Raw genomic sequence first — 112853 nt, forward strand, 5'->3', positions numbered from 1 at the left:
ATGGCAGCCCGGGCCTGTCGTTCGTGGCCCTGGCACAGAACCGTGAAGGTTATGGCAATCTTTGCGAACTCATCACCATCGCCCGCAATCGCGTGGCCAAGGGCAGCTATCTGCTGACGCCGGCCGATCTGGCCGCGCCGCCGCCCGCGTTTGCGCACTTGAAGGGGCTGCCGGATTGCCTGCTGATCCTGCTGCCGCATTATCCGGCACACCTGCCCAAGGATGTCGATCAACTGCACGCGCAGGCGGCGTGGATGGAGGCGACCTTTCCCGGCCGCGTCTGGATGGGATTGAATCTGCTGTTGCGGTCGTTTGATGAAGCGCACCGGCTCAGCATAGCCGAGGTGGCGTCGCAGCATCGGATGGCGGTGGTGGCGGTCGGCCACGTGTGCATGCACGTGCGCTCGCGCAAGCCGCTGCAGGATACGCTGACGGCGATCCGCGTCGGCAAGGCGGTCGGCGCATGCGGCTACGAATTGGCGCAGAACGCCGAGCAGCATCTGCGGCCGCGCATGCAGCTGGCCAATCTGTACCCCTTGGCGGCGCTGGCGGAATCGGTGAAGATTGCCCGGGCGTGCAGCTTCAACCTTGAGGAGCTGCGCTACGAATATCCGCATGAATTGATCCCGCCCGGCCACACGCCGGCCAGCTACTTGCGGCAGGAAGTGTATGCCGGCAGCTTGCGGCGCTGGCCCAATGGTCCGTCCGACAGGGTGCGTGCGCAAATCGAGAAGGAGCTGGAACTGATCGCCGATCTGGCGTATGAGCCGTACTTTCTGACGGTGTATGACATCGTGCGCTTCGCCCGATCAAAGGACATTTTGTGCCAGGGCCGGGGGTCGGCGGCCAACTCGGTGGTCTGCTACTGCTTGCATGTGACGGAAGTTGATCCCGAGCGCAGCAAGATGCTCACCGGCCGTTTCATCTCGAAGGAACGCAATGAGCCGCCGGACATCGATGTGGACTTCGAACACCAGCGTCGTGAGGAGGTGATTCAATACATCTACAACAAGTACGGTAACGACCGCGCGGCGCTGGCCGCCGTTGTCATCAGCTACCGGCCGAAAAGCGCGCTGCGCGACAGCGGCAAGGCGCTCGGCGTGGATCTGGCCGTCGTGGAAAAGGTATGCAAGTCGCAGCGCTGGTTTGACAGCCGCCACGATCTGGTGGGGCGGCTGGCCGAGTGCGGCCTTGATCCGGAGTCCCAACTGGCGCAGCAATGGGCGGCGCTGGCGTTTGCGCTGCTGGGTTTTCCACGTCATCTGTCGCAGCATCCGGGCGGTTTCGTCATCTCGCACGACAAGCTGACGCGGCTGGTGCCGATTGAAGCGGCCACCATGGAAGGGCGCCGCGTGATCCAGTGGGACAAGGACGATCTGGAAGAGCTCAAGCTGATGAAGGTGGACGTGCTGGCGCTGGGCATGCTGTCCGCGCTGCGCCGTGCGCTCGATTTGCTGGGCGCGCGGCGCGGCCAGCCCTTCGTCATGCAGGATATTCCGACCGAGGACCGCGCTACCTACGACATGATCTGCGAAGCCGACACCATCGGCGTGTTCCAGATCGAATCGCGCGCGCAGATGAGCATGCTGCCGCGCCTGCGGCCGAAGACGTTTTATGACCTGGTGATCGAGGTGGCCATCGTGCGGCCGGGGCCGATAGAGGGCGGTATGGTGCATCCTTACCTCAGGCGGCGTATGGGGACCGAAGAGGTGGTCTACCCGCCGCGCCTGGAGGAGGCGCTGGGCCGCACGCTCGGCGTGCCCATCTTCCAGGAACAGGTAATGCAGATCGCCCAGATCGCGGCTGGATTCAGTGAGGGCAAGGCGGACCAGTTGCGGCGCGCTATGGCTGCCTGGAAGCGAAAAGGCGGTGTGGACAAGTATGAGGCGGATATCAAAGCCGGCATGAAAGAGCGCGGCTATGATGACGATTTTGCCAAGGCGATCTGCAAGCAGATCCAGGGCTTCGGCGAATACGGTTTCCCGGAATCGCACTCGGCCAGCTTCGCGCTGCTGAGCTATGCCAGCTCCTGGATCAAATGCCACGAACCGGCGGCCTTCCTGTGCGCGCTGCTGAACAGCCAGCCGATGGGCTTCTACAGCCCGTCGCAGCTGGTGCAGGACGCCAAGCGGCACGGCGTGGTGGTGCGCGAGATCGATGTGGTGGTCAGCGGCTGGGAGTCGTCGCTGGAAGAGCCGGCCGGCAAGCGCGGGCAGCCGGCGGTGCGGCTGGGCCTGCACATGCTGAGCGGCATGCGCGAGCCGGCGGCGCAGCGCATCGAACAAGCCCGCGCCGATGGCCCGTTCGCCAGCGTCGCCGACCTGGCGCGGCGCGCCGATCTCGACCGTCACGATTTGCAGGTGCTGGCCGGCGGCAACGCGCTGCGCCATCTGGCCGGCCACCGGCGGCAGGCCTTGTGGCAGGCGGTCGGCGCCGTGCCCGACAAGGACCTGCTGCGCCCGACCATGCCGGACGAAGCCACACCGGCCCTGCGCGCACCCTCCGAAGGCGAGGACATCCTCGGCGACTACCGCTCGCACGGCCTGACCCTGGGCCGCCATCCGCTGGCGCTGCTGCGCGCGACCCTGTTCCAGCACCGCTTCATGCCGGCCGCCACGCTCAACACCTACACCACCGGCATGGTGGCGCGCGCCTGCGGCATGGTCACGGTGCGGCAGCGTCCGGGCACCGCCAAGGGCGTGATCTTCATGACGCTGGAGGATGAAACCGGCAACGTCAACGTCATCATCTGGCCGGCGCTGCTGGAACAGCAACGGCGCGAAGTGTTGAGCGCGCCGTTGCTGGGGGTGTATGGCGTGTGGCAACAGGAAGGCATGGTGCGCCACCTGGTTGCCAAGCGCCTGGTCGACATGTCCCATCTGCTGGGCCGGCTGCCCACGGTCAGCCGCGATTTCTGCTGACGACCACGAAATTTCGTTGTAAGAAAGGCACAAGCCCACCTCAAGCGGGTGAATATAGATTAATATCAACATTATAACTTTCCGGCAGTAAATTTCCCATCTTTGCGCACGCATCACGACAGGGGCCGAGCAATGCATATCCCGTTACGACTATGGATCACGCTGGCACTGACGACGCTGGGCGGCTGCGGCCAGCAGTCCGGCCCGGACGAGCAGGCGCAGGGGCTGCAGGCCTCCAGCGGGCAGGTGGCGGTCAAGCAGGGCGCCAGCGTCTCGCGCTACGCGGCCACCCGCTTCGCCGAGCAGGCCACCTTCGGCCCGACGCCGGAACTGATCGCCGAGGTCGAGAAAAAAGGCTTCTCGCAATGGATCGACGACCAGTTCGCCTTGCCCGCCTCCAAGTTCAACACGGCGCCGATCCGCGTCTATAACAGCGAAATTCCGGCCGAGGGCCAGGTCGCCTGGGATTACATGATCAGCCAGATCTATCCGACCCTGATCGGCAGCGCGGACCAGCTGCGGCGCCGGGTCAGCTGGTCGATTTCGCAATTCGTGCCGACCTCGTCGAACAAGCTGACGCCGTATCCCGCCATGGTCTACGCCAACTTCCTGCAGGACCAGGCATTCGGCAACTACGGCGACTTCATCCGGGCGCTGACCACCAATCCGCCGATGGGCCTGTATCTCGACAATATCCAGAACCGGCCGCTGTCGCCGCAATGCATCGGCTGTGCGCCGAACGAGAACTACGCGCGCGAGCTGATGCAGCTGTTTACGCTGGGCGTGGTCAAGCTCAATCCGGACGGCACCACGGTGCGCGACAGCAAGGGCGCGCCGGTCGAGACCTACAGCCAGGAAGATGTGTCGCAGCTGGCGCGCGCGCTGACCGGCTGGAGCATGGCGGCGCCGCCATCGCGCTGGGACTGGTCGAACCGCGACGGCGTGCTGACGCCCGACACCTGGGACCAGGCGCACGACGTGGGCGAGAAGGTGGTGCTGGGCACCACTTTCCCGTCCGGCAAGGACGCCGCCACCGAGCTGGAAACCATCGTCACCATGCTGATGGGGCATCAGAACATCGCGCCCTTCGTCAGCCTGCGCATGATCCAGCACCTGGTCACCAGCAATCCCTCGCCGGCCTATATCGGCCGCATCGCGGCCGTGTTCCGCAACAACGGCCGCGGCGTGGCCGGCGACATGAAGGCCGTGGTCAAGGCCATCCTGCTCGATCCCGAGGCGCGCAAGGGCGACCAGATCGGCGCCGACTCGGCCTCCTTCGGCAAACTGCGCGAGCCGGTGCTGTGGTTCACCAGCGTGCTGCGCGGCCTGGGCTGCACCCAGGCGCCGAAATGGGACAACAGCAAGGACTACGCCCAGCCGTACCAGCAGACGCCGTACAACCCCAGCAGCGTGTTCAGCTTCTACGCGCCGACCGACCGCGCGCCCGGCAGCAACCTGCTGGCGCCGGAACAAAAGCTGATCAACGCCGACACGCTGGCGTCGCGCATGGGGGGATTCAATCTGGGCAGCGCCGCCGCCGCCGCGGCCGCCGGCTGCAAGATCGATCCCTTCGGCGAAGCCCTGGCCGCCTCGCCGCTGCTGTATGTCAACCTGGTCAACGAACGCTTCTTCCGCGGCGCCATGGCGCCCACGCTGCGGCAGAACCTGATGGACCTGGCGCCCACCATCTGGGGCGAGAACAACAATATGAAGGCGATCAACCTGCTGTCCTACGCGCTGTCCAGTCCTTACTACGGAGTCATGCGATGAACCCGCGACGTCATTTCCTGCGCCTGTCGGGCGCGGCGCCGGTGCTCGGCCTGCTGGGCGGCGCCACCCTGCTGGGCCAGATGCGCAACGGCCAGGCGGCCAACGCCGACTACCGCGCGGTGATCTGCCTGTTCCTCAACGGCGGCAACGACGGCAACAACACGCTGGTGCCGCTCGACGGCGCCTTCGGCGACTATGCGTCGGCGCGGCCGGAACTGGCGCTGGCCAAGGACAGCCTGGCCAAGTTGAACGGCAGCAGCGCCGGCCACACCTTCGGCCTGCATCCGGCGCTGGCGCCGCTGGCCACGCTGTACAACCAGGGCCGGCTGGCCTGGATCGCCAACGCCGGGCCGCTGGTCAAGCCGGCCACCGCGCAGCAGGTGCTGCAGCAAGCGGTGCAGGTGCCGTCGTTCCTGCTGTCGCACAGCGACCAGACCATGTGGCAGCAGGGCTGGATGGGCGACGCCGACGGCAGCGGCTGGGCCGGCCGTTCGCTGGAATATTTTCCGACCTCGCTGCGCAACAGCATCAACGCCGTCACCATGAGCAACGACCGGACGCTGGTGCTGGGCCGCAATTCGCCGGTCTCCTTCCTGAGCGGCGGCGATGCGCGCTACTGGGGCGCGGGCGACCTGGCCCAGCCGCAGGCGCCGGCCACCCAGGCCATGAACCGCATGGCCAAGTGGCAGTTCAGCAACCAGTACGAGGCGGAATACGCGGCCACCTTCGGCCGCAGCGTGTCGGACTCCACGCTGTTCACCCAGGCGGCCTTGCTGGCCAAGGCGCCGGCGGCGGACTTCGCCGACAATCCGCTGGCCAACAACCTCAAGAAGCTGGCGTCGCTGCTGCCGGTGTTTAAAAGCCTGGGCTACAAGCGCCAGGTGTTCATGGTGCAGTGGGGCGAGTTCGACACCCACACCGCGCAGCGCGGCGGCGGCGCCACCAGCCAGGACACCCAGCTCGACGTCATGGCCCGCGCGCTGGCCGCCTTCGACAAGGCCAATCTGGCGGCCGGCATGGACCAGAACGTGGTGACGCTGATGATGAGCGACTTCGGCCGCACGCTGCGCCAGGCCTCCGGCGGCGGCACCGACCACGCCTGGGGCAACCACTGGTTCGCCATGGGCGGGCCGGTGGCCGGCGGCCAGGTGCTGGGCACCTTCCCGGCGCTGGTGCCGGGCGGCGTCGACGACATGGACAAGGACAAGGCGGGGCGCTGGGTGCCGACCACCTCGACCGACCAGATCGGCGCCAGCGTGATGCAATGGATGGGACTGGCGCCGGGCGACATCACCAGCGCCTTCCCGCACCTGGCCAACTTCACCCAGAAAACCCTGGGTTTCCTGCGCAGCTAAAGGGCCGTCCATGGATATCCGCCTCACCAAAAACAACGACACCTACGTCCAGCTGGCGCAGAACAAGGATGAGTGGAACGACATCTACGGCGACGCCGGCGACGACATCATCAAGGTCTACAACGGCCAGGTGATCGGCGGGCCCGGCAACGACCGCATCGAGAAGGTGGCCGGCGCCGAAGCCTGGCGCGGCCTGACGGCGGCCTACTGGGACAGCCCGGGCGCGGTCACGGTCGACCTGGAGGCCGGCTATGCCGACGACGGCTGGGGCGGGCGCGACACCCTGGTCGGCGTGACCAACGTCAGCGGCGCGTGGACCGACAGCAATTTCAAGGGCAGCGCGGCCGACAACGAGTTCTATGTCGGCGGCGCCCACAACCTCATCGACGGCCGCGCCGGCTACGATACGGTGTGGCTGCCGGAACTGGTCCAGGGCGCCACCAAGTGGTCCGACTTCAACATCAAGGTCAGCATCGACGGCGCCAGCGCGGTGATCACCTCGCCGCTGGAGGCCGGCTTCTCGCTCGCCATCAGCAATATCGAAGCGCTCGGCCTGGCCGGCCGCTGGGACGAAAAATTCGTGCTGGCCGGCTTCATCAAGCCGGAGGATGTCGCCATCCAGGGCTTGCTGGCCGGCGACGGCGCGCGCTGGAACGCCTCGGCCGCGCTGGGCACGCCGGTGACGCTGTCGTACAGCTTTGTGACCACCGCCCCGGCCAGCGGCGCCGGCGCGGCCGGCTTTCGCGCCTTCACGGCGGCGGAGCAGGCCGCCGTGCGCGGCATCCTCGATACGCTGACCCGGCTGACCGGACTCAGCTTCAATGAAGTGAGCGAGGCCGGCGGCGCGGTGGGCGACCTGCGCTTCGGCGCCAGCCAGCAGAGCGCCACCAAGGGCGTCACCGGCTTACCGGGCAGCGGCGCCGGCGCCGGCGATGTCTGGATGGACCTGGAGTCGATGCTGGCGCTGACGCCGGGGTCGGAGGGCTATGCCGCGCTGTTGCACGAGATCGGCCACGCGCTGGGCCTGCGCCACCCGGTCAATGTCGATCCCGGCGACCATTACGCGCAGCAGTTCAGCGCCGCCTTCGACATGACCAGCCTGACGGTGATGTCGGGCAAGGCCTCGCCCGACGGCCTGTTCCCCTCCACCTGGGGCGCGCTTGACATCACCGCCCTGCGCGCGCTGTACGGCAAGGTGGCCGCCAGCGCCGGCGACACCGTCTACCAGCTCAGCGGGCTGCAGTTCAGCACCGAGACCAGCATCATCGACGACGGCGGCAACGACACCATCGACGCCTCGCTGGCCGTCACCGGCGCCTCGATCAACCTGACGCCGGGGCAGGTGAGCAGCGTCGGCGTGACGGCCGGCGGCATCGGCGCCGTCAACAACCTGTCGCTGGGCACGGACACGCTGATCGAGAACGCGGTCGGCTCGGCCTACGACGACGTGCTGCTGGGCAACGACGCCGACAATTCGCTCAAGGGCGGCAAGGGCAACGACTGGATCGACGGCGGCAAGGGCCGCGACACGGCGGTGTTCGAGGGCGCCCGCAGCGACTATCTGCTCAGTTCGGGCTATGGCAAGATCTTTGTCGCCGCGCGCGACGGCAGCAGCGGCTTCGACACGCTGCTGAACACGGAAGTGCTCAAGTTCTCCGACCTCAGCATCACGCTGGGCAGCTCGGCCTTCGGCGCCGACGGCGTGATCGCCGTCGAGCAGACGGGCCAGGCGGCCGGCACGCTGCCGGATCCCAGCGACGAGGCGCGCGCGCTGGTCAGCTACAAGCTCGACGCCAAGCCGCTGCACGGCGTGGTGACCCTCGGCGCCGACGGCGCCTACGTCTACACGCCCAACCGCAGCTACAGCGGCGACGACAGCTTCAGCTACATCCTCAGCGACCAGGCCGGCGGCAGCAATGTGTATACCGCCTTTGTCCGCGTGCTGCCCAGCGGCGCGGTGGCGCCGGTGGTCGCCACCGAGGGCAGCGACGTGTTGACGGGCACGGCGCTGGACGACCAGGTCGATGGCGGCGGCGGCCTGGACACCTTCGTGCTGGCCGGCCAGCGCGCCGACTACACGGTGACCCGCACCGCCAAGGGCTACACCGTGACCGACACCAGCGGCGCGCAGGGCGTCGACACGCTGGTCAATGTCGAGCGCCTCAAGTTCGGCGACGCCAGCATGGCGCTGGACATCGACGGCGTCGGCGGCATGGCTTACCGCATCTACCAGGCCGCCTTCAACCGGGCGCCGGACAGCACCGGCCTGGGTTACTGGATCGGCCTCATGGACCAGGGCGTCACGCTGAAGCAGGTGGCGCAGAGCTTTGTCGACTCGGCCGAGTTCAAGACCCTGTACGGCAGCAATCCGACCAGCCTGCAGGTGGTCGACAAGTTTTACCAGAACGTGCTGCACCGGGCCGGCGAGGCGGCCGGCGTGGCCTACTGGAGCGGCATCCTGGACCAGAAGCTCGACAGCGTCGCCGGCCTGCTGATCAACTTCAGCGAAGCGGCGGAAAACCAGGCCGCGCTGGCGGGCGTGATCGGCAATGGCTTTGCCTATGTGCCGTATGGCTAGCGCGCTGCGGGTGATGCTGGCGGCGCTGGCCGTGCCGCCGTGGCTGGCGCCGGCGCAGGCGCTGGAGACCGGGCAGCTGGCGCCGGAATTCGCGCTGGTCCAGGCGGCGGACGCCGTGCGGCTGGCCGACCTGCGCGGCAAGGTGGTGTACCTGGATTTCTGGGCTTCCTGGTGCGGCCCCTGCAAGCAATCCTTTCCCTGGATGGCGGCCATGCAGGCACGCTACGCGGCGCAGGGCCTGCAGGTGATCGCGGTCAACCTGGACGCCGACAGCGCCGACGGCAGGCGCTTCCTGGCCGCCTCGCCGGCGCCGTTTCCCGTGATCTTCGACCCGCAGGGGCGGCTGCCGCGCCAGTACGCGATCAAGGGCATGCCGAGCAGCTTCCTGATCGGCCGCGACGGCCGCGTGCGCCGGCAGCACGCCGGTTTCAACCAGGCCATCCGGCAGCAGCTGGAAGCCGATATCCACACCGCGCTGGAGGCGTCCCCATGAACCGATACACGCGCATGCTGCTGTGCTGCGCCGGCCTGCTGTGCGGCTGCGCCACGGCCGTGCAGCCGTGGGAGCGCGGCACGCTGGCGCGCCCCGAGATGACCTTCAATAGCGACGCCCTGGAGCGCAAATTCGCCGAGCACATCTACAGCAGCAAGGAGGCGGCCGCCGGCGGCGCCGGCGTGGGCGGCGGCGGCTGCGGATGCAATTGATGGGCAGCCTGCCGACGCTGGCGCCGTCCCTGCTGACGGCGGCGCTGGCGCTGCCGCTGGCGGCGCAGGCCGAGACCGTCCCCGACCGCGCGACGATCAGCCTCAAGCACCTGGACTACCTGGACAGCCAGCCCGACGCCGACCGCATCCGCGTCAAGGCCAGCGCGCTCAACCTGGTTACGCCGTTGGCCGGCGCCTGGTCGCTCGACGCCACCGTGGTGCACGACGCCATCTCCGGCGCCTCGCCGGCCTACCATACGGCGGCGTTGACGACCATGCGCGACACCCGGCGCGCGGCCGAAGCCGAGGTCAGCCGGTATTTCGAGCGCGCCAGCGTCACCGTGGGCGCCAGCGTGTCCAGCGAGGCGGACTACCTGTCGCGCGGCGGCACGCTGCAGGGCAGCCTGTCGAGCGCGGACCAGAACACGACCTGGAGCGCAGGGCTGTCGTTCAGCAATGACGACATCAATCCCACCAACCACGTGGTCAGGCGCGAACGCCGGCACACCGGCGCCGCCCTGCTGGGACTGACCCGGATCGTCGGCGTCAACGACCTGGTGCAGCTGAACCTGGGCCGCAGCCTCGGTCACGGCTATTTTTCCGATCCGTACAAGGTGTTCGACCAGCGGCCGCGCGAGCGCGCCATCACCACGCTGATGGGGCGCTGGAACCACCACATCGCCAGCCTGAAGGGCACCATGCGGCTGAGCTATCGCTACTACCGCGACTCGTGGCAGATCCGCGCCCACACGCTGGGCCTCGAATACGTGCAGCCGCTGCCCGGCGGCTGGAGCGTGACGCCGGCGCTGCGGCTGTACACCCAGGGCGCGGCGCGCTTCTATGTCGATGCCGAGCCGGAGTCGCCGTTCGTCCCCAATCCGCCGGCCGGCTGGACTTATTACGCCGAGGACCAGCGCCTGTCGGCGTTTGGCGCGGTCACGCTCGGCTTCAAGGTCAGCAAGCAGCTCGGCGCCGACTGGCAGGTCGACCTCAAGCTGGAACGCTACGAGCAGCGTTCGTCGTGGCGGCGGTTTGGCGCCGGCAGCCCGGGCCTGCCGTCCTTCGCGGCGCGCAGCTGGTTTGTCGGCCTGTCGCGGCAGTTCTGATGCGCCATGCCTTCACCGCCATGGCCTGCGCCTGCGAGATCGTGGTGGACGATCCGGCGCCGCCGGCGGCCATCGCGGCGGCCGAGGCCGAGGTGCGGCGCATCGAGGCCAAGTTCTCGCGCTACCGGCCCGACAGCGTCATCTCGCGCATCAACGCCGCCGCCGGCGGCGCGGCGCAGGCCTGCGACGCCGAGGTCATGCAACTGCTGGACCACGCGGACGCGCTGTTCCGCGCCAGCGACGGCCTGTTCGACATCACCGCCGGCGTGCTGCGCCGGGCCTGGGACTTCAAACAGCCGCGCTTGCCCGCCGAGGCGGAGCTGGCGCGCGCCTGCGCCCTGATCGGCTGGGAGCGGGTGCAGCGCGACGGCGGCGCCGTGCGCCTGCCGGACGCCGGCATGGAACTCGACTTCGGCGGCTTCGGCAAGGAGTACGCGGCCGACCGCGCCGCCGCCGTGCTGGCCGCCGCCGGCGTGCGCCACGGCTACGTCAGCCTGGGCGGCGATATGCGCGTGCTCGGCCCCAAGGCGGACGGCGCGCCGTGGATGATCGGCATCCAGCACCCGCGCCGTGCAGGCGCCGTCATCGCCAGCATTCCCGTCGAGCGCGGCGGCCTGGCCACCAGCGGCGACTATGAACGGTTTTTCGATCTGGAGGGGCGGCGCTACTGCCACCTGCTGAACCCGCGCAGCGGCCGGCCGGTGACGTTTTGGCGTACCATTAGCGTGGTGGCGCCGCTGGCCGTGCTGGCCGGCAACTGCAGCACCATCGCCATGTTGAAGGAGGCGGACGCGCTGGATTTCCTGGCGGCGGCCGGCGTCGGCTACCTGGCGATGGACCAGGACGGCGCCCTGCATGTCGGCCAAGCTGTTTGAGCAAGCGACTGGAGTCTGAACCATGGCAACCATATTCGGCACGGCGGGCAACGACACCTGGCGCGTGGTGGCCGCCAATGCCTTTACGCTGGACGGCCTGGGCGGCATCGACACGCTGGACCTCGGCACCTCGCTGCGCAGCAATTACACCATCACCAAAGCCGCGGACGGCGCGATCCACCTCGACACCGTGTCCGGCGCCAGCGCCGCGCTGCACGCCACCCTGTACAACGTCGAAAAGCTGGTCTTCAACGACCGCGCCGACACGCTGGACCTGACGGCCTATTTCGGCGTGACGCTGGAGGGCGGCGCCGGCAACGATGCGCTGGGCGGCGGCGCGGGCAACGACACCTTGCGTGGCGGCGCCGGCAACGACCGCCTCGACGGCGGCGCCGGTGATGACCTGCTGGACGGCGGCGCCGGCATCGACACGGCGGTGTTCCACGGCAGTCGCGCCGACTTCAGCGTGCTGAGGACGGCCGGCGGCTACACCGTGACAGCGCTGGCCGGCGGCGGCAGCGCCACGCTGGTGGCGGTCGAGCGGCTGGCCTTCAACGACGTCAGTGTGGGGCTGGATTTTAGCGGTCTTGGCGGCCAGGCCTACCGCATTTACCAGGCGGCCTTCAACCGCACGCCGGACCTGGGTGGCCTCGGGTTCTGGCTGTACCAGATGGAGCAGGGCGCCAGCTTGCACGACGTGGCGGTCGGCTTTTCCGCGTCGGCGGAATTCCAGGCCATTTACGGCGCGGCGCCGGGCAACGGCGAGCTGGTGGAGCGTTTTTACCAGAACGTGCTGCACCGTCCCGGCGAGGCGGCCGGCGTGAACTACTGGAAGGGGATACTGGACGCGCACGGCGATACCGTCGCCAATGTGCTGTTGCAGTTTTCAGAGAGCGCGGAAAATGTCGCGGCCCTGGCCGGCGTGGCCGATGCCGGCTTTGCCTATACGCCGTTTGGCGCCTAGCCACCGAACGCGCTTGCCTTCGGTGGCCGGATGCTGCTGAACGCTGCTTAACGCGAACGACGCCGCAAATGCACCGCCACCATGGATTCCTGCCCGTCGTCCCAACTGCTGAGCATGACGGGCATGCCGTTCTGCAGCCGCCGTGGGCGGCGCAGATAGTTGCGGTACAGCCAGTGGCCGGCCACGCCGGCCACGCCGGCGAACACCAGGATGGCGGCAAACATCAGCGTGCCCCGGTGGTAAAGTCGCGGCTGGCGCCAGTGCCGTAGTAATCATGCACCTGGCTGGCCCAGGTCTGGTTGGCCATGTCGGGCCAGGCGTCCTTGTCGAAGCCGGGCGCCGCTTCGATGCGGTCCTTGTCCAGATTCAGCGTGAAGCGCTTGTTGACGGTGTCCAGCGTCAGCGCTTCCCACGGCACGGCGAACAGCTTCTCGCCGAGGGTCAGCACGCCGCCCGAGGACATCACCGCGTAGGCGATTTTGCCGGTGCGCATGTCGAGCATGATCTCCTTGATCTCGCCCAGGTGCTCGTTTTGCAGGTTGTGGACGTGGTCGCCGATCAGGGTGTCCGCGCCCATCAGTTCCGGGCCTGGGCCTTTGTGGCCATTGTCGACATACATGCCATATTGATCACGATCTTCGTAGCTCATGATGGATCTCCATTTCATAATTGAGTTGTCATTTTGGCCTTCGACCCAGCTTGGGTCTGTACGGTGATGCACGGTCGCTGGCGGAATTTTGGCGGGCGGAAGGTGAAGAATCGGGGGTTTTGGTGTATAATTTCAATTTCCCGCATGTGCCGTTCGGCACCATCCGCAATGACCAAATTTGTCTTCGTCACCGGTGGCGTTGTGTCCTCCCTTGGTAAAGGGATTGCCGCCGCCTCCCTCGCCGCGATCCTCGAATCGCGCGGCCTCAAAGTCACCATGCTCAAGCTTGATCCGTACATCAACGTCGATCCTGGCACCATGTCGCCTATGCAACACGGCGAAGTGTTTGTCACCGACGATGGCGCCGAGACCGACCTGGATCTGGGCCACTACGAGCGCTTCATTTCCACCCGCATGAAAAAGGTGAACAACTTCACCACCGGCCAGATCTACGAATCGGTGATCCGCAAGGAACGCCGCGGCGAGTACCTGGGCAAGACCGTGCAGGTGATCCCGCACATCACCAATGAAATCCAGGACTACATCCGTCGCGGCGCCGAAGGCTACGACGTGGCCCTGTGCGAAATCGGCGGCACCGTCGGCGATATCGAATCGCTGCCGTTCCTGGAGGCCGCGCGTCAGCTGAGCCTGCGCGCCGGCCGCAAGAACACCGCCTTCGTGCACCTGACGCTGGTGCCGTTCATCGCCTCGGCTGGCGAACTGAAAACCAAGCCGACCCAGCACTCGGTACAGAAACTGCGCGAAATCGGCATCTCGCCGAATGCGCTGCTGTGCCGCGCCGACCGCCGCATTCCGGAAGACGAACGCGCCAAGATCTCGCTGTTCTCGAACATCGAAGAGCAGGCCGTGATCTCCGTGTGGGACGTCGACACCATCTACAAAGTGCCGCAGATGCTGCACGACCAGGGCCTGGACGCGATCATCTGCGAAGCGCTGGACCTGAACCCGGCGCCGGCCGACCTGTCGGTCTGGAGCAAGCTGATCTACACGCTGGAACATCCGAAGACCGAAGTGTCGATCGGCATGGTCGGCAAGTACGTGGAACTGACCGAGTCGTACAAGTCGCTGACCGAAGCGCTGCGCCACGCCGGCATCCACAACGAATCGAAGGTCAACATCGAGTACATCGATTCGGAAGAGATCGAAACCACCGGTTGCGCCAACCTGGCCAAGTACGACGCCATCCTGGTGCCGGGCGGCTTCGGCAAGCGCGGCGTGGAAGGCAAGATCATGGCGGCCCAGTTCGCCCGTGAAAACAAGATTCCTTACCTGGGCATCTGCCTCGGCATGCAGGTGGCGCTGATCGAATACGCGCGCCACAAGGCCGGCCTGACCGAAGCGAACTCGACCGAGTTCGATCTGGACACCGCCCAGCCGGTCGTCGCCCTGATCGACGAATGGCAAGGCCAGGACGGCAAGGTCGAGAAACGCGACGAGAACTCCGACCTGGGCGGCACCATGCGCCTGGGCGCGCAGACCTGCGCCATCAAGCCGGGTACGCTGGCCTCGGAAATCTACGGCGCGGTGGTGACCGAGCGTCACCGTCATCGCTACGAAGCCAACAACCACTACCTGCCGCGCGTCGAAGCGGCCGGCCTGGTGGTGGCGGCCCGCACGCCCACCGAAGACCTGTGCGAAATCATGGAACTGCCACGCAGCGGCGACAATTCGCACCCATGGTATATGGGCGTGCAGTACCACCCTGAATTCAAATCGACCCCGCGTGACGGCCATCCGCTGTTCACGTCGTACATCAAGGCGGCGCTGGCCCACAAGGCCGCTGGCGCGCTGCAAGGAGAGGCAGCATGAAACTGTGCGGATTCGACGTCGGCCTGGACAAGCCGTTCTTCCTGATCTCCGGTAACTGTGTCGTCGAATCGCGCCAGATGGCGTTCGACACCGCCGGCGCGCTGAAGGAAATGACCACCGAGCTGGGCATTCCCTTCATCTTCAAGGCGTCGTTCGACAAGGCCAACCGTTCGTCGGGCAAATCCTACCGCGGCCCTGGCCGCGAGCAGGGCCTGGAGATTCTGGCCGCCGTCAAGCGCGAGCTGGGCGTGCCGGTGCTGACCGACGTGCACTCGATCGAGGACATCGAAGTGGCCTCGAAAGTGGTGGACGTGCTGCAGACCCCGGCCTTCCTGTGCCGCCAGACCGACTTCATCGTCGCCTGCGCGCAGTCCGGCCTGCCGGTCAACATCAAGAAGGGCCAGTTCCTGGCCCCGCACGACATGAAGAACGTCATCGACAAAGCCCGCGCCGCCGCCAAGGAAGCCGGTCTGAACGAAGACAATTTCATGGCCTGCGAACGCGGTGCCTCGTTCGGCTACAACAACCTGGTGTCCGACATGCGCTCGCTGTCCATCATGCGCGAAACCGGCGCACCGGTCGTGTTCGACGCCACCCACTCGGTGCAGCTGCCAGGCGGGAATGGCACGTCATCGGGCGGCATGCGCGAAATGGTGCCGGTGCTGTCGCGTGCGGCGGTGGCCGTGGGCGTCGATGGTCTGTTCATGGAAACCCATCCCAATCCTGCGGAAGCCCTGTCGGACGGCCCGAACGCCGTGCCGCTGGGCCGCATGAAGGACTTGCTGTCCGTTCTGATCGAACTGGACCGCGTCACCAAAAAAGCTGGCTTCCTGGAGAACAGCTTCAACTAAGCAGCCTGCCCGGTGTGGAAACTTTAACAATGTTCCCGCACCGGGTACAATTCCCGTTATCCTTGACCTCGCAACGCGCGTAAAGACGCGGCGCGACTTCGTATCGCCTAACTTTGGAGAATGACATGAGTGCTATTGTTGACATTATCGGCCGTGAAGTAATCGACTCGCGCGGCAATCCAACCGTCGAATGCGACGTGCTGCTGGAATCGGGCGTGATGGGCCGCGCAGCGGTGCCGTCGGGCGCCTCGACCGGCTCGCGCGAAGCGATCGAACTGCGTGACGGCGATCCGAAGCGTTACTTCGGCAAGGGCGTGCTGAAAGCCTGCGAAAACATCAACACCGAAATCTCGGAAGCCATCATGGGCCTGGACGCCAATGAACAAGCCTTCCTGGACCGCACTCTGATCGACTTGGACGGCACCGAAAACAAGGCACGCCTGGGCGCCAACGCCATGCTGGCGGTGTCGATGGCCGTGGCCAAGGCCGCCGCCGAAGAAGCCGGCCTGCCGCTGTACCGCTACTTCGGCGGTTCGGGCGCGATGCAGCTGCCGGTGCCGATGATGAACGTGATCAACGGCGGCGCGCACGCCGACAACAACCTGGACATCCAGGAATTCATGATCATTCCAGTGGGCGCGCCGTCGTTCAAGGAAGCCGTGCGTTACGGCGCGGAAGTGTTCCATACGCTGAAAAAGATCCTGCACAAGAAGGGCCTGAACACCAACGTCGGCGACGAAGGCGGCTTTGCGCCTTCGCTGGCCAACCACGAAGACGCGATCAAGCTGATCATTGAAGCGATCGAGCAGGCCGGCTACGAGCCTGGCACCCAGATCGCCATCGGCCTGGACTGCGCCGCGTCCGAGTTCTACAAGGACGGCAAATACGAGCTGGCCGGCGAAGGCCTGTCGCTGACCGCCACCGAGTTCACGAATTTGCTGGCGACCTGGTGCGACAAGTACCCGATCATCTCGATCGAAGACGCGATGCACGAAGGCGACTGGGACGGCTGGGCGATCCTGACCAAGGAACTGGGCAAGAAGGTCCAGCTGGTGGGCGACGACCTGTACGTCACCAACACCAAGATCCTGAAGGAAGGCATCCAGAAGGGCATCGCCAACTCGATCCTGATCAAGATCAACCAGATCGGCACCCTGACCGAAACCTTCGCCGCCATCGAAATGGCCAAGCGCGCCGGCTACACCGCCGTGATCTCGCACCGCTCGGGCGAAACCGAGGATTCGACCATCGCCGATATCGCCGTTGGCATGAACGCCCTGCAGATCAAGACCGGCTCGATGTCGCGTTCGGACCGCATGGCCAAGTACAACCAGCTGCTGCGTATCGAGGAAGATCTGGGCGATATCGCTTCCTACCCAGGCCGCGACGCGTTCTATAATCTGAAGTAATTAAGCAAGCGCGGCCGGAGCAAATCCGGCCGCTTCCCCCTCATGCGCCTGATTACGCTCGGACTGGCTTTCCTGCTGCTGTTGATCCAGTACCCGTTGTGGCTGGGGAAGGGCGGCTGGCTGCGCGTGAAGGACTTCGAGGCACAGGTGGACGTGGCGCACAAGAAGAACGCGGAACTGCTGGCCCGCAACGCCAAGCTCGACTCCGAAGTGCGCGACCTCAAGGACGGCACCGGCGCGGTCGAGGAACGGGCCCGCTATGAACTCAGCATGATCAAGCAGAACGAGATCTTCGTTCAGATCGTCGGCAAGGGCCAGGCGGCCGCGCTGGCGCCGCTGGCTCCCAAGCCGGCCGAACAACCCCCCCATCCCTGAGATTCCCGATGAAGCTGCGCGCTGGCATATTGTTCATCCTGGCCGTCGCCGCTGCTTCCCATGCCGTGTCCGCTCCTGCTGCCGGCTGCATCCCCGTGCGCGTCGGCTATACCGACCAGAACCGTCCGCCGTACTGGCTGGGCGAGGGCGACAAGGTGCCCGATCCGCCGGGCGCGGCGGTGGACCTGATCCGCGACGCCGTGCTCGGCGCCGGCTTCGGCTGCACGCCGACCTGGGTGCGGCTGCCGCCGGCGCGCATCCGGCTGGCGCTGGCGAACGGCGACGTCGACCTGGCGCCGCTGGGCGAGATGAGTTTCTATCCGGCCGAGATCGCCATCCCGCGCGACAAGGCCGGCAATATCGATCTGAACCGCGCCCTGCACAACCAGGTGCTGGTGCTGGTGCGCACCAAGGATAAAGTGCCGGCCAACACCAATCCCATGCTGTACTTCCGCGACAAGGTGCTCGGCATCCCGATGGGCAACACTTACGTCGCCAGGCTGCGCGAATCCGGTCTGACGCTGGACGAAGGCGCGCGCGACCTCGACCGCAACATCGAAAAACTCAAGCTGGGCCGGGTCGACGGCGTGGTGGTGGCGGCCGTGGCGCCGGCCCACCTGAAGGAAGTGCTGGCCCAGCACAAGGGCGAGATCGAACAGCTGCCGCAGCCGCTGCTGAACGTCCGCCTGTGGCTGGCTTTCAACGAGAATTTCTATCGCGCCCATCCCAAGCAGTCGGAGGCGCTGTGGACCTGGCTCGACACCCATCGCGGCCAGCTCGGCTACGTCATGCAACGCTATCGCAAGGACTAGAGCATGGAACTCAAGCACATCAGCGCCATCAGCCTGTTCGTTGAAGACCTGGCGGCGGCCAAGGCGTTTTATGTGGATGTGTTTGGCGTGCCGGTGGTGTACGAAGACCCCAATTCGGCGGTGGTGCAATTTGACGGCTTGCTGATTAATCTGCTGCAGATCGCCCATGCGCCGGAGATTGTCGCGCCCGGCGTGGTGGCGCCGCGCGATGCCGGCTCCCGTTTCCAGTTCAGCATCTGGATCGACGATGTAGACGCGGTGTGCGCGCATTTGCGGCAGCGCGGCGTCGCCATCCTGAACGGACCGGTCGACCGCCCGTGGGGCATGCGCACGATTAATTTTGTCGATCCGGCCGGACACAGCTGGGAAGTCGCGCAGAAAATCGCCGGTGTGTGAAGGGCGTGGCCGAAGAGGCGCGAACAAGGATAGAATGCGGCTCCGTTGTCGATAGTCCGAGTCTGGTTTGAAAGCTTTATTCCTTGTCCTGATGCTGGCCGCATTCACTGCTTCCGCTGCCGAGCCGGCGTTGTCCGCCGCCGATACGTTGAACGCTGCCCAGCGCGCCAGGTCCGTCACGCCGAAAACCAGCGGCCCCAATGTGTTGCGCGCGCAGGTGCTGCTGGACCGCGCGCATTTTTCGCCCGGCGAAATGGACGCGTCATATGGCGGCAATATGCATCACGCCATCCGCGGCTTCCAGAAACTGCACCAGCTGCCGGTGAGCGGCAATATCGACGCCGCCACCTGGAAGGAGCTGGAGCGCGACGAGGCGCCGGTGCTGGAGGTCTACACCGTCACCGCCAAGGATGTCGCCGGGCCGTATGCGCCGGTGCCGTCCGACATGGCGGGCAAGGCAAAACTGGCCACGCTCGGCTACGCCAACATCGCCGAAGCGCTGGGCGAGCGTTTCCATTGCAGTCCCGAGCTGCTGCATCGCCTCAATCCCGGCAAGAAGCTGAACAAGGTGGGCGAGCAGCTGCTGGTGCCGAACGTGGCCGCCATCAAGCCGCTGCCGAAAGCGGCGTCGATCCTGGTCGACGCCAAAGAGGGCACGCTGACCTTGCTGGACGCCGGCGGCATGCCGTTCGCGCAGTTCCCGGCCAGCACCGGCAGCAAGCACGACCCGCTGCCGGAAGGCCGCTGGCTGGTGCGCGGCGTCGCCACCAATCCCGAATACCGCTACAACCCGAAACTGTTCTGGGACGCCAAGGCGGGCGACACCAAGGCCCGCATCGCCGGCGGCCCCAACAACCCGGTGGGCCTGGCGTGGATCGATCTCAGCATCGAACATTACGGCATCCACGGCACGCCCGAGCCGGGCAAGATCGGCAAGACCCAGTCGCACGGCTGCATCCGTCTGACCAACTGGGATGTGATGCAGGTGGTCCACGCCGTCGCCCGTGGCGCCAACGTGCTGTTGCAAGGGTAGAATGGGCACGGGAGGTGCACATGAAAGTCATCGGACTGATAGGCGGGATGAGCTGGGAATCGACGGTGCCGTACTACCGTCAGGTCAACGAAACCATCAAGCAGCAGCTGGGCGGCCTGCATTCGGCCAAGGTGGTGCTGTACAGCGTGGATTTCCACGAGGTTGAGCGCTTGCAGCACGCGGGCGACTGGCAGGCCGCCGGCGCCATGATGGCCGACGCCGCGCGCGCCTTGCAGGCGGCCGGCGCCGACTTCATCGTGCTGTGCACGAACACCATGCACAAGGTGGCGGCGGATATCGAGGCGGCGGTGCGGATTCCGCTGTTTCACATCGCCGATCCCACGGCGCGGGAAATCAAACGCGCCGGGCTGCACAAGGTCGGCCTGCTGGGCACGCGCTTCACGATGGAGCAGACGTTCTACACGGACCGCCTGCGCGAGCATGGCCTGGACGTGGTGGTGCCGGCGCCGGCCGACCGCGACAGCGTGCACCGGATTATTTATGAAGAGCTGTGCCTGGGCCGTATCAACGACGCCTCGCGCGACGAGTACCGCCGCATCATGGCGGACCTGGCCGCGCAAGGCGCGCAGGCCATCATCCTGGGCTGCACCGAAATCTCGCTGCTGGTGACGCAGGCCGATGCCACCGTGCCGCTGTTCGACACCACCGCCATCCACGCCCACAGCGCGGCGTTGTTCTCACTTGAATAAGGAGTTGTAATGAAACTGATCGGCATGCTCGATTCCCCGTATGTCCGCCGCGTGGCGGTGTCCTTGCAATTGCTGGGCGTGAAGTTCGAGCACCAGTCGCTGTCGGTGTTCAGCACCTTCGAGCAGTTCCGCCAGATCAATCCGGTGGTCAAGGCGCCGACGCTGGTGGACGAGGAAGGCGCCGCGCTGATGGACTCCACGCTGATCCTGCAATACGCCGAATTCATCGCCCGTCCGTCCGCGCGCCGCACGCCCACCATGCCGACCGAACTGTTCCGCTCGCAGCGTCTGCTGAGCCTGGCGCTGGCGGCCTGCGACAAGGCCGTGCAACTGGTCTACGAACGCCAGCTGCGTCCGGCGGAAAAGCTGCACCAGCCGTGGGCCGACCGCGTCGTGCGGCAACTGCGCGCCGCGCTCGACGTGCTGGAAACCGAGCAGCGCGAGCAGCCGCTGGACGCGACCAGCGCAGCCATGCCGCCGCCCGGCGTGATGCAGGCCGTCACCTGGCACTTCATCCGCGAAATGCTGCCGGACGTGGTGGCCGAATCCGACTATCCGGCGCTGGCCGAGTATTCGCGTCTGGCCGAAGCGCTGCCCGAATTCCGCGCCGCGCCGCATGGCGATAGCACTTACCAGGGCTGACTTGCCAAGCCTATAATGGCGCTTTCGTCATTGAATCTTGCGATTGTTTATGTTTCGTCCTGTCCTGTTAGTCCTTGCCCTGTTCAGCGTCGCCAGCACGCATGCCGCGTGTCCCACGGTACGCATCGGCTATATGGACCAGGACCGTCCGCCGTATTGGCTGGGGGCCGGTGCCGAGGTGGCGGAGCCGCCCGGCGTGGCGGTCGACTACCTGCGCGCGGCAGCGGCCGCCAGCATTCCCTGTCCGGTCCAGTTCGTGCGCATGCCGGGCGGCCGCCTGCGCCTGGCGCTGCAGAGCGGGGCGATCGATTATCTGCCGATCGAGGAACGGGCCGAACTGCCGGCCGAGATCGTTTTGCCGCGTGACCGCAATGGCACGCTGGACCGCAACCGCGCCATCCACACCAGCATCATCGTGCTGGTGCGTGCGGGCGACCAGTTGCCGGCCGACGTCGTCACGCCGCGCTATTTCCAGGGCCGCATGATGGGCGTGCCGTTCGGTGCTCCCTACGTTGCCGCGCTGCGCGACGCCGGCATCAAGGTGGATGAGGGCGGGCGCGACCTGGACAGCAACATCGGCAAGCTGCGCCTCAAGCGCGTCGACGGCGTCGCCATCACGGTCGGCGCGGTGGGCGACATGGACAGCGCGATTGCCGAGCGCTACGGCAACGACATCGTGCGCCTGCGCATGCCGCTATTCAGCAGTAATATCTGGCTGGCCACCAATCCGAATTATTACGCCGCGCACCGCGAGCAGGTCGAGTCCGTGTGGACCTGGATGGTCACGCACCAGAACGAGCTGGGCGGCATGCTGGCCAAATACTCCCGCAAATAAGGATACCGAATGTCCGTCTCTTCCTACCTGAACACCACGCCGCAGCTGGGCGAAGGCCTGTACCTGCACCCGTCGGCGCAAGTGATCGGCGACGTCACCGTCGGCGCCGATTGCTCGATCTGGTGCAACACCGTGCTGCGCGGCGACGTCAACCGCATCGTCATCGGCAACTGCACCAATGTGCAGGACTTCGCCATGGGCCACGTCTCGCACAAGAACGACAAGAAGCCGGACGGTTCGCCGCTGATCATCGGCGACTACGTCACCATCGGCCACCAGGCCATGCTGCACGGCTGCACCATCGGCAACGAATGCCTGATCGGCATGGCCGCCATCATCATGGACGACGTGGTGGTGCAGGACCAGGTGATGGTCGGCGCCGGCAGCCTGGTGCCGCCGGGGAAGGTGCTGGAAAGCGGCCACCTGTACGTCGGCCGTCCGGCGGTGAAGGTGAGGGCGCTGACGCCGGAGGAAATCGCCTACCTCAAGTACTCCGCCGAGCACTACGTGCGCGTGAAGAACAACTACCTCAAAGACCACTTGTAAATAAGAATCATTATTGTTAAGATGATTCTTTGCCAGCAATCGCCGTATCTCCGAGAGCCAGCGTTTAACTCCTCTCTCTTGGAATACTATGGTTGCTACCCTCTCGGGCGCACGGCACCAGGCCGCGCCTTTGTCTCTTCACGTCCGATCCGCCCTGCTGGTCATGCTGGGCGCGGTTGCCATGCCGTCCTTCGCGCAGGACGCGCCGGCCACGCCCTCGACTGAATTGTCGGAAATCCTGGTCAAGGCCAGGCGCGATCTCGATACTTCCACCAAAAACGGCAGCACCACCGTGCTGAGCACGCGCCAGCTGGAGCAGAACAACGCCATCGACATGGCCAACATCGCGCGCTACTCGCCGCTGGTGGCCGTGCCGGCCGCGGCCAGCGGCGGCGGCAATATCTGGGACGGCGCCGGCAACACCGGCATCAACATCCGCGGCGTCGAAGGCAACCGCATCAGCCTGCAACTGGACGGCATCGCGCTGCCGGATGCGGCCTCGCGTCCGGACGGCACCTCGAACAACTCCTTCGGCATCGGCCGCGACTACTTCGATCCGGAAATCTTCCGTGAAGTGATCATCGGTTCCGGCGCCAGCCCGACCGGCGGCGGCTCGCCGGGCCTGGGCGGTTCGGTGTCCTTCATCACCAAGGCGCCGGAAGACTACCTGGACGGCACGCGCAAGGTCTACGCCGACTACAAGTTCGGCTACACCTCGGACCATGGCATGCGCCTGCACGCGGTCACCGCCGCCACCGAAATCAGCCCGAGCCTGAAAGCGCTGATCGTCGCCGCGCACCGCACCGGCGACGCCTCGAAAATCAACAGCAGCGCGCCGGTGAATCCAGACGAGTGGGATTCGAACGCCATCCTGGCCAAGCTGAACTGGACCATCGCCAGGGACCAGAAGCTGAACTTCACCATCGACAGCTACAAGGCCGAGCACAACCGCGAATTCGACAACAAGGTCGGCAGCTCGTATCCGGATGGCGCGACGCAGAACTCCAACACCAAGCGCACCCGCTTCAGCGTCGAACACCAGTGGACGCCCACCGGCGTGGCGCTGTTCGACACGCTGGACAGCAAGGCCTACACGCAGAAATCCGAAGTGGTCGATCTGACCCACGCCGACTACATCACCGGCGCGCAGCCCTACATCCGCGACATCAACACCGGCTTCTACAACGACAACAAGGGCCTGTCGCTGGATGCCACCAAGCAGCTGTCCGGCAATCTGTTGAGCTACGGCGTCAGCTACGAGCAGCAGGAAAGCCGCCGCCCGTGGAGCGAAGACCGCGTGGTGGTGAAAACCGGCGCGCATCAGGTCACGCTGAAAAACCGCATGGCCGACATGGACACCGACAAATTCGTCGCCTATGTGCGCGACGAGATCGGCTTCTCGCTGGGCGGCCTGCCATCCACGCTGACGCCAGGCCTGCGCGGCGAGCAGCGCAAACTGTCGCCGAAGAACCTGCAAAACTACGTGGTCGCCGTGCCGAGCGCCGCCAAGGAAATCAAGGATGAAACCGATTCCTTCTTCACGCCATCGCTGAACCTGTCGGTGGAATTGACGCCTAAACTGAACGCCTTCGCGCAGTACTCGCGCGGCACACGCCTGCCGACGGCGGCCGAGCGCACCGGCACCTATGATTCGTTCAGCTACACCGGCGCGGGCAACGGCTACGCGGTGCTGGGCAATCCGGATCTGAAAAAAGAAACCAGCAACGCCTTTGAAGTGGGCTTGAAAGGCGCGCCGACGCCGGGCGTGGAATTCAGCGCCTCGCTGTTCGATACCCGCTACAGCAACTTCATCGAATACGCGACGCAGCCTGCCGATCCGGTCAACTACCCGACCATCACCTTCGGCCTGTACCGTCCGGAAAACGTCGGCAAGGCCAACATCTACGGCGTCGAATTCAGCTCGCGCTTCGAGCTGGGCCAGTGGATGAACACCATGAAAGGCTACAGCCTCAACCTGGCGGCCGGCGCTTCCAAGGGCACGTCGGAAAACACCAGCACCGGCAAGAAAGCCGACCTGCCGTCGGTGCAGCCGTACAAGGCCAACGCCACCTTCGCCTACGACGATCCGGGCCTGCGCGGCGGTGCGGCGCTGACCGCCAGCGCGGCGCGCGGCAAGCAGGCCGCCGGCGACGTGCTGACCGGCACCACGACCACCATGTTCAATGTGCCTGGTTATGGCGTGCTGGACCTGACGGCCTACTGGAACATCAACAAGCACGTCACCCTCAGCGGCGGCGTCTACAACCTGAACGATAAAAAGTACTGGGACTACGCCTCGTCGCGCAGCCTGCCTGCCGGCACCACGGCCGCCACCCTGGCCGACATCGAACGCCAGACGCGTCCGGGACGCAATTACGCCTTCAACCTCAAAGTGATTTACTAAGGAGCTCGCCATGAAACCCCACCATCGATTCGCCCTGGCGCTGACCGGCGCCTTGCTGATCTCCGCATCGGCCGGTGCCGCCAGCCTGACGGAACGCTACGACGCCCTGCGCGCCGAGCAGCCGAAACTGCCGCTGCGCGACGCCGCCGCCAAACTGAATGTGTCGGAAGCGGAACTGCTGGCCACCACCGGCCTCGGCAAGACCGTGACACGCTTGCAGGAAGGCGACAACGTGCCGCGCGAAATCATGCGCCGCGCGCTGGACCTCGGCAAAGTCATGGCGCTCACGCGCAATGAAAACGGCGTGCTGGAGCGTACCGGCGTCGCCACCCGCCTGAAGCCGCAGGAAGAAGTGGCCGGCCTCGACGCCGACAAGGAAAAGGAACGCGAAGCGCGCCTGCGCAACATCGCCGGCGGCTACCTGGGCGGCGAGATCGACCTGCGCTTCACGTTTAAAAACTGGAAGTATGCGTTTGCCGTGGTGCAGCCGGGCAAGGATGGCGGGGTCACGCGCAGCCTGCAATTCTTCGACCAGAGCGGCAACGCCGCGCACAAGCTGTACGTCAAGAGCGATGAAGGCGTGGCCGTGTTCGACAAGATCGTCGCCGATTTCCGCAACCCGGTGCAGAGCGCCGATCTGAAAGTGGCGGCAGCGCCGTTGAAGCCCGCCGAGAAGCCGGACAGCGCGATCGACGTCAAGGAATACCAGATGGCGTGGAACGAGCTGAATGATGTGCACCAGTTCAACCGGCTGGTGACCGAGTTCGGCATGTCGCGCGAACAGGCGCTGCGGCTGGGGCCGGTGGACAAGGTGCAGCGGGTGACGCCGCAGGCGGTGCGCCAGTTGCTGGAGGAGTCAGCCAAGCAGAAGATCGACATCATGGCCTTCCTGGGCAATGATGCGGCGATTCAGATCTACAGCGGCAAGATCAGCAAGGTACAGGAAGCGGGCGGGTACTTCAACGTGCTCGATCCGGAGTTCAATTTGCACCTGCGTGACAGCGCGTTCCAGAGTGGCTACGTGATCAAGCGTGCCGGGGTGACGTCGGTGGAGTTCTTCGACAAGAATGGGGAGCTGGTGGTGAGTTTCTTTGGCGTCCGCGAGCGCAACAAGCCGCAGCCGCAAAGCTGGGTTGAAATGACCGCAGCCCTGCCGCATGCCAACGCCAGCCGTTAGTACCCCAAAACGAAAGGGTCTGACCCCGTACGGGGTCAGACCCTGGCCGCAGCGGTGTGCGGGTTTCAAGGGTGCCGCGCGCTTTAAGGCGAACGGCAGCGTCAACCCCGTCAGCCGAGGGCGGCGCGACCCAGGGCTGGGTCGTCGGTGAAGAAGCCGTCAATGCCGGTAGCCACGTAGCGCTTGATTTCGGCGATGGAGCCAGCCTCATTGCGCGCAGCATCCCCAGCACTGTTGCGGAAATCCGCCGCCAGGAAATGATTCTCCGGACGGAAGGTCCAAGGCTCCACGCGCAGGCCAACCTTATGCGCATCTTCCACCAGCGACGACGGCGCATCCAGCGAACCATCCTTCTTCAGCGGAATGATCGAGCGCGTCGGCGGCGCCACCACATCCGCGTACTGGGCGATATCGCGCAAGCCAGCCGGCGTGCACATCTGCGCAAACGTCAGCGTGCCACCCGCCGCCGCCACATCCATCGGACGCACATTCTCGCCGATCACCAACTGCATCAAACGCAGATTGGCGCGATGGCCCAGCTTGCCGCGCAGGTATTTCAGATTCGCCACCTCAAACGACTGAATCTCCACCGGATTGCGACGGGTGTAGTCATGCGCGCCGAGGATCGCCAGGAAACGGTCCTCCAGCGGCAGGCCGACGCTGGCGAAATAGGTCGAATGCTTCAGCTCCGGCACGATGCCGACGATACGCCCGCGCGCCGCCGACTCGGCCGCCACGAAATCGATGATCTCTTCAAACGTCAGCACCTGGAACATGCCGTTGTACTGCGCGCTGCCCGGACGGAATTGCGGAATCCGTTCCACCGCGCGCAGCGTTTTCAGTTCCAGCAGCGTGAAGTCGTCGACAAACCAGCCTTCGTGCGTTTCGCCATCGATGGTCTTGCGCGTCTTGCGGCTGGCAAATTCCGGATGGCTGGCAACGTCGGTGGTCTCGCTCAAAAACGCTTCATGACGCGCGACCAGCACGCCGTCCTTGGTGCTGACCAGATCCGGCTCGACATAATCGGCGCCATCGGCGATCGCCTTGGCATACGAACCCAGCGTGTGCTCGGGACGCAGCGCGCTGGAACCGCGGTGGCCGAAGATCAGCGGACGCGGCTGCGCCACGCCCACCGGACCGATGCCCGGCATGCCGGACAGGTCCGGCGTGGCGAACGCGCCCGGCGTCAGCATGCTGGCCGCCTGCGCCATGCCCGGCAGCAGCAGGGCCGCGCCGGTGGCGGCCGCCGCCGTCTGGATAAAGCCGCGACGCGAGAGTCGCTTAGGCAAATAAAGTGTGGTCATCAGAAGTCCGCCATCAAAGTCAGGAAGCCCTGACGAGGTGCAATTGGGAAGGTATTGTACGTGCCGCTGGCCGCGCCGACCACCACGTTCAGATCACCCTCGCGATTGGCCAGGTTGGTCACGTTCAGACGATAGCGCGCATTCTTGACCCAGCCGCCGTTCAGGAACGGCAGCTTGCCCGATACGGCCAGGCTCATCAGGAAGTAATTGCTGACCGACAGATCGTTGGTGTAGGTCGCGTAGCGCTTGCCGACGTAGTCGCCGATCAGCTGGAACTCGGTGTCGGCCACGTTCAGCGTGGCGACGGTCTTGTTCATCCACTCCGGGCTGCCTGGCACTTTTTTGCCGGCGGTCAGCACGGTGTCCTTGCCGTTCAGGTAGTTGTCATCGTACTTCGACTGGTTGTACGACAGCGCGTTGTACAGCGAGAAGGTGCGGCCGAAGTGCGCCGTGGCCGACAGGTCGACGCCGTTGGTCTTGACGCTGCCGACGTTGGTCAGCACCGCCAGGTTGCCGCCGATGATGGACGAGATCACCGAGGTCGGGCTGATTTGCAGCAGGCGGTCCTTGAAGTCGACGTGGTAGACGTTGATCTGGCCATCGATCGCGCTCAACGCGCCCCAGTTCAGCTGGTGGCTGCTGCGCAGGCCGGCTTCGTAGGTGATCGAGGTTTCAGGCTTGGCGGTGGTCTTGAACAGGTCGAACGCGGCCTGGCTCGACAGGCTCCATGGCGAAGCGCCGCCGCCGCCGTAGGTGACGAACTGGCGCATGTTCTTCTGCACGTTGAAGAAGGCCTGGTCTTGTGGCGTGATGTCCCAGCGGCCGCCGATCTGCGGCAGGAACCATTTCTTGGTGTCGATATTACCGACCGGCAGTGCGGTCGAGCCGGCGATGGCGCCGTTCTTCGGCTGTACCGGGAACTGGCCGTCGGCAAATTGCAGGCTCGACTTGAAGCCGGCTTGCAGCGACAGGTCAGGGCGCACACGCCATTCATCCTGCAGGCTCAGCTGGGCGACCTTGTTGTCGATCTCGCTGCCGTACTGGGTGATCAGCGGATTGCTTGGACGGTCGTATGGCGAGCTTGGATTGTTGACGTCCAGCGCGTACCAGCGGCGGTAAGCCGACGAGCGGTTATGTTCCAGCCACAGGCCGGCTTGCAGGTTGTGGTTGCCGATTTCGGTCTTGAAGTTCGACAGCCAGCCGTTGCGGTTGATCGTGTATTCGGTGGTGCGGGTGGCGTAGCCGGAGTTGCCGAACACCTGCTTCAGATTCTGACCAGGGAAGTAGACGGCGAACAGCGCCGGCAGGCCTGCCACGCCGATCGGACCGGCCACCACGCCGACGCCGTCGTCGTTGTGGTAGTAGATCTGGTTCGACCAGGTGGTGGTGTCGTTGATGTTCCAGTCGTACTTGGCGTAGGTCAGGTAGTCGGTACGCTGCGCATCGCTGTAGTAGTTGCGGTAATTGTTGCCGTCGGCCGCAGGCGTGCCGCCGGTGGCCGACAGGTAGCCCACCGCCTGCTGGAAGTTCGGGTACATGAACGGACGGGTGTACGGCTGGTATTTCTCGGTGGCCGAGCGCACGGTGCTGTCTTCGTTCGGTTCGATCTTGTCCGAGTACGCGAAGTACAGGGTCAGCTTGCCATTGTTGCCGTTGTTGATGAACTTGGCGTTGACCTGGTCGCCGCCCTGGCGGCCGTTGAAGTCCCAGGCTTTCTGCTCGTGGTGCACGGCCGAGATGTAGGCGCTGTTGCCATCGCCGAAGTTGCCGGTATCGTAGCGCACGAAGGTGCGCGAAGTCTTGTAGCTGCCCACGGTCTGCTGCACGGCGACGTTCTGGTTGGCCAGCGGGTTGCTGGAGAAGGTCTCGATGGTGCCGCCCAGGTTGCTGGTCGAGGCGGTCGACAGGTCGCCGGCGCCCGACGACAGGATCACGCTGCCGACGTTTTCGCTGGTGATGGCGCGTTGTGGCGACAGGCCGTTGTAGTTGCCGTACTGCTGGTCGCCCAGCGGCACGCCGTCCAGCGTGTAGCCCAGCTGCGAGCCGCTGAAGCCGTGGATGAACAGCGACAGATTCTGTTCGTTGTTGCCCCATGGGTCGGCGGTCTGGAAGCTGACGCCTGGCAGGGTTTGCAGCGCTTTTAACGGGTTGATACCCGGCAGCATTTTTTGCATATCGTTCTTGCCCAGTTCCACCGACGAGCGCGATTTGCGGGTCGCTACTTCCACCGTGGCGATCGGTCCGGCTGCGGCAGCCTCGGCTTCCGTAGCGGTTTCGACGGCGGCTGGCGTGTCGGTCATGTCGGCGACAGCGGCGGCAACGTTGGCGGCCATGGCCAGCATCGGGAAGCTCAGCGCGGCGAAGCACACTGCGGATAATTTCTTGTTCATGTTTACCTTGGATACAAGTTGGAAGGAATTGCAACGCTGCGGAATGATAGGGACTGAGTGTTACCGGATGATGACGATGCTGGGGTACACTGCTGTCTGGAAATAACATGGGAGTTGCGATGCGCAGAATTTTGTTGCTGGCGATAGCATTGACCGGCTGTTCGATCGACCAATCGCGGTTGGGGAACTTCGTCAACCAGACCGTGCAGCCCGGTATGCCGATGGAGCAGGCGCTGGTGCGCATGCAGGCCGAAGGCTTTTATTGCAACGCCGGCAGCGGCGCCGATGCGGTCATTGCCTGCACGCGCACGTACACGCGGCTGGTGCAGAAGAATTGCGTCGAACGTGTCGACCTGGTGCGCAGCGCCACCGCGGCCAAGACCCTTGGCGCCATCGATGTGCTGGAAGTGAAGTGTCCCAAATAATGAAGCGTCCCCGTTTTTTGCCTGATAACTTCACGCTGGCGATGATCGTCACGGTGATCGCCGCCAGCTTCTTTCCATGCCACGGCGAAGGCGCCGTCATCTTCAACAACGTGACCCACGTCGCGGTGTCGCTGCTGTTCTTCCTGCACGGCGCCAAGCTGTCGCGCGAGGCGGTGGTGGCCGGCATCACGCACTGGCGCTTGCACTTGCTGGTGCTGTTGTGCACCTTCGCCTTGTTCCCGCTGCTGGGCCTGATCCTGAAGCCGGTGCTGACGCCGCTGGTGACGCCGGACCTGTACCTGGGTATTCTGTTCCTGTGCATGCTGCCGTCCACCGTGCAGTCGTCGATCGCCTTCACGGCGGCGGCGCGCGGCAATGTGCCGGCGGCGATTTGCAGCGCCTCGGCTTCGAATTTGCTGGGGATATTTTTAACGCCGGTGCTGGTCGGTTTGCTGACCTCGGCGCAGATGCAGGGCGGCTCGCCGCTGGAGTCGGCCTTGCAGATCGCGCTGCAACTGCTGCTGCCGTTCATCGCCGGCCAGGTGGCGCGGCGCTGGATCGGTGGCTGGGTCGAGCGCAACAAGGCGCTGACGCGGCTGGTCGATCAGGGGTCGATTCTGCTGGTGGTGTACACCGCGTTTAGTGAAGCGGTGGGGCAGGGGCTGTGGCACGAGGTGTCGTGGGCGACCTTGGCCGGCCTGATGGTGATCAATGCGCTGCTGCTGGGACTGGTGATGGGGATCAGCGCGTTTGCCGCGCGCCGTCTCGGCTTCAATCGCGAGGACCGGATTGCGATTGTGTTCTGCGGTTCGAAGAAGAGCCTGGCCAGCGGCGTGCCGATGGCCAAGGTGCTGTTCGCGGGCGGCGCGCTGGGCGCCGTGGTGCTGCCGCTGATGCTGTTCCACCAGCTGCAGCTGATGGTCTGCGCCGTGCTGGCGCAGCGCTACGCGAAAGAAGCGGATTAAATGAGGTTCCCGCGCAGGCGGGAATCCATGCTTAGTGTTTGACTTCGCCGGCCGGGATCAACGTCTCAACCGGCGCGTCGCTGGTGAACAGCTGCGCCACGTCGACCTTGTCGTACTCATAGTGCTGGCCGCAGAAATCGCAGTTCACCGCCACCGTGCCCAACTCGGCAACCACGCTCTCCACTTCCTCGCGGCCCAGCATCTTCAGCATATTGCCGACCTTCTCGCGTGTGCAGCTGCAATGGAATTGCGGATGCTGCGGATCGAACACGCGGATCGTCTCTTCCCAGAACAAGCGCTGCATCAGCACATCGATGCCGGTCTCCAGCAGCTCCTGCTCCTTCAGCGTCGACCCCAGGATCACCGCGCGGTTCCAGGTTTCCAGCGCCTCTTCTTCCGTCAGCGGCGTCGCCTCGGTCTTGCCGCCGTGGTAAGGCAGCTTTTGCAGCAGCAGGCCGCGCGAAACATTGTCGTCCGCCGCCAGCCACAGCTTGGTGTCCAGCTGTTCCGAACGCAGCATGTAGTTTTCGATGACGGTGGCGACATCATCGCCGTCCAGCGGCACGATACCCTGGTACGGCTGCTGGCCCGGCATCTTGTCGGCCGGATCGAGCGTGATGACGAAGCGGCCCTTGCCGGTCGCGTTCAGCAGCGTGGTCAGCGTGGCGTCGTCGGCCACGGCGGCGCCGGCCACCAGCTTGGCGGTGGCGCGCAGGCGCAGTTCGGCGTCGCACTCGACCACCAGCAGGCTCACCGGACCGTCGCCATGGATTTGCATGATGATGGAACCGTTGAACTTCAGGTTGGCCGACAGCAGCGCGGCGGCGGCCGTCATCTGGCCCAGCAGCTTCTTGACCGGCGTCGGGTATTCATGACGCAGCAGCACCTCGCGCCAGGTGGTGGAGATGTCGATCAGCTCGCCGCGCACGGCAGCGTTATCGAAGATGAATTTCTGCAGGGTGTCCTGGGCAGTGATGGGGGTGGTGCTCATTTTTTTATCCGATCTTTTTGAGTTGCGTCTTGAACAGTTGAGCGCGTTTGACATAGCTGTCGGCGCTGCCTTGCAGGGCGGCCACTTCCTCCGGCGTCAGCGGGCGCGCCACCTTGGCCGGCGCGCCGATGATCAGCGAGTGGTCGGGGAAGCTCTTGCCTTCCGTGACCAGCGCGCCGGCGCCGACCAGGCAGCCATTGCCGATCTTGGCGCCATTGAGGATCACCGCCTGGATGCCGACCAGCGAGCCGTCGCCAATGGTGCAGCCGTGCAGCATGGCCTGGTGGCCGATGGTGACGTTGCGACCCACCGTCAGCGGGTAGCCGATGTCGGTGTGCATCACCGTGCCTTCCTGCACGTTGCTGTTTTCACCGATGGTGATACGCTCGTTGTCGCCGCGTAGCGTCGCGCCGAACCACACCGAAGTGTTGTCGTGCAGGCTGACCTTGCCAATCACAGTGGCGGAATCGGCAACAAATGACGATGCAGCTATCTCGGGCGTGTGATCGCCCAGTTGATATATAGACATTGGAAACCTGGTTGAGTGCGGTGGGATGGCGCTATTTTACGCTTGCGCAGCTGGCGAACGGTCGTGCTATTATTTTGCTTTGCCGTTGGCGAGCTTCCGATATGGCGCCAGCCCTCCTATTTTCAAGGCATATGAAATGAGCAACCACCGTCCCTCCCGTTCCGAGTTCCTGACCATTCGCGGCCTGCGCTGCCACGTGCGCCACTGGGGCAGGGAGGGCGCGCCCAAGCTGTTCATGATGCACGGCTGGATGGACGTCGGCGCCTCGTTCCAGTTCGTGGTCGATGAACTGCAGGGTGACTGGCACGTCATCGCCCCGGACTGGCGCGGTTTCGGCCTGTCGCAGCGCAACGGCCTGGACACCTACTGGTTCCCGGACTACCTGGCCGACCTGGACGCCATCCTGCGCCATTACTCGCCGGACCAGGCGGTTTATCTGCTGGGCCACAGCATGGGCGGCAACATCGTCGGCCTGTACGCCGGCGCGCGGCCGGAGCGCATCCGCAAGCTGATCAACCTGGAAGGCGCCGGTCTGAAGGGCGCCAAACCGGAGCAGGCGCCGGGCCGCTACGCCAAGTGGCTGGACGGCCTGCTGGAAAAACCGGACATGCGCACCTATCCGACCCAGGCCGCCGTCGCCGCGCGCCTGCAAAAGACCAATCCGCGCCTGTCGAACGAGCGCGCCGCTTTCCTGGCGCAGCACTGGTCGGCGCAGAACGATGCGGGCGAGTGGGAAATCCTCGGCGATCCGGTGCACAAGCAGGCCGGTCCGCTGCCGTATCACGTCGATGACGTCATGGCCTGCTGGCAGGCGATCACGGCGCCGGTGCTGTGGGTGGAAGCCGACCAGACCAATATGTGGGACTGGATGGGCGCGAAGCCGGCCGGGCGCGTGGAACTGGAGCGCCGCCTGGGTCATCTGCGCGACGTTACCAGCAAGATGGTCTACGATGCGGGCCATATGCTGCACCATGATCAGCCTCAAGCGCTAGCGGAAATGATAGAGGAATTCCTCGCCGGCTAACGATGTACAATGCCTGTTATGAAAGTTGACCTGCATTGTCATTCCAACGTCTCCGATGGCGTACTGGCGCCGGCTGCCGTGGCGGAAACCGCGCGCAAGGCCGGCGTCGACGTCTGGGCGCTGACCGACCACGATGAAGTGAGCGGCATTCCCGCCGCGCGCGCCGCCGCAGCCGCGCAGGGCATGCGCTTCGTCACGGGCGTCGAGATTTCCATCACCTGGGCCAATGAAACGGTGCACATCGTCGGCCTGCAAATCGACGAGAACAATCCTGCGCTGGTGGAAGGCCTGGCCTGCACCCGTTCCGGCCGCGACAACCGTGGCCGCGAGATCGCGCTTCAGCTGGAAAAGGTCGGCATCCACGGCGCCTACGAGGGCGCGCTGAAATACGTCGGCAATCCGGATCTGATGTCGCGCACGCACTTCGCGCGCTACCTGGTCGAAATCGGCGCCTGCGCCAACACCGGCGAGGTGTTCAAGAAATTCCTGTCCGAGGGCAAGCCGGGCTACGTGCCGCATTGCTGGGCCTCGCTGGAACAGTCGGTCAACTGGATACGCAGCGCCGGCGGCATCGCCGTCATTGCCCATCCGGGCCGCTACCGCTTCAGCCAGCTGGCGCAGGGCCAGCTGTTCGAGGAATTCAAGCAACTGGGCGGCGCCGCCATCGAGGTGGTGACCGGCAGCCATACGCCGGACCAGTATCCGGAATACGCGCAGTTGGCAAACTATTACGGTTTCCTGGCTTCGCGCGGCACCGACTTCCATGCGCCGGGCGAGTCCCGCGTCGACTTCGCGGCGCTGCCGCCGCTGCCCGCCAACGTCACACCGGTCTGGCACGACTGGTTCTAAGCTGCGGTGAAATCGCTGCAAGATTACCGGCGGCATCAGGCCGCCCGGCTCTTGATTTTGCGCCTGCCCGGTCTTACCTTATTATTTCGGCAAACTGTCCGTCCCGGAGATTCTTGATATGAAACGCATCGTCCTGTTTATCGCTACCAACCTCGCTGTGATGGTGGTGTTGTCCATCGTCCTGTCGCTGCTGGGTATCGGCCGTCCGGGCTCGGGCAGCACGCTGCAACTGGGCAGCCTGCTGGCGTTTTCGCTGGTGGTCGGCTTTACCGGCGCGATTTTCTCGCTGCTGATCTCCAAGCCGATGGCCAAGTGGTCGACCGGCGCGCGCGTGATCGCCAATCCGTCCAATTCCACCGAGCTGTGGCTGGTGAACACGGTCCGGGCGCTGGCCGAGCGCGCCGGCATCGGCATGCCGGAAGTGGCGGTCTACGAAGGCGAGGCGAATGCCTTCGCCACCGGCGCGTTCAAGAACTCGGCGCTGGTGGCCGTGTCGACCGGTTTGCTGGAAAGCATGAACCGCGATGAAGTGGAAGCCGTGCTGGGCCACGAGGTGGCGCACATCGCCAACGGCGACATGGTGACCATGACCCTGATCCAGGGCGTCACCAACACCTTCGTGGTGTTCTTGGCGCGTATCGTCGGTTTCTTTGTCGACAGCATGTTGAACAAGAATGAAGAGCGGCGCGGCCCCGGCATCGGCTACATGATTACCGTGTTTGTCTGCGAAATCGTGTTCGGCCTGCTGGCCTCGCTGATCGTGGCCTGGTTCTCGCGCCGGCGCGAATTCCGCGCCGACGCCGGTTCCGCCAGGCTGCTGGGCAGCACCGTGCCGATGCAGCACGCGCTGGCGCGCCTGAACGGCATGGAGCCGGGCGCGTTGCCGCAGTCGTTCGCGGCCTCCGGCATCACCAACGGCGGCGGCTGGGGCGCGCTGTTCTCGACCCACCCGCCGTTCGAACAGCGCATCGCCGCGCTGCGTGCCGTACAATAACGCATGAGCCAATTTTTCCAGGTCCACCCGGTCAATCCGCAAGCCCGCCTGATCAAGCAGGCGGCGCAGATTATTCACGGCGGCGGCATTGTCGCCGTGCCGACCGATTCCTGCTACGCGCTGGTCTGCCATCTGGACGACAAGAGCGCGGTCGAGCGCCTGCGCCGCATCCGTGGCATTGACGAGAAGCATCACCTGACCCTGCTGTGCCGCGACTTGAGCGAGCTGGGCGTCTACGCCCGCGTCGACAACCGCCAGTTCCGCCTGCTGAAGGCGGCCACGCCGGGACCGTTCACCTTCATTCTTGAGGCGACCAAGGTGGTGCCGCGCCGTCTCAGCCATCCTTCGCGCAAGACCATCGGCCTGCGGGTGCCGGAAGACGCCATCGTCAATGCGTTGCTGGCCGAGCTGGATCAGCCGCTGCTGGGCAGCACGCTGATCATGCCGAACGAAACCGAGCCGCTGAACGACGCCGACACCATCTGCGAGCGTCTCGGCAAGCAGCTGGAACTGATCATCGACGGCGGCGCCTGCAGCATGGAGCCGACCACCGTCATCGACCTGACCGGTCCCGAAGCCGAACTGGTGCGCCAGGGCCGGGGCGACGCCAGCGCATTCGGACTCTGATTCCACATTAGGCGAGGGCGCCGGCCTTTGACGGCGCCGCAAGTAGGCAAACAAGCCTCTGGTAAAATGCCGTCCATGGATATTGATAGCTTTGTACAGACCGCCACGGTCTACGCCATTCCTGTTCTTTTTGCAATTTCCCTGCACGAAGCCGCACATGGATTTGTCGCCCGCTACTTCGGCGACCCCACCGCTGCCGAAGCCGGCCGCCTGACCATCAACCCGCTCAAGCACATCGACCCGTTCGGCACCATCCTGCTGCCGCTGGTGCTGGCGCTGGTGCACCTGCCGCCGCTGGGCTTCGCCAAGCCGGTGCCGGTCGATTACGGCCGCCTGCGCAATCCGAAAAAGCAGATGGCGTTTGTGGCCGCCGCCGGTCCGGCCGCCAACTTTGTCATGGGCCTGGCGTGGATGGTGCTGTGGATCGTGCTGATCCAGGTGTTCCACTTCACCCAGGATGACTTTTTCATCAAGATGGCCGAGGCCGGCTGGATGGTGAACGCCGCCATGTTCGTCTTCAACCTGATTCCGCTGCCGCCGCTCGACGGCGGCCGCATCGTCACCGGCATTTTGCCGATGTCGCTGGCGCGCCCGTATGCGCGCATCGAACGCTACAGCATGTGGGTGTTCATCGGCCTGATCCTGGCGATGCAGTTTGGCCTGCTGAACGGTTTCCTGATCCGCGGCATGTACATGGTGCATGTGATCTGGCAGACGCTGGTTTATCCGCTGCAACTACTCTTTACCTGATCCGCCTATGTATCCCGATCGCGTCGTCTCCGGCATGCGTCCCACCGGCTCCATGCACCTGGGCCACTACCATGGCGCCCTGAAAAACTGGATCAGGATGCAGACTGAACTGCCGTGCCTGTACTTCGTGGCCGACTGGCACGCGCTGACCACGCACTACGACGACCCCACCGTCATCGAGCGCAGCACCTGGGACATGCTGGTCGACTGGCTGGCCGCCGGCGTCGATCCGTCGCAGTCCACGCTGTTCATCCAGTCGCGCGTGCCCGAGCACGCCGAACTGCACCTGCTGCTGTCGATGGCCACACCGCTGGGCTGGCTGGAGCGGGTGCCGACCTACAAGGACCAGATCGAGAATCTGGCCAGCAAAGACCTGGCAACCTACGGCTTCCTCGGCTATCCGCTGCTGCAGGCGGCCGATGTGCTGATCTACCGCGCCAGCCAGGTGCCGGTGGGCGAGGACCAGGTGCCGCACATTGAAATGATGCGCGAAATCGCGCGCCGTTTTAATCACTTGTACGGCAAGGAAAAAGGTTTCGAGGAAAAGGCGCAGGACGCTGTGAAAAAGCTCGGCAGCAAGCGCGCCAAGCTGTACAACGAACTGCGCACCGAATACCAGCAGGACGGCAAGGAGGAGGCGCTGGCCCAGGCCAAGGCCATGCTGGACGACGCCCAGAGCCTGTCGATGGGCGACCGCGAACGCCTGTTCGGCTACCTCGAAGGCAGCCGCAAGCTGATCCTGGTCGAGCCGCAGTCGCGCCTGACCGAGGCCGCGCGCCTGCCGGGCCTGGACGGCCGCAAGATGTCCAAGAGTTACGGCAACGCCATCGCGCTGCGCGAGGACAAGGACGCGGTCAGCAAGAAGATCAAGACCATGCCCACCGACCCGGCGCGCGTGCGCCGCACCGACGCCGGCGATCCGGAACGCTGCCCGGTGTGGCAGTTCCACCAGGTGTATTCGGATGCGCCGACCCAGGAATGGGTGGTCAAGGGCTGCAAATCGGCCGGCATCGGCTGCATCGAGTGCAAGCAGCCGGTGATCGACGCCATCATCAAGGAACAGGAGCCGATGCACGAGCGCGCCCAGCCGTACCTGGACGATCCGTCGCTGGTGCGCGCCATCGTCGCCGACGGCAACGACGTGGCCCGCAAGCTGGCGCAGGAAACCATGCGCGACGTGCGCGAGGCCATGGGCCTGGCCTACACCTAAGTAAAAGCGGGTAAATACACATGAGCGATCTGATTTCGCCCTGGGTGCAGCGTTATGCGCCCCTGGTCCCCGGCGGCGCCGTGCTGGACCTGGCTTGCGGCACCGGCCGCCATTCGCGCCACATGGCGTCCCTCGGGCATGAAGTGGTGGCGGTCGACCGCGATCCGGCGGCCTTGGCGGCCACCTGCGGCCAGGGCATCACCACCAGCGCCATCGACCTGGAAGAGGAGGGCGCCGCCTGGCCCTTCGGTCCGCAGCGATTTGCCGGCATCGTGGTCACAAATTACCTGCATCGGCCGCTAATTGCCGACATGCTGGCCAGCCTGGCGCCCAATGGCGTGCTGATTTACGAAACCTTCGCCGACGGCAATGCGCAGTTCGGCAAACCGTCGAATCCGGCCTTCCTGCTGCAAGCGGGCGAGCTGCTGGAACTGGCGCGCGAGCACGGTTTGCGGGTGGTGGCGTTCGAAGATGGCGTCATTGACCGCCCAAAAGCTGCCATGGTGCAACGACTCTGCGCCGTAAAGCCTGATTTTCCCCGAGAAGCGGCGCTATTACCGCCATTTTGAGCGTCGATTTGTCCCGCCGAATGCACCACGGGCGCAACCTATCGACTACAATCGTTGTTTTAATTCTTTTAGCAGTGGTTTCCTATGATTAAGGGCAGCATCGTAGCAATCGTCACCCCGATGCACGCAGACGGCAGTCTGGACTTTGAGGGTTTGAACAAGCTGATCGACTGGCATATCGCCGAAGGTACGGACAGCATCGTCATCGCCGGCACCACCGGCGAATCGGCCACCGTCAGCGTGGAAGAGCACTGCGCGCTGATCAAGGCGACGGTCGCCCACGCCAAGGGCCGCATCCCCATCATCGCCGGCGCCGGCGCCAACTCGACCGCCGAGGCGATCAAGCTGACCCGTTACGCCAAGGAAGCCGGTGCCGACGCCACGCTGCAGGTGGTGCCGTACTACAACCGTCCTACGCAGGAAGGCATGTACCAGCACTTCAAGGCCATCGCCGAAGCGGTGGACCTGCCGATCGTGCTGTACAACGTGCCGGGCCGTACCGTGGCCGACATGAGCAACGAGACCATCCTGCGCCTGGCCGACGTGCCGAACATCATCGGCGTGAAAGACGCGACCGGCAACATCGGCCGCGGCTACGACCTGCTGCGCCTGGCGCCGAAGTCGTTCGCCGTGTACTCGGGCGACGATCCGACCGCGATGGCGCTGATGCTGGCCGGCGGCGCCGGCAATATCTCGGTGACCGCCAACGTGGCGCCGCGCGCCATGGCCGACATGTGCCGCGCGGCGATCGCCGGCGACATCGCCAAGGCCGTCGAACTGAACAACAAAGTCTTCCCGCTGCACCAGAAACTGTTCATCGAGCCGAATCCGGTGCCGGTCAAGTGGGCCCTGGCGGAAATGGGCAAGATGCCTGCCGGTATCCGCCTGCCGCTGGTGCCGCTGGCCGACAGTTATCATGAAGCAGTACGCTCGGCCCTGCGAGAAGCCGGCGTCCTGTAAAAACCCGTAGCAACGAGCAACTAGCCCCGACCTGGGTCGGATCATATTTTGCTGCACTCAGCTTCTTATAACAGTAACGACATGACTATTCGCAAGACAGCTTTTATTTCCTCGCAGCGCGTGCTGATGGTAGGCGCAGTAGTGACCACCCTGACCAGCCTGAGCGGCTGCGGTATGCTGGGCTCGGTATTGGGCAACGACAAGGTGGACTACAAGTCCGCCAAGAAGGCCAGCACGCTGGACGTGCCGCCGGATCTGACCCAGCTGCAAAAAGACAACCGCTACTCGCTGCCGGATTCGAGCAACGGCGTGGCCACCGCTTCGGGCTACAACGCCTCCAAGGCGGCCCAGTCGGGCGCGGCCAATCCTGGCGCGGTGATCATTCCTGGCCAGCCGGCCGCCGGCACCGTGGCGCAGATGAGCCTGAGCGACATCAAGGTCGAGCGCGACGGCAACCAGCGCTGGCTGGTGATCAAGCAGACGCCGGAGCAGCTGTGGCCGCAACTGAAGCAGTTCTGGGAAGACTCGGGTTTCACCCTGTCGGAAGAACTGCCGGCCTCGGGCATCATGGAAACCGAGTGGAATGAAAACCGCGCCAAGATTCCGCAGGACTTCATCCGCAACACCATCGGCAAGGTCTTTGATTCGGTGTATTCGAGCGGCGAGCGCGACAAGTTCCGCACCCGCATCGAGCGCCGCGCCGACGGTTCCAGCGAAATCTACATCAGCCACCGCGGCGTGCAGGAAATCGCCACCGGCGCCGAAAAGGAAACCACCAAGTGGATGCCGCGTCCTAACGACCCGGGCCTGGAAGCGGAATTCCTGTCGCGCCTGATGAACAAGCTGGGCAATGGCGGCGAACAGCTGGCCACGGCCAAGACCGCCGTCGAAGGCGCCATCGTGCAGCCTCAGCACGCCTCGCTGGTGGGCGCTGGCGCCGACCGTGCGGTACAGGTGGACGAGGGCTTCGACCGCGCCTGGCGCCGTGTAGGCCTGGCGCTGGACCGCGCCGGCTTCACCGTGGAAGACCGCGACCGCACCCAGGGTATTTACTTCGTGCGTTATATCAACGATACGGCGGAAACCAAGGGCTTCTTCAGCAAGCTGTTTAGCTGGGGTTCGTCGGATGAGGCGGATAAGGAAGCGCAACGTTACCGTATTTCGGTCAAGGCCAATGAAGGCAATACCAGCATCGTCAAGGTATTGAGCAATGCCGGCCAACCGGAAACCGGCCCGGTCGGCGAGAAAATCATCACCCTGCTGCATGAGCAGCTGAAGTAATCGGTAATTAGAAACACAAAGCCGGCGCAAGCCGGCTTTTTTTTATTCCATACATTTAGTTTATAAACCTATGGACGAAAAAAAACCGACCCGAAGGTCGGTTTTTCTCTCAAGCTGATATTACTTCGAAGCAGCTGGAGCAGCAGCAGCCGAAGCGGCTGGAGCAGCGGCAGCGTCCGAAGCTGCTGGAGCAGCAGCAGCTGGAGCAGCAGCGTCAGCTGCTGGAGCTGGAGCTGGTGCTGGAGCAGCAGCTTCTGGAGCAGCTACTGGAGCTGGAGCAGCTGGAGCTGGTTCTTCTTTTTTCGAGCAAGCAGCCAGAGCAACAGCCAGCAGGGAGGCGATCAGCAGGGATTTTTTCATGGATTTTCCTTAGTTAATTCAAAAATTAAACACAGTGTTGCGATTAATAATTACCGGTAATTATCGCTCAATTAGGTCGTCTTCGAAGGCTTTCGTACCTAGAAGGTGCCTACTAGACAACGGAAACTTCCTAGCCGAATATTATAGCGATTTTTAGTGCATCGCAATAGTTCAACAAGCCTAACACATAAGTATTTTGCGATATCGCAACATTTCGTTTCGGACTTTACTTGCGTCTAAGTCCAGCTAACTACCGTGCTGCCCAGCATTTTACTCCTAACTGGCTGATAATCCAGTTGCGTTTGCTCACAATCCCGGGCCGGACTCTATCCAAATTGTAAGGAAACGTTCCAGGCTGGTTTGCAGGTCTTGAGGGCCGTTAAAAACCGCTTCTCCGCGGAAATGATCGGCGTGAAAACGCCGGACAATATCGCGCTGATCGGCAATACAAAAAGAATCGGTTAATTGGCGTAATTGCTGGCTGGTGCGGCGCACTTCAATCAAATGGCCATAATCCTTCAGCAGGCGCAGGAAGCGCGGCGCATCGCGTTCGATCTGGCGGCCGTCGTGGCCCACCAGTTGCAGGCGGCCGCCGCCGTGCAGGAAGCGCCGCAACTGGGCGTCGCTGGCGCTGCTGCCCAGTTCCCAGATGCTGAAGTCGGGGTCGAACAGCTGCAGCGTCTGTTCGGCGCGCGCGAGGCAGCTGGCCAAATGCTGTTGAAATTCCGTCCGCGTGGTGAAGGGAATAACCAGTCTGTCCATCTTGCCTCCCGTTTTAAATCAACCCAGTTCGACCCAGCCGTCCTGATACCACGTGTACAGCGCTTCCAGCACGTCGTCCGAGGCGGTGGCGAACTCGGCGCCTTCCAGGCGGCGGTTGTTGGCCAGCAGTTCCAGCGTGGCCTTGTCGGCCTTGCCGACGCCGAACGATTCGCCGTTGATGAAGACGTTCTTGCCGCGATACAGCATCTGCGTCTTGCGCGACAGGACCAGGCCCTTCTTCATCACCGCTTCGCCGAACTTGCCGACGGTGAGCGGCTTGGCCGGGCCGGTGAAGAACACATTGTGCTTCGGCTCGGACAGGTACTCGCCGAAGAAGATGGTGATGTCTTCCTCGGTGAAGCGCACCTTGTTCAGTTCCTCGGTTAGCGCCGCCAGCATGGCGCGCGGGATCTCGGCCGGCTTGGCGGTCGCTTCCAGTTCCGGATCGGCGTAGCGGCCCGGCAGGTCGATCGAGTCGGCCATGAATTGCAGGAAGTTCTCGCCCAGCTCCTGGTACGACGGCGAGCGGAAGCCGATCGAATAGGTCTGGCAGTCGCCGATGGCGATGCCGTCGTGCGCGTAGTGCGGCGGCAGGTACAGCATGTCGCCGGGATTGAGCACGAACTCTTCGTCCGGCGTGAAGTTGGCCAGGATTTTCAGCGGCAGGCCGTCGATGATGGTCAGGTCTTTCTGCGGGCCGATTTGCCAGCGGCGCTGGCCCTGGGCCTGCAGCAAGAACACGTCGTAGGAATCGAAGTGCGGACCGACGCCGCCGCCATCGGTGGCGAAGCTGATCATCAGGTCGTCGAGGCGGGCGTCCGGCAGGAAGCGGAACTGGCGCAGCAGCGCGTCGGCCTTGGCGTCGAACAGGTTGACACCCTGGACCAGCATGGTCCATTCCTTCTGGTCGCGCGACGGCAGCGATTCCAGCGGGCCGTGCTGCAAGGACCATTCGCCGTCGAAGCCGGTGACCAGGCGCGATTCGGCGTGGTTGGTGGAGGCCAGCTTGGCCAGCGCGTCAAACGACAGCAGCGGCTTGAAGCCGGGGATGGCGTTGCGGATCAGGAGTGGCTTTTTATGCCAGTATTCGCGCAGGAACTGCGCCGGCGTGATGTCGCCGAGGAGCGGTAATTTTTTCATACCGCGATTATAACCTCGGCCGCCGTCGTTCCCGCCTAGGTCGGGTCTGGACCGCAGCGGCGGACGTGAACCCGCACAGCGATAGAGGGGTCTGACCCCGCATGGGGTCAGACCCCGCCACTGACCGTCGTGCGGGGTGCTAATCAGCGCGTGTGGAGCCACTTTGCATGAGCGGCGCGGGCCAACCAGTCCAGGCCGTACCCCAATAAACCGATCAGCACAATCGCCGCCATCAGTTCGTTGTAGGCCAGCCGGTCGCGCGCGTCGAGGATGAAGTAGCCCAGTCCCGCCGACACGCCCAGCATCTCCGCCGGCACCAGTACGATCCAGATGATGCCGATCGCCAGCCGCACGCCGGTCAGGATATCGGCCGTAATCCCCGGCAGCACCACCTTGAACACCGTCTCGCCGCGTGTGGCCGACAGACTGCGCGCCAGCAGCAGCCAGTTGGGATCGAGCCGCGCCACGCCGGTGGCGGTGTTGAGCAGAATCGGCCACACCGCCGCAAACGCCAGCAGGAAGTACACCGGCGCGTCGCCGACGCCCAGCGTCATCACCGCCAGCGGCATCCACGACAGCGGCGACACCATGCGCAGCAGCTGGAACAGCGGCATGGTGGCCGCCGCGAAGCGCTTCGAACTGCCCACCAGCACACCGAGCGGAACGCCGATCAGCGCCGCAGCCAGCAGTCCATAACCGACGCGGCGCAGACTGAGGCCGATGTCGCGCCAGATGTCCGGCCCTTGCAGCATCAATAGCAGCGCGCGGCCGGCCTCCAGCGGCGCGAAGGCGGCGGCGATCGGCGTGTCCTTTTCCAGCGCGGACACGCCGACTTGCCACAGCAGCAGCGCCACCGCAAAGCCCAGCAGCGGCAAAGCAAAGCGACGCAGCATCAGATGGCCAGCGTTTCAGTGCGCATCAGATTGGCCGGCAGGCCGAAGGCTTGCGGGCCGCCGACAGCGGTGATGGCCTTGCGCACGAAGCGGTCGTCCACCAGATCCCTGGCGACAAAGGCCGGATCGAGTTTTTGCAGGAAGCCGGTGTCGCCTTCGAGGCGGGTCTTCTGCAAGGCGCGCACCATCTGCTCGGTGTACGAAGCGAACGGGTAAGGCTGGAAGTCGATGCGGCGCTGGTTCCAGTCCTTGTGCACGATGATGCCGGTCTTCTCGTATTCGGCATAGTCGGTCACGGTCAGCACCTTGGACAGCACTTGCAGCGCGTGCGGCGTGTATTTGTGGCTGTCGCCGTTCGACAGCAGGCGCGCCGTGTCGAGCTGGTTGGAGCGCGTCCACAACTGCGCCTTGACGATGGCGTTGGTGACGCGCTGCGCCCATTCCGGACGGGTGCTGATGTCGCGCTCCGACAGGAAGGTGACGCAGCAGGCGTGGTTCTTCCAGACGTCGCCCGAGAAGCGCAGTACCTTGCCAACGCCGTTGGTTTCGGCCAGCGCGTTGAACGGCTCGGCGACGATGAAGCCGGCGATCGATTTGCTGGCCAGCGCCGACACCATCTCGGCTGGCGCCAGCACCACCAGGTTGACTTCCTTCGGACCGATGCTGCCGTCACGTCCCTTGCTCACCACCGACAGGCCGTTCCTGGCCAGGATCTGTTGCAGCAGCACGTTGTGGATCGAGTACCAGAACGGGATCGCCACGCTGCGGCCACCGAGGTCGGCGACGCTGTTGATGTCCTTGGCGACCGTCAGCGCCGAGCCGTTGATGTGGTTCCACGCCACCACCTTGGCCGGGAACTTGGCGCCGTAGCGCACCGACATGGTGGCCGGCGACAGCAGGTGGATCACGTTCACCTGGCCGGAGACGAAGGCCTCGATGATCTGCGCCCAGCTGCGGAACAGGCGCGGCGCCTCGGCTTGCAGGCCTTCGGCTTCGAACAGCTTGCGGCCGTGCGCCACCAGCAGCGGCGTGGCGTCGGTGATCGGCAGGTAGCCGATCTTCACCGGCTGGTCGTCGCCTTTCGGGCCTTGCTGGGCCATGGCGTCGCCGGCGAACAGCAGCGGCGCGGCGACGCTGGCGGTGCCCAGTGCGGACACCCGCAGGAAGTCGCGGCGGGTCATGCCGCAATCGCAATCGGAGGCCAGGCAGATGTGAGGTGCTTTGTTCATATTGTGCTTTCTGTCGTCGTGGATGCGGTGGTGCGTTGGCCTTGCAGGGCGGCCAGGATGTCGAGGCGCAGTTTGCTGACCGCTTCGCCGTCGGCCAGGCGCGGGCGGGGCAGGTCGACCTGCCACTCGCGCACGATGGCGCCGGGACGGCCGCCCATCAGGATGATGCGGTCGGCGACCAGGATGGCTTCGTCGATGTCGTGCGTGACCAGCAGTGCGGCGGTGTGCCAGCGGTGGACCACGTCGACCAGCAGGGTTTGCATTTCGGCGCGGGTGATGGCGTCCAGCGCGGAGAAGGGTTCGTCGGCAAACAGCAGTTCCGGCTGGCGGGCGAGGGCGCGGGCCAGGGCGACGCGTTGCGCCATGCCGCCGGAGAGGGCGGCCGGGTAGCGCTTCTCGCTGCCTGCGAGGCCGACGGCGGCGATGGCGTCCTGCACGCGCTGCGCGTGCTCGGCGCGGGCGATCTTCGGCTGGCGCGCGAAGTCCAGGCCGAAGCCGGCATTGGCGGTCACGTTCAGCCAGGGCAGCAGGCTGGCTTGCTGGAATACGAGCGCGCTGCGCGGACTCGGCTCCGGCAGCGGCGCACCGAGGAACTGGACGCGGCCGGCGGTCGGCGGCTGCAGGCCGGCCAGCACGCGCAGCAGCGTCGATTTGCCGCAGCCGCTGCCGCCCAGCAGCGCCACGATCTCGCGCGGCCGCACGCCGAGCGAGATGTCTTCAAAGGTCGGCGCGCCACCGGCGTAGGCAAACGCCAGGCCGTCGGCGCGCAGCGCCCAGTCAGCGACCGTCATGCCGCCGCCGCGGCGTGCTTGGCCAGCGCCGCCTGCAGTTGCGTGATGCTTGGCGTGATCACCGGGATGAAGGCCGATTCGCGCCAGCGGCGTGCGAAGCCGTCTTCCTCCTGCGTTAGGTAAGCGTGTCCGCCCTTGGCTTGCAGCTCCAGCGTCAGCGCCTGCTGCACCAGCTCCGCCAGCGCGATGCGCAGCTTGAACAGCGCCGGCGCCGCCGTCACGAAGCGGCCATCGGCCACGCCTTCCAGCAATTGCGCCGTCAGCGCCGCCAAAGCCTGCTGCGCGGCGGCGATCTGTTCGCCCAACTGGCCGCGGGCGGCGGCCGCCACCTGCGCCGCCTTGTCCAGCGCCGCAGCCGCCAGGCCGATCGACATCCCGCACTGCATGCCCAGGAAAGCCGGCCGCACCCGCGCCAGCCACTCCGGCGCCTGCGCCGCGATCACATAGTCCGCGCCGGCCGGCACATTTTCCAGCCGCACCGCCGCCGTATTGCTGCCGCGCAGAGCGATCAGCGCCAGGTTGTCGCTGCGCTGCACGCCCACGTCATCGCTGGCGAACATCGCCACCAGCGGCGTCGAACCATCGGCCGGCGCCACAGCCGCCGCCGCGACAAAGCGCTGCGGACGCAGATTGGTAATCCATGCCAGCTTGCCGTTCAACAGCCAGCCATCGCCATTGGCCGTGCCCTGCACCGCCAGCGCCTCCATCCCCGACAAGAACTTCATCGCATTGGACAAGCCGGTGGCGCCGGCCAGCGAGCCATCCAGCAGCGCCGGCAGCAGACGGTCGCGCAGCGCGGTATTGGAGCTTTGCAGCAGATATTCGACAAAGCTGCGCTGGCCCCAGTAGACAAACGCCGCCGTCACCGAATACCGCGCCACTTCGGCGATACCAAGGATGGCGTCGCGCGCATCGCCATAGTCGCCAGCCGCGCCACCCAACGCCAACGGTACGCCGGCGCGGAAGCAGCCATGCGCGGCCAGCGCCGGCATCACCTCGTCGCCGAGCGACTCCGATTGATCGAGCGTTTCGGCATGCTGCGTCAGCCAGTCGTGCAGGGCCCCCATGCTTACACGGCTCCCGGCAGGTAAGGTTGCAGCTGCGGATTGACCGGCGTGCCGGCCAGGCTGTTGGCGAAGTTGCACAGCGTCGCCAGGCTGACACCCAGCACCACCTCCAGCGCCTGCTGCTGGTTGTAGCCGGCGGCCAGGAAGGCTTGCAGGTCGGCGTCGTCGACGGCGCCGCGGCGCGCGATCACGGCGCTGGCGAAGGCCGCCACCGCATCCAGTCTGGCGTCGCCGGTCGGCGCACCTTCGTGCAATGCACGCACCGACTCCGGCGACTGGCCGGCTTTCTTCAGCCAGATGGCCGTGTGGCCGGCCACGCAGAAGTCGCAACCATGGATGCGCGCGGCGGTGATCTGCACCACCTCGCGTTCGGCCAGCGACAGGCTGGCGCGCGCGTTGATGGCGGAGACGGTCAGGTAGGTTTCCAGCGCCACCGGCGCATTGGCCAGCACGCCGATCAGATTGGGCAGATAGCCGTTGTTGGCGATCGCTTTTTCCACGAAAGGACGGCTGTCGGCCGGCGCGGTGTCGAGGGTTTGCAGAGTGATTCGGGACATGGCATTTTCCTGTTGAGGTGATGCCATATTATCCGATCATGCCGTCGTCCACACCATGTTCAAAAGTCGTGGTTTTGTGCTCAAACGTCTTTTTATGCGGCGGCGCGCAGCTGGCGGCGATATGCGCCGGGCTGTTCGCCGACGATGCGCTTGAAGGCACGCGTAAAAGCGGCGTGCGATTGGTAGCCAACATGGCTGGCCGCCTGTTCGACCGAATCGCCGGCATTCAGGCGCTGCGCCGCCAGCCGCATGCGCAGCCGCAGCAGGAACTGTGCCGGCGTTACGCCGCCAGCGCCGGTGAAGTGCTTGCAGAACGCCGCGCGCGACATGTGCGCGGCCGACGCCATGCGCGCGATCGACCAGTCCTCGCCGGGACTGCGCAGCATCTCGTCCAGCAGCGCCATGAATTCGCCGCGCTGGGCCAGGGACAGCAGGCCGGCGCTGAGCGCCTCGCGCTGGCTGGCGTGGCGGATCAGATAGAAGAACAGCAGCTCGACCAGTCGCGCGATCAGCGGCGACGGCCGTTCAGGATCGCCGCCGCCCTCGGCCACGATCATGTCGAACAGCGCCGCCGTATGACCCAGCGCCGGATCGGCGCTGCGGCAGACCAGGTATTCGGGGAAGGAGGCGATCACCAGCGGACTCAAAGCGCCGCTGAAGCGGAAAAAGCCGCAGGCCAGGCCGGCGCTGTCCGGCTCCGGCGCCTCGCCCAGCGGCCGCATGGCAGGGCGCTGCAACGGCGTGGCCGGATCGGCCGAAGGGCTGAGGAAGTGCGGCACGTCGCTCATCAGGAACACGCCGTCGCGCGCCTGCAGATGCAGCGGCGGCTGGCCCTCGATGTGCAGCCAGCAGTCGCCGCTCAACACCAGGTGGAAGCTGGACAGCGCCTTGCCGGCCGTGGACGCCCGCCATGGGCCGCAATAGCGGCCCACGTGCATGGCGGCGGCGTCCAGCGCGATGCTGCTGAGCAGCCATTGGGCGAGTTTGTCGGAGGTGGCGGCTTGCATGCCACGATTGTAGAACGGCTGGCGCGCGGCGGCCAGAACGGAATCGGCATATCCTTATGCGCTCGCTGGCCCGAAGCGGCCGCCTGCCGATCCAAGGTATAATCCGGGGCTAATTACAGAAAGGATGCATAACATGAAGATTGCCAAGAATACAGTCGTGACTGTGAACTATAAACTGTCCGATGCCCAGGACAATCTGATCGAAGACGGCCGTCAGCCTATGGTCTACCTGCACGGTGGCTACGAGAACACCCTGCCGAAAATCGAAGAAGAACTGGATGGCAAAGAAGTCGGCTACGCGTCGATTATCCAGATCGAACCGGAAGATGCATTCGGCGACTACGACGCTTCCCTGGTCAAGGTCGAAGCACGCAACCGCCTGCCGGAGCCGCTGGAAGTGGGCATGCAGTTCGAAGGCATGCCGGACGGCGACAGTGGCGAAGAAGCCATGATCTTCACCGTGACCGATATCGCTGACGACAAAGTGGTCCTGGACGGCAATCACCCGCTGGCCGGCATGGCGCTGCGTTTCTCGCTGAACGTGACCGACGTGCGCGAAGCCACCGATGAAGAAATCGCCCACGGCCACGTACACGGCGCCCACGGCCACCACCACGGCGACGAGGACGACGAAGGTGAAGAGGGCGACCACGTCGCCATCCACCCGATTCACTAATCGGTAGTCGCTGCGGCGCTGCCGCCCTTGATGGAGAACAGGGCGGCGGCGCCCGGCGTGACATGCACCTCGGCCCAGTCCGAGGTCATGGTCACATGTCCCACATTCTCGCGCCACTGGATGGCCGGCTCGCCTTGCGCACCTTGCTGCACGGGCTGGGCGTCAATCAGCAGCACCTTCCCCTTGTATTTTTCCGCCATGCCGCGTATCTGCTTGCGCACTTCGGCAAAGCCATCCTGTTTGGTCTGAAAACTCGCCAGCAGCGAGAAGCCTTCCTCCGCCGTCACGCCGGCGTCGCCGTCCGAGAACAGCACCAGTCCCTGCATCTTCTGCCGTTCCGCCAGCGTGAACAAGCGGTGCAGCCAGGCGCGGTTGGCCACCAGACGGTCTTCGAACTCGCTGTTGCGGCCCGCTTCCGGACGATAGTGGTTGTTATTGGCCGGCAGATTGATCGTGGCGAACAGCACCTTGCCGTATTCCCAGTGCGAGTTCTCGGCGTAGCTGCGGAACTTGGCGGTGGACGACAATCGCGTCACCTGCAACTTGCGCGCACCCAGCGATTCGCTGTCGACGTAGAACACTTCGCGCAGGCGGTTCAGGCGTTCGATGGCGTTGGAGCGGCCGGCCGAGTTGAGGCAGGCGCTCCAGTCGCTGCCGGCCAGCGACACGACCATCGGCGCCGCCGATTCGTTGAGCAGGTCGCGGCGCTGGGCGTACAGCTTGTCGCTGCAAGGTTCGGTGGCGGCCTTGATGCCGGTGGCGACCACGAAGGCCGGCGTGGTTTGCGCCACATCGGCGATGGCGCGCTTGAGTGCCGCCTCGTCGCGGCCGTGCTGCAAAGGATGGCCGATGACGCCGAAGGCGAAGGCGCGCACCGTCGCGGCGACCGCAGTGGCGGCGGGCGAGGCGGCGTGCGTCGCCGCCGCAGCCAGCGCCGCCACCCACATGGTGGCGGCGAGCAGCATGCGGCGGCGCGCGCGCGGGGTCATGCTTGCGCCGATTCCGTCAGGCGCTTCAGCTGGTACAAGCGGTCCAGCGCTTCGCGTGGCGTCAGCGCATCCGGGTCCAGATCGTCCAGCGCGTCGAGCAGCTCGCGCATGGCCGGGCTGGCGGCGGCCGGCGCAGGCGCTTCGATCTCTTCATCGTTGGCGTCGACCGACGGCGCGGCGAACAGGTCGAGCTGCGGCGTGGCGTCCAGCGCCTGTGCTTCCAGCCGCGCCAGGTGCTTGCGCGCGGCCTTGATCACAGGCTGCGGCACGCCGGCCAACTGCGCCACCTGCAAGCCGTAGCTTTGCGAGGCCGGGCCGTCCTGCACCGCATGCAGGAACACGATGCTGTCCTTGTGCTCCACCGCCGACAGATGCACGTTGCTGGCGGTCGGATGGCTGTCCGGCAGCTGCGTCAGTTCGAAGTAGTGGGTGGCGAACAGCGAGAAGCTGCGGCTGGTGTCGATCAGGTGACGCGCGATCGCCCATGCCAGCGCCAGGCCGTCGAAGGTCGAGGTGCCACGGCCGATTTCGTCCATCAGCACCAGCGAGTTGGCGGTGGCGCCGTTCAGGATGGCGGCGGCTTCGGTCATCTCCACCATGAAGGTCGAGCGGCCGCCGGCCAGATCGTCGGTGGCGCCGATGCGGGTGAAGATGCGGTCGATCGGGCCGATCACGGCGCTTTGCGCCGGCACGTAGCTGCCCATGTAGGCCAGTAGGGTAATCAAGGCCACCTGGCGCATGAAGGTCGATTTACCGCCCATGTTGGGACCGGTGATCAGCAGCAGGCGGCGCTCGTCGACGAAGCGGCAATCGTTGGCGATGAAGCGTTCGATCTGGTTCTCCACCACCGGATGGCGGCCTTCCTTGATGTTGATGCATGGCGTGTCCACCAGCTCCGGCGCGCACCAGTTGTGGCGCAGCGCGTGGTCGGTGAGGGCGGTCAGCGTGTCCAGCTGCGCCAGCGCGCGGGCGATGGTTTGCAGCGCGCCGATGAACGGCGCGAGGTCGCCCAGCAGCTGGTCGTACAGCATCTTCTCGCGCGCCAGCGCGCGGTCCTGCGCCGACAGCGCCTTGTCTTCAAACGCCTTCAGTTCCGGCGTGATGTAACGCTCGCAGTTCTTCAGCGTCTGGCGGCGGCGGTAGTCGTCCGGCACTTTGGTGGCCTGGCCGTTGGTGACTTCGATGTAGAAGCCGTGCACCTTGTTGTACTCCACGCGCAGATTGGCGATGCCGGTGCGGGCGCGCTCGCGCGTCTCCAGGTCGACCAGGTACTGGCCGGCGTTTTCCGACAGGCCGCGCAGCTCGTCCAGCTCCGCGTCGAAGCCGCGCGCGATCACGCCGCCGTCACGCACCATCACCGCCGGTTCCGGCATCACCGCGCGTTGCAGCAGGTCGAGGCAGGACTCCGGCGTCGACAGATCGGCGTGGATGGCGGCCAGCAGGCCTTGCGCATCGGTCAGGGTGCGCTGCATGCCGTGGCGCAGGGCAGGCAGCTGAATCAGGCCGTCGCGCAGGCTGGCCAGGTCGCGCGGACGCGCCGACAGCAGGGCGATGCGGGTGGTGATGCGTTCGATGTCCGGCACCTGCGCCAGCGTCTGCGACAGCGAACCGGTGGCGTCGGCCTGCGCCAGCGCGGCGATGGCCTGGTGACGCGAACGGGCGATGTGCTGGTCGCGGCGCGCGTGGTGCAGCCAGTGGCGCAGCAGGCGCGAGCCCATGGCGGTGCGGCAGTGGTCCAGCAGCGAGAACAGCGTCGGCGATTCCTGGCCGCGTATCGTCTCGGTCAGTTCCAGGTTGTGGCGGGTGGCGGCGTCGAGGCCGATGAATTCATTTTCGGTTTCGGTGGTCAGCGTGCGCACGTGCTGCAGGCCGCGTCCCTGCGTCGACTGTGCGTAGCGCAGCAGCGCGCCGGCCGCGCCGAAGGCGGCGCCCAGGCCATCGGCGCCGAAGCCGGTCAGCGTGGCGACGGCCAACTGGTCCAGCAGCGCCTTGTGGCCGCTGACGACGTCGAAATGCCATTCCGGCACGCGGTTGACGTGGCAGGCCGTGTATTCCTCAAACAGCTCGCCGTTATCGCCGCGCAGCAGTTCGGCCGGCGAGATGCGTTCCAGCTCCTGCTGGATGCGCGTATTGACCGTATGCGCATCGCCGGAGAACTCCATCAGGCGCAGCGCGCCGCTGGCCAGCGACAGCCACGCCAGGCCGGCGGTGGCCACCTTGCGCTGGCTGATGATGCACAGGGCCAGCAGCGGACGCTCCGATTTTTCCGGCAGCAGGTCGGCATCGGTCAGCGTGCCTGGCGTGACCACGCGCATCACCTTGCGTTCGACCGGGCCCTTGCTGGTGGCCGGATCGCCGATCTGTTCGCAGATGGCGCACGACTCGCCGATCTTGACCAGCTTGGCCAGATAGCCTTCCAGCGAATGGAATGGCACGCCGCACATCTTGATCGGCTGGCCGCCCGACGAACCGCGCGCCGTCAGCGTAATGCCGAGAATGCGCGCCGCCTTTTCCGCGTCTTCGTGGAACAGCTCGTAGAAATCGCCCATGCGGTAGAACACCAGCATGTCCGGGTGCTGGCTCTTGATGCTCATGTACTGCTGCATCATCGGCGTGAGTTTTTCAGTGGGACTGTTCTTGACGGCGGCGGCGTTGATTTCGTTCGGGACGGTGGTCATTGGTTCTTTAGGCGGTGCGATGAGTCTGGTTTGCGGGGGCGGACACCGCCCCCGTGCGTAACCCGTCATTCTAACGCTTTCGGCAACGCTGCTGGTGAAATCGCACCGTCGTCATGGCGAAGCTGGCCACCACCCGGTTAAATACCAGCCTCATCTTTCGTGTGGCACAAGTCCGGTAAACATCATACAATCGTGTGAATTAACACGTTTGTGTGAACTAACGCACTTTTCTCACGAAAGAACCATATGAGCGAACCTGAAAACAAAGGCAACGACAAGCAGGATGACAAGGCGGAGGCGCCTGCCAAAAAGCGGAAAATCCGCGTGGTATTGCTGTCGCTGGGCGCGGTGGCCGTGCTGCTGGGTGGCGGCTGGTTCCTGTATCACGAGCTGATCGGCCAGTACTTCGAGGACACCGACGACGCCTATCTGCGCGCCGACGACATTACCGTCTCGCCCAAGATCAACGGCTACATCGCCGAAGTGCTGGTCAAGGAAAACCAGGACGTGAAGGCCGGCCAGCCGCTGGTGCGCATCGATCCGCGTGACTACAACGCTCAGACTGAACAATATCAGGCCCAGATCGAGATCGCCCACGCGACTGCCGATGCGGTGCGCGCCCAGGTTGCCGAGCAGGAATCGACGGTCGCCCAGATGCGTGCCCAGCTGGCCGCCGCGCGCGACAACGCCGATTTCGCCAAGCGTGAAGTGGCGCGGTATGCGCCGCTGGTCGAGATCGGTGCGGAAAACGCCGAAACGCTGGCCACGCGCCGCAATCAGGCCGAGCAGAGTGCGCGCCAGGTCGCCGCGCAGCAGGCGGCGCTGGACAACGCCGTCAAACACATCGCGTCGCTGCAGGCGCAGGTGCGCCAGGCCGAGGCGCAGTCCGGCACCGCCCGCGCGCAGCTGAAGGCGGCGGACGTCAATCTGGAATCGACCCAGCTGAGTGCTAGCGCCGATGGCCGCGTCGGCGATCTGACCGTGCGGGTGGGGCAGTTCGCCCAGCCCGGCACGCGGCTGATGTCGATCGTGCCACTGAATACGCTCTACATTTCCGCCAACTTCAAGGAAACGCAGATCGGCCGCATGCGGCTCGGCCAGCCGGCCGAAATCAAGATCGATGCCTTGCCCGGCCTGAAGCTGCACGGCCATGTCGAAAGCCTGGCGCCCGGCACCGGCGCGCAGTTCTCGCTGTTGCCGCCGCAAAACGCCACCGGCAACTTCACCAAGATTGTCCAGCGCGTGCCGGTGCGCCTGGCGATCGATGCGACAGCTGAAACCCGACGCGTGCTGGTGCCTGGCCTGTCGCTGAAAGTGGTGGTGGACACCACCAGCGCCAGGGATGCGGTCAAGCAGATCCGTGCCAACGAAGATGCCCACAAAGAGGCGCGCCAGTGAGCGAAGCCGCCAAACCTGACGAGGCCAAACCTGACGCCGCCAAGCCGGCGCCGCCCGAGCGCGCCGACGCCGCCGCCTGGCTGGCGGTAGCGGCCGGCACGCTGGGCGCGCTGATGGCCACGCTCGACATCTCGATCGTCAATTCGTCGCTGCCCACCATCCAGGGGGAAATCGGCGCCAGCGGCACCGAGGGCACCTGGATCGCCACCGGCTACCTGGTGTCGGAAATCGTCATCATTCCGCTGTGCGGCTGGCTGGAGCGGGTGTTCGGCCTGCGCACCTTCCTGTTGGTGGCGGCCGGACTGTTCACGGTGTTTTCCATGCTGTGCGGCTTGTCGACCTCGCTCGGCATGATGATTGTTGGCCGCGTCGGCCAGGGCTTCACCGGCGGCGCCATGATTCCCACGGCCCAGACCATCATCGCCACCCGGCTGCCGCGCAACCAACAGGCGATCGGCACGGCGATGTTTGGCGCGACCGCGATTCTCGGCCCGGTGATCGGACCGCTGATCGGCGGCTGGCTGACCGAGCATCTGAGCTGGCACTACGCCTTCTTCCTGAACCTGCCGATTTGCATCGGCCTGATCGTGTTGCTGCTGGTGGGCCTGCCGCACGTCAAGGCGCAAACCAGCCAGCTGCTGGAGGCGGACTGGCTGGGCATCGCCGGCCTGGCCGCTTTCCTCGGCGGCCTGACGGTGGTGCTGGAAGAGGGCCAGCGCGAACAATGGTTTTCGTCGGAACTGATCATCTGGCTGACGCTGTTGTCGGTCAGCGGCTTCGTGCTGATGATGATCGGACAATTCACCGCCAAGCGGCCGGTGATCCGTCTCAAGCTGCTGCTCAGCCGGCAGTTCGGCAGCGTGGTGGTGATGGGCACCATGATCGGCATGGTGGTGTATGGCACCTCGTATGTGATTCCGCAATTCCTGGCCACCGTGGCCGGCTACAACTCGCTGCAGGCCGGCCAGATCGTGGCGCTGTCGGGCGTGCCCAGCCTGATGATGATGCCGTTTGTGCCCATCCTGTTCCGCAAGCTCGACATCCGGCTGGCGGTCGGCTTTGGCCTGGTGGTACTGGCTTTCAGCGCCTGGATGGAAACCAGCCTGACCGCGCTGGCGGCTGGCGACGACTTCATTCCGTCGCAGCTGATGCGCGGACTGGGCACCATTTTCGCCATGATGTTCCTGAGCCAGGCCGCGATCCAGTCGGTCAGCCGCGAATTTGCGGCCGATGCCTCCGGTCTGTTCAACGCCGCCCGCAACATGGGCGGATCGCTGGCGCTGGCCGGCGTCGCCGTGGTGCAGGACCAGCGGCTGTGGTTCCACCAGCGCCGGCTGGAAGAAACGCTGGACGCCAATCGCGGCGGCGTGCAGGACTACTTGGCGACGCAGGTGCACGCCTTGGGCGGCCTGCCGCAGGCGCTGCAAAGTCTGAACGGCATCGTCCAGGTGCAGGCGCTGACGCTGACCTATATCGACTTGTTCTGGATACTCGCGGTCGGCATCTGCTGCGTGACCCCGCTGGTGCTGTTCCTGCGCCCGCTGAACAAGAATGCACCGCCGGAAGCGGCGCACTAAGGAGAATCTGATGAAGTTACCAACCGTCCCATCCCTGCTGCTCGCTTGCCTGGGCGGCGCCGGCTTGCTGAGCGCCTGCACCACCGTGGGCACCGACTACGCCGGGCCGCCCGTCACGCCGCAGGCGGCGGGTTTTGCCCGCGCCGGCACGCCCGATATGCCGGCCACGCCAGCCGACAGCAAAGCGCTGGCGCACTGGTGGACCGAACTGGGCGATCCGTTGCTGGACCAACTGGTGGACCGCGCGCTGCAAGCCAACCCGAATCTGGCGCTGGCGTCGGCGCGCGTGCGCCAGGCGCGCGCCTCGCTGCGCAGCGAACAGGCCAATGGAAAACCGAAGGGCAGCGCCACGGCGCTGGCGGCACACGCGCATCTGCCGACCTTGGGCAGCGGCAGCGGCAATGACAGCGGCGGCGATGGCGGCAACAACGACAGCCTGTCGATTCCATCCTCGCTCAATCTGTACAGCGTCGGTTTCGACGCCAGCTGGGAAATCGATTTGTTCGGCGGCCAGCGCCGCGCCACCGAAGCGGCCGGCGCGGCAGCCGAAGCAGCGGAAGCCCGACTGGCCGACGCTCAACTGAGCCTGGTGGCCGAAGTGGCGCAGGCCTATGTGAACCTGCGTTCGACGCAGGCGCAGGTGGCGCTCAGCAATGCCGCCATCGAACGCCAGCAGCGCTCGCTTGAGCTGGCGCTGCGCCGCGTCAAAGCCGGCACCGCGTCCGAGTTGGACATCACGCGCCTGCAGGGACAACTGGAAACCACACGTTCCCAGGCCGAGCCGCTGGGTGCGCAGCTCGACGCCTATCGCGACGAACTGGCCATGCTGGTTGGCGTGGCGCCCGGCGCGCTGGATGCGGAACTGGGCGCCGATCCGGCTAACGCGGCGGCGGTGCCGCTGCCTCCGGCCAGCGTGGCAGTCGGCGATCCGACCGCCATGCTGCGCCGCCGTCCAGACATCCGCGCTGCCGAGCGCACCCTGGCGCAACGCCAGGCGCAGATCGGCCAGGCGCAGGCGGCACGCTTTCCCAAGCTGTCCCTGATGGGACTGATCGGCATTGGCGGCACCCACGTCAGCGACCTGACGCATCTGGACGATTACTCCGCCATCATCGCGCCGCAACTGAGCTGGAATGTGCTCGACTTCGGCCGCGTGAATGCGAATATCGAACAGTCGCAAGGCGTGCGCGATGAAGCCGAGGCGCAGTACCGCATTGCCGTGCTGGGCGCGCTGCGCGATGCCGAGGATGCGCTGTCGCGCTTCCGTCAGCGCCGCACCAGTGTGGCGACCATCGCCCGCGCCAAGGCCACCGCCGACCGCGCGGCCGTGCTGACCGCCGCCCGCCAGCGCGCCGGCACCGCGAGTTTGATCGACGTGCTCGATACCGAGCGCCAGCAACTGACGGCGGAGCAGAATCTGGCGCAGGCGCAGGCGGCGCTGACCAACGACTTCATCGCCCTGCAAAAGGCGCTGGGATTGGGCTGGCGTGGCTCCTGACCGCCTGAACTTTATAATAGCGGTTTTCGCTTATTGCAAAGTATAGATATGGATGATGAAAATCCTTCGGCGAGCGCAGGTTCCCGCAAGCTCCGCACGGATGGCGCGCAGGCGCGCGGCCGGATACTGTCCGTCGCGCTGAACCTGTTTGTCAGCAAGGGTTATCACCGCACCTCGGTGCGCGACATCGCCGGCGAGGCCAACGTTAACACCGCCGCCATCCGCTACTACTTCGGCGACAAGGTCGGCCTGTACCGCGCCGCGCTGTACGAACCGGTGCGCGAAAAAATGAACGACGAAGGCGCGCCGTTCGACGAGGCCGGCCTGAGCATCGAAGAATCGATGCTGCGCTTCGCCCGTTCGCGCCTGCTGCCGCTGGGGCAGGGCGAAGCCATCATGTTGAGCGTGCGCCTGCGCATGCGCGAATCGTTCGAACCTACCGGCTTGCTGGACGACGAGCGCTATAAGGCCGAACAGGAACAGCGCCTGCTGCGGGTGCTGGAACGCGCACTGGGTGTGCCGACCAGCGATCCCGACCTGCTGGCGCTGGCCTTTTCGATCCGCGCGCTGGTGGCGTACTCCTACCTGAGCCGCGAGCAAATCTGCAAGGCCGATCCCCACCTGTTCGACAGCCCCGACGGTCTGGCGGCCTGGGCCCAACGCATGGCCGATTACGCCTGCGCGATGGTCAAGGTCGAACGTGAGCGCCGCAACGTGCAAAAATAGTTGTAGACGACTGGTCTATTCGGTGCTAAAGTGTCTTCCATGAACACAGCAACCACCACCGAACCGATTGATGTCCGCGAGAACATTCTGGCGACCGGCCAACGCATCATGGCCGGCAAGGGATTTTCCGCCGTGGGTCTGAACGAGATTCTCACCGGCGCCGGTGTGCCCAAGGGTTCCTTCTACCATTACTTCGGTTCGAAGGACGCGTTTGGCGAAGCTTTGCTGGACAGTTATTTTGTGGATTACCTGGCCGATCTGGACCGCACGCTGGCGCAACCCGGCATGACCATGGCGCAGCGCCTGATGCATTATTTCCAGGTCTGGCAGGACACGCAGTCCTTCCTCGACTGCCAGGGCAAATGCCTGGCGGTGAAGCTGGCGGCGGAAGTGGCGGATTTGTCGGAAGCCATGCGGCTGTCGCTCAAGCGCGGCACCGCCGGCATCGTCAGCCGTCTGGCGGCGGCGATTGAAACCGGCGTGGCGGAAGGCTCGCTGACCATCGACGCCGATGCCGACAGCACGGCAAGCAGCCTGTATCAACTGTGGCTCGGCGCCAGCGTGATGGTCAAGATCAGCCGCAGCACGCAGCCGTTCGAGACGGCGCTGATGACCACGCATCAAATTCTCCACCTTCCCCAGTAAAGGACAGGTGGAACCGGAGCATTTCCATAGGAGATGCTTTTTTTTTGCCAAGTTTATAGACGACTGGTCTACTAATGGCGTAGATATTTAACTAATCAAAGGAGTATCACCATGAAAAAAGTACTGATGGTTCTGACCTCGCACGACAAACTGGGCAACACCGGCCGCAAAACCGGTTTCTGGCTGGAAGAGCTGGCCGCGCCGTATTACGCGTTCAAGGACGCCGGCGCGCAAGTGTTGCTGGCTTCGCCGCTGGGCGGTCAGCCGCCGCTGGACCCGAAGAGCAACGAGCCGTCGTTCCAGACCGAGCTGACCCGCCGCTTTGAAACCGATCCGGCCGCCACCGCGCAACTGGCCGCCACCGTGCGCCTGGACAGCGTCAATCAGGCCGACTTCGACACCGTGTTCTACCCAGGCGGCCACGGCCCGCTGTGGGATCTGGCCGAAGACCGGAACTCGATCGCGCTGATCGAATCCTTCATCGCCGCCAACAAGCCGGTGGCGCTGGTCTGCCACGCGCCCGGCGTGCTGCGCCACGTGAAAACCGCCGCTGGCCGTCCGCTGGTGGAAGGCAAGACGGTGACCGGCTTCACCAACACCGAAGAGGAAGCGGTCGGCCTGACCAACGTCGTGCCATTCCTGGTCGAGGATGAGCTGAAAGCCAAGGGCGGCGTGTATTCCAAGGGAGAGGACTGGGCTTCGTACGTGGTCAGCGACGGTCTGCTGATCACCGGCCAGAATCCAGCCTCGTCGGCCGCCGCCGCCGCGCTGTTGCTGCAACGCCTGGGCTGATCATGAAGAACACCGCATTGCTGGCCCCCGTCAAGCTTGGGCCGTACACCCTGAAAAACCGCATCGTGCTGCCGCCGCTGACGCGCCAGCGCGCCGGCCAACCCGGCGATGTGCCGACCGAGCTGATGGCGCTGTATTACCGTCAGCGCGCCAGCGCCGGCTTCATGGTCACCGAGGGCACGCAGATCGAGCCGCGCGGCCAGGGCTATGCCTGGACGCCGGGTATCTACAGTCCGGCGCAGATCGACGGCTGGAGCAAGGTCACCGAAGCGGTGCATGCCGAAGGCGGCGTGATTTTCGCGCAGCTGTGGCATGTCGGCCGCGTATCGCACACGGCCTTGCAGCCGGACGGCGCGGCGCCCGTCGCACCGTCGGCGATTGCGGCGGACAAGGCGAAAGCCTTCATCGAAACCGGGCCTGGCGCCGGCACGCTGGTGGCGCCGTCGACGCCCAAGGCGCTTAGCGTCGACGAGATCGGTGAACTGGTCGCACTGTATGCGCAGGCTGCGCGCAACGCGCTGGCGGCCGGCTTCGACGGTGTTGAGATCCATGCGGCCAATGGCTACCTGGTGAACCAGTTCATCTCGACCCACGCCAACACGCGCACCGATGCCTATGGCGGCTCGCTGCGGAACCGCCTGCGCTTCCTGCGCGAGGTGGTGCAGGCGGTGGCCGGGGTGGTGGGGCCGGAACGCCTGGGCGTGCGCTTCACGCCGCTGTTCACCAGCACCGAAGAGGACCGCGTGTACATCGGCTTCGTCGAGGACGATCCACACGAAACCTATATCGAAGCGGTCAAGGTGCTGGAGCAGGTGGGCGTGGCTTACCTGTCGATCGCCGAGGCGGACTGGGACAACGCGCCCGATCTGCCGGAGGATTTCCGGCGCGCGGTGCGTCACGCCTATAGCGGCCGCATCATGTACGCCGGCCGCTACACGGCGGAACGCGGCAACCGCCTGCTGGACGCCGGACTGGCCGACCTGATCGCCTTCGGCCGCCCGTTCATCGCCAATCCGGATCTGCCGGCGCGGCTGGCAAACGGCTGGCCGCTCAATCCGCTGAACGCGGCCACGCTGTACGGCGGCGCCGAGCAAGGACTTACCGACTACCCGGCATATGCCAACTGATTAATTTTTGAGGAGAATAAAAATGAATGCAATCCGCCTGGTTTCCGCAGCACTCGCACTGGCTTTCGCCGCCTTGTCGCCGATCTCGGCCATCGCCGCGCCGGTCAGGAACATCGTTCTGGTTCACGGTTTCTTCGCTGACGGCTCCGGCTGGCAGGGTGTCGCCAATATCCTGTTGAAGGACGGCTACCACGTCACGGTGGTGCAGCAGCCGGAGACCTCGCTGGCCGAGGACGTGCAAGCCACCACCGCCGCCATTGACGCCATGGATGGCGACACCATCCTGGTGGGCCACAGCTACGGCGGCATGGTGATCACCGAGGCCGGCGCCAACGCCAAGGTGGCGGGCCTGGTCTATGTCGCCGCGTTCCAGCCGGCGGTGGGCGAGAGCCTGCTGGATCTGGTCAAGCAGATGCCGCCGGCCAGCCATGCGATCAAGCCGACCGCCGACGGTCACCTGTACTTCGATCACGCGCTGTTCCATGCCGACTTTGCCGCCGATCTGGCGCCGGCCGAGGCGCGCTTCATGGCCTTGTCCCAAGTCCTGCCTTCCGTGAAAACGGCTGGCGCGGCGGTGACGCAGGCCGCGTGGACAACCAAGCCGAGCTGGGCGATCGTGTCGACCGCCGACCGCACCGTCAATCCGGAACTGGAGCGCTTCATGGCCCAGCGCGCCGGCAGCAAGGTGGTGGAGATCGACGGCAGCCATGTCGCCTTTATCGCCCACCCGGCCGAGGTGGCGAAGGTGATCGAGCAAGCCGTTGCCCGCAACTAGGCGGCAACGACCGGCGCCGCGCGGATGTAACTGCCGCCTTGCGCCGTCGCCAGGATGAAGGCGGCCAGGTCGGCGCGCGACAGATGTCCGGTCAGCCCGGGACGCAAGGCGGCGCCGGCGCGGTAACGTCCTTGCGCCTGGCCATTGGTCAGCGCGGGCGGGCGCACCAGCGTCCAGTCGGTATCGCTGTCGCGCACCAGCAGTTCCATGTTGTCCTTGTCGCGCATCTTGTCGGCGATTACGCTACGCACGAAGCGGATGAACCAGGATGCGGTGCTGGTCTCCAAAGCGCCGTAAGCGCTGAGCGCGATCAGCCGCCGCACGCCGGCTGCCTGCATGGCCGGCAGGATGCTGCGCACGCCGTCGGTGCAGATGGTGGCTGGTGCGCCTTTGCGTGAACCGAGCACGCTGACAACGGCGTCGGCGTTCCGCACCACCGCTTGCACGGCGACCGCGTCGTCAAAACCGCCGACGATGCGCGACAGGCGAGGGTGGTCGAGCGGCAGGCCGTCCGCGCGGCGCAGCAGCACGCGGACATCATGCCCGGCGTCGAGCGCCTGTTTTACCAGATGGCGTCCGGTGGCGCCCGAGGCGCCGAAAATGGCAAGCTTCATGCGCCGCTCCTTGCCAGCACCGCGAGGGCAGCCGTCGCCAGGGCCGGCGCGCTGGCCAGCAGGGCGTCGCTTCCTGTTTGCCACGGCGCGCCGTGCAGATCGCTCACGCTGCCGCCGGCTTCGCTCACCAGCAGCGCGCCGGCCAGCAAGCCTGAGCGCACCTGGCTGTATTGCCAGAAGATGTCCTGGCGGCCCGCCGCCACCTGAACCAGCTGCAGCGTCGACGGCACCGACACGCGCACCACCAGCGCCGCCTCCAGCATGGCGCTGACCGACTGCCCGATGCGGCGATAGGTGGCGCTGCCTTCCTGCGGCATCGCCTGGCCAGTGCCGGCGACGGCGCTGTTCAACGCGGTTTTCTGCGACGCGCGAATCGGCTGGCCGTTCAGCCACGCGCCGGCGCCGCGCAAGGCGCTGTAGGTGTCGCCGCGGAGCGGCAGATGCACGGCGGTCAGCACCGGCTGGTTGTCGCGCACCAGCGTTGCGGTGACGCCCCAATCGGGCAGGCCATGGATGTGATTGATCGCGCCCTCCACCGGATCGGCCACCCACCATGCGCCGGGCGGCAGCGCGCCGCGGCCTTCTTCATCGTCGTCCCAGCGCGCGGCGGGATGGGCGGCCGACAGCGCGGCGCGCAGCACGGCCAGCGACACGGCGTCGTTGGCGGCGATTGCCGCGCCGATCTCGTCGCGGTTGGACGGACGTGCGTCGGCGTTGAAGCGCGCGGCAACGGCGCGGCCCGCTGCCTGCACGGCGGCGATCGTTTGCGCCAGCAGCGCGATGTCGCCGGCGGCTGGACTGATGGAATTTTCGGTCTGGTTCATGGTGAAAAATAGGCTTGACTAGGAGTAAAAATGATATGAGCATCTCCTGCCATGAACAACTCGCAATCCAGACCGCCCGGCGCGCGGTTGCTGAACCCGCGCAAACAGCCGTCCCAGGCCCGTTCCGCACAAACCGTCGAGACCATACTTGAGGGGGCGGCTCACATTCTGGAGCAGCGCGGACTGGACGCCTACACCACCAACGCCATCGCCGAGCGGGCCGGCGTCAGCATCGGTTCGCTGTACCAGTACTTCCCGACCAAGGATGCGGTCACGGTCGCCCTGATCGAACGCGAGCTGACCGATCTGGTGCGGGAAGCAACGCAAGCCCTGGCGTTGCCGGATCGCTCCGCCGCATTGCGCCAACTGATCGGGATCGCGGTGCGCCACCAGTTGCGCCGGCCGGCGCTGGCCGCGCTGCTGGACGTCGAGCAACGCCGGCTGGCGGCGCTGATGCCGAGCTCCGGCAACGCCATCGCCATGCGCGGCGCGCTGGTCGATTTCCTCGGCGCGGGCACGGGCGCGCTGGCGCCGGAACTGGCGGCCTCCGAGCTGATGGCCATTGTCAGCGCGCTGACGGATGCCGCCGGGCGGCGCGGCGCGGTCGAGCCGGCGGCGCTGGCGGACCGCATCGAAGGGGCGGTCCGAGGTTATTTGCAAACGCTCGCCACGGCGCGGGCCGGTTCAAATTGATTTCCAAAATTCCAAGCCGGTTTCGTATAAGTTGTAACGGGATGTTCCCGACGCTGGCGGACTGATAACCCTTATTTGCAATCTTTCTTCCATAACTGCGGGTTAGGAAAGCTCTTTATTTGGTAAATAAATACTTCATAAATGAAAAATTCGGTAAAGCAATGTAAATTGCTTTACTAAAAGTGCGATTCTTAAATTCACCTTAATGTTTCGTACTTTTTACAATTATGTGGCAAAAGTGAGGCTTTTTGTCCACGCCGTCATTGGTGAAATTTTTCTCGCGTGTTGTGATACGGGCCGACCTTGACTACCCCTTTCAAGGTCAATACGAAGTCGCTAAGGCTCACACAACAAATCGGGAATTTATAATGACCAAAGAAACTGTTATCTCGCGCTCGCTGCGCCTGATGTTCTCCGGCACGGTCGCGTTCGGCGCCATCGCCGGCGCGCATGCGCAGACCGCGCCAGACGCGCCCATGGCCCGCGTGGAAATCACCGGTTCGTCCATCAAGCGCGCGCAAGTCGAAGGCGCGCTGCCGGTCCAGACCGTTACGCGTGAAGATATCGCCAAAACCGGCGCCACCAGCACCGAAGCCCTGCTGGCCAGCATCAGCGCCAATACCGCCGTCGGCGGCACCGTGAGCGCCCAGGGCGCCGGCGCCTCGACCTACGGCCTGGCCGCCGCCTCGCTGCGCGGCCTCGGCTCCAACAAGACGCTGGTGCTGGTCAACGGCCGCCGCCTGGCCAACTTCGCCACCGACGGCACCTCGGTCGACATCAACTCGATCCCGCTGGCCGCCGTGGACCACGTGGAAATCCTGAAGGACGGCGCGTCGGGCGTGTACGGTTCCGACGCCATCGGCGGCGTGATCAACTTCATCCTGCGCAACAACTACAACGGCGTCGAAGTGACCGGCTACGGCAGCGGCACCAAGGACGGCGGCGGCCGCAACACCAAGGCGTCGATCATCGCCGGCTTTGGCGACTTCGACGAAGACCGCTACAACTTCACCGTGTCGGCCGACGTGGCCAAGGAACAGGCCATCTACGGCAGCCAGCGCGGCTACGCCCGTGAATCGTGGAACAACAACGGCCTGCGCGACGCCTCGGCCACCCCGAGCGGCGCGCTGAGCACCTTCAATCCGGTCACCAAGCCGAACGCGGCAGGCATCATCCCGAATGCGCTGGCCACGCTGGGCTCCGGCCTGGGCAACCCGCTGAACGGCGGCGACTGCACCGCCAACGGCAGCCAGTTCGACGCCAACACCGGCAGCTGCCGCTACAACTCGGCCGGCGCCGTGCCGCTGTTCCCGGACGTCACCCGCGCCAACGTGTCGGCCAACTTCCGCTTCAAGCTGAACGAGCAGAACGAATTCTTCGTCGAAGGCTTCCACTCGGAACAGAAAACCACCACCACCGAACAATCGTCGCCGTACAGCGCTTCGTTCCTGTCGACCGACAACGCATTCGCCACCGCCAATGTGTACCCGGCCATCATCCTGTCGCCGAGCAGCCCGTACTATCCATCGTCCTACCTGGCCGCCAACTACCCATCGGTCAATGGCCAGCCGGTGACCGTCAGCTACCGCGCCTTCGACGGCGGCGGCCGTTCGCACGACGACCACGCCAAGATGAGCCATCTGGTGATGGGCTTCCGCGGCACCGTCAAGGGTTACGACTACGATGTGGCGTACACCCACAACTCCAGCAACGTCAGCGAAGACACCATCGCCGGCTACCAGTCGCAGCTGGCCCTGACCAAGCTGCTGAGCAACAACAACGCCTTCAACCCATGGGCCGCCACGCAGTCGCCGGCCCTGGCCCAGCAGATCTACGCCACCAACTACGTTGGCAACATGATCAACTCGACCCTGAGCAATGACTCGCTGAACGCGCGCATCTCGGGCGATCTGTATCAGCTGCCAGCCGGCATGGCCAAGTTCGCCGTGGGCGCGTCGATGACCGACGAGAAGCTGGACCTGAACCCGTCGGCGGCTTACCAGTCGGGCGACATCTCGGGCTACGGCGGCCAGACGCTGCCGCTGTCGGCATCGCGCAACTCGTCGGCGATCTTCGCCGAGCTGAACGCACCGATCCTGAAAAACCTGGAAGCCGACCTGGCCGTCCGCACTGACCGCTACCCGAACGCCACCGCGACCAATCCGAAGGTCAGCTTCCGCTATCAGCCGCTGCAACAGCTGCTGGTGCGCGCTTCCTACGGCCGTGGCTTCCGCGAAGCGGCGCTGCCTGAGCTGAACAATCCGCAGGCGCTGGGCACCAGTGCCAGCTTCACCGATCCGAAGACCAACACCTACGGCCAGTTCAACGTGCTGTCCGGCGGCAACCCGAACCTGAAGCCGGAAAAATCGGAACAGACCTCGGTGGGTATCGTGATCGATCCGATCCCGGGCGCCTCGATCGCGATCGACTACTGGAAGATCAACGTCAACAATCTGGTGACCTCGCTGAGCCCGGAATACATCATCGATCACGAGGATATTCCAGCCTATGGCGCACTGGTGCAGCGTGACGCGGGCGGCAACATCACCCAGATCACCAGCACCAACCTGAACGCCGGCGGTCTGAAAACCGCGGGTGTGGACGTTGATGCGCGCTGGACCATCGCCAAGACCGCCAACTACGGCACCTTCGGCGCCCGTCTGAACGGCACCTACGTCACCAAGTACGACATGACCCTGCCGGACGGCACCGTGCAGCAGAGCGTGGCGCGCACGGTTGACGCCACCGGCTCGCCGCTGAACGCGGTCGCCAATGGCGGCATCATCCTGCGCTGGAAGCATCAGCTGGCGTTTGACTGGAAATACCAGAGCTGGGGCGTCAACCTGACCCAGAACTTCCAGTCCGGCTACCACGACGCGACCCGCGCGGATGAAGACCTGGAAAAATCGGTGACGCCAGTACGTGTCGGCGCGTTCTCGACCTGGGATTCGCAAGTGTCGTACACCGGCGTGAAGAACCTGACCGTGCGTGTAGGCGTGAAGAACCTGTTCAACCGTCAGCCGCCTGAGATCATCGGCCTGGGTAACTACTTCCAGGCTGGCTACGATCCAACCTACTACGATGCACACGGCGCCACCGGCTACGTGTCGGCCAGCTACAAGTTCTAAGCTGTAGCAAGCGTATCGGAAGCCTCCGGCAGCAATGCCGGAGGCTTTTTTATTGGCCCAGCAGATAGTCGATCAATACGCGCACGCGCATCGGCACGCGCCGGCCGGCCGCGTAGACGATGTTGAGCGGCAGGCGCTCCGGCTGCAAGGCCGGCAGCAGCACCTGCGCCTGGCCGGTGCGGATTTCTTCCGCCAGCAGCCAGTGCGGCGCCTGGGCGATGCCGAGGCCGCACAGCACGGCGGCGCGGACGTGTTCGGCATCGCCGGTCAGCAGCGCGCCGCGCGGCAGGTAGGAGGTCGCTTCCGCGCCGGTGCCGAAGCGCCACGGATAGCGCTCGCGCCCGCGCGCGAAGACGATGCAGGTGTGCCGATCCAGATCATCCAGTGTGGCCGGCGTGCCGCGCGCCGCCAGGTAGGCCGGGCTGGCCGCCAGCACGAAATCCGTGTCCGACCATTTGCGCGCGGTCAGCGTCGAGTCCAGCAGGCGGCCGTGGCGGATGGCGAGGTCGATGCCTTCCGCCAGCAGATCAACCGGCCGCTCCGACACCGAGACTTCCACCGATACCTGCGGATAGCGCTGGAAGAATCCGCCCAGCAGCGGCGTCACGCACAGCCTGCCGTGACCGGGCGCGGTGCTGACCCGCACCAGGCCGCGCGGCGATTGCTGGCGGTCGCCCACCGACGACTCCACCGCGTCGAAGTCATCGATCAACTGCCTGGCCGATTCGTAGAACGCCTGTCCAGCGTCGGTGATGACGACGTTGCGCGAGTTGCGCAACACCAACTGCGCGCCGAGGTGGCGCTCCAGCGCGGCGATCTGCTTGCTGACGGCCGGCTGCCCTATGCCTTCCTCGCGCCCGACGGCGGAAAAACTGCCGCATTCCACCAGCCGGACAAACAGGCGCATGGCATCCAATCGGTCCATCTTGTGTGCTCCATCTATTCCTGAATGGAATCGATGGTATGTCGCCAGCCTGCGTTTCGTCAATCGATGAGGTTTCCTATGATGCGGGCTGGACAACGAAATGGAGTGCAGTGATGAAAGCGATTTGTGTTACCGCCAGCCGCGACCTGGAAGTGCGCGCTATCCCGAGGCCGGAACAGCCTGCCGCCGGTCACGTGCTGGTGGCGATGACGGCCTCGGCCATCAACCACGGCGACAGGACCTTCCTAAGAATGCCGGCGGCGGCCGGTCCGCAGATTCCGGCGTCGCGTTATGACGTCTGGGGCGCTTCCGGCGCGGGCAGGGTGCTGGCGCTGGGCGCCGGCGTGCCGGCCGACTATGCGGGCAAGCAGGTGGCGATCTACCGTTCGCTGACGCGCAGCCCGGACAGCGTCGGCCTGTGGTGCGAGACGGCAGCCATTCCCTACACCAGCTGCCTGATCCTGCCGGACCACGTGAACGCGAGGGATTACTGCGGCTCGCTGGTCAACGTCATCACCGCCTATGCGTTTCTTGAGGAAATCGCCGAGGCAGGGCACACGGGCGTGATTGTCACGGCCGGCAGTTCGGCCACCGGCCATGCCATCGCGGCGCTGGCGCGCGCACGGCGCATGCCGGCGATTTTCCTGGTGCGCAGCGACGCTGCCGCCGAGACGCTGCGCTCGCTCGGCGTCGAGCACGTCCTCGTCACCACCGATGACCATGCCGCGCAGCTGGCGACGCTGGCTGCGGAACTGCAGGCGACTGCGGTATTCGACGGCGTCGGCGGCGAGCTGCTGGGCAACATCGCGCCGGCGCTGCCGATGAACGCCACCGTCTACTGCTACGGCTTCCTCGGCGGCGCTGCGCCGGCCGCGATTCACACCACGCTGTTCATGATGAAGAACCTGACCATCCGCCGCTTCAGCAATTTCGAAAGCGCTACCGTCAGGCAGCCGGCGCGGCTGCTGGCAGCCCTGAAGGCGCTGGAGCCGCTGATTGCCGATCCGATGTTCGCCACCTGGCCGGGCCAGGAGTTCAGCTACGAGCAGATCGGCGAGGCCATGGCCTACGCCTCGGCCGACGGCGGCAAGGCGATCCTGGCGGCTTAGGACGGCAGCGCCGTGCCGCAGTCCTTGCAGTAGCGCGCGGCCGGCTCATGGCCGACGCTGTGGCAGTTGGGGCAGGCGCGCAGCGACAGCACGCGCTGGCCGCGCTGGTGGGTGATCTCGGAACTGATGATGCCGGTGGGCACGGCCAGAATGCCCCAGCCGAGCAGCATCATGAATGAAGCGATGGTGCGGCCGATATCGGTCTTCGGCACCAGGTCGCCAAAGCCAACCGTGGTCATGGTCGAGATGGCCCAGTAGACGGCGGTGGGAATGCTGGTGTAGCCGTTTTCCGGACCTTCCACCACGTACATCACTGTGCCCAGCAGGAACACGATCAGGAACACCACCGACAGGAACACGAAAATCTTGCGCCGGCTGGCCAGCAGGGCGTCGCCGAGCATGCTGTATTCCTGGATGTACAAGGTCAGCTTGAGGATACGGAAGATGCGCAGCAGGCGCAGGATGCGGATGCCCTGCACCACGTGCGCGGCCGGAATGAACAGCGACACATAGCTGGGCAGGATGGACATCAGGTCGATCACGCCGAAGAAGCTGCGCGCATACAGCACCGGCCGCTGCACGCACAGGCAGCGCGCCACGTACTCGATGGTGAACAGGACGGTGAAGAACCACTCTCCGGCTTGCAGCCAGTCGCCGTACCTGTCGGCGATCGGCTTGACGCTGGTGAGCACCACCACCAGCACGCTGAGCAGGATGGCGCCGATCAGCGCCAGGTCGAAAGCGCGGCCTTTCGGTGTGTCGGATTCGAAGATGATGGCGTACAGCGCGGCGCGCCAGCCACCGGCCGGCTTGCCGAGGCGCTGGTGGGGGTCGGAGGTGAGGATGGTGGTGGTGTCTTGGGGATTCATGGCGGTGCTATCTTACCGGCAAACGCCAGTGCGGCGCGTCCATATCGAAAGGGCATGGATTGTGTCACTTTCCTCATGCCTGCGCGATCCGCCTTTGGGCTAGCATGAGCGCATGAAAAAAATCCTGATCGCACTGCTGATGACGGCCGCCTTTGCGGCCCATGCCGACTCCTTCGTCAAAGGCGCCGACGTCGGCTGGCTGCCGCAGATGGAAGCCACCGGCTACAAGTTCTACAACAGCCAGGGCAGGGAGGAAGACTGCCTGCAGATCCTCAAGGACTACGGCATCAACACCATCCGCCTGCGCACCTGGGTGAACCCCTCCAGCGACCGCGCCAGCGGCCACAACAGCAAGGACGAAACCGTGGCCATGGCGGTGCGCGCGCGGAAGATGGGCATGCGCGTCATGATCGACTTCCACTACAGCGACAGCTGGGCCGATCCGCAGCAGCAGCGCAAGCCGGCGGCCTGGCAGGGCCACGACTTTCCGCAGCTGCTGAAGGACGTCTACCGCTACACCTACGACGTGATGAGCGCGCTGAAGCAGGCCGGCGTGACGCCCGAGTGGGTGCAGGTGGGCAACGAAACGCCGACCGGCATGATCTATCCGGAAGGCCATACCGACAACTGGCCGCAACTGGCGCAGCTGATCAACCAGGGCTACGACGCCATCAAGGCCGTCAGTCCCGGCGCGAAAGTGGTGCTGCATCTGGACCGCGGCAACGACAGCCAGCGCTTCCGCACCTGGTTCGACAACGCCAGGGCGCATGGCGCGAAGTACGACGTGATCGGCATGTCCTACTACCCGTACTGGCTGGACGGCCGGCCCGACTACACCGCTTCCATCAACGACCTGGCCGCCAACATGAACGACATGGCGGCGCGCTACGGCAAGGAAGTGATGGTGGTGGAAGTAGGCGGGGAAGACAGCAAGCCGCAAAACACCTACGACATGCTGGTGGCCGTTCAGCGCATGGTCAAAGCCGTGCCCGACCACAAAGGGCTAGGCGTGATCTACTGGGAGCCCCAGGGCGCACGCAGCTGGAGCCATTACGAACTGAGCGCGTGGGGCGACGACGGCCGCGCCACCCAAGCCATGGAGGCATTCCGCGCCGATTGAGGGTTATCGAATATTTCGAATATAGGCAGGTAATTTTTTCGCTTTTTGATTGGGATGCGATCCCGCATAATTCATTTCAACAGCGCAGAACACCGCGAAAAACCAATCGAAATTATTGAATATCTTAGGAGAAAATATTATGCCAACCGCCATCGCCCAACCAGGTAAAACGCTGATCAGCCCAACCAACCACACCCTGATCATGATCGATCACCAGTCGCAGATGGCGTTTGCCACCAAATCGATCGACCCGGTTCAGCTGCGCAACAACGTCGCGCTGGTTGCCAAGGCGGCGAAAGAATTCAAGGTGCCGACGATCCTGACCACGGTGGCGGAAAAATCGTTCTCCGGCCCGATCTTCAACGAAATCAAGGAAGTGTTTCCTAACGAAGTGGCAATCGACCGCACCTCGATGAACACCTGGGAAGACCCGCGCATCGCCGAGCGCGTCAACGCCATCGGCAAGGATAAAATCGTGCTGGCCGGCCTGTGGACCTCGGTGTGCATCGTCGGTCCGGCCCTGTCGGCGCTGGACCAGGGTTTTGAAGTGTATGTGATCACCGACGCCAGCGGCGACGTCTCCGACGAAGCCCACGAACGCGCCGTGGCCCGCATGATCCAGGCCGGCGCCCACCCGATGACCTCGCTGCAATACCTGCTGGAACTGCAACGCGACTGGGCCCGCAGCGAAACCTACAACGAAACCGTGGCCACCTCGATCGCCCACGGCGGCGGCTACGGCCTGGGCCTGATCTACGCCAAGACCATGTTCAACGCCGCCGAAGGCCATTAATTCCTGGCTTGAATGAAGTCGACGAAAGCGCGTAACGGCGCCGGCAGGTGGCGGCGGCCGGAGTAGTAGAGGAAGGGGCCGGGGAAACTCGGCCACCAGTCTTCCAGGATCGGCTGCAGCTGGCCGGAGGTCATGTACGGCTTCAACCACTCTTCGAACAGGTAGATGATGCCGTGGCCGGCGATGGCGGCGCTGATCGACAGGTCCGACACGGTCGGCGTGACGATCAGCGGCCCGGTCGGCTCCAGGCTGAGCTTCTGGCCGTCGCGTTCGAATTCCCACGCATAGATGGTGCCGCTGAGGAAGCGGCCGCGCATGCAGGCGTGTTCCAGCAGGTCGCGCGGATGGGCCGGCGTGCCGCGCCGCTTCAGGTAGTCGGGCGACGCCGCCACCGCGAAGCGCTCGACGCGCGGCCCGATCGGCACCGCGATCATGTCCTGTTCCAGCCGCTCGCCGTAGCGCACGCCGGCGTCGCAACCGCTGGCCACCACGTCGACGAAATTATTGTCCACCACGATTTCCACCAGAATTTCCGGATACGCCTGCATGAAGCGGTTGACGATATCCTGAAGAAAAAACCGCGCCGCGCTGACCGGCACATTCAGCTTCAATGTACCGCGCGGGCTGTCGCGCAAGTCGTTCAGCACATCGAGCGCGCTGGCCACTTCGTTCAGCGCCGGACGCAAACGGCCAAGCAGCAAGGTGCCGGCCTCGGTCGGCGTCACGCTGCGCGTGGTGCGCACCAGCAGCCGGATGCCGAGCTGGTTCTCCAGCCGGCGCATGGACTCGCTCAAGGCGGAAGCGGACTGGCCGCTGGCGCGCGCAGCCTGGCGGAAGCCCTGGTGCTGGACCACCAGCGCGAAGGTCGCCAGGTCGGCCATGGAAGGAGTCGTATTCATCATTGTGCGGATTTTCGTACAGCCTGTGCGGGATTGACCCGATTATCACACACTATGCTTGTGGCTATGATGGCTCATCTTTCCTCAACACGGAGTTGTCATGAGCAAGCACTACACCCCCAGGAACACCGATCTGCAACTGAACCGCATCGGCTACGGCGCGATGCAACTGGCCGGCCCGCACGTCTGGGGGCCGCCGAAAGACCGCGCCGCCGCCGTGGCCGTGCTGCGCGCCGCAATGGAACTGGGCATCAACCACATCGACACCTCGGATTTCTACGGCCCGCACGTTACCAACCAGATCATCCGCGAAGCGCTGCATCCTTACCGCGACGACCTGACCATCGTCACCAAGATCGGCTTCCGCCGTGGTGAAGACCAGTCGTGGCTGCCGGCGGCATCGGCGGAAGAGCTGCGCTCCGCCGTCCACGACAACCTGCGCAACCTGGGACTGGATGTGCTGGACGTGGTCAACTACCGCGCGCCGGGACTGGAAGGTGCGGATGGTTCGTCGATCGCCGAACCTTTGAAGGCCATGCTGCGCCTGAAAGAAGAAGGCCTGATACGCCACATTGGCCTGAGCAACGTCAACGCGGAACAGGTCGCCGAAGCGCAGCAGATCACCGACATCGTCTGCGTGCAGAACCACTACAACCTGGCGCACCGCAAAGACGATGCGCTGATCGACACGCTGGCCGCGCAAGGCATCGCCTACGTGCCGTTCTTCCCGCTGGGCGGCTTCTCGCCGCTGCAATCGGAGGTGCTGACGCAGACCGCCGCCGCGCTGCACGCCACGCCGATGCAGGTGGCGCTGGCCTGGCTGCTGCAACGTTCGCCGAACATGCTGGTGATTCCCGGCACCTCGTCGGTGACGCACCTGCGCGAAAACGTCGCGGCAGGCGCGTTGCAGCTCGACGCCGCCACGGTGCAGGCGCTGAACGCGATTTAAAGCGTTATTTTGCGGCCAGCCAGCTCTCGAACAGCGCGCGGTTTTCCGGCTTGGTCAGCGGATACAGGCCGATGATGCTGGCGCCGCCGCGCACCTGTTCGAGCACGAAGTCCTCGTAGCGCTCCATCGGCACCGCGTCGCGGGCGATTTCGTCGGCCAGGTGGGCAGGGATGCAGACCACGCCGTCGTCGTCGCCCACCATGATGTCGCCGGGATAAACCGGCACGTCGCCGCAGCCGATCGGTGCGTTGATATCCAGCGCGTGATGGCGGATCAAATTGGTCGGCGCGGATGGGCCGGAGCACCAGGCCGGAATCTCCAGCTTGGCGATGCCGCTGGCGTCGCGCAGGCCGCCATCGGTGACGATGCCGGCCACGCCGCGCATCTGCATGCGCGTGGCCAGGATGCTGCCGGCCGACGCCACCGACACGTCGCCCCGGCAATCCATCACCAGCACCGCGCCGGGCGGAATTTCCTCCACCGCCACGCGCTGCGGGTGGCGCGGATCGAGAAAGGCGTCAATGCCGTCGAGATCTTCACGCGCGGGGATATAGCGCAGCGTGAAGGCCGGGCCGGCCAGCCGCTGACCGGTCTTCAGCGGCCGCGCGCCCTGGATGAAGACATTGCGGAAGCCGCGCTTGAACAGCAGCGTGGTCAGCGTCGAGGTGGCGATGGTCTTCAGGGTCGCCAGCGTTTCGGCGGATACGGTGGTGGTCATGGCTGCGCTCCGTTGCGTTCAAAAATGGTGTGGCTGAAGCTGATTTGGCTGCCGTCGATGTGATTCAGTCGGTAATACTGGTCCCACTTGGCGGGCTCGATGGTGTGCTTGCCGGTGTCGGGATCGAGCGCCTGCAGGTAGTCGCCGAACTTGAAGTAGATCTTGCGGTCGTCGCCTTTGATGCGGGTGCGCTGCGTCTTGATCTCGCCGCTGGCCGTGCGCGCCGTGACCAGCGCTTCGCCGGCGTTGAAGGCGATGTCCAGGTCGAAGCCTTCGCCCGAACGCACCGTGCCCAGCGCGGTTGTCACTTCCTTGCCGTCGGTGCCGAGGATGCGCACCAGGATGTCGAATACGCCGTTGCCGGCCTTGCCGTCCAGGCCTTGCTTGTCGGCCGTGTCCTGCACGTAGACCTTGAGGATGGTGTCCAGGCCTTCCACATGGTATTGGGCGACGATGGTCTTGGCGCCGGCCGGCAACGTTGGCGTGACGCGTGCGGCGAAGTGCTCGTGCGTTTGCGCGGCGCTGAGGCGCAGCTTGTCGGCCACTTTCAGTTCGTTGCGGTAGCCGTGGCCGTGGCCGGAATCGTATTTCGATGTCAGCGCGCTGAAGTTCAGCGTGCCTGCATATGGCGAGGGATATGGCGTGTTGCCTTCCAGCGTGAACAGCTTTTCCAGCGTGGCCTGCGATGTTTGCGCGGCGGCCGGCAGCATGATGGCGGCCAGCAGCGTCAGGGCGGCGGGGAAGGCGGCCCTCATTTCAGCATGCTTTCAAGCAGGGGCTGCATGGCGTCGGCCCACAGCTGGTAGCCGGCGGCGCCGGGGTGCAGTTGGTCCGGCATCAGCGTGTTCGGAATGCGGCCGTCCTGGCCCAGGAACACGTGGTTGATGTTGAGGAAGCGGACGGTCTTGCCGTCGTCCAGCTTGGCCAGGTCGACATTGATGGCGTCGATGGTCTGCATGCGCTTGGCCGCTTCGGTCACGCCGGCTTCGGTCACCGGTGCGCCTTTCGGATCGCGCGGTCCGCGTGGGAACACGCCCAGCAGCAAAATCTTGGTCTGCGGCAGCTTGGCGCGGATCATGTCGACGATCTTGCGGTCAGCGGCGGCGATTTCCTCTGCCGTGTAGTCAAGGCTGTTATTGGTGCCCAGCATCAGCACCGTGACCTTGGGCGAGATGCCATCCAGCTCGCCATGTTCAATGCGCCAGATGACGTTCTGCGTGCGGTCGCCGCCGATGCCGAAGTTGGCCGGCTGGTACTTGCCGTAGTAGGCCTCCCAGATATGCGGCGCAATCTTCCAGCGCTCGGTGATGGAATCGCCGAGGAACAGCAGGCCGACCGGGCCGCTCTTGCCGCGCGCGAGAATGGCCTCGTGCTTTTTCAGGAAGGTGCCGTCGTCCTTTTTCTCGAATGCTTCCGAGGCGCTGAGCTTGGGGCCGGCGGCGTATGCGGTGAGCTGGCTGCTGGTCAGCAGCAGGGCCAGCAGCAGGCTTTTGCAGAAATTCATGGTGATCTCCTGTTTAGTTTTTCGGCTGCACGCGCACCACGGCGCCGCCCAGCCAGATGGACAAAAATACCAATGGCAGCAGCAGCGCGCCAAGTATGAAGAACGGGGTGTAGTTGCCGCCGGTGGTCAGTTCCGGCACCAGTTGCATGCAGATGATCACGCCCAGCACCGCCGACGTACCGCTCAGTCCCGCCAGCGAGCCTACCGTTTTTCCCGAGAAGAAGTCGCTGGGCAGGGTCTGGATGTTGGTGATGGCGGCCTGGAAGCCGAACAGGATCACGCCGATGGCCAGCACGGCCAGCAGCGGCGTCTGCGCGGCGGCACTGAGCAGCAGGGCAGGCAGCATCAGCAGCAGGCCGATGGCGATCACCAGTTTGCGGGCGCGGTCGACCGACCAGCCGCGTTCCAGCAGGCTGCCGCACAGCCAGCCGCCGGACAGCGCGCCGGCCGCCGCGCCGACATACGGCACCCAGGCGAACATGCCGATCTGCTTGACGTCGAAGTGGAATTTCTCGTTGAGGTACAGTGGCAGCCAGCTGACGAACAGCCACCACACCGGATCGATGAAGAAGCGCGCAGCGATCACGCTCCAGCTCTGGCGATGGCGCAGCAGCTGGCCCAGCGTCGGCACGTATTCATCCTGCACGGTTTGCACGGTCTGTTGCTGGCCGTGCAGGATGTACTGGCGTTCGTCTTCGCTGATCCACGGATGCGTGCCAGGGCCGGATTTGTAGACGATCAGCCATGGCACGATCCAGATGAAGCCCAGGCTGCCGATCAGGATGAAGGTGGTTTTCCAGCCGACATAGGCGTACAGGAAAGCCACGAGCGGCGGCGCGATGACCGAGCCGAGCGAGGCGCCGGCGCCGAAGATGCCTTGCCCCAGTGCCCGTTCGCGCACCGGAAACCATTCGGCAATGGCCTTGGTGGCGCCCGGCCAGTTGCCCGCTTCGCCCACGCCCAGCATGATCCTGAACAGGCTGAACGACAGCGCCGAACGCGCCACGAAGTGCAGGGCGATGGCGCCGGACCAGACCACGATCGACAGCAGAAAGCCGATGCGCGTGCCGAGCGCGTCGAACAGTTTGCCGAACAGCGACTGGCCGACCGCGTAGCCGATCAGGAACACGGTGATGATGTTGGCGTAGTCGCGCTTGTCCATGCCGAGATCGGCCGCGATGCCCGGCCACATCACCGCCAGCGCCGAGCGGTCGATGTAGTTGATGATGGTGGCGATGGCGACCAGTGTAATGACCAGCCAGCGCAAACCTTTGATTGTTTTCATGCCTTTGTCTCCGTTATTTTTGTGGGGCAGGCGTGTCAGGCTAAAGCCAGTTGGTCGCGGGTGGGCAGGCCTTCGCAGTCGCCGCGGAACTGCACCACGCGCGCGCCGATGGCGTTGCCGCGCGCGGCGGCCTCGCTGAGCGGCAGGCCGTCGAGCAGGCCGCTGATGACGCCGACCGCGAAGCCGTCGCCGGCGCCGACCGTATCGACCACCTCGCGCACCGGCAGGCCGGGGACGATGCAGCCACGCCTCCCATCCGTGCCGCTTCCGCTGCCCGAGCGGCCGTCCTGCTCTTGACTGCTGCCGTTGGCGTAGCCGCCATGTGCACTGGCGGCGTAGGCGCCGTCCGGTCCCAGTTTGACGACCACATGGCGCGCGCCGCGTTCCAGATACCACTCGGCGATGCCGGCGGCATCCTCGCAGCCAGTGAGCAAGCGTCCTTCCGCGAGGCCGGGCATGACGATGTCCGCCTGGCTGGCCAGCGCATTGATGGTGGCGATCATCTCCGCCTGAGACGGCCACAGGCGCGGCCGCAGGTTGGGATCGAAGCTGACCAGCCTTCCATCCGCGCGCGCCTGCCGCGCCAGCGCGAACGCCAGCTCGCCGCAGCCGATCGACAGCGCTGGCGAAATCCCCGTCAGGTGCAGCAGACGCGCCTGCTGGAATTCGCTGCCCGGCGCCGGCATATCGTCCGGCGACAAATGGCTGGCGGCCGAACCGCGCCGGAAATACTCCACCTGCGGATCGCTGCCGTCGGCCACCATCTGCTTGAGCATGAAGCCGGTCGGATAGCGCTCGTCCGTGCGCAGATGGCGCAGGTCCAGGCCCTCGGCCGCCATGAACGCGCGCAGATGCCGGCCCAGGCTGTCCTGCCCCAGGCTGCTGATGTAGCCGACCTTGAAGCCCAGCCGGCTCAGTCCCACCGCCACATTCAGCTCGGCGCCGGCGGTGGCGCGCTCGAATTCGCGCACCTCCTCCAGCAGGCCGGGCTGGCGGGCGATCATCAAGGCCATCGCTTCGCCCATGGTGACTACATCGGGTATCTGCATGCGTGCGGCTCCTTAGAACTTCAGTGTGGTGGTCAGCGTGGCGGCCTTGCTGGCCGGCAGGGACAGGCGCAGCACGGAGCCACGTTCTTCCTTCGGCCCCTTGTCGACGTTGCCCGGCGGGCCGGCCGCTACCACGATGCCCGGTGCGATGACGGCTTTGGCGCCGGCGGTGGCGACGTCCACTTTCAGCGATGCCGGCTGGCCGGGCACGACGAAGCTTTGTGCGCCGGTCTGGGTGATGGCGCGGTCGCCATGCACCTGCGCCGTCAGCACCACCGGCTTGCTGGCGCGCAACGTGTCGGTGACGGTCCAGACGCCGCGTGCGTAGCTGAAGCGGCGTTCCAGTTTTTCCACGCCCAGTTCCGGACGATAGGCGCCGGCCAGTTCGGCGACGATGCCGGCGCGGTCGCGTTCCAGTTTGGCGCTGGCGATGCGGATGCTGTCCAGCCGCGCATACGGATAGTCGCGGAAGGCGTCATGGCCGCCGCCTTCGTTGGCCTGGCCCTGGTCGTCGATCAGCAGCGTGTTGCTCAGGTTGCTTTTCGGGATGCCGGCGTAGCCCATCGGCCCGGTCAGATAGCTGCCGCCGCCGAACAGGATGAAGCTGCCCGCGTCGGGATGCGAATGGCCCATTTCCAGGTGCCAGTCCGGCAGCTTGTCGATCACGTGCGCCACGTGGTGGCCTTCCGGCGGGCCGGCGCGGAAGGCGAAGGCGGTGGCCTTGGTCGTCCAGTCGCTGCGCCAGTAGACCGTGCCGAGGTCGTCGAAATGGTGGTGCGGCGTCATGGCCGACATCGGCGACGATTTCAGCGCGGGATCGCGCCACAGCAGGGTCCAGAAATCCTCGGCGCAGACGTGGCCTAGCGAGGCCATCCAGTCCGCCACGCCTTGCGCTTCGGGATTCTTGAAGCGCGCGGCCAGGCGGTACAGCAGGTTATAGTTGGAATTGAGCTTGCCGCCGGGATGCGTGCGCGCCGGTTCCTCGCCGACGCGGGAACGGGTGATCGGGCCTTCGAAGGCATCGCCGAAGTCGTAGATGTCCTGGCCGTTCGGCGTGATCGAGTGGGCGATGTACAGGTGCGCCTTGCTCAATGCCGGCGTGTCGTACAGGTCGTCGCCGGCGGCGTGGGCGAAGGCGTCCAGCGCGTGGATGATCCACGGCATGGAGAAGATCCAGTATTCCACGCCTTCGTAGAAGTAACCGTCCGGCGAGGCCACTTCCAGCACGCGGGTGAAGATGGCGCGCGATAGCGCCGCCCATTGCGCCGCTTCCGGCGTGTCGTCCCACACCGCATAGGCAGCCACGGCGAGACCAGCGATCGGGATGAAGCAGTGGTTCTGACTGTACGAGTACGATTTGCCCGGCTTCGGCGAGAAGTGCTTCGCAAGGATGCCGGCCTGGCGTATCAGTTTGTCGCGGTAGCGCTTGCGTTCTTCCTCGGTCAGCGCGTCGTACAGCAGGTCGTAGCCGGCGCCCAGGCCGTACAGCAGGTGGCCGGCGGCGAGGTCGATGTCCGGCTTGCTGAAGGTGTAGCCCCAGACTTCGTAGCTGACCGCCGCGTCCATGTAGCGTTTGGCCGCTTCCAGGTACTTGGCGTCGCCTTCGATCTGGTAGGCCAGCGCCGCGCCGACGATGCCGATGGCGGTGTTGTTCTGCGCGCGGCGCTTCTGCGCCGGTGCGGCGGCGGGTGCTTCGCGCATGGCGATCAGGCCGGCAAGGCCTTTTTGCCATTCGGCGCGCTGGCTGCCCCTGGCGCGCTGGCGCAGGTCATCGAGGCCGGCCTTGGTGGTGTAGACGCGCGGGTGCACGCCGCGCAATTCGGGACGCAGCGCCGCCGGATGCGCTTTCATCAGCGTTTCCAGCGGATGCGGGCCGCCGGTCACTTTGCCCTGCATGGTGCCCAGCGACTCGCGCGCATCCTGCGCCAGCGCGCTGGTCAGCGAAAACGCAGGCAAGGAGAGGGCCGCAGCGCCAAGGAAACGGCGCCGTGTGAAGGTTTGATTCATCGATGGCTCCGGAAGGGAATCAGTAGAGGCCAAGGCCGCCGTTGACCTGGATGATTTCGCCGGCCAGGAAAGCGGCGCGTTCGGACGCCAGGAACACCACCACGTTGGCGACGTCTTCCGGCGTGCCTTCGCGGCGGGCCGGCGTGCGTTCGGCGATGGCCTGGCGGTTGGCCGGCGTGTTGAAGGTGTCGTGGAAGCGGGTGGCGATCAGGCCCGGCGAGACGCCGTTGACGCGGATGCCCAGCGGGCCGACTTCCTTGGCCAGCGCGCGGGTGAAGGTGGCAATCGCCGCCTTGGATGCCGCGTAATGCGCCGAACCAGGACCGCCGCCATCGAACGCCGCCAGCGACGACATGGTGATGATGGCGCCACGGCCGCGCGGCTCCATGCGCTTCAGCGCCGCCTGGCTGATCAGGAAGGTGGTGGTGAGGTTCAGGTTCAACGCCTCGTTCCACAAGGTCAGCGGCATTTCCGACACGCGGCAGCGCTGGATCAGGCCGCCGATGTTGGCGAACAGGATGTCGATCTCGCCGATGGCGCCTTCCGCTTCGGCAAAGACCTGTTCGGCGATCTTGTCATCGGTCAGGTCGGCCTTGATGGCCTGGGCGTTGCGGCCGAGGGCGCGGATTTGCGCCACCACGTCCGCCGCTTCGTCGGCGCTGCTCCAGTAGGTCAGCACGACGTCGGCGCCGGCCTGTGCCAATGCCAGCGAGCTGGCCTTGCCGATGCCCGAGGCGCCGCCCATTACAAGTGCGCGTTTTCCGATAAGTTCCATGGCTATGCTCTTTCAGATCAATGGTTGAGTGGACTACTTGGGTGGCGCCGCGGTGGACGCCCGTACGATCAGTTCCGGCGCGAACAGCTCGCCGCCCGCCGTCGCCGTGTTCGGCGCGAGGATGCGTTGCACCGCCGCGTCGGCCATGGCCTGAATCGGCTGGCGCAGCGTGGTAAGCGGCGGGTCGTTGGCGGCGGAGAAGAAAATATCGTCGATGCCGATCAGCGAGAAATCCTGCGGCAGCCGCTTGCCCAGTTGTTTCAGGCCGATGCCGATGCCGATCGCCATCATGTCGTTGATGGCGATGGCGGCGGTCGGCTTGCTGGCGGCCGACAGCAGGCGCGCCGCCGCGCTGCGTCCCAGTTCAAACAGCTGGGTGTCGCCGTGCAGGTCGGTCGGTGCGTCGGTGGCGTCGGCGATCACCAGTTCGCCGCTGACGCCGGCCGCCGCCGTCGCCTGCTGGAAGCCTTTCACGCGGTCCTGGCGGTTCAGCGTGAACGGTGGCGGCGTCACCAGCGCGATGGAACGGTGGCCCAGCGCCACCAGATGCTCCACCGCCTTGGTGGTGGCCGCCACGTTGTCGACCGAGATGGTGGTAATGCGTTCGTGGCTGTCATCGGAACGTTTGATGTCGAACGCCACCACCGGGCAGCGCGCCGTCATCGCCACCAGGTGGTCGGTGTCGTTCAGCGCCGAGCCGGTGATGATGCCCTGCGCGCCGTAGGCCAGCAGGTCGGCCATCACGGCCCGTTCACGCTCCGGATCGCGGAAGGTGCTGAAGGTCATCACGTGGCAGTGGTGGCGCGCGGCGGCCGTCTCCACCGCACAGGCCAGCGAACCGAAGAACTGATTGGCCAGCGACGGCACCAGCAGTCCCACCATGGAGGCGACGCCGGTCTTCAGCTGGCGGGCGGCGTTGTTGGGCCGGTAGCCCAGCTGCTCGATCGCCTGCTGGATCTTGCGCTGGGTGTCGGGCCGCATCTGCTCCATGCGGTTGTTCAGAAAATTCGAGATGCTGGTGGTCGATACGCCGGCCAGTCTCGCTACATCCTGAATTTTTGGTTCGCTCATGATTTCCTTGTTGAGTGTTATGCGCTCAGAACGCCACGTCCAGGCGGATCGAGGTGTAGCGGAACGCGTCGCGGGCGGGTTGCCAGCCGTATGATCTGATGTCGGAGCCGCCGGCGGCCTTCTTGAAGTTCAGGAAGGTGCCGACATTGCCGACAGCATAATGGTGGTCGAACAGGTTTTTGACGCCGAACGACAATTTATATTTACCCTTGGCGTCCTTGATCGAGGCGCCGAGGTCGAAGATGCCATAGCCGGGCCGTTGCAGCGACGGGTCTTGGCTGATCGCGCCCTGCACCTTGGCCTGGGTGCGCCACTGGGCGTTGATCGCCGCCACGTAGGGCATCCACGACACCGCCGGCAGCGTGTACTCGCCGCCCATGCTGGCCTTCCATTTCGGCGCGTTGGGCATCATGCCGCCGCTGGCGTCGCGCAGGAAGGAACCGGGCACCAGCAGGTTGGGGATGGTGCAGTCGGTGGCGCCGCTGTAGCACGGACCCTGGGTCCAGTCGCGCACCACGGCGCGGGTGTAGGCCATGCTGGCATTGAGCAGCAGCGCGCGGGTGGCCAGCACGGTGGCGTCGGCCTCGAAGCCGCGCGTCTGCAGCGACGGAATGCTGTACAGCACGCTGGCCTGGCTGCCGTCGGTGAAGCGCTCGGTGGCCGAGGTCTGGTAGTCGCGGAAGCGGGTCTGGAAGATGGCCGCGTTCAAGGTCGCGCGGTTGTTCCACAGGTTGGCCTTGAAGCCGGCTTCGAAGCTGGTGGCTTTTTCCGGCGCCAGCGGCAGGTGGGCGAACACGTTGACGTTGTTGGCGCCGCTGGTCATGTCGTAGGCCACGCCCTTGTGGCCGGTGGAGGCGGTGCCGTACATCATCATCTCGTCGTTCAGGTGATAGGTGTAGCCGAGCTTGCCGGTGACGGCGTTTTCCTTGTTCTGCGGCGCCACGTACAGGTTCTCGCCGGTGTGCACATTGTTGGCGGCGGTCGACGACAGGCTGTCGATGGTGTGGAACGAGTAATCGTTGGCCTCGTGGTTGTAGCGCAGGCCGGCGCTCAAGCTCTGCTTCGGCGCGAAATCCCAGTTGGTGTTGGCGTAGATCGCGTGCGTCAGGCTGCCCGAGTTGGTGTCGTAGTTGGTGTAGTTGGTTTCCTTGACGAAGGCGTTGCCGCGCAAATAGGTGCGGTACAGCGTGTTGCGCGCCGCCCAGAGGCCGACCAGGTAGCGGAAGTTGCCGCTGTCCGGCGAGGTCAGGCGGAACTCCTGAGTCGAGGTCTTGCTTTCCAGCGTGCCGTTGATCATCGGGGCGTCGGCGATGCCGGACGGCTTGCCGGCCGCATTGACCTGGTAAAAGGTCGAAATCAGGTCGATGTTGTCGTTGTCGCGGAAGTCGTTGGACAGGTTGTTGTCCACCGAGGTGATCGAGGTCAGCGAATGGCCGGCCAGCGGCGAGCTCTCCGGGAAGGCGTAGTTGACGCGCACGCCCAGCGCGCGGTCGGTCGCTTCCAGGCCGGTCGGCGAGTCGTTGCGGATCTCGCGGTTCCACTGGCTGACGTGGATGCCGCGCAGCACGGCGGTGTTGGACAGCGCCGTGTAGTTCTTGTTGTACAGGTAGCCGACGCCGTCGCCGATCGAGGTGATGGCGGCGGTGTTGCCGGTGGCCAGCGAGTGGTCGAAGCGCGGCGTGATCAGCACGTCCAGGTCGTTCGACAGTTTCCATTGCAGCTTGGCCATGAAGGTCTTGGCGCCGGAGCCGTTCTGCATGCTGTCGTTGGTCAGGTTGTGCAGCATGCCGGGGAAGTTGGTCTTGCTGGCGTATAGGCGCATGCCGAAGGTGTCGGTCAGGCGGCCGCTGAGCGAGGCGGCGACGCGGTATTCGTGGTCGCTGGTGTCGTAGACGCTGACACGGGTCTGCATCGGGCCGGCGCCGATCGGCTTGGTGGTCATCACCACCGCGCCGGCGATCGCGCTCTTGCCGAACAGCGTGCTTTGCGGGCCTTTCAGCACTTCGACGCGGGCCATGTCGGTCATGTCCTTGAACGCCTGCTGGGTCTGCGAATACGGAATGTCGTCGACCAGGATGGCGACGTCGCCCTCGATGCCGAGGTTGTTCGAGGTGGTGCCGATGCCGCGCATATTGATGCTGTTGGTGCCGACCTGGGTGCCGACCGACACCGACAGCGCCGGCGACAGGTTGATGATGTCGACCAGTTCGCGCACATTGTTACGCTGCATGGCTTCCTCGCTCAGCACCGAGATCGAGGCCGGCACGTCTTCCAGCCGTTCGACGCGGCGGTTGGCGGTCACCACCACCGATTCCAGCTTCAGCTGTTCCGGCGCGGCGGCGGCGTCGCCGGCTTGCTGGGCGTGCGCGGGCAGGGCGCCCAGCAGGGCCAGGGCCACGGCGGAAGCAATCGGGGTCAGGCGGCAGCGCGGGGCGCCGGGCGTTTTTGGTCCAGTCATCATAGTCTCCGTTATCTTATATTTATCATCTTGATACTGCAACGATTTACTGTATCGTTACAGTAACTCGGGAAAAAAAATATTGATGGAACATACGGCGAACTGCTGCGATCGCTACTGTATCGATTTACTGTAACGATGCAGTAAGCATAAAGCATCGTCTGTCGAAGTCAACCACTTTCGATGCTGCGGTGCGCCAGCCGCTGTTGCGCGCAGGAGTACGCCCGCTGGATATTCCTTGTTATAGGGAAAGTAATCCGCTAAGCTGATGGCACTCTTCCCCTGCCGTCATGCCACCTCCTGCCTGGCGTGCATCAATACGGCCTCACCCCTGCCGTGTCCGACATCTCGTCGCACTACTATGAGCCCATAGGGCCGCTATCGATTTTCCTATTGGAGATAAGCATGTTTGCTAACCTGACTATTCGCACCCGGCTCATCGGCACCATGACGCTGCTGGGACTGCTCATCATTTTTATCGGCGTCCGCGGCATCCAGACGCTGCATACCTCCAACAACGTGCTGAAGGATGTGTACAGCAACTCCATGGTCTCGATGAAGGCCATTTATGAAGCGCAGATCCAGATCGACCGCGCGCGCCTGTCGCTCGACCGCGTCGCCATGGCGCCGGACGCGGCCAACGTGCCGGAGACGCTGAAGCGTTCGCAGGACTTCATCGACGCCAGCGAGAAGTTCTGGAAGAGCTACTATGCGCTGCCGTTCGGCGAGGGCGAAAAGGCGCTGGCCGACAAGGTCGCCGCGCAGCGCGAGGCGCTGGTCAAGGATGGCCTGCTGGTGGCGATCAAGGCCATCAACGACAAGAACAAGCCGGAAATCGAGCGCATGATGCTGAGCGAGGTCACGCGCCTGTTCCGCCTGTACACCGAGAGTTCGGAAAAGCTGACCACCTACCAGCTGGATTCCACTGCCGAGCAGTACAACGCCAGCCAGGCCGCCTACCAGCGCAACATGGCGCTGGCGATCGCCGCCATCGTGATCGGCATCCTGCTGGCCGGCGTGTCCGGCATGCTGCTGCTGCGCGCGGTGATGGCACCGCTGAACCAGGCCATCGGCTACTTCCAGGCCATGGCGCATGGCAACCTGTCGAACCACATCCAGCTCGGCCGCAAGGATGAGATGGGCGAGATGATGGAAGGCCTGGCGCAGATGCAGGAACGGCTGGCCGGCACGGTGCGCAGCGTGCGCGAGGGCAGCGATGCCATCGCCACCGCCAGCAGCGAAATCGCCGCCGGCAACCTGGACCTGTCGCGCCGCACCGAGCAGCAGGCCGCCAGCCTGGAAGAGACCGCGTCGTCGCTGGAGGAACTGACCTCGACCGTGCGCCAGAATTCCGACAATGCGCGCCAGGCCAACACGCTGGCGTCGTCGGCGTCCGACATCGCCGTCAAGGGTGGCGAGCTGGTCACGCGGGTGATCGACACCATGGGCTCGATCACCCAATCGTCCGACAAGATCGCCGACATCATCGGCGTGATCGATGGCATCGCTTTTCAGACGAATATCCTGGCGCTGAACGCGGCCGTCGAGGCGGCGCGCGCGGGCGAGCAGGGACGCGGCTTCGCGGTGGTCGCCACCGAGGTGCGCAACCTGGCGCAGCGCTCGGCGGCGGCGGCCAAGGACATCAAGGCGCTGATCACCGATTCGGTGGAGAAGGTGGGCAGCGGCAGCGCGCTGGTCAACGAGGCCGGCACCACGATGGAGGAGATCGTCACCAGCGTGAGGCGCGTGACCGACATCATCAGCGAGATCAGTTCGGCCGGCCGCGAACAGGAAGTGGGCATCGAGCAGATCAACACCGCCGTGGCGGAGATGGATACCGTGACGCAGCAGAACGCGGCGCTGGTGGAGCAGGCGGCCGCCGCCTCGCAGGCGATGCAGGAGCAGGCGGTCAAGCTGGCCGAGATGGTGTCGGTGTTCCAGGTCGAAGGCGGCAACATCGCCGCCCGCAAAACCGCGTCGGCGCCGGTGCGCACCGCAGCCCGTCCGGCGCCGGCGGCACCGGCAACGCGCAGGCCGGCGCTGAAGGCGCCGAGACCGGCCGCCAAGCCGGCCGCCGCTACGGCGACACGCAAGGCGCCGGCTGCCGACAGTCAGGAATGGGAAGAGTTCTAAATAAAAAGGGCCTTGCGGCCCTTTTTATTTGATGACGTTTATTCTTCCAGCAGGCTGCGCAGCATCCACGCGGTTTTCTCGTGCACGTCCAGGCGCTGGGTCAGCAGGTCGGCGGTCGGCTGGTCGTCGCACTCGTCGACCACCGGCAGCAGCTTGCGGGCGGTGCGGGCGGTGGCTTCCTGCGCGGCCACCAGGTGGCGCACCATGTCCAGCGCGACCGGCACGCCTTCCACTTCCTTGATCGTCGCCAGCTTCGAGAACTGGGCGTAGGTACCGGGCGCCGGATAGCCGAGCGCGCGGATGCGTTCGGCGATCTGGTCCAGCGCGGTCCATTGTTCGGTGTACTGCGTCATGAACATCTGGTGCAGCGAGTTGAACATCGGACCCTTGACGTTCCAGTGGAAGTTGTGGGTCATCAGGTACAGCGTGTAGCTGTCGGCCAGCAGGCCGGACAGGCCAGCCGCGATTTTCGCGCGGCTTTTATCGGTCAGGCCGATATCGATCTTGATTGCTTTAGCCATCGTGTCGCTCCTTGGTTAGTCTTTGACTCAGCCATTGTAGCGCCACGAGGCCGATCCTGCCTGTCCCGGTTGCCAGAGTCCTTTAGCCTGCGGTCCAGCCGCCGCCGATGGCCTTGACCAGCTGCACGCCGGCCTGGCGGTAGCGGGTGGTCAGGTCCAGTTCGCTGCGCGCCGACTGCAGGTAGGCCGTCTGCGCCGTCACCACTTCCAGATAGCTGGCCGCGCCTTCGTCGTAACGCTTCTGCGCCAGGTCCAGCGCGCGCTTGGCGGCGGTGGCGGCCAGGTGGTCGGACTTGGCTGCTTCGTCATAGTTGGTCAGCAGCGACAGCTGGTCCGACACCTGCTGGAAGGCGGTCAGTACCACCGAACGGTAGCGCTGGCCCGCTTCATCCAGCTGCGCTTCGGCGCCGGCGATCTGCGCCTTGCGGCGGCCGCCGTCGAGCAGACTGACCGCCAGGGTCGGACCGACCGCCCAGAACAGGTTGGAGGCACGGGCAAACTTGTCGAAGTCGCTGGACTGGTAGCCGGCAGCCGCGTTCAGGGTCAGCGACGGGAACAGCGCGGTGCGCGCCACGCCCAGCTGGTCGCTGGCGGCGGCCACGCGCAGCGCGGCGGCGGCGATGTCGGGACGGCGCTGCAGCAGCTGCGACGGCAGCCCTACCGGCACCACCGGCGTGACGAAGGCATTGCTGTCCAGCGGCGCGACGGCGAAGTTGGCGGCGTTGGCGCCGACCAGCGCGGCGATCGCGTGTTCCTGCACGTTGCGCTGCGCCTGGCGCTGGCGCAGCTGCGAGCGGGTCGATTCGAGCTGCGTTTCGGCGCGCGCCAGGTCCAGGCCGGAGGCGGTGCCGCCGTTGTGGCGCTGGGTGATCAGGTCGGCCTGGCGCTTGTAGGCGACTTCGGTCTCGCGCAGCAGCTTGAGATCGGCGTCGGCGCCGCGCAGGGCCAGCAGCGTGTCGGCCAACTGGGTTTGCAGCGACAGGCGCGCCGCGGCCAGGTCGGCGTTGGCGGCGCGTTCCTGCGCCACGCCGGCGCTGACCTGCTTGCTGATGCGGCCCCACAGGTCGACTTCGTAGCCGAGATCGAACTCCAACGTGCCGCTGTTGTATTCAGGCGGCGAGGTGGCGCCGCGCAGCGGCTTGAGGTCCGACTGGCGGATGCGCTGGCCGTTGAGCGAGGCGCCCAGCGTCGGCGACTGCGCCGAGCGCAGCACGCCGGTGGCGGCCTGCGCCTGGCGGTAGCGCGCCAGCGCGCTGGCCAGGTCGGGGCTGTTGTCGATCAGCTGCTGTTGCAGCTGGTCGAGTTGCGGATCGGCGTACATCTTCCACCAGTCGGCGGGCAGCATCGGCGCCTTGTCGTTGGCGGCGGTCCAGCCGGCCGGCACGTCGCGGAAGCTGTCGGCCATCGGCACCGCTGGCGGCGCCTGGACCGGTGCCTCGGCGCACGCGGCGAGGGCCAGGGCGAGGGTAGTGGCGTAGAGGATCTTCACGGCTTGGCCTTGGCGTTAGCGGTTGCGGCAGCCACGCGGACCACGTCGCCGGTGGCGACGCCGTCCGGCGGATTGGCGATGACCTGGTCGCCTTTGTCCAGACCGGAAGCGACTTCCACCACATTGCCGAGGTCGCGGCCGACGGTGATCTGTTTCACCACCACGTGGTTGTCCTTGCCCAGGGTCGCCACTTGCGTGCCGGCCTTGTTGAAGATCAGCGCGCTCGGCGGAATGCTCAGCGAGGCGGTGGACTGCGGCGCGTCGAAGTGGATCGAGGCGTAGCCGCCCGGCAGCAGTTCGCGGCTGTCGTTCTGCACGGTCAGCTGGATCAGCATGGCGCCGGAGCTGGCGTTGATGGCCTGCGACAGCGACTGCACGGTGGCGGTGAAGGTCTTGCCCGGACGTTCAGGCACCGTCAGCTCGGCCTTGTCGCCGACCTTGATGGCGGCCACCTGGCGCTGCGGCACGTTGACGTAGACGCGCAGGCGGCTGATGTCGGACACCACGAACAGCTCGCTGCCCGGGGTGCCGCCGACGTTGATCAGCGCGCCGACGTCGGTGTTGCGCGCGGTGACCACGCCGTCGAACGGCGCCACCAGGCGGGTGTAGCGCTGCAGCGCCTGCACGCGGTCGACGTTGGCCTGCATGGCGTTGACGGCCGACTGCTTGGCCGCCAGGTCGCCGGCTTTCTCGTCGGCTTCCTGGTGCGAGACGGCGTCCGCCGTCAGCAGGCCCTGCCAGCGCTTGGCGGTGCTGGCGGCCAGCGTCAGGTTGCTGCGCGCGGTGGCCAGTTCGGCTTTGGCTTGCAGCAGCTGCTGGTCGAGATCCGGCGTTTCAATGTCGGCCAGCGTCTGGCCGGATTTCACCGGCGCGCCGATGTCGACGTTCCAGCTTTTCAGGTAGCCGCTGACGCGGGCGTAGATCGGCGCGCGCGCCCAGGGTTCGATGCGGGCCGACAGGTCGATCGGCGCGCCGGCCATCTGGCCGGCCGGCAGGATGCTGACCGCCGGCACCACCGGCGTGCTGGCTTCCTTGACTTGTTCGGCCACCGAACGGCGGCTGAGCACCCCGGCCGCGACCAGCGCGGCGGCGAGGACGATCAGACCCAGGGCCAGCGGCTTGTGACCCATACGAGAAGTTTTAGTTTGCATGGACAGGTGCTCCGGAAATAGGTTGGTCGTTATGAGGTTGCGGGGAAGACTTGGTTCCCGGCGCGTGTTTCTTGTGGACGATGCTGAACACCACCGGCACGAACAGCAGCGTCGCGGTGGTCGCGAAGATCAGGCCACCGATCACGGCGCGGCCCAGCGGCGCATTCTGCTCGCCGCCGTCGCCCAGGCCCAGGGCCATCGGCAACATACCGATAATCATCGACAGCGCCGTCATCAGCACCGGACGGAAGCGGACCGAGCCGGCTTCCAGCGCGGCGGCGGTGGCGTCGCCCAGTTCGTCCAGGCGTTCACGGGCGAACGAGATCACCAGCACCGAGTTGGCGGTGGCCACGCCCATGCACATGATAGCGCCGGTCAGCGCCGGCACCGACAGTGTGGTGTTGGTGGCGAACAGCATCCAGACGATACCGGCCAGCGCGGCCGGCAGCGCCGAGACGATCACGGCCGGGTCCAGCCACGACTGGAAGTTGACCACGATCAGGAAGTAGATCAGCACCACGGCGCCCAGCAGGCCGAACAGCAGGCCGGAGAAGGCGCGGTCCATGGTTTTCACCTGGCCCAGCATCTGGACGGTTGACCCTTTCGGCAGTTCGGCCTTGGTCTCTTCCAGGATCTTGTTGATGTCCTTGGAGACGGCGCCGAGGTCGCGGTCCTGGGTGGTGGCGTAGATCTGCACCATCGGCGCGATGTCGTACTGGCTGACCAGCGCCGAGGCGGTGCCGCGCTGGAAGCGGGCGACGCCGCCCAGCGTGGTGCCGCTGGTGTTGGCGCCGTTACCGACCGGCAGGTTGGCCAGCGCCGACAGCGAATCGAGCTGCGGTTGCGGCGTCTGCATGACGATCGGGTAGCTGACGCCGTTGGCCGGATTCAGCCAGAAGGTCGGCGCCACCTGCGAGGAGCCGGCCAGGTTGACCACCATGCTGTTGGTGACGTCGCGCGTGGTCAGGCCCAGTTGCTGCGCCTGGCTGCGGTCGACGTCGACGTTGAACACCGGCGCCTTGTTGGACTGCTGGATGCGGGCGTCGGCCACGCCAGGGATGGCGCGGATACGTTTCAGCAGCTTGTCGGCGTAAGCGTAGTTGTCGTCGATTTTCGCGCCGCGGATCTGCACGTCGATCGGCGCCGGCGAACCGAAGTTCAGAATCTGGCCGACGATGTCGGCGGGCGGGAACGAGAAGGTGGTGTCCGGGAATTCTTCCGGCAGCACCTTGCGCAGCTTGCGCACGTAGTCGGCGGTCGGCTCGTGCTCTTCGCCGAGCGCGATCTGGAAGTCGCCGTCCTGCGTGCCCATCATGCCGGTGTTGTTGTACACCATGTTGATCGAGCTGGCCGGCATGCCGATGTTGTCGGTCATGGTGACGATTTCCTTGGCCGGAATGACGCGGCGGATGGCCTGGTCGATGCGGGCGAAGCGGGCGGCGGTTTCCTCGATCCGGGTGCCGACCGGCACGCGCACGTGGATCAGCACCTGGCCGGAGTCGACCGACGGGAAGAAGTTACTGCCCAGGAAAGGCACCAGCACGAACGAAGCCAGCACCACCACCAGGAAGCCGATCACGAACTTCGGACGGTTGCCGATGGCCGATTCCAGGATGCCCATGTAGCCGGCGCGCACGCTCTCGAAACGCGCTTCGAAGGCGCGCTGGAAGCGCACCAGCGGATTGCTCGATGGCGCCGGCGAACCGTGGCCGCCGTGGGCGTGGGCATGGCCCTCGCCGGTGTCGTGCGGTTTCAGCAGGTAGTTGGCCATGGTCGGCACCAGGGTACGCGACAGGATGAACGAGCAGATCATCGCGAAGATCACCGCTTCGGCCATCGGCACGAACAGGAAGCGCGACACGCCGTCGAGGAAGAACATCGGCACGAACACGATACAGATACACAGCAGCGAGACGAAGGCCGGCGTGACGATCTGCGCGGCGCCGTCCAGAATCGCGTTTTCCACCGACTTGCCCTGTTCCAGGTGCCAGTTGATGTTTTCGATGGTCACGGTCGCATCATCGACCAGGATACCCACGGCCAGCGCCAGGCCGCCGAGGGTCATCAGGTTCAGCGATTCGCCGATGGCCGCCAGGGCGACGATCGAGCCGAGAATCGACAGCGGGATCGAGACGGCGATGATGATGGTCGAACGCCAGCTGCCAAGGAACAGCAGGATCATCAGGCTGGTCAGCGCGGCGGCGATCACGCCTTCCGACGCCACGCCCTTGATGGCGGCGCGCACGAACACGGACTGGTCATTGATCGGCGTGACTTTCAGCGCTTCCGGCCAGCCCACTTTCAGCGTATCGATTTTCGAGCGGATGCCGTCGACGATGGCCAGGGTCGAGGCCGAACCGTTCTTCAGCACCGACATCAGCACCGAGCGGCTGCCGTCGACGTGCACCACGTTGGTCTGCGGCGCGTTGCCGTCGTGGACGTTGGCGATGTCGCCCAGGTAGATGGTGGCGCCGTTGACCACTTTGACCGGCAAACGCGCCAGGTCGGCGATGGCCGATGGCGCGCTGTTGAGCTGGATGGTGTATTCGAGCGAGTCGATTTTCTGCGTGCCGACCGGGGTCAGCACGTTCTGTGCCGCCAGCGCGTTGGCAATGTCCTGCGCCGACAGGCCGCGGGCTTGCAGCAGGGCCGGATCGACGTCGATCTGCACCTGACGCTGTTTACCACCATAAGGCAGAGGAATCGCCGCGCCGGGTACGCTGACCAGCGGCGTCCGCACCGTATTGGTGCCAAGGTCGGACAGCTGCTGTTCCGACAGGCCCTTGCCGGACAGCGCCACCTGGAGAATAGGCACGGTGGCGGCGTTGTAGTTGATGATCAGCGGCGGCGTGATACCGGCCGGCATCTGCTTGAGCAGCGCCTGCGAGATCGCCGTCACCTGGGCATTCGCCACCGCCACGTTGACGCCGGGCTGGAAGAAGATCTTCACGATGGACACGCCGGTGAAGGTGTTCGCTTCGATGTGCTCGATGTCGTTGACGGTGGTGGTCAGCGCGCGCTGGAACAGGGTGGACACGCGGCCCGCCATCTGGTCCGGCGGCTGGCCGGTGTACTGCCACGCCACCGCGATCACAGGGATCTTGATGTCGGGGAAAATGTCGGTCGGCGTGCGCAAAGCCGCCAGCGGACCGGCGATCAGCAGCAGCAAGGCCATGACCACAAATGTATAGGGACGCCGAAGCGCCACGCGGACGATATCAATTAACACAAAATTACCCCCAGGGACAGACTGACCGGACAATATAGCGCGGTGCAGCATTTTGAATAATGCGGCGGAATCGCATGACCTTATGAGCCAGGCTAATCAATGCCGAGGTGATGCGGATGCTGTAGTGCAGCGAAATTACTGACTTTTGCTACATTAGTGAATAATTTTATCGTTTTAATCGTTATAGTTGCCTTAAGAATTGTTTCTGGCATGTATCAGCCTGTATCTAGTGGAATGTAATCTGTTTGTAATCTGGGCGTCATGTTGTCGTCAGCGCGGGATTTCTATACTGGGATCACTCTCACTCACCAGGAACTCACCATGAAAAAGCTGTTACTTGCCGGCGCGTTCGCCGCCCTGTTTTCCGGCGCCGCCTCGGCGGAAATCAATAATATCGTGCTTGTGCATGGCGCATATGCCGACGGATCGTGCTGGAACGACGTCATCGCGCGTTTGCAAAAAGCAGGTAAGCATGTCACATCTGTGCAAAATCCGCTGACGTCGCTCGCGGACGACGCTGAAGCCACCCGCCGCGTGCTGGCGTTGCAGGATGGACCGACGGTTCTGGTGGGCCATTCGTGGGCCGGCACGGTGATCAGCGAGACCGGCACCGATCCGAAGGTCAAGGCGTTGGTGTACGTGGCGGCGCGCGCGCCGGACGCGGGCGAGGACTACGGCGCCCTGGCCGCCAAGTTCCCGGCGCCGCCTGCCAGCGCCGGGCTGGTGAAGTCGCCGGATGGTTTTGCGCAGTTGAGCGAAGAGGCGTTTGTGCGCGATTTTGGCGGTGATCTGGACCCGGCGAAAGCCCGCGTGTTGTACGCCGGTCAAGGCCGCATCTCGCAGACGCTGTTCAGCGCCCGCACCACGCAGGCGGCGTGGAAGGTCAAGCCGACCTATTATGCGGTGTCGACCAATGACCGGACGACGTCGCCGGACCTGGAGCGTTTCCTGGCCAAGCGCATGGGGGCCAAGACGATTGAGCTGGCGTCCAGCCATTTGTCGATGATCTCGCATGCGGATGAGATTGCCAATCTGATTCTCGAAGCCGCAAAGTAAACCCCGCAACCTTAAGCGATACGCATGCCGTACCACTTAGGGGTCTGACCCCGTACGGGGTCAGACCCCACCTGGCAGTGCGGGTCAAAAGGTGATCATAGAGTTGCAATTTCCACCGCGTCACGAAAAAAGCCGACAATAGATGCACCATGAAAATACTAATCATTGAAGACGAACCGAAAGCCGGCGACTATCTGGTCAAAGGCCTGCACGAATCCGGCTACGTGGCCGACCTCGCGCGCAACGGCGTCGACGGCTTGTCTCTGGCGCTGGAGCACGACTACGAACTGATCGTGCTCGACGTGATGCTGCCGCAAATGGACGGCTGGACCGTCCTCAGCAAGCTGCGCGAACGCAAGGAAACGCCAGTCCTGTTCCTCACCGCCCGCGACGACGTGATCGACCGCGTCAAGGGCCTGGAACTGGGCGCCGACGATTACCTGGTCAAACCATTCGCCTTCGCCGAACTGCTGGCCCGCGTCAAGACGCTGCTGCGCCGCGGCCCGGTGCGCGAGGCGGAAGTCATCCGCGTGGCCGACCTGGAAATCGACGTGCTGCGCCGCCGCGTCACGCGCGCCGGCCAGCGCATCGAATTGACCGCCAAGGAATTCGCGCTGCTGCACCTGCTGGCCAAGCGCCAGGGCGAAGTGCTGTCGCGCACCCAGATCGCCTCCATGGTGTGGGACATGAACTTCGATTCCGACACTAACGTGGTCGACGTGGCGATCCGCCGCCTGCGCGCCAAGGTTGACGACCCGTATCCGCTCAAGCTGGTGCAGACCGTGCGCGGCATGGGCTATCTGCTGGAAGAACGCGCATGAAGCGCCGCCCGCTGTCGCTGACCCTGCGCGTGGCGCTGCTGCTGTCGGCGGTGGCCGTGACCACTTTCCTGGCGGTGGGCGCCTATCTGTACCACACCCTGCAGCGGCAAATGGCCAGCCGCGACGACGTCGAGCTGATCGCCAAGGTGGACCAGTTGCGGCGCGTGATCGCCGCGCTGCCGTCGGACGTCGCCATCGAACAGAACGCCCGGCTGCTGACCGACACCCTGTTCGGCCATAACGACTTCATGCTGCGGGTGAACGCGGCGGACGGCAAGCCGCTGTTGCAAACCTCTATGACTTCGCGCCCGCTGCCGCAGGTGGACAGCGTGCCGGCCAAGCGCCAACTGACGCTGGACGACATCCACGACTGGCAGCCGGCCAGCGGCATCGGCCGCATGGTGCGCGCCGCCGCGCTGCTGGACGACGGCCGCTCCGGCGCCGAGCCGGTGCAGATCACGCTGGCGCGCGAGCGCTCCGATCGCCTAAGACTGCTGCGTGACTACGTGGTCGACCTGCTGGTGGCGCTGTGTGGTGGCGCCTTGCTGGCGACGGCGCTCGGCTACGCGGTGGTGCGCTACAGCATGCGCCAGTTCCGCTCGGTGATCGCCAAGGCCGACGAAATCAATACCAATCGCCTGAATACGCGGCTGTCGGTGCAGGATGCGCCGGTGGAGCTGCGGCAAATGGGCGGCGCCTTCAACGCCATGCTGGACCGGCTGGAGGACGGCGTGCAGCGCCTGTCCGGCTTCGCCGCCGACCTGGCGCACGACATGCGCACGCCGGTCAACACGCTGATGGTGGAAACCCAGGTGGCGCTGTCGCGGCCGCGCACGGTGGAGGAATACCAGGCGCTGCTGGCGTCCAACTCGGAAGAGTACGAACGGCTGGCGCGCATGATCGAAAACACGTTGTTCCTGGCGCGGGTCGACAACGCCCAGCTGGCGCTGCGGCGCGAATCGCTGGACCTGCAAGTCGAATTGCAGCGCATCCACGACTATTTCGAGATCCTGGCCGACGATGTCGGCGTGCGCCTGACCGTGGACGCCGCGCCGCTGCGGGCCGACATCGATCCGGTGCTGTTGCAGCGTGCCATCAACAACCTGATGTCGAACGCCATCCGCTACACGCCGCCGGGCGGTTCGGTGCGGCTGTCGGCGCGCGAGGTGGCGGAGGGCGTGGAACTGGCGGTCTGCAACACCGGCCCCGGCATCGCGCCCGAACACCTGCCGCACATCTTCGACCGCTACTACCGGGCCGACGAGGCGCGCTCCGACCAGGCCCATTCGGCCGGGCTGGGCCTGTCCATCGTCCGCGCCATCGTGGATTTGCATGGCGGTAAAATTTCAGTGGACAGCCAGCCGGGCGCCAGCACCACGTTTTGCCTGTTGTTCAGAAAAGCCAAAAATAATTAGAAATCCGTGTCGATTTCTGTGGCGCTGCTTCGTCTTAGGTATAGATTAATACTTTAACCGAGGAGACCACCATGGCAATGCAAAACACCCACATCATCCCGCACCTGGTTTGCGAAGGCGCAGCGGACGCGATTGAATTCTATAAAAAAGCCTTTAACGCCGAGGAAATGATGCGCATGCCGGGCGAGGATGGCCGCATCATGCACGCCGCGCTGAAAATCGGCGATTCCACCCTCATGCTGGCCGACGCTTTCCCCGAGTATGGCGGCAAGGGACCGAAGGCGCTGAACGGCAGCCCGGTCACGCTGCACATGTATTCGCCGGACGTGGATGCCGCATTCAAGCAGGCGGTGGACGCCGGCGCGACGGTGCGCATGCCGGTGGCCGACATGTTCTGGGGCGACCGCTACGGCCAGGTGACCGATCCGTTCGGCCACCACTGGTCGATCGCCACCCACATCAAGGACATGACGCCGGAAGAGATGATGGCCGCGATGAAGCAACAGTCCGAATGCCAGTAAGGAGCCGCCCATGCGATTCATGATCATTGTAAAAGCCACCGACGATTCCGAAGCCGGCAAGATGCCGAGCGTGGAGCTGATGACGGCGATGGGCAAGTTCAACGAGGAGCTGGTCAACGCCGGCGTGCTGCTCGCCGGCGAGGGCCTGCACCCCAGTTCCAAGGGTGCACGCATCCGCTACGACGGCGCCAGCCGCGCCGTAATCGACGGTCCGTTCGCCGAAACCAAGGAGCTGATCGCCGGTTTCTGGCTGATCCAGGTGAAATCCAAGGAAGAGGCTATCGAATGGATGAAGCGCTGTCCGAATCCGTTCGATGGCCCGTCGGAAATCGAAATCCGCCAGGTGTATGAAATGAGCGACTTCGGCGACGCCGCCACACCGGAATTGGTGGCCCAGGAGGAGGCTTTGCGTGCCCGGCTGTGATACCTTTATGGCTGACACCCAGTCTGGAGCTCGATGTAATGGAATTCATGGTACTGCGCCGCGCGAATCAAAGCACGGAACGAGGAACGCAACCGCCGGCGCTGGAGCCGGGCACCTTTCTGCGCCCCAGCGTGGAAGCGGTGCGGCTGCAGCGCCGGGACGGCGAGTGGAGCGAAGTCAAGGGACCATTTCCGCCCAAGGAACTGATCGCCGGCTTCGTGCTGCTCGAGGCGGAATCGCGCGAGGATATCGTCGAACAGGTGCGCTGGTGGCCCTTGTTCGACAGCGGCGCAGTGTATGAAATCCGCGACGCCGGCTGTCCCGGCAACTGTGTCGGCTTCGACGAACGCGGCACGGCGGCCGGCACGCTGCCGCAGCGCAAGGAGGAGTTGACGCGCTACGTGATCTTCCTGCGCTCCGACGCCGATGCGGAAACCGACGCCGTGCCGCCGCCGGAAGTCATCGACGTGATGAACGAATTTAACGAAGCCGGCGTGCAGCAGGGCGTGCTGCTGGCCGGTGAAGGCCTGAAAGGCACGGGCAGCGCTGTCCGCGTGCACTACGCCAATTCCAAAACATCGGTGGTCGATGGTCCGTTCACGGAGGTGAAGGAGTTGATCGCTGGTTACTGGATGATCCAGGCCGCCTCGCGCGAGGCAGCGATTGCCTGGGCCAAGGGCTATCCGTATCCGCAATCGGGCGACATCACGCTGGAAATCCGCGAAGCCTGCGAGCGCATCGCGCATGCCGAGTTCACGCCGGAGATGGTCAAGGCGGAAGAACGGCTGCGCGCCGAACTGCTGGAGGCGGGCCTGCGCGACGCCTTCACCGCGGCGGCCCGTGGCGGCTGACGTCCACAAAATCATCGAGGCGGTATGGCGGATGGAGTCCGCCAGGATCATCGCCTTGCTGGCGCGCATGCTGCGCGACGTCGGCCAGGCCGAGGAGTTGGCGCAGGACGCGCTGGTGCTGGCGCTGGAACGCTGGCCTGCAAATGGCGTGCCGGAGCAGCCGGCCGCCTGGCTGATGGCGGTGGCGAAGAACCGCGCGCTGGATGTGCTGCGCCATCGCCAGATGCACCAGCAAAAAGAAGCGGCCATCAGCTACGAAATCGACAACCAGTTGCAGGACGCCGCGCCGGACCTGGACGCGGCGGTGGCCAATGCGCTGGAAAACGATATCGGCGACGACCTGCTGCGGCTGGTGTTCGTGGCCTGCCATCCGGTGCTGTCTACCGACGGCCGCGTGGCGCTGACCCTGCGCATGCTGGGCGGCCTGAGCACCGACGAAATCGCCCGCGCCTTCCTGGTGCCGGAAAAAACCGTGGCGCAGCGCATCGTGCGCGCCAAGCGCACGCTGGCCGAAGCCAGGGTGCCGTTCGAAGCGCCGCGTGCGCACGAACTGGGCGAGCGGCTGGCGTCGGTGCTGCAAGTCATCTACCTGATCTACAACGAAGGCTATTCCGCCAGCGCCGGCGCGGACTGGATGCGGCCGGCGTTGTGCGAGGAAGCGCTGCGTCTCGGGCGCATCCTGGCTGGCTTGCAGCCGGAGGAGCCGGAAGTGCACGGGCTGGTGGCGCTGATGGAAATCCAGTCCTCGCGCGCCCGCGCTCGCGTCGGGCCGCAGGGCGAGCCGATCCTGTTGCTGGAGCAGGACCGCTCGCGCTGGGACCAGTTGCTGATCCGGCGCGGTCTGGCCGCCTTGGAGCGCGCGGGACAGGCCGGGCGCGGACTCGGGCCGTATGGCCTGCAAGCCGCGATCGCAGCCTGCCACGCGCGCGCCCGGCAGGCGGGCGATACCGACTGGCAGCGCATCGCCGCGCTGTATGACGCGCTGGCGCAGCTGTCGCCGTCGCCGATTGTGGAGTTGAATCGCGCGGTGGCGCTGTCGATGGCCTACGGGCCGCAGGCGGGACTGGACGTGGTGGATGGCCTGCTCGATGCGCCGGCCCTGAAGAACTACCATCTGCTGCCCAGCGTGCGTGGCGACTTGCTCGCCAAGCTGGGCCGTCACGACGAAGCGCGCATCGAATTCGAGCGTGCCGCGTCGCTGACGCAAAACGAGCGCGAACGCCAGCTGCTGCTGGCCCGCGCTACCCAAACCGGGGTCAGTGCCGACATTCGGACACGAGCACAGCCCTAGCCGAGGCTACGGCTGTGCTCGTGTCCGAATGTCGGCACTGACCCCGGTTTTTTTACAGCGTGGCTTCCAGCAGCTTGACCAGCGATTCGATGCCGTCGGCGTCGGTCTGGTCGAAACGGTTTGGCAGCGGGCTGTCGAGGTCGAACACGCCGACGATGGCGCCGTCCGGGCCGCGCACCGGCACCACCAGCTCCGAACGCGAATTGACGTCGCAGGCGATGTGGCCAGGGAAGGCGTGCACGTCCGGCACGACGATGGATTTGCCTTCCACCACGGTGGTGCCGCAGACGCCGCGGCCTTTCTTGATGCGGATGCAGGCCGGCTTGCCCTGGAACGGTCCCAGTACCAGCTCATCGCCCTTGAGGAAGTAGAAACCGGCCCAGTTCAGGCCCGGCATGCTGTTGAACACCAGCGAGCTGAAATTGGCGGTGTTGGCGATCAAATCGGTCTCGCCGTGCAGCAGGCCTTGCAGCTGCGGGCGCAGGTCGTTGTACATGGCGTTTTTGGCGTCGGCGCTGTCGGTGCCGTAGGCGGTGTCGCTGAGGGTGAAGGTCATGATGTGTTGTTCAGTAGATAAGCGCAGGCGCGCCGAAGCCTCTATGGTAGCCGATCCGTCGAAATTACGAAGACTTCCTACCCTCTTTGTAGGCAGTATCCGATAGCGCGCCCGCGACGCACAGGATACTCTGGTGTGCAGCGCGTCATAAACCAAGCGGGGTAAATATGTCCACGAGAAAAAAGAACGCAGAGCCGCCGCGTCACAACAAAGCCAAGCCCGACGGGCCGCCGCCTCCCCCTTGCACCATCGATATCGACGCCTTGCTGACCATCGGCGCGGAACGCGTGCATATCGTCTGTGAAGAAGACGACAATATTACCTTTATGGCTGAATTGATCGATACCGTCTAGCCTCGGTGCGTTGGCTGACAGACGGGGACGCATTGCCGCGCCAGAATCGGCCATCGTCTCCGTCGAAAGCTCTGTATGTCCGCAGATATGGTGGTAGTCCGCAAGGAGGGCCTGTATTGCGTGCCCGGCCAGTTTTACATCGACCCGTGGCGGCCGGTGGAACGGGCCGTCATCACGCATGCGCACGGCGACCATGCGCGCGGCGGCCATCAGCATTATCTGGCGGCGGCGCCCGGCGTGAATGTCATGAAATCGCGGCTGGGGCCGATCAATATCACCGGGCTGGCCTACGGCGAGCAGGTGGTGCACAACGGCGTGACCGTGTCGCTGCATCCGGCCGGCCATGTGCTCGGCTCGGCGCAGGTGCGCATGGAGTATCGCGGCGAAGTGTGGGTGGCCTCGGGCGACTACAAGGTCGAGCCGGACCGCACCTGCGCGCCGTTCGAACCGGTGCGCTGCGATACCTTCATTACCGAATCGACTTTCGGACTGCCGATCTACCGCTGGCAGCCGGAGCAGGAAATCTTTGACGACGTCAACGCCTGGTGGCAATCGAATGCCGAACAGGGCCGCGCCACTGTGCTGCTGGGCTACAGCTTCGGCAAGGCGCAACGGCTGTTGAGCGGACTGGATTCCGGCATCGGTCCCATCATTTGCCATGGTGCGGTGCAAACCTTGAACCAGGTCTACCGCGACGAAGGCGTGTGGCTGCCGCCGACCGTGATGGTGGGCGACGTGCCGAAGAGCGAGGTCGGCAAGTCGATTGTGCTGGCGCCGCCATCAGCCGGCGGTTCGCCGTGGATCAAGCGCTTCGGCGATTTCAGCGACGGCTTTGCCAGCGGCTGGATGCAGCTGCGTGGTGCGCGGCGCCGGCGCGGCGTCGATCGCGGCTTCGTGTTGTCCGACCATGCGGATTGGCCCGGCCTGCTGGAGGCGATTTCCGCCACCGGCGCGCAGCGCGTGATCGTCACGCACGGTTCGATACCGGTGCTGGTGCGCTGGCTGCAGCAGCAGGGCTTGCAGGCCAGCGGCTTCGATACCGAATACGGCGACGATGAGGCCGAGGACAGCGGTCCGCCGCTCCCGGCTGCCGAGGAGGCCGAGCATGCGTGACTTCGCCCGCCTGTATGCCGAACTGGACGAGACCACCGCCACCAGCCGCAAGCTGGCGGCCTTGCAATCCTATTTCACGACCGCCGCGCCGCAGGATGCCGCGTGGGCGGTGTATTTCCTCGCCGGTGGCAAGCCGCGTCAGGCGGTGCCGACCAAGCTGCTGCGCCAGTACGCGATCGAATACGCCGGGCTTGAAGAGTGGCTGTTCGACGAGTGCTACCATGCGGTAGGCGACCTGGCCGAAACCATCGCCCTGATCCTGCCGCCGCCCAAGCATCCGAGCGAAATCGGCCTGGCCGACTGGGTCGAGCTGGGCATCGCACCATTGCGCGGCGCCACGCCGGAAGCGGTGCGGGCAGCACTGTTCACCTACTGGGACCAGCTCGACACGCGCGAGCGTTTCCTGCTGACCAAGCTGATCGGCGGCGGCTTCCGCGTCGGCGTGTCCCGGCTGCTGGTCACGCGCGCCTTGAGCGCCATCGCCGGGCTGGACAGCAAACTGATCGCCCAACGCCTGATGGGATGGACCGACGGCAGCGTCAGCCCGACGGCGGCCGGCTTCAAGCAACTGACCGCCGCCCATGCACCGGAGGAACTGGCGCAGCGCGGCGGTCAGCCATATCCCTTTTTTCTGGCGCATCAGCTGGAGCGCGATCCGTCCACGCTGGGCGATCTGTCGGACTGGCAGGTCGAATGGAAATACGACGGCATGCGCGCGCAGCTGGTGCGGCGCGAGGGCAAGAACTGGCTGTGGTCGCGCGGCGAAGATCTGATCACCGAACGCTTCCCCGAGCTGGCCGCGCTGCGCCTGCCGGACGGCGTGGTGCTGGACGGCGAAATCCTGATCTGGCACGGCGGTGCGACGCCGGCGCCGTTTGCCGACCTGCAAAAACGCATGGGCCGCAAGCAGGTGTCGGCGCGGCTGCTGGGCGAAATGCCGGCGGTGCTGCTGGCCTACGATCTGCTGGAACTCGATGGCCGCGATCTGCGCGATCTGCCGCAGTCCGAGCGCCGCATGTTGCTGGAACAGTTGATGGCCAGCCTGCAAGGCGCGCCGCAGCTACGGCTGGCGCCGATGATCGTCGCGGACAGCTGGGAACAGCTGGCGCTGATCCGCGCCGAGTCGCGCGAGCGCGGTGTCGAAGGCATGATGCTGAAAGCGGTGGATGCACGCTACGGCGTGGGTCGCACCAAGAGCGTCGGCACATGGTGGAAATGGAAGATCGATCCCTACAGCATCGATGCAGTGCTGATCTACGCGCAGGCCGGCCACGGGCGGCGCGCTTCGCTGTACACCGATTACACCTTTGCCGTGTGGGACAACGAGCACCGGCTGGTGCCGTTCGCCAAGGCGTATTCCGGCCTGACCGATGCGGAAATCGCGCAGGTGGACCAGGCGATCCGCAAGACCACCATCGAGAAATTCGGGCCGGTACGCAGCGTGACGCCAAGCATGGTGTTTGAGATCGGCTTTGAAGGCATCGCCAGTTCGCCGCGCCACAAATCGGGCATCGCCGTGCGCTTTCCGCGCATTCTGCGGCGACGCGAAGATAAATCGGTGGACGAGGCCGATACGCTGGAGTCGCTGAAGAACCTGCTCGCGGCGCCATGAACGCGAACGCCTGGTTCGCCGCGCGCGGCTGGACGGTGTTCCCGTTCCAGCGCGAAGTGTGGACGGCGGCGGCAGCCGGCCGCTCCGGCCTGCTGCACGCCACCACCGGCGCGGGCAAGACCTACGCCGTCTGGTTCGCCGCCTTGCAGCGCGCCGGCTATGGCGAAGCCGCGCCGCCGGTCCGCAGCGGCGCCAAGCCGCGCCGTGCTGGCGCCCGCGCGTCCGCCGGTCTGCGCGTGCTGTGGATCACGCCGATGCGCGCGCTGGCCGCCGATACGCTGCGCGCCTTGCAGGACGCCGCGCCGGACTGGCAAGTCGAAGCCCGCACCGGCGACACCAGCTCTGCCCAACGCGCGCGCCAGAACAAGCAACTGCCGGACGCCCTGATCACCACGCCGGAAAGCCTGACCCTGCTGCTCAGTCATCCCGACGCCGTTGACCGCTTCAAGCAGCTGCAGATGATCGTCATCGACGAATGGCACGAACTGATGGGCAACAAGCGTGGCGTGCAGACGCAGCTGGCGCTGGCGCGCTTGCGGCAGTGGAATCCGTCGCTGCTGGTGTGGGGGCTGTCCGCCACGCTGGGCAACCTGGAACGCGCGCGCGAGGTGCTGATGCCGGACGGCGTCATCGTGCAGGGCCACGTGGCCAAGGAAATCCTGGTCGATACGCTGATTCCCGAGCATCCGTCGCGCTTTCCGTGGGGCGGCCACCTCGGTGTGCAGATGCTGCAACCGGTGATCGGCGAAATCGCGCGGCACGCCACCACGCTGGTGTTCACCAACACGCGCTCGCAGGCCGAGTTGTGGTATCAGCACATGCTGGACGCGCGCCCGGACTGGGCCGGCCTGATCGCGCTGCATCACGGCTCGCTGGACAAGGAGGTGCGCGAATGGGTGGAGCAGGGCCTGAAGCAGGGCGCGCTGAAGGCCGTGGTGTGCACCTCCAGCCTGGACCTGGGTGTGGATTTCCTGCCGGTCGAGCGCGTGCTGCAAATCGGCAGCGCCAAGGGCATCGCCCGGCTGCTGCAGCGCGCCGGCCGCAGCGGCCATGCGCCGGGACGCGTTTCGCGCCTGACGCTGGTGCCGACGCAAAGCATGGAATTGCTGGAAGCGGCCGGCGCCATCCAGGCCGTGGCCGAACGCGACATCGAAGCGCGCCCGGTGCCGGACAAGCCGCTGGACGTGCTGGTGCAGCACCTGGTGACGATCGCGCTGGGCGGCGGCTTCCGCTCCGAAGCGCTGCTGGCCGAGGTGCGTACCGCCTGGTCCTACCGCGATCTGCGCGACGATGAATGGCAATGGGCGTTGGACTTCGTCGCGCGCGGCGGCCAGACCTTGATCGCCTATCCCGAATACCGGCGCGTGCTGCCGGACGAAGAGGGCGTCTATCGCGTGCCGGATGCGGCGCTCGGCCGGCGCCACCGCATGAGTATCGGCACCATCGTCTCGGATTCGTCGTTGCAGGTGAAATACGTCAGCGGCGGGCGGCTGGGCAGCGTGGAGGAATCGTTCATCGCGCGGCTGCGCAAGGGCGATCACTTCCTGTTCGCCGGCCGCATCCTGGAATTCGTGCGGTTGCACGAGATGACCGCCTACGTGCGCCGCGCCACCGGCGCCAAGGGAGCCGTGCCGCGCTGGCAGGGCGGCCGCATGCCGATGTCGTCGGAACTGGCGCACGCGGCGCTGGAGCAGTTGCGGCGCGCCACGCTGGACCGCTACGACTGGCCGGAGATGCAGGCGCTCAAGCCTTTGCTGGAAATCCAGCAACGCTGGTCGTCGCTGCCGACCGGCGACACCACCGTCATCGAAACCATGCACAGCCGCGAAGGGCGGCATCTGTTCATGTTTCCGTTTGCCGGCCGCTCGGTGCACGTGGGGCTGGCGTCGCTGCTGGCCTACCGTGTCGGCCGCGTGACGCCGGTGACGTTTTCGATCGCCATCAACGATTACGGTTTTGAATTGCTGTCGGCGCAGGAACTGGACTGGGCGCCGTTGCTGGATGCCAAGCAGGGCGCCGACGTCGCGCTGTTCAGCACCGATCATCTGCTGGAAGACGTGTTGGCCAGCCTGAACGCCACCGAGATGTCGCAGCGCCGCTTCCGCGAAATCGCGCGCATTGCAGGGCTGGTGTTCCAGGGCTATCCTGGACAAGGGAAGAGCGCGCGTCAATTACAGGCGTCGTCGTCCTTGTTCTTTGCCGTGTTCAGCCAGCATGACGCGGGTAATCTGTTGTTGACGCAGGCGCAGCGCGAGGTGCTGGAACAGGAGCTGGAACTTGGTCGCCTGCGCGCGACGCTGCTGGCATTGCAGGCGCGCAGCGTGCAGTTCCACGCCATCAAGCGCGCCACGCCGTTCGGCTTCGCGCTGATGGTGGAACGCTTCCGCGAAAAACTTTCGACGGAAAAATTGTCGGACCGCGTAGCCCGCCTGGTGCGCGAACTGGAAAAGGCGGCCGGACCATGATGACCACATTGGCAAACGAACAGCTGCTGCTGTTGCCGCAAAAAGCGGTGTACTGGCCGCGCGAGGGCATGCTGATCATCGCCGATATTCACTTCGGCAAGGCGGCTTCGTTCCGCGCGCTGGGCGTGCCCGTGCCTGCTGGCACCACCAGCGCCAATCTGGGCGCGCTTGACGTGCTGCTGGCGCAATACGAGGTGCGCCACATCATGTTCCTCGGCGACTTCCTGCACGCCAAGGCGGCGCACGCGCATTCCACGCTGATGGCGATGCTGGCCTGGCGCGCGCGCCATCCCGATCTGCGGCTGACGCTGGTGCGCGGCAACCATGATCTGCATGCCGGCGATCCGCCGGCGCAGCTGGACATCGAGATGGTCGACGAGCCGCATGTGATCGGGCCGTTCGCGTTTTGCCATCACCCGGACGTGCTGGTGCCGTCGTATGTGCTGGCGGGCCATGTGCATCCAGTGTACCGCTTGCGTTCGGGCTGGGAGTCGCTGCTGCTGCCATGTTTTCTGATCGGCGCCGAGCGCATGGTGCTGCCGTCGTTCGGCGCGTTCACCGGCGGCCATCCGGTGGCGCCGCAGCCAGGCGAGCGCCTGTGCGTGAGCAGCGGTGACGCGGTGCTTGAAATTCCTTTGCCGACAGCGTGACCGGAATGCTCCTACGTAGGCCGCTGGAGACGTCCTACAGCACATGGCTGGGACGTGGACTACGATGAATGCTCCTGTGATGGACGCAGGAGCTTTACTATCAGGAGATGATCATGGCAACCAGTGACAAAGACACCAAACAGAGCGAGAAAACCGGCAGCCGCCAAAGCGGCGACACCAGCAAACGCGGCTTCGCGTCGATGGACCCGGAGCAGCAGCGCGAGATCGCGGCGGAAGGCGGCCGCGCCGCCCATGAAAAAGGCACGGCACACGAGTTCACCTCGGAAGAGGCACGCCGCGCCGGCAGCATGAGTCATAAAAACGATCCGGGCCGCAGCAGTCAGAGCGCGACCACGGGCAGCGGTTCGCGCAGCAGCACCAGCGCCGGCAACAAGGGCAGCGCCAGCCAGAATGCGGACGAGGACGATACCGATCAGGACCAGGATAACAGCTCGGGCGGACGCGGCTCCAGCCGTTCCAAATCCTGATGCCCAGGTGAGGTTATAGGCAAATCGTCGTGTGCTTGCCCATATCCACCGGCGCCCGGCCAGTCATGGCAGTTTTGGCCAGTTGAACCAACTGTTTCATTTTGCTGGCGCTGGCATCCCAGTATTCCGCCGTCTGTATCCGGACCCGTATCATGGCCAGATGCGGGTCATCCAGTCCGCCGGGGAACCAGGCCCGCACCAGCGGACTCCACAGTTCCCGCGCCTTGGCCCGGTCCTTTAGCAGATACGCCTGCCCGGTCACCGACAAGTACAGCTGCTCGTCGGGATTGGAAAAGCTGACGTTCACCTCCGGGTGCGACGCCAGGTCGTGCGTAAAGGCCGCCTCGTCCGAGGTGAAGAACCACATATTCCCCTCGTTATCGATCTGCTGCGTGGTCAGCGGGCGGCTGCTCAGCACGTTATCGTTGTCCACCGTGGTGAACATGCCAAAGCGGACATGCTTGATCTTGGCGGCGATGGTGTTGATCTGATCCTGCGTATAGAGCGGCATAACGCGCCTCCATGGTAAAAATGATCGTATTTCCAGTACCTTAGCGCTCCCGCCCGGCGCCCACTGTGCGCGACTTCACCCCGGCTTTACATAATAGATACACAACTTGGCTTGACCCATCAAATGATAATCATTATCATTTATGTTTTTCAGCCAAGGAAGTCCCGTGAGCGTACAAAGCGCCAGCTCCGCCCGCAATGCCAGCCGCGCCGTCTGGCTGAAGCAATTGCACCAGTGGCATTGGATCAGCTCGGCCATGTGTTTGCTCTGCATGTTCCTGTTTTCGGTCACCGGCATCACGCTCAACCATGCGTCGCAGATCGAGGCCAAGCCGACCATCACGCGCAAGCAGGCGCAGTTGCCCGCGCCGCTGACCGCGCAACTGCGCAGCTATGCCGAGCAGCATGACGGCGCCAAGGAGCCGCTGCCGGCCCCGGTCGAGCAATGGCTGAAGGACACCTTCAAGGTGCAGCCGGGCGGCCGCAACGCCGAATGGGCCAGCGACGAGGTCTACCTGCCAATGCCGAAGGCCGGCGGCGACGCCTGGGTGCGCATCGGCCTGGAAGACGGCGGCGCCGAATTCGAGAACACCGACCGCGGCTGGATCTCCTGGCTGAACGACGTCCACAAGGGCCGCAACACCGGCCCGGCGTGGAACTGGTTCATCGACATCTTCGCCGTGCTGTGCCTGGTGTTCTGCATCACCGGTTTATTGATTTTGAAGTTCCACGCGGCCAACCGCCCGTTCACCTGGCCGATGGTGGGCCTGGGTGTGCTGATTCCCGTAGTAATTGCACTGCTGTTTATCCATTAATCCACGACAGGACCTCCATGAAATTACGCTACTCCATCGCGCTTAGTCTGCCCCTCGCCAGTGCTTCGGCCATGGCCGCCGATCTGGCGCTCAAACTCGACGTGCCGCAATTGAACGTGGCTGAATACCATCGTCCTTACATCGCCGCCTGGGTGGAAAACGCCGACCAGCAAGTGGTGGCCAACCTGGCCGTGCTGTACGACACCAAGAAGAAGGACAACGCCGGCACCAAGTGGCTCAAGGACATGCGCACCTGGTGGCGCAAGAGCGGCCGCGAACTGACGATGCCGATGGACGGCGTGTCGGGCGCCACCAAGGCGCCGGGCGAATCCACGCTGACCGTGGCCAAAGGCGCGCTGGACAAGCTGCCGGCCGGCCAGTACACCGTGATGGTGGAAGCGGCGCGTGAAGCCGGCGGCCGCGAGGTCGTCAAGGTGCCGCTGCAATGGCCGCCGAAGTCGGCACAGAACCTGACCGGTCAGGGCAAGGAAGAGCTGGGCGCCGTAGTCGTACAAGTCAAACCATAAGAACGGACGGGGATATGTCGAAATTAAATAAATCGTTGATGGCGCTGGCGTTGGCCGGTTTGTCGCTGGTGTCGCTGAACGCGCAGGCGCACAAGCCGTACATCCTGGCCTCGACCACCGAAGTGGAACCGGCCCGTGACGGCTCGGCCTGGGTGACGTTCGACGCCGCCGTGGCCGAAAACCTGTTCACCATCGACTTCACGCTGAAGCTCGACGGCCTGCTCATCACCGCGCCGGATGGCAGCAAGCTGGAGCCGCAGAACGTCAACAACGGCAAGCTGCGCAGCACCTTCGACCTGAACCTGACCAAGCCGGGCACCTACAAGGTCGCGCTGGTCAACGCCGCCGTGATGGGCAGCTACAAGGACAAGGAAGGCAATATGAAGCGCTTCCGCGCCACCGAGGAAACGCTGAAGAAGGAAGTGCCGGCCGACGCCACCGACGTCAAAGTGTCGCGTCAGGAAACCCGCGTGGAGACTTTCGTTTCCACCGGCAAGACCGACATGAACGTGTTCAAGCCGACCGGCGCGGGCCTGGAAATGGTGCCGGTCACCAATCCAACCGAGCTGCATGCGGGCGACAAGGTCACCTGGCGCTTCCTGGTGGATGGCAAGCCGGCCGCCAACCAGGGCGTGAGCCTGTTCCAGGGCGGCGTGAAGTTCCGCGGCACGCTGGGCGAGATCCGCCAGACCACCAACGACAAGGGCGAACTGACGCTGACGCTGCCGGCCGCCGGTCAGTACATGGTCAGCACCAGCTGGCCTGAAATCAAGCGCGTCGAAGGCCAGCCGCCGCAGATGCCGCCACGTCGCCTGAGCTATTCGGCGGTGGTCGAAATCCTGCCGGAATAAGGCTGGCATGCGCCGGGTTCTTCTGCCTCACGATATCTCCGACGACCCGGCGCCAGCAGGCGGCGTGATCCGCGACTACGCTGGCCGCAGCATGGGCACCAGCTGGTCGGTGCGGCTGGTGGCCGCACAGGATGCTGCCTGCGATCATTTGCAGGACGGGCTGCAACAGCAGCTCGATTTGATCGTGGCCGAGATGAGCCACTGGGAAACCGAATCCGACCTGGGCCGCTTCAACCGCGCGCCCGCCGACAGCTGGCACACCTTGCCGCCGGCGTTTTTCGACGTGCTGTCGTTTGCCATGGATGTGGCGCGCGCCTCGGGCGGCGCTTACGATCCGACCGCCGGTTCGCTGGTCAACCTGTGGGGCTTCGGTCCGTGGGGGCGTTTCGACCAGCCGGATTTTGTCGCGCCTTCCGCCGACGAAATCACCATCGCCCGCGCGCAACTGGCGGCGCGTCCGGTGCGCTTGCAGCGCGAGGGCCGCAAGGCCTTGCAGCCGGGCGGCGTGCAGCTGGATCTGTCGGCGGTGGCCAAGGGCTACAGCGTCGACCGGCTGTCCTATTATTTGAAATCGCAGGGCTTTGCGCACCACTTGGTCGAGGTGGGCGGCGAGCTGCGCGGTGCCGGCGTCAAGCCGGACGGGCAGCCGTGGTGGGTGATGCTGGAACAGGTCATCGACGCCGCGCCGGACGCCGTCGTGCCGGGCGAGCTGATGCTGGCGCTGCATAGCCTGGCGGTCGCCACCTCGGGCGATTACCGGCGCTACTTCCGGCTGGATGGCCAGCGCTACTCCCACACCATCGACCCGCGCAGCGGCATGCCGATCGCCAACGACCTGGCCTCGGTGACCGTGGTGCACGCGCAGTGCATGGCGGCCGACGCCTGGTCCACCGCGCTGACCGTGCTGGGCTGGCGCGACGGCCTGCATCTGGCCGAGTTGCAAGGACTGGCCGCGCGCTTCGTCGTGCGCCAGGCCGACGGCCATTTCACCGAATACCTGAGTACCCATTTACGCGGCATGTTAGACGAATGATCTGGACCAACGACCCCACCCGATTGATGCTGGTGGCAGGCATGAGCGTGAGTTACGCGCTGGTCTGCCTCGCGCCGTACCTGCGCACGCGCCGCAAGCGACTGGCCGCCGCGCGCGCCAAGGCGGAGGCGGCAGCGTCGCCCGGCTGGATCGTCACCTACGCCAGCCAGACCGGCAATGCCGAAGAACTGGCGCAGCAGACCGCCGCGACCCTGAAGCTGGCCGGCATTCCGGCGCGGCTGTGCGAGCTGTCCGAACTGAACGCGGACGACTTGCTGCGCGCCGAGCGCATCCTGTTCCTGGTCAGCACCTACGGCGAAGGCGATGCGCCGGATGCGGCGGCCGGCTTTGCAGGCCGCTTGATGACCACCTCGCTGCCACTGCCGCAACTGCATTACGCGGTGCTGGCGCTGGGCGACAGCGCCTACGCCCAATTCTGCGGCTTCGGCCGTTCGCTGGATCAATGGCTGCAAGCGCAGGGCGCGCAAAGCCTGTTCCCGGGCGTGGAAGTGAATCGCAGTTCGGACGAGGCGATCGGACAATGGCGGCAGCAGCTGAGCCATCTGGCCGGCACCAGCGACGCGCCGGACTGGAGCGCGCCAGCGTTCGACGAATGGCGCCTGAGCGAGCGCGTGCAGTTGAACGCCGGCAGCGCTGGTGCGCCGGTGTACCACCTGGAACTGGAGCCGGTGGGCGGCGCGCTGCCGGAATGGCAGTCGGGCGACCTGGTGCAAGTTGCCGCGCCGGCCGATCCGTCGCGCGCGCGCGAGTATTCGATCGCCTCGATACCGGCCGATGGCCGCGTGCACCTGTTGGTGCGTCTGCATACGCATGAGGATGGCAGCCACGGCGTCGCCTCCGGCTGGCTGACACAGCAGGCGGTGCTGGGCGCGACGGTGCAGCTGCGCTTGCGCCAGCATCGTCGCTTCCGCCTTGAAGGCAACGCCGAACGTCCGCTGATCCTGATTGGCAACGGCAGCGGCATCGCCGGCCTGCGCGGCCACCTGAAAGCGCGCGCGTTGGCAGGGCAGGGCCGCAACTGGCTGCTGTTCGGCGAACGCAACGCCGCCCACGACTACCACTACCGTGCCGAGCTGGACGGCTGGCAGCGCGACGGCATGCTGGAAAAGCTCGACATGGTGTTCTCGCGCGATCAGGCCGAGCGCCGCTACGTGCAAGACCGGCTGGCCGAACAGACCGCAACAGTACGTGAATGGATTGCCGAAGGCGCCGCGATCTACATCTGCGGCAGCCTGGACGGCATGGCCGGCGGCGTCGACGCCGCGCTCGAAGCAGCGCTGGGCCGCGAAGGCCTCGACGAACTGGCCGCCGCCGGCCGCTACCGCCGCGACGTCTACTGAAAACTCGGGGGTCAGGTCCCCCATTTCTACACGAGCCCGGCCGTAGCGAACGCTAAGGCCGGGCTCGTGTAGAAATGGGGGACCTGACCCCGGAGTTATTCGGCGCCGGCTTGTTCCAGGCCTCGGGCGAGGCTGGAGATGCTGGGGTTGTCGATGAAGACGCAGCGCTTGCCGGTGCGCTTGCAGTAGTCCTTGACGCGCCAGTAGGCGCTGTGGCTGATGCAGCCGGTCTGGCAGATCACCAGGTCCGCCGCCGCCAAGCTCGCTTCGAGGCGGTTGGCGTTGTCTTCCAGCCCGCCATCGTGGTGCGCGAATTGCGCGCCTTCGCGTTCGATCAGCTCGCGGTAGCTGGCGACGTTGCCGTTGCGACCGCCCACACACAGCACCGCGCGGTCGCTCAGGCGCAGCGGCATTTTCATCACGTGTTCGACCACCTGGCGGGCCGCTTCCTGCGGCGGCGGTGCGGCGACCGGCGCTTCGGCGGCGCGCGCCAGTTCCAGCTTCAGCTCGGCGATCTGGTTGCGCATCGCGCGTTCGCGTTCTTCCATCTGGCCCAGACGGTCGGCCAGCTTGGCGCGCGATTCCAGGCCGGGGATCGACAGTTTCAGCTGCTCCAGCTCGACCCGGACGGAATCGATCATGCTGTCCTTGCCCACCACCTGCGCGCGCAGCTGCATCAGTTGGGCCGCGTGCTTTTCGGCGTCGGCGGTTTTTTCCGCCATCAGCGCGGCGGCGCGTTGCTGGCTCTTGTTGAGGTCGTGCGTCAGGCGCTTGTTTTCTTCCAGCGTGGCGTTGAACTTGGTGATGTCGGCACGCACGCAGGCGCCGGCCTGGTGCTGCACCATGTGCAGGTCGCGGCACATCTGCTCTTCCAGTTCGGAGGTGCAGCGCGGATGCGTCAGGCCGGCCCAGAAGGCGCCGGCGACGTCGCCGTTGTTGACGGCCGTGCGCCACATCTCGGCCACCTGTTCGGTGCTCTTGGCGTTGCGGAAGCGCAGCAGCACCGGCGCGTAGCGGCGCTCCAGTTCCTTCTGCAGCGCTTCGGACAGGCGGTTGCGGCTGGCGCATTCGGTGACCGCGCCGACGTGCACTTCATAGTCGTCCGCCACCACCTTGCCGTTGGTGACTTTGTCGACCAGCTTGCGCAGCACGCCCAGCGGGAAGCCGACACCGACCAGCGGGCAGTGGCAGGCATGGCCCAGCTCCCACAGCCGGCGGCGGCGCGATGCTTGCGCTTCCTGGCCGCCCAGCACGCTCATGACGTTGTTGATCACCGGTTTGATGACTTGCTTGGGCTGCTCGGCCGGACGCGGGCTCGGGCTGGCCACC

Annotated in this window: 105 protein-coding genes (2 of these 105 cut by a window edge); 67 read left to right on the forward strand and 38 right to left on the reverse strand. The window is 65.2% G+C overall.

From position 1 onward, the window contains the following. The 9 genes from GJ695_RS11150 to GJ695_RS30470 form a co-directional block, all read left to right on the forward strand. A protein-coding gene (locus GJ695_RS11150) for an error-prone DNA polymerase (protein ID WP_154364683.1) crosses the window boundary here: on the forward strand, positions 1-2921 show its 3' portion. 247 nt of this gene lie to the left of the window's left edge; the window shows 2921 of its 3168 coding nt (coding positions 248-3168); the start codon falls outside the window, past its left edge; it ends in the stop codon at positions 2919-2921. A gap of 132 nt (positions 2922-3053) precedes the next feature. Beyond that, a complete protein-coding gene (locus GJ695_RS11155; protein WP_154364685.1) occupies positions 3054-4691 on the forward strand; it encodes a DUF1800 domain-containing protein in 1638 nt (545 codons plus the stop codon). After that, positions 4688-6046, forward strand: coding sequence for a DUF1501 domain-containing protein (locus tag GJ695_RS11160; RefSeq protein WP_154364687.1), 1359 nt, complete (start codon positions 4688-4690; stop codon positions 6044-6046). The genes GJ695_RS11155 and GJ695_RS11160 overlap by 4 nt, the downstream gene beginning before the upstream one ends. 10 nt (positions 6047-6056) lie before the next feature. Beyond that, positions 6057-8624 carry a DUF4214 domain-containing protein gene (locus GJ695_RS11165; RefSeq protein WP_154364689.1) on the forward strand — a complete coding sequence of 856 codons (2568 nt, stop codon included), beginning with the start codon at positions 6057-6059 and terminating at the stop codon, positions 8622-8624. Continuing rightward, a complete protein-coding gene (locus tag GJ695_RS11170) occupies positions 8617-9117 on the forward strand; it encodes a TlpA disulfide reductase family protein (protein WP_208023383.1) in 501 nt (166 codons plus the stop codon). The genes GJ695_RS11165 and GJ695_RS11170 overlap by 8 nt, the downstream gene beginning before the upstream one ends. Then, positions 9114-9329: a DUF4266 domain-containing protein gene (locus GJ695_RS11175; RefSeq protein ID WP_154364693.1), complete on the forward strand. Its 216-nt coding sequence runs from the start codon at positions 9114-9116 to the stop codon at positions 9327-9329. The genes GJ695_RS11170 and GJ695_RS11175 overlap by 4 nt, the downstream gene beginning before the upstream one ends. Beyond that, complete coding sequence (locus GJ695_RS11180; protein ID WP_229260410.1) at positions 9329-10435, forward strand: DUF3570 domain-containing protein; 1107 nt, start codon at positions 9329-9331, stop codon at positions 10433-10435. Before GJ695_RS11175 ends, GJ695_RS11180 begins: the two co-directional genes overlap by 1 nt. Continuing rightward, positions 10435-11310, forward strand: a complete 876-nt coding sequence (locus GJ695_RS11185) for an FAD:protein FMN transferase (RefSeq protein WP_154364697.1) — start codon at positions 10435-10437, stop codon at positions 11308-11310. Before GJ695_RS11180 ends, GJ695_RS11185 begins: the two co-directional genes overlap by 1 nt. Positions 11311-11332: 22 nt before the next feature. Further along, on the forward strand, positions 11333-12274 hold the full coding sequence (locus tag GJ695_RS30470) for a DUF4214 domain-containing protein (RefSeq protein WP_154364699.1): 942 nt from the start codon (positions 11333-11335) through the stop codon (positions 12272-12274). Between the two features lie 47 nt (positions 12275-12321). Here the strand turns inward: GJ695_RS30470 and GJ695_RS11195 are convergent, their stop codons facing one another. Then, positions 12322-12498, reverse strand: coding sequence for a hypothetical protein (locus GJ695_RS11195; RefSeq protein WP_154359801.1), 177 nt, complete (start codon positions 12496-12498; stop codon positions 12322-12324). After that, positions 12498-12923: a PRC-barrel domain-containing protein gene (locus GJ695_RS11200; protein WP_154364701.1), complete on the reverse strand. Its 426-nt coding sequence runs from the start codon at positions 12921-12923 to the stop codon at positions 12498-12500. The genes GJ695_RS11195 and GJ695_RS11200 overlap by 1 nt, the downstream gene beginning before the upstream one ends. Positions 12924-13091: 168 nt before the next feature. Here GJ695_RS11200 and pyrG point away from each other — a divergent pair, with 168 nt between their 5' ends. The 13 genes from pyrG (at position 13092) to GJ695_RS11265 (ending at position 25943) form a co-directional block, all read left to right on the forward strand. Beyond that, the gene (gene pyrG / locus GJ695_RS11205; RefSeq protein WP_154364703.1) at positions 13092-14753 is read left to right on the forward strand and encodes a CTP synthase; all 1662 of its coding nucleotides are present in this window, start codon (positions 13092-13094) and stop codon (positions 14751-14753) included. Beyond that, entirely contained in the window at positions 14750-15604 is an 855-nt protein-coding gene (gene kdsA / locus GJ695_RS11210) for a 3-deoxy-8-phosphooctulonate synthase (RefSeq protein ID WP_154359804.1), read from the forward strand. Before pyrG ends, kdsA begins: the two co-directional genes overlap by 4 nt. 125 nt (positions 15605-15729) lie before the next feature. Continuing rightward, complete coding sequence (gene eno, locus GJ695_RS11215) at positions 15730-17013, forward strand: phosphopyruvate hydratase (protein ID WP_154364705.1); 1284 nt, start codon at positions 15730-15732, stop codon at positions 17011-17013. Between the two features lie 42 nt (positions 17014-17055). Next, positions 17056-17388 (forward strand): cell division protein FtsB, encoded by a 333-nt coding sequence (gene ftsB / locus GJ695_RS11220; protein ID WP_154364707.1) that lies wholly within the window; start codon positions 17056-17058, stop codon positions 17386-17388. An 8-nt stretch (positions 17389-17396) separates the two neighbouring features. Beyond that, a complete protein-coding gene (locus tag GJ695_RS11225; protein ID WP_154364709.1) occupies positions 17397-18200 on the forward strand; it encodes a transporter substrate-binding domain-containing protein in 804 nt (267 codons plus the stop codon). Between the two features lie 3 nt (positions 18201-18203). Continuing rightward, positions 18204-18596 (forward strand): VOC family protein, encoded by a 393-nt coding sequence (locus tag GJ695_RS11230; RefSeq protein ID WP_154364711.1) that lies wholly within the window; start codon positions 18204-18206, stop codon positions 18594-18596. Positions 18597-18663: 67 nt separating this feature from the next. Then, the gene (locus tag GJ695_RS11235) at positions 18664-19629 is read left to right on the forward strand and encodes a L,D-transpeptidase family protein (protein ID WP_229260411.1); all 966 of its coding nucleotides are present in this window, start codon (positions 18664-18666) and stop codon (positions 19627-19629) included. Between the two features lie 20 nt (positions 19630-19649). Beyond that, positions 19650-20339 carry an aspartate/glutamate racemase family protein gene (locus GJ695_RS11240; protein ID WP_154364713.1) on the forward strand — a complete coding sequence of 230 codons (690 nt, stop codon included), beginning with the start codon at positions 19650-19652 and terminating at the stop codon, positions 20337-20339. A gap of 9 nt (positions 20340-20348) precedes the next feature. Then, entirely contained in the window at positions 20349-20981 is a 633-nt protein-coding gene (locus GJ695_RS11245; RefSeq protein ID WP_154364715.1) for a glutathione S-transferase, read from the forward strand. A 49-nt stretch (positions 20982-21030) separates the two neighbouring features. After that, the gene (locus GJ695_RS11250) at positions 21031-21816 is read left to right on the forward strand and encodes a transporter substrate-binding domain-containing protein (protein WP_154364717.1); all 786 of its coding nucleotides are present in this window, start codon (positions 21031-21033) and stop codon (positions 21814-21816) included. A 9-nt stretch (positions 21817-21825) separates the two neighbouring features. After that, positions 21826-22362 carry a gamma carbonic anhydrase family protein gene (locus GJ695_RS11255; RefSeq protein WP_154364719.1) on the forward strand — a complete coding sequence of 179 codons (537 nt, stop codon included), beginning with the start codon at positions 21826-21828 and terminating at the stop codon, positions 22360-22362. A gap of 88 nt (positions 22363-22450) precedes the next feature. Then, positions 22451-24766: a TonB-dependent hemoglobin/transferrin/lactoferrin family receptor gene (locus GJ695_RS11260; RefSeq protein WP_154364721.1), complete on the forward strand. Its 2316-nt coding sequence runs from the start codon at positions 22451-22453 to the stop codon at positions 24764-24766. A gap of 10 nt (positions 24767-24776) precedes the next feature. After that, complete coding sequence (locus GJ695_RS11265) at positions 24777-25943, forward strand: hemin-degrading factor (RefSeq protein ID WP_154364723.1); 1167 nt, start codon at positions 24777-24779, stop codon at positions 25941-25943. A 110-nt stretch (positions 25944-26053) separates the two neighbouring features. Here GJ695_RS11265 and GJ695_RS11270 read toward each other — a convergent pair whose 3' ends face one another. Then, positions 26054-27247, reverse strand: coding sequence for a glycerophosphodiester phosphodiesterase (locus GJ695_RS11270; protein WP_154364726.1), 1194 nt, complete (start codon positions 27245-27247; stop codon positions 26054-26056). Beyond that, entirely contained in the window at positions 27247-29637 is a 2391-nt protein-coding gene (locus tag GJ695_RS11275; protein ID WP_154364728.1) for a TonB-dependent receptor, read from the reverse strand. Before GJ695_RS11275 ends, GJ695_RS11270 begins: the two co-directional genes overlap by 1 nt. A gap of 119 nt (positions 29638-29756) precedes the next feature. On the opposite strand from GJ695_RS11275, the gene GJ695_RS11280 reads away from it, so the two are divergent. Both GJ695_RS11280 and GJ695_RS11285 read left to right on the forward strand, forming a co-directional pair. Then, positions 29757-30062, forward strand: a complete 306-nt coding sequence (locus GJ695_RS11280) for a hypothetical protein (protein ID WP_154364730.1) — start codon at positions 29757-29759, stop codon at positions 30060-30062. Continuing rightward, positions 30062-31027 (forward strand): bile acid:sodium symporter family protein, encoded by a 966-nt coding sequence (locus tag GJ695_RS11285; RefSeq protein ID WP_154364732.1) that lies wholly within the window; start codon positions 30062-30064, stop codon positions 31025-31027. The genes GJ695_RS11280 and GJ695_RS11285 overlap by 1 nt, the downstream gene beginning before the upstream one ends. 31 nt (positions 31028-31058) lie before the next feature. On the opposite strand, the gene hslO is transcribed toward GJ695_RS11285, so the two are convergent. Both hslO and GJ695_RS11295 read right to left on the reverse strand, forming a co-directional pair. Further along, on the reverse strand, positions 31059-32018 hold the full coding sequence (hslO, locus tag GJ695_RS11290) for an Hsp33 family molecular chaperone HslO (RefSeq protein WP_154364734.1): 960 nt from the start codon (positions 32016-32018) through the stop codon (positions 31059-31061). 4 nt (positions 32019-32022) lie between these two features. Next, on the reverse strand, positions 32023-32547 hold the full coding sequence (locus tag GJ695_RS11295) for a gamma carbonic anhydrase family protein (protein WP_154364736.1): 525 nt from the start codon (positions 32545-32547) through the stop codon (positions 32023-32025). A 136-nt stretch (positions 32548-32683) separates the two neighbouring features. On the opposite strand from GJ695_RS11295, the gene GJ695_RS11300 reads away from it, so the two are divergent. From GJ695_RS11300 to bamC, 9 genes are all read left to right on the forward strand, one after another. After that, positions 32684-33571 carry an alpha/beta fold hydrolase gene (locus GJ695_RS11300; protein ID WP_154364738.1) on the forward strand — a complete coding sequence of 296 codons (888 nt, stop codon included), beginning with the start codon at positions 32684-32686 and terminating at the stop codon, positions 33569-33571. A gap of 9 nt (positions 33572-33580) precedes the next feature. After that, a complete protein-coding gene (locus GJ695_RS11305) occupies positions 33581-34420 on the forward strand; it encodes a 3',5'-nucleoside bisphosphate phosphatase (RefSeq protein ID WP_154364740.1) in 840 nt (279 codons plus the stop codon). A 118-nt stretch (positions 34421-34538) separates the two neighbouring features. Beyond that, positions 34539-35414 carry a protease HtpX gene (gene htpX, locus GJ695_RS11310; RefSeq protein WP_154364742.1) on the forward strand — a complete coding sequence of 292 codons (876 nt, stop codon included), beginning with the start codon at positions 34539-34541 and terminating at the stop codon, positions 35412-35414. A 3-nt stretch (positions 35415-35417) separates the two neighbouring features. Then, a complete protein-coding gene (locus GJ695_RS11315) occupies positions 35418-36041 on the forward strand; it encodes an L-threonylcarbamoyladenylate synthase (protein WP_154364744.1) in 624 nt (207 codons plus the stop codon). 75 nt (positions 36042-36116) lie between these two features. Further along, a complete protein-coding gene (locus tag GJ695_RS11320; protein WP_154364745.1) occupies positions 36117-36791 on the forward strand; it encodes a site-2 protease family protein in 675 nt (224 codons plus the stop codon). A gap of 7 nt (positions 36792-36798) precedes the next feature. Next, positions 36799-38001: a tryptophan--tRNA ligase gene (locus GJ695_RS11325; protein ID WP_154364747.1), complete on the forward strand. Its 1203-nt coding sequence runs from the start codon at positions 36799-36801 to the stop codon at positions 37999-38001. A 20-nt stretch (positions 38002-38021) separates the two neighbouring features. Further along, the gene (locus tag GJ695_RS11330) at positions 38022-38570 is read left to right on the forward strand and encodes a class I SAM-dependent methyltransferase (RefSeq protein WP_154364749.1); all 549 of its coding nucleotides are present in this window, start codon (positions 38022-38024) and stop codon (positions 38568-38570) included. A gap of 84 nt (positions 38571-38654) precedes the next feature. After that, entirely contained in the window at positions 38655-39530 is an 876-nt protein-coding gene (gene dapA / locus GJ695_RS11335) for a 4-hydroxy-tetrahydrodipicolinate synthase (RefSeq protein WP_154364751.1), read from the forward strand. A 126-nt stretch (positions 39531-39656) separates the two neighbouring features. Continuing rightward, positions 39657-40811 carry an NlpB/DapX family lipoprotein gene (gene bamC, locus GJ695_RS11340; RefSeq protein WP_371866521.1) on the forward strand — a complete coding sequence of 385 codons (1155 nt, stop codon included), beginning with the start codon at positions 39657-39659 and terminating at the stop codon, positions 40809-40811. 120 nt (positions 40812-40931) lie between these two features. Here the strand turns inward: bamC and GJ695_RS30060 are convergent, their stop codons facing one another. From GJ695_RS30060 to GJ695_RS11385, 9 genes are all read right to left on the reverse strand, one after another. Then, positions 40932-41171, reverse strand: a complete 240-nt coding sequence (locus GJ695_RS30060) for a hypothetical protein (protein WP_154359829.1) — start codon at positions 41169-41171, stop codon at positions 40932-40934. 306 nt (positions 41172-41477) lie between these two features. Beyond that, entirely contained in the window at positions 41478-41933 is a 456-nt protein-coding gene (locus tag GJ695_RS11350; protein ID WP_154364753.1) for a DUF7931 domain-containing protein, read from the reverse strand. Between the two features lie 18 nt (positions 41934-41951). Beyond that, complete coding sequence (locus tag GJ695_RS11355; protein ID WP_154364755.1) at positions 41952-43073, reverse strand: cupin domain-containing protein; 1122 nt, start codon at positions 43071-43073, stop codon at positions 41952-41954. Positions 43074-43216: 143 nt separating this feature from the next. Next, positions 43217-43966 (reverse strand): ABC transporter permease, encoded by a 750-nt coding sequence (locus GJ695_RS11360; RefSeq protein ID WP_208023384.1) that lies wholly within the window; start codon positions 43964-43966, stop codon positions 43217-43219. Next, complete coding sequence (locus GJ695_RS11365) at positions 43966-45195, reverse strand: ABC transporter substrate-binding protein (protein ID WP_154359832.1); 1230 nt, start codon at positions 45193-45195, stop codon at positions 43966-43968. Before GJ695_RS11365 ends, GJ695_RS11360 begins: the two co-directional genes overlap by 1 nt. Beyond that, positions 45192-45986 carry an ABC transporter ATP-binding protein gene (locus GJ695_RS11370; RefSeq protein WP_154364757.1) on the reverse strand — a complete coding sequence of 265 codons (795 nt, stop codon included), beginning with the start codon at positions 45984-45986 and terminating at the stop codon, positions 45192-45194. Before GJ695_RS11370 ends, GJ695_RS11365 begins: the two co-directional genes overlap by 4 nt. Continuing rightward, positions 45983-47053 (reverse strand): acyl-CoA dehydrogenase family protein, encoded by a 1071-nt coding sequence (locus GJ695_RS11375; RefSeq protein ID WP_154364759.1) that lies wholly within the window; start codon positions 47051-47053, stop codon positions 45983-45985. Before GJ695_RS11375 ends, GJ695_RS11370 begins: the two co-directional genes overlap by 4 nt. Before the next feature lie 2 nt (positions 47054-47055). Further along, positions 47056-47610 (reverse strand): carboxymuconolactone decarboxylase family protein, encoded by a 555-nt coding sequence (locus tag GJ695_RS11380; RefSeq protein WP_154364761.1) that lies wholly within the window; start codon positions 47608-47610, stop codon positions 47056-47058. Positions 47611-47702: 92 nt separating this feature from the next. Then, the gene (locus tag GJ695_RS11385; RefSeq protein WP_154364763.1) at positions 47703-48617 is read right to left on the reverse strand and encodes an AraC family transcriptional regulator; all 915 of its coding nucleotides are present in this window, start codon (positions 48615-48617) and stop codon (positions 47703-47705) included. 133 nt (positions 48618-48750) lie between these two features. Here GJ695_RS11385 and GJ695_RS11390 point away from each other — a divergent pair, with 133 nt between their 5' ends. Further along, positions 48751-49293 carry an FKBP-type peptidyl-prolyl cis-trans isomerase gene (locus GJ695_RS11390; protein ID WP_154359837.1) on the forward strand — a complete coding sequence of 181 codons (543 nt, stop codon included), beginning with the start codon at positions 48751-48753 and terminating at the stop codon, positions 49291-49293. Here the strand turns inward: GJ695_RS11390 and GJ695_RS11395 are convergent. Then, on the reverse strand, positions 49290-50282 hold the full coding sequence (locus GJ695_RS11395; RefSeq protein WP_154364765.1) for a hypothetical protein: 993 nt from the start codon (positions 50280-50282) through the stop codon (positions 49290-49292). The two genes, GJ695_RS11390 and GJ695_RS11395, sit on opposite strands and share 4 nt — an antisense overlap. Further along, positions 50279-52960: a DNA mismatch repair protein MutS gene (gene mutS / locus GJ695_RS11400; RefSeq protein ID WP_154364767.1), complete on the reverse strand. Its 2682-nt coding sequence runs from the start codon at positions 52958-52960 to the stop codon at positions 50279-50281. Before mutS ends, GJ695_RS11395 begins: the two co-directional genes overlap by 4 nt. A 246-nt stretch (positions 52961-53206) precedes the next feature. Between mutS and GJ695_RS11405 the strand changes: the two genes are divergently transcribed. The 8 genes from GJ695_RS11405 (at position 53207) to GJ695_RS11440 (ending at position 61498) form a co-directional block, all read left to right on the forward strand. Further along, positions 53207-54358: an HlyD family secretion protein gene (locus GJ695_RS11405; protein ID WP_154364769.1), complete on the forward strand. Its 1152-nt coding sequence runs from the start codon at positions 53207-53209 to the stop codon at positions 54356-54358. Between the two features lie 80 nt (positions 54359-54438). Beyond that, positions 54439-55935 carry an MDR family MFS transporter gene (locus GJ695_RS11410; protein ID WP_208023387.1) on the forward strand — a complete coding sequence of 499 codons (1497 nt, stop codon included), beginning with the start codon at positions 54439-54441 and terminating at the stop codon, positions 55933-55935. Positions 55936-55945: 10 nt separating this feature from the next. Further along, on the forward strand, positions 55946-57433 hold the full coding sequence (locus GJ695_RS11415) for an efflux transporter outer membrane subunit (protein ID WP_154364770.1): 1488 nt from the start codon (positions 55946-55948) through the stop codon (positions 57431-57433). A 48-nt stretch (positions 57434-57481) separates the two neighbouring features. Further along, positions 57482-58159 (forward strand): TetR/AcrR family transcriptional regulator, encoded by a 678-nt coding sequence (locus GJ695_RS11420; protein WP_154364771.1) that lies wholly within the window; start codon positions 57482-57484, stop codon positions 58157-58159. 39 nt (positions 58160-58198) lie between these two features. Then, entirely contained in the window at positions 58199-58804 is a 606-nt protein-coding gene (locus GJ695_RS11425) for a TetR/AcrR family transcriptional regulator (protein ID WP_154364773.1), read from the forward strand. 111 nt (positions 58805-58915) lie between these two features. Further along, positions 58916-59596: a type 1 glutamine amidotransferase domain-containing protein gene (locus GJ695_RS11430; protein WP_154364775.1), complete on the forward strand. Its 681-nt coding sequence runs from the start codon at positions 58916-58918 to the stop codon at positions 59594-59596. Positions 59597-59598: 2 nt separating this feature from the next. Continuing rightward, positions 59599-60723, forward strand: coding sequence for an alkene reductase (locus GJ695_RS11435; RefSeq protein WP_154364776.1), 1125 nt, complete (start codon positions 59599-59601; stop codon positions 60721-60723). A 22-nt stretch (positions 60724-60745) separates the two neighbouring features. Next, on the forward strand, positions 60746-61498 hold the full coding sequence (locus tag GJ695_RS11440; RefSeq protein ID WP_154364778.1) for an alpha/beta fold hydrolase: 753 nt from the start codon (positions 60746-60748) through the stop codon (positions 61496-61498). On the opposite strand, the gene GJ695_RS11445 is transcribed toward GJ695_RS11440, so the two are convergent. Beyond that, positions 61495-62112, reverse strand: a complete 618-nt coding sequence (locus tag GJ695_RS11445) for an NAD(P)-dependent oxidoreductase (protein WP_154364780.1) — start codon at positions 62110-62112, stop codon at positions 61495-61497. The two genes, GJ695_RS11440 and GJ695_RS11445, sit on opposite strands and share 4 nt — an antisense overlap. Next, positions 62109-62936 (reverse strand): inositol monophosphatase family protein, encoded by an 828-nt coding sequence (locus GJ695_RS11450; RefSeq protein WP_154364782.1) that lies wholly within the window; start codon positions 62934-62936, stop codon positions 62109-62111. The genes GJ695_RS11445 and GJ695_RS11450 overlap by 4 nt, the downstream gene beginning before the upstream one ends. A gap of 51 nt (positions 62937-62987) precedes the next feature. On the opposite strand from GJ695_RS11450, the gene GJ695_RS11455 reads away from it, so the two are divergent. Together GJ695_RS11455 and GJ695_RS11460 are read left to right on the forward strand one after the other, a co-directional pair. After that, positions 62988-63629 carry a TetR/AcrR family transcriptional regulator gene (locus GJ695_RS11455; protein ID WP_154364784.1) on the forward strand — a complete coding sequence of 214 codons (642 nt, stop codon included), beginning with the start codon at positions 62988-62990 and terminating at the stop codon, positions 63627-63629. Positions 63630-63997: 368 nt separating this feature from the next. Then, entirely contained in the window at positions 63998-66757 is a 2760-nt protein-coding gene (locus GJ695_RS11460; protein ID WP_154364786.1) for a TonB-dependent receptor domain-containing protein, read from the forward strand. Positions 66758-66806: 49 nt separating this feature from the next. Here GJ695_RS11460 and GJ695_RS11465 read toward each other — a convergent pair whose 3' ends face one another. Continuing rightward, positions 66807-67682 (reverse strand): LysR family transcriptional regulator, encoded by an 876-nt coding sequence (locus GJ695_RS11465; protein WP_154364788.1) that lies wholly within the window; start codon positions 67680-67682, stop codon positions 66807-66809. A 113-nt stretch (positions 67683-67795) separates the two neighbouring features. Here GJ695_RS11465 and GJ695_RS11470 point away from each other — a divergent pair, with 113 nt between their 5' ends. After that, on the forward strand, positions 67796-68791 hold the full coding sequence (locus GJ695_RS11470) for a zinc-binding dehydrogenase (protein ID WP_154364790.1): 996 nt from the start codon (positions 67796-67798) through the stop codon (positions 68789-68791). On the opposite strand, the gene GJ695_RS11475 is transcribed toward GJ695_RS11470, so the two are convergent. Beyond that, the gene (locus GJ695_RS11475) at positions 68788-69660 is read right to left on the reverse strand and encodes an ion transporter (protein ID WP_154364792.1); all 873 of its coding nucleotides are present in this window, start codon (positions 69658-69660) and stop codon (positions 68788-68790) included. The two genes, GJ695_RS11470 and GJ695_RS11475, sit on opposite strands and share 4 nt — an antisense overlap. 112 nt (positions 69661-69772) lie before the next feature. On the opposite strand from GJ695_RS11475, the gene GJ695_RS11480 reads away from it, so the two are divergent. Both GJ695_RS11480 and GJ695_RS11485 read left to right on the forward strand, forming a co-directional pair. After that, positions 69773-70780, forward strand: a complete 1008-nt coding sequence (locus tag GJ695_RS11480; RefSeq protein ID WP_154364794.1) for a glycoside hydrolase family 53 protein — start codon at positions 69773-69775, stop codon at positions 70778-70780. Between the two features lie 139 nt (positions 70781-70919). Beyond that, positions 70920-71573, forward strand: a complete 654-nt coding sequence (locus tag GJ695_RS11485) for a hydrolase (RefSeq protein WP_154364796.1) — start codon at positions 70920-70922, stop codon at positions 71571-71573. Here GJ695_RS11485 and GJ695_RS11490 read toward each other — a convergent pair. Then, a complete protein-coding gene (locus tag GJ695_RS11490) occupies positions 71570-72475 on the reverse strand; it encodes a LysR family transcriptional regulator (protein WP_229260412.1) in 906 nt (301 codons plus the stop codon). The genes GJ695_RS11485 and GJ695_RS11490 overlap by 4 nt on opposite strands. Positions 72476-72572: 97 nt before the next feature. Here GJ695_RS11490 and GJ695_RS11495 point away from each other — a divergent pair, with 97 nt between their 5' ends. Then, on the forward strand, positions 72573-73421 hold the full coding sequence (locus tag GJ695_RS11495; protein WP_154364798.1) for an oxidoreductase: 849 nt from the start codon (positions 72573-72575) through the stop codon (positions 73419-73421). A 4-nt stretch (positions 73422-73425) separates the two neighbouring features. On the opposite strand, the gene GJ695_RS11500 is transcribed toward GJ695_RS11495, so the two are convergent. The 9 genes from GJ695_RS11500 to GJ695_RS11540 are packed head-to-tail and all read right to left on the reverse strand — an operon-like array spanning position 73426 to position 84291. Next, the gene (locus GJ695_RS11500; RefSeq protein WP_154364800.1) at positions 73426-74139 is read right to left on the reverse strand and encodes a ribonuclease activity regulator RraA; all 714 of its coding nucleotides are present in this window, start codon (positions 74137-74139) and stop codon (positions 73426-73428) included. Continuing rightward, positions 74136-74894 (reverse strand): polysaccharide lyase family 7 protein, encoded by a 759-nt coding sequence (locus GJ695_RS11505; protein WP_154364802.1) that lies wholly within the window; start codon positions 74892-74894, stop codon positions 74136-74138. Before GJ695_RS11505 ends, GJ695_RS11500 begins: the two co-directional genes overlap by 4 nt. After that, positions 74891-75643 (reverse strand): GDSL-type esterase/lipase family protein, encoded by a 753-nt coding sequence (locus GJ695_RS11510; RefSeq protein ID WP_154364804.1) that lies wholly within the window; start codon positions 75641-75643, stop codon positions 74891-74893. Before GJ695_RS11510 ends, GJ695_RS11505 begins: the two co-directional genes overlap by 4 nt. A gap of 13 nt (positions 75644-75656) precedes the next feature. Next, positions 75657-76928: an MFS transporter gene (locus GJ695_RS11515; protein ID WP_154364806.1), complete on the reverse strand. Its 1272-nt coding sequence runs from the start codon at positions 76926-76928 to the stop codon at positions 75657-75659. Positions 76929-76963: 35 nt separating this feature from the next. Beyond that, positions 76964-77977 carry a sugar kinase gene (locus GJ695_RS11520; RefSeq protein WP_154364808.1) on the reverse strand — a complete coding sequence of 338 codons (1014 nt, stop codon included), beginning with the start codon at positions 77975-77977 and terminating at the stop codon, positions 76964-76966. Between the two features lie 12 nt (positions 77978-77989). Further along, complete coding sequence (locus tag GJ695_RS11525; protein ID WP_154364810.1) at positions 77990-79984, reverse strand: DUF4962 domain-containing protein; 1995 nt, start codon at positions 79982-79984, stop codon at positions 77990-77992. 19 nt (positions 79985-80003) lie between these two features. Next, entirely contained in the window at positions 80004-80759 is a 756-nt protein-coding gene (locus tag GJ695_RS11530; RefSeq protein WP_110847021.1) for an SDR family NAD(P)-dependent oxidoreductase, read from the reverse strand. A gap of 33 nt (positions 80760-80792) precedes the next feature. Continuing rightward, positions 80793-81830 carry a LacI family DNA-binding transcriptional regulator gene (locus GJ695_RS11535; RefSeq protein ID WP_154364812.1) on the reverse strand — a complete coding sequence of 346 codons (1038 nt, stop codon included), beginning with the start codon at positions 81828-81830 and terminating at the stop codon, positions 80793-80795. Positions 81831-81855: 25 nt separating this feature from the next. Next, positions 81856-84291, reverse strand: coding sequence for a TonB-dependent receptor (locus GJ695_RS11540; protein WP_154364814.1), 2436 nt, complete (start codon positions 84289-84291; stop codon positions 81856-81858). 402 nt (positions 84292-84693) lie between these two features. On the opposite strand from GJ695_RS11540, the gene GJ695_RS30475 reads away from it, so the two are divergent. Continuing rightward, a complete protein-coding gene (locus GJ695_RS30475) occupies positions 84694-86421 on the forward strand; it encodes a methyl-accepting chemotaxis protein (protein ID WP_208023385.1) in 1728 nt (575 codons plus the stop codon). Positions 86422-86459: 38 nt separating this feature from the next. On the opposite strand, the gene GJ695_RS11550 is transcribed toward GJ695_RS30475, so the two are convergent. From GJ695_RS11550 to GJ695_RS11565, 4 genes are all read right to left on the reverse strand, one after another. After that, positions 86460-86942 carry a Dps family protein gene (locus GJ695_RS11550; protein ID WP_154361171.1) on the reverse strand — a complete coding sequence of 161 codons (483 nt, stop codon included), beginning with the start codon at positions 86940-86942 and terminating at the stop codon, positions 86460-86462. Positions 86943-87024: 82 nt separating this feature from the next. Beyond that, positions 87025-88431, reverse strand: a complete 1407-nt coding sequence (locus tag GJ695_RS11555) for an efflux transporter outer membrane subunit (RefSeq protein WP_371866518.1) — start codon at positions 88429-88431, stop codon at positions 87025-87027. Beyond that, complete coding sequence (locus tag GJ695_RS11560) at positions 88428-89582, reverse strand: efflux RND transporter periplasmic adaptor subunit (RefSeq protein WP_154364818.1); 1155 nt, start codon at positions 89580-89582, stop codon at positions 88428-88430. Before GJ695_RS11560 ends, GJ695_RS11555 begins: the two co-directional genes overlap by 4 nt. Further along, positions 89572-92757 carry an efflux RND transporter permease subunit gene (locus GJ695_RS11565; protein WP_229260413.1) on the reverse strand — a complete coding sequence of 1062 codons (3186 nt, stop codon included), beginning with the start codon at positions 92755-92757 and terminating at the stop codon, positions 89572-89574. The genes GJ695_RS11560 and GJ695_RS11565 overlap by 11 nt, the downstream gene beginning before the upstream one ends. Positions 92758-93132: 375 nt before the next feature. Between GJ695_RS11565 and GJ695_RS11570 the strand changes: the two genes are divergently transcribed. From GJ695_RS11570 to GJ695_RS11600, 7 genes are all read left to right on the forward strand, one after another. Continuing rightward, on the forward strand, positions 93133-93867 hold the full coding sequence (locus GJ695_RS11570) for an alpha/beta fold hydrolase (protein ID WP_154364821.1): 735 nt from the start codon (positions 93133-93135) through the stop codon (positions 93865-93867). Between the two features lie 149 nt (positions 93868-94016). After that, a complete protein-coding gene (locus GJ695_RS11575; protein ID WP_154364823.1) occupies positions 94017-94688 on the forward strand; it encodes a heavy metal response regulator transcription factor in 672 nt (223 codons plus the stop codon). After that, positions 94685-96103: a heavy metal sensor histidine kinase gene (locus tag GJ695_RS11580; RefSeq protein ID WP_154364825.1), complete on the forward strand. Its 1419-nt coding sequence runs from the start codon at positions 94685-94687 to the stop codon at positions 96101-96103. The genes GJ695_RS11575 and GJ695_RS11580 overlap by 4 nt, the downstream gene beginning before the upstream one ends. 71 nt (positions 96104-96174) lie before the next feature. Continuing rightward, complete coding sequence (locus GJ695_RS11585) at positions 96175-96624, forward strand: VOC family protein (protein ID WP_154364827.1); 450 nt, start codon at positions 96175-96177, stop codon at positions 96622-96624. Between the two features lie 10 nt (positions 96625-96634). Further along, complete coding sequence (locus GJ695_RS11590; RefSeq protein ID WP_154364829.1) at positions 96635-97048, forward strand: YciI family protein; 414 nt, start codon at positions 96635-96637, stop codon at positions 97046-97048. 38 nt (positions 97049-97086) lie between these two features. Continuing rightward, positions 97087-97899 carry a YciI family protein gene (locus GJ695_RS11595; protein ID WP_154364831.1) on the forward strand — a complete coding sequence of 271 codons (813 nt, stop codon included), beginning with the start codon at positions 97087-97089 and terminating at the stop codon, positions 97897-97899. A gap of 31 nt (positions 97900-97930) precedes the next feature. Beyond that, entirely contained in the window at positions 97931-99190 is a 1260-nt protein-coding gene (locus GJ695_RS11600) for an RNA polymerase sigma factor (protein WP_154364948.1), read from the forward strand. A gap of 52 nt (positions 99191-99242) precedes the next feature. Here GJ695_RS11600 and msrC read toward each other — a convergent pair whose 3' ends face one another. Next, a complete protein-coding gene (msrC, locus tag GJ695_RS11605) occupies positions 99243-99746 on the reverse strand; it encodes a free L-methionine (R)-S-oxide reductase MsrC (RefSeq protein WP_154361165.1) in 504 nt (167 codons plus the stop codon). A 167-nt stretch (positions 99747-99913) separates the two neighbouring features. Between msrC and GJ695_RS11610 the strand changes: the two genes are divergently transcribed. From GJ695_RS11610 to GJ695_RS11635, 6 genes are all read left to right on the forward strand, one after another. Further along, positions 99914-100099, forward strand: a complete 186-nt coding sequence (locus GJ695_RS11610; RefSeq protein WP_154364833.1) for a hypothetical protein — start codon at positions 99914-99916, stop codon at positions 100097-100099. A gap of 75 nt (positions 100100-100174) precedes the next feature. Beyond that, complete coding sequence (locus GJ695_RS11615) at positions 100175-101212, forward strand: ligase-associated DNA damage response exonuclease (RefSeq protein ID WP_154364835.1); 1038 nt, start codon at positions 100175-100177, stop codon at positions 101210-101212. Then, a complete protein-coding gene (locus tag GJ695_RS11620) occupies positions 101205-102824 on the forward strand; it encodes an ATP-dependent DNA ligase (protein WP_154364837.1) in 1620 nt (539 codons plus the stop codon). Before GJ695_RS11615 ends, GJ695_RS11620 begins: the two co-directional genes overlap by 8 nt. Next, positions 102821-105289, forward strand: coding sequence for a ligase-associated DNA damage response DEXH box helicase (locus GJ695_RS11625; RefSeq protein ID WP_154364839.1), 2469 nt, complete (start codon positions 102821-102823; stop codon positions 105287-105289). The genes GJ695_RS11620 and GJ695_RS11625 overlap by 4 nt, the downstream gene beginning before the upstream one ends. After that, complete coding sequence (gene pdeM, locus GJ695_RS11630) at positions 105286-105939, forward strand: ligase-associated DNA damage response endonuclease PdeM (RefSeq protein WP_371866519.1); 654 nt, start codon at positions 105286-105288, stop codon at positions 105937-105939. Before GJ695_RS11625 ends, pdeM begins: the two co-directional genes overlap by 4 nt. Before the next feature lie 113 nt (positions 105940-106052). After that, on the forward strand, positions 106053-106427 hold the full coding sequence (locus GJ695_RS11635) for a KGG domain-containing protein (protein WP_154364840.1): 375 nt from the start codon (positions 106053-106055) through the stop codon (positions 106425-106427). A 13-nt stretch (positions 106428-106440) separates the two neighbouring features. Here the strand turns inward: GJ695_RS11635 and GJ695_RS11640 are convergent, their stop codons facing one another. Next, the gene (locus GJ695_RS11640) at positions 106441-106938 is read right to left on the reverse strand and encodes a pyridoxamine 5'-phosphate oxidase family protein (protein ID WP_154364842.1); all 498 of its coding nucleotides are present in this window, start codon (positions 106936-106938) and stop codon (positions 106441-106443) included. Positions 106939-107104: 166 nt separating this feature from the next. On the opposite strand from GJ695_RS11640, the gene GJ695_RS11645 reads away from it, so the two are divergent. Genes GJ695_RS11645 through GJ695_RS11665 form a run of 5 tightly spaced genes read left to right on the forward strand, consistent with a single transcriptional unit; the run spans position 107105 to position 111524 of the window. Further along, entirely contained in the window at positions 107105-107752 is a 648-nt protein-coding gene (locus tag GJ695_RS11645; RefSeq protein WP_166455112.1) for a PepSY-associated TM helix domain-containing protein, read from the forward strand. 17 nt (positions 107753-107769) lie between these two features. Then, positions 107770-108279, forward strand: a complete 510-nt coding sequence (locus tag GJ695_RS11650) for a DUF2271 domain-containing protein (RefSeq protein WP_154361505.1) — start codon at positions 107770-107772, stop codon at positions 108277-108279. Between the two features lie 14 nt (positions 108280-108293). Beyond that, entirely contained in the window at positions 108294-109130 is an 837-nt protein-coding gene (locus GJ695_RS11655) for a DUF4198 domain-containing protein (protein ID WP_154364846.1), read from the forward strand. Between the two features lie 7 nt (positions 109131-109137). Further along, positions 109138-110163, forward strand: coding sequence for an FAD:protein FMN transferase (locus GJ695_RS11660; protein WP_154364848.1), 1026 nt, complete (start codon positions 109138-109140; stop codon positions 110161-110163). Then, a complete protein-coding gene (locus GJ695_RS11665; protein WP_154364849.1) occupies positions 110160-111524 on the forward strand; it encodes a sulfite reductase subunit alpha in 1365 nt (454 codons plus the stop codon). The genes GJ695_RS11660 and GJ695_RS11665 overlap by 4 nt, the downstream gene beginning before the upstream one ends. A gap of 95 nt (positions 111525-111619) precedes the next feature. Here the strand turns inward: GJ695_RS11665 and GJ695_RS11670 are convergent, their stop codons facing one another. Further along, a protein-coding gene (locus GJ695_RS11670) for a DUF2325 domain-containing protein (RefSeq protein WP_154364851.1) crosses the window boundary here: on the reverse strand, positions 111620-112853 show its 3' portion. 65 nt of this gene lie beyond the right edge of the window; the window shows 1234 of its 1299 coding nt (coding positions 66-1299); the start codon falls outside the window, past its right edge — the gene reads right to left on this strand; it ends in the stop codon at positions 111620-111622.

The sequence above is a fragment of the Duganella alba genome (assembly GCF_009674495.1).
Lineage (GTDB): Bacteria > Pseudomonadota > Gammaproteobacteria > Burkholderiales > Burkholderiaceae_D > Rugamonas > Rugamonas alba.

Bases quoted from the DNA above. Each gene is read 5' to 3' on its own strand.
- GJ695_RS11155 (WP_154364685.1), top strand. From the start codon at position 3,054: ATGCATATCCCGTTACGACTATGGATCACGCTGGCACTGACGACGCTG.
- GJ695_RS11160 (WP_154364687.1), top strand. From the start codon at position 4,688: ATGAACCCGCGACGTCATTTCCTGCGCCTGTCGGGCGCGGCGCCGGTG.
- GJ695_RS11165 (WP_154364689.1), top strand. From the start codon at position 6,057: ATGGATATCCGCCTCACCAAAAACAACGACACCTACGTCCAGCTGGCG.
- GJ695_RS11170 (WP_208023383.1), top strand. From the start codon at position 8,617: ATGGCTAGCGCGCTGCGGGTGATGCTGGCGGCGCTGGCCGTGCCGCCG.
- GJ695_RS11175 (WP_154364693.1), top strand. From the start codon at position 9,114: ATGAACCGATACACGCGCATGCTGCTGTGCTGCGCCGGCCTGCTGTGC.
- GJ695_RS11180 (WP_229260410.1), top strand. From the start codon at position 9,329: ATGGGCAGCCTGCCGACGCTGGCGCCGTCCCTGCTGACGGCGGCGCTG.
- GJ695_RS11185 (WP_154364697.1), top strand. From the start codon at position 10,435: ATGCGCCATGCCTTCACCGCCATGGCCTGCGCCTGCGAGATCGTGGTG.
- GJ695_RS30470 (WP_154364699.1), top strand. From the start codon at position 11,333: ATGGCAACCATATTCGGCACGGCGGGCAACGACACCTGGCGCGTGGTG.
- GJ695_RS11195 (WP_154359801.1), bottom strand. From the start codon at position 12,498: ATGTTTGCCGCCATCCTGGTGTTCGCCGGCGTGGCCGGCGTGGCCGGC.
- GJ695_RS11200 (WP_154364701.1), bottom strand. From the start codon at position 12,923: ATGAGCTACGAAGATCGTGATCAATATGGCATGTATGTCGACAATGGC.
- pyrG (WP_154364703.1), top strand. From the start codon at position 13,092: ATGACCAAATTTGTCTTCGTCACCGGTGGCGTTGTGTCCTCCCTTGGT.
- kdsA (WP_154359804.1), top strand. From the start codon at position 14,750: ATGAAACTGTGCGGATTCGACGTCGGCCTGGACAAGCCGTTCTTCCTG.
- eno (WP_154364705.1), top strand. From the start codon at position 15,730: ATGAGTGCTATTGTTGACATTATCGGCCGTGAAGTAATCGACTCGCGC.
- ftsB (WP_154364707.1), top strand. From the start codon at position 17,056: ATGCGCCTGATTACGCTCGGACTGGCTTTCCTGCTGCTGTTGATCCAG.
- GJ695_RS11225 (WP_154364709.1), top strand. From the start codon at position 17,397: ATGAAGCTGCGCGCTGGCATATTGTTCATCCTGGCCGTCGCCGCTGCT.
- GJ695_RS11230 (WP_154364711.1), top strand. From the start codon at position 18,204: ATGGAACTCAAGCACATCAGCGCCATCAGCCTGTTCGTTGAAGACCTG.
- GJ695_RS11240 (WP_154364713.1), top strand. From the start codon at position 19,650: ATGAAAGTCATCGGACTGATAGGCGGGATGAGCTGGGAATCGACGGTG.
- GJ695_RS11245 (WP_154364715.1), top strand. From the start codon at position 20,349: ATGAAACTGATCGGCATGCTCGATTCCCCGTATGTCCGCCGCGTGGCG.
- GJ695_RS11250 (WP_154364717.1), top strand. From the start codon at position 21,031: ATGTTTCGTCCTGTCCTGTTAGTCCTTGCCCTGTTCAGCGTCGCCAGC.
- GJ695_RS11255 (WP_154364719.1), top strand. From the start codon at position 21,826: ATGTCCGTCTCTTCCTACCTGAACACCACGCCGCAGCTGGGCGAAGGC.
- GJ695_RS11260 (WP_154364721.1), top strand. From the start codon at position 22,451: ATGGTTGCTACCCTCTCGGGCGCACGGCACCAGGCCGCGCCTTTGTCT.
- GJ695_RS11265 (WP_154364723.1), top strand. From the start codon at position 24,777: ATGAAACCCCACCATCGATTCGCCCTGGCGCTGACCGGCGCCTTGCTG.
- GJ695_RS11270 (WP_154364726.1), bottom strand. From the start codon at position 27,247: ATGACCACACTTTATTTGCCTAAGCGACTCTCGCGTCGCGGCTTTATC.
- GJ695_RS11275 (WP_154364728.1), bottom strand. From the start codon at position 29,637: ATGAACAAGAAATTATCCGCAGTGTGCTTCGCCGCGCTGAGCTTCCCG.
- GJ695_RS11280 (WP_154364730.1), top strand. From the start codon at position 29,757: ATGCGCAGAATTTTGTTGCTGGCGATAGCATTGACCGGCTGTTCGATC.
- GJ695_RS11285 (WP_154364732.1), top strand. From the start codon at position 30,062: ATGAAGCGTCCCCGTTTTTTGCCTGATAACTTCACGCTGGCGATGATC.
- hslO (WP_154364734.1), bottom strand. From the start codon at position 32,018: ATGAGCACCACCCCCATCACTGCCCAGGACACCCTGCAGAAATTCATC.
- GJ695_RS11295 (WP_154364736.1), bottom strand. From the start codon at position 32,547: ATGTCTATATATCAACTGGGCGATCACACGCCCGAGATAGCTGCATCG.
- GJ695_RS11300 (WP_154364738.1), top strand. From the start codon at position 32,684: ATGAGCAACCACCGTCCCTCCCGTTCCGAGTTCCTGACCATTCGCGGC.
- GJ695_RS11305 (WP_154364740.1), top strand. From the start codon at position 33,581: ATGCCTGTTATGAAAGTTGACCTGCATTGTCATTCCAACGTCTCCGAT.
- htpX (WP_154364742.1), top strand. From the start codon at position 34,539: ATGAAACGCATCGTCCTGTTTATCGCTACCAACCTCGCTGTGATGGTG.
- GJ695_RS11315 (WP_154364744.1), top strand. From the start codon at position 35,418: ATGAGCCAATTTTTCCAGGTCCACCCGGTCAATCCGCAAGCCCGCCTG.
- GJ695_RS11320 (WP_154364745.1), top strand. From the start codon at position 36,117: ATGGATATTGATAGCTTTGTACAGACCGCCACGGTCTACGCCATTCCT.
- GJ695_RS11325 (WP_154364747.1), top strand. From the start codon at position 36,799: ATGTATCCCGATCGCGTCGTCTCCGGCATGCGTCCCACCGGCTCCATG.
- GJ695_RS11330 (WP_154364749.1), top strand. From the start codon at position 38,022: ATGAGCGATCTGATTTCGCCCTGGGTGCAGCGTTATGCGCCCCTGGTC.
- dapA (WP_154364751.1), top strand. From the start codon at position 38,655: ATGATTAAGGGCAGCATCGTAGCAATCGTCACCCCGATGCACGCAGAC.
- bamC (WP_371866521.1), top strand. From the start codon at position 39,657: ATGGTAGGCGCAGTAGTGACCACCCTGACCAGCCTGAGCGGCTGCGGT.
- GJ695_RS30060 (WP_154359829.1), bottom strand. From the start codon at position 41,171: ATGAAAAAATCCCTGCTGATCGCCTCCCTGCTGGCTGTTGCTCTGGCT.
- GJ695_RS11350 (WP_154364753.1), bottom strand. From the start codon at position 41,933: ATGGACAGACTGGTTATTCCCTTCACCACGCGGACGGAATTTCAACAG.
- GJ695_RS11355 (WP_154364755.1), bottom strand. From the start codon at position 43,073: ATGAAAAAATTACCGCTCCTCGGCGACATCACGCCGGCGCAGTTCCTG.
- GJ695_RS11360 (WP_208023384.1), bottom strand. From the start codon at position 43,966: ATGCTGCGTCGCTTTGCTTTGCCGCTGCTGGGCTTTGCGGTGGCGCTG.
- GJ695_RS11365 (WP_154359832.1), bottom strand. From the start codon at position 45,195: ATGAACAAAGCACCTCACATCTGCCTGGCCTCCGATTGCGATTGCGGC.
- GJ695_RS11370 (WP_154364757.1), bottom strand. From the start codon at position 45,986: ATGACGGTCGCTGACTGGGCGCTGCGCGCCGACGGCCTGGCGTTTGCC.
- GJ695_RS11375 (WP_154364759.1), bottom strand. From the start codon at position 47,053: ATGGGGGCCCTGCACGACTGGCTGACGCAGCATGCCGAAACGCTCGAT.
- GJ695_RS11380 (WP_154364761.1), bottom strand. From the start codon at position 47,610: ATGTCCCGAATCACTCTGCAAACCCTCGACACCGCGCCGGCCGACAGC.
- GJ695_RS11385 (WP_154364763.1), bottom strand. From the start codon at position 48,617: ATGCAAGCCGCCACCTCCGACAAACTCGCCCAATGGCTGCTCAGCAGC.
- GJ695_RS11390 (WP_154359837.1), top strand. From the start codon at position 48,751: ATGAAGATTGCCAAGAATACAGTCGTGACTGTGAACTATAAACTGTCC.
- GJ695_RS11395 (WP_154364765.1), bottom strand. From the start codon at position 50,282: ATGACCCCGCGCGCGCGCCGCCGCATGCTGCTCGCCGCCACCATGTGG.
- mutS (WP_154364767.1), bottom strand. From the start codon at position 52,960: ATGACCACCGTCCCGAACGAAATCAACGCCGCCGCCGTCAAGAACAGT.
- GJ695_RS11405 (WP_154364769.1), top strand. From the start codon at position 53,207: ATGAGCGAACCTGAAAACAAAGGCAACGACAAGCAGGATGACAAGGCG.
- GJ695_RS11415 (WP_154364770.1), top strand. From the start codon at position 55,946: ATGAAGTTACCAACCGTCCCATCCCTGCTGCTCGCTTGCCTGGGCGGC.
- GJ695_RS11420 (WP_154364771.1), top strand. From the start codon at position 57,482: ATGGATGATGAAAATCCTTCGGCGAGCGCAGGTTCCCGCAAGCTCCGC.
- GJ695_RS11425 (WP_154364773.1), top strand. From the start codon at position 58,199: ATGAACACAGCAACCACCACCGAACCGATTGATGTCCGCGAGAACATT.
- GJ695_RS11430 (WP_154364775.1), top strand. From the start codon at position 58,916: ATGAAAAAAGTACTGATGGTTCTGACCTCGCACGACAAACTGGGCAAC.
- GJ695_RS11435 (WP_154364776.1), top strand. From the start codon at position 59,599: ATGAAGAACACCGCATTGCTGGCCCCCGTCAAGCTTGGGCCGTACACC.
- GJ695_RS11440 (WP_154364778.1), top strand. From the start codon at position 60,746: ATGAATGCAATCCGCCTGGTTTCCGCAGCACTCGCACTGGCTTTCGCC.
- GJ695_RS11445 (WP_154364780.1), bottom strand. From the start codon at position 62,112: ATGAAGCTTGCCATTTTCGGCGCCTCGGGCGCCACCGGACGCCATCTG.
- GJ695_RS11450 (WP_154364782.1), bottom strand. From the start codon at position 62,936: ATGAACCAGACCGAAAATTCCATCAGTCCAGCCGCCGGCGACATCGCG.
- GJ695_RS11455 (WP_154364784.1), top strand. From the start codon at position 62,988: ATGAACAACTCGCAATCCAGACCGCCCGGCGCGCGGTTGCTGAACCCG.
- GJ695_RS11460 (WP_154364786.1), top strand. From the start codon at position 63,998: ATGACCAAAGAAACTGTTATCTCGCGCTCGCTGCGCCTGATGTTCTCC.
- GJ695_RS11465 (WP_154364788.1), bottom strand. From the start codon at position 67,682: ATGGACCGATTGGATGCCATGCGCCTGTTTGTCCGGCTGGTGGAATGC.
- GJ695_RS11470 (WP_154364790.1), top strand. From the start codon at position 67,796: ATGAAAGCGATTTGTGTTACCGCCAGCCGCGACCTGGAAGTGCGCGCT.
- GJ695_RS11475 (WP_154364792.1), bottom strand. From the start codon at position 69,660: ATGAATCCCCAAGACACCACCACCATCCTCACCTCCGACCCCCACCAG.
- GJ695_RS11480 (WP_154364794.1), top strand. From the start codon at position 69,773: ATGAAAAAAATCCTGATCGCACTGCTGATGACGGCCGCCTTTGCGGCC.
- GJ695_RS11485 (WP_154364796.1), top strand. From the start codon at position 70,920: ATGCCAACCGCCATCGCCCAACCAGGTAAAACGCTGATCAGCCCAACC.
- GJ695_RS11490 (WP_229260412.1), bottom strand. From the start codon at position 72,475: ATGATGAATACGACTCCTTCCATGGCCGACCTGGCGACCTTCGCGCTG.
- GJ695_RS11495 (WP_154364798.1), top strand. From the start codon at position 72,573: ATGAGCAAGCACTACACCCCCAGGAACACCGATCTGCAACTGAACCGC.
- GJ695_RS11500 (WP_154364800.1), bottom strand. From the start codon at position 74,139: ATGACCACCACCGTATCCGCCGAAACGCTGGCGACCCTGAAGACCATC.
- GJ695_RS11505 (WP_154364802.1), bottom strand. From the start codon at position 74,894: ATGAGGGCCGCCTTCCCCGCCGCCCTGACGCTGCTGGCCGCCATCATG.
- GJ695_RS11510 (WP_154364804.1), bottom strand. From the start codon at position 75,643: ATGAATTTCTGCAAAAGCCTGCTGCTGGCCCTGCTGCTGACCAGCAGC.
- GJ695_RS11515 (WP_154364806.1), bottom strand. From the start codon at position 76,928: ATGAAAACAATCAAAGGTTTGCGCTGGCTGGTCATTACACTGGTCGCC.
- GJ695_RS11520 (WP_154364808.1), bottom strand. From the start codon at position 77,977: ATGCAGATACCCGATGTAGTCACCATGGGCGAAGCGATGGCCTTGATG.
- GJ695_RS11525 (WP_154364810.1), bottom strand. From the start codon at position 79,984: ATGAATCAAACCTTCACACGGCGCCGTTTCCTTGGCGCTGCGGCCCTC.
- GJ695_RS11530 (WP_110847021.1), bottom strand. From the start codon at position 80,759: ATGGAACTTATCGGAAAACGCGCACTTGTAATGGGCGGCGCCTCGGGC.
- GJ695_RS11535 (WP_154364812.1), bottom strand. From the start codon at position 81,830: ATGAGCGAACCAAAAATTCAGGATGTAGCGAGACTGGCCGGCGTATCG.
- GJ695_RS11540 (WP_154364814.1), bottom strand. From the start codon at position 84,291: ATGATGACTGGACCAAAAACGCCCGGCGCCCCGCGCTGCCGCCTGACC.
- GJ695_RS30475 (WP_208023385.1), top strand. From the start codon at position 84,694: ATGTTTGCTAACCTGACTATTCGCACCCGGCTCATCGGCACCATGACG.
- GJ695_RS11550 (WP_154361171.1), bottom strand. From the start codon at position 86,942: ATGGCTAAAGCAATCAAGATCGATATCGGCCTGACCGATAAAAGCCGC.
- GJ695_RS11560 (WP_154364818.1), bottom strand. From the start codon at position 89,582: ATGCAAACTAAAACTTCTCGTATGGGTCACAAGCCGCTGGCCCTGGGT.
- GJ695_RS11565 (WP_229260413.1), bottom strand. From the start codon at position 92,757: ATGGCCTTGCTGCTGCTGATCGCCGGTCCGCTGGCGGCTTTGCGCACG.
- GJ695_RS11570 (WP_154364821.1), top strand. From the start codon at position 93,133: ATGAAAAAGCTGTTACTTGCCGGCGCGTTCGCCGCCCTGTTTTCCGGC.
- GJ695_RS11575 (WP_154364823.1), top strand. From the start codon at position 94,017: ATGAAAATACTAATCATTGAAGACGAACCGAAAGCCGGCGACTATCTG.
- GJ695_RS11580 (WP_154364825.1), top strand. From the start codon at position 94,685: ATGAAGCGCCGCCCGCTGTCGCTGACCCTGCGCGTGGCGCTGCTGCTG.
- GJ695_RS11585 (WP_154364827.1), top strand. From the start codon at position 96,175: ATGGCAATGCAAAACACCCACATCATCCCGCACCTGGTTTGCGAAGGC.
- GJ695_RS11590 (WP_154364829.1), top strand. From the start codon at position 96,635: ATGCGATTCATGATCATTGTAAAAGCCACCGACGATTCCGAAGCCGGC.
- GJ695_RS11595 (WP_154364831.1), top strand. From the start codon at position 97,087: ATGGAATTCATGGTACTGCGCCGCGCGAATCAAAGCACGGAACGAGGA.
- GJ695_RS11600 (WP_154364948.1), top strand. From the start codon at position 97,931: ATGGAGTCCGCCAGGATCATCGCCTTGCTGGCGCGCATGCTGCGCGAC.
- msrC (WP_154361165.1), bottom strand. From the start codon at position 99,746: ATGACCTTCACCCTCAGCGACACCGCCTACGGCACCGACAGCGCCGAC.
- GJ695_RS11610 (WP_154364833.1), top strand. From the start codon at position 99,914: ATGTCCACGAGAAAAAAGAACGCAGAGCCGCCGCGTCACAACAAAGCC.
- GJ695_RS11615 (WP_154364835.1), top strand. From the start codon at position 100,175: ATGTCCGCAGATATGGTGGTAGTCCGCAAGGAGGGCCTGTATTGCGTG.
- GJ695_RS11620 (WP_154364837.1), top strand. From the start codon at position 101,205: ATGCGTGACTTCGCCCGCCTGTATGCCGAACTGGACGAGACCACCGCC.
- GJ695_RS11625 (WP_154364839.1), top strand. From the start codon at position 102,821: ATGAACGCGAACGCCTGGTTCGCCGCGCGCGGCTGGACGGTGTTCCCG.
- pdeM (WP_371866519.1), top strand. From the start codon at position 105,286: ATGATGACCACATTGGCAAACGAACAGCTGCTGCTGTTGCCGCAAAAA.
- GJ695_RS11635 (WP_154364840.1), top strand. From the start codon at position 106,053: ATGGCAACCAGTGACAAAGACACCAAACAGAGCGAGAAAACCGGCAGC.
- GJ695_RS11640 (WP_154364842.1), bottom strand. From the start codon at position 106,938: ATGCCGCTCTATACGCAGGATCAGATCAACACCATCGCCGCCAAGATC.
- GJ695_RS11650 (WP_154361505.1), top strand. From the start codon at position 107,770: ATGAAATTACGCTACTCCATCGCGCTTAGTCTGCCCCTCGCCAGTGCT.
- GJ695_RS11655 (WP_154364846.1), top strand. From the start codon at position 108,294: ATGTCGAAATTAAATAAATCGTTGATGGCGCTGGCGTTGGCCGGTTTG.
- GJ695_RS11660 (WP_154364848.1), top strand. From the start codon at position 109,138: ATGCGCCGGGTTCTTCTGCCTCACGATATCTCCGACGACCCGGCGCCA.
- GJ695_RS11665 (WP_154364849.1), top strand. From the start codon at position 110,160: ATGATCTGGACCAACGACCCCACCCGATTGATGCTGGTGGCAGGCATG.